The following is a 97,178-nucleotide window of genomic DNA, read 5'->3' on the forward strand; positions in this document are numbered from 1 at the left end:
CTGAGATTCTGAGATTCTGAGATTCTGAGATTCTGAGATTCTGAGATTCTGAGATTCTGAGATTCTAATAAATTTACTGCGTAAATTTATTTCCTGCAAGTCTGCAAATAAAAAAAGCCTCTTCAAAAGAAGAGGCTTTAGTACTCAGAGCGGGACTTGAACCCGCACGAACATTGCTGTTCACTGGATTTTAAGTCCAGCGTGTCTACCAATTTCACCATCCGAGCATTGTATGGTTTTAGAGCGAAAAACGGGGCTCGAACCCGCGACCTCGACCTTGGCAAGGTCGCGCTCTACCAACTGAGCTATTTTCGCATTTTCAAATTTATTAAGAACCGCAACACTTGTTTTGTTTCGTATTGCGAGTGCAAATTTAGGACATTTATTCAATTACACAAGCGTTTTTTCAAAAAAAAATCGACTTATTTTATAACCTTCTGATAACCTAAAGTTTAAATTTGAAAAAATTTTGAATTTTATTTTTTAACAAGCATTCTTTTGATCTCATTCAGTTTCATCAATGCTTCCACTGGTGTAATTGCATTAATATCGAGATTCAAAATCTCTTCTTTTATCTCCTCCAGCAAAGGATCATCAAGATTAAAGAAACTCATCTGCATTTCATCATTAGCAGATTTTATTCCGTTTAAAGCATCACTTGAATGATTCTTTTCTAATTTCTTTAAAAGCTTTTGCGCTTTCGAAATAACCAATTGCGGCATTCCGGCCATTTTAGCCACGTGAATTCCAAAACTATGTGCGCTTCCTCCTTTTACTAGCTTTCTAACAAAAAGAACGGTGTCTTTTAATTCTTTTACCGCCACATTGAAATTCTGGATTCTAGGCATCGATTCTGTCATTTCATTCAGCTCATGATAATGCGTTGCAAAAAGCGTTTTTGCTCTTCCTGGATGCTCGTGCAAGAATTCGGCAATTGCCCAAGCAATCGAAATTCCGTCATAAGTACTTGTTCCTCTTCCGATCTCATCTAACAATACCAAACTTCTATCTGATAGGTTATTCAAAATAGAAGCTGTTTCATTCATTTCTACCATAAAAGTAGATTCTCCCATCGAAATATTATCTGAAGCTCCTACTCTGGTAAAAATCTTATCTACGATTCCCATTCTAACACTATCAGCAGGAACAAAACTTCCCATTTGAGCCAAAAGTACAATTAGAGCCGTTTGTCTTAAAATCGCCGACTTACCCGACATGTTTGGCCCGGTAATCATAATAATTTGCTGTGTTTCTCTGTCTAAGAAAACATCATTGGCAATATACGGCGTTCCAACTGGCAATTGTTTTTCAATTACAGGGTGCCTTCCGTTTTTAATATCCAATTCGAATGTATCATCGATTTCAGGTTGCACATATTGATTTTCGACAGCCATTTGTGTAAAAGAACACAAACAATCCAATTGCGCCACCAAATACGCGTTCATTTGAACTGGTTTGATATAAGTAGAAATCCAAGCTACTAATTGCTCAAAAAGCTCACTTTCTATTTTATAGATCTTTTCTTCTGCACCTAAGATTTTAGTTTCGTATTCTTTCAATTCTTCGGTAATATAACGCTCTGCATTTACCAATGTCTGCTTACGAATCCATTCTTCTGGCACTTTATCTTTATGTGTGTTTCTAACTTCGATATAATATCCGAAAACATTATTAAAAGAAATTTTCAATGACGAAATTCCAGTTCTTTCAGATTCTCTTTTTTCGATTCCTTCTAAAAACTCTTTTCCTGAAGTCGAAATCGCACGAAGCTCATCCAGTTCTTCATTTATTCCACTCGCAATAGCATTCCCTTTCGAAATGGCAACTGGAGCATCTTGATTTAGTGTAGTCTTAATTTTTTCACGAAGCAAATCACAAGCATGCAAACTGTCTCCAATAACTTTTACAGCTTCCTGCGGACTTTCCAACGCAAGAGTTTTAATTGGAATAATGGCATCCAAAGATTCCTTTAAATATACGATTTCACGAGGAGAAACTTTTCCTGCAGCAATTTTAGAAATCAAACGTTCCAAATCTGAAATCTGCTTGATTTGATATTGGATATTATGCAAGATTTCAGGATTTGACTTTAAATAAGCCACAACTTCATGCCTACCTTTTACTTTATTAGCATCTTTCAATGGTAAAGCCAGCCAACGTTTCAGTAAACGTCCTCCCATTGGAGAAAGCGTTTTATCAATAACATCCAAAAGTGTAACTGCATTTGGGTTATAGCTGTGATATAATTCTAAGTTTCTAATCGTAAAGCGATCCATCCAAACATAAGCATCTTCTGCAATACGTTGAATCGATGTAATATGCTGTACACGATTGTGCTGTGTCTCTGAAAGATAATACAAAATCGCACCAGAAGCAATAATTCCTTCTTTCAATTCTTCAACTCCAAATCCTTTTAAGGAATTCGTTTGAAAATGCTTTGTTAAGGTTTCTAATGCATAATCTTCTTTATAGATCCAATCTTCTAAATAGAAACTATGAAAATCCTCTCCAAAAGCAGTTTTAAAATCTCCTTTATTATTCTTTGGCACTAAAACCTCACTCGGATTAAAGTTTTGAAGCAACTTATCAATGTATTCTGCATTTCCTTGAGCTGTTAAAAACTCTCCTGTCGAAACATCCAAAAATGAGATTCCGATATTTTTATTAGCAAAATAAACAGATGCCAAGAAGTTGTTTGATTTTGACTGTAAAACCTCATCATTCAGAGAAACTCCCGGAGTTACAAGCTCCGTTACACCTCTTTTCACGATTGTTTTGGTCATTTTTGGATCTTCCAGCTGATCGCAGATCGCAACACGAAGTCCAGCTTTTACCAATTTTGGCAAATAAGTATTTACAGAATGATGCGGAAACCCAGCCAGCGCTGTTTCGGTATCAGACCCTGCTCCCCTTTTAGTTAATGTTATCCCTAAAATTTTAGAAGCTCTAATGGCGTCTTCTCCAAAGGTTTCATAAAAATCTCCTACTCTGAAAAGCAGACATGCATCAGGATATTTAGCCTTGATTTCGTTGTACTGTTTCATTAAAGGTGTTTCTTTCACCACTTTCTCTTTAGCTGCCAAATTATTATATTTTAAATGAAAAAATTAAGACAGCGAATTTATGATTTTTTAGTGGCATATCGAAAGCTTCAAAAATTAAAATATTTTAAGATATTTTTAGGTTGTGGTTTAAGAATTTTATATAGCTTTGTTTATCATTTAAAAAAAAGACCCTAAGATGAAAAAAATAATTTTATTCGCTATGTTAGCTGTAGCTGGTATTACGGCTACTAACGCGCAAACAACTAAAAAAGCCAAAGCTGCTAAAGTTGCTAAAGTTGAAGGAGCGGGAATGCTTTTCGAAACTGAAACTATTGACTACGGAACTATCGCTCACAATGCAGATGGAAAACGTGAGTTCGTTTTTGTTAACAATGGAACAAAACCATTAATCATTACAAACACTCAAGGATCTTGCGGATGTACAGTTCCTACTACTCCAAAAGAACCAATCGCTCCAGGAGCTAAAGGTGTTATTGGTGTAAAATATGCTACTGACAGAGTTGGTGCTTTTACAAAAACTGTAACTGTTACTTCTAACGCTGAAGGGCAACCTACAAAAATCCTTACTATTAAAGGTACTGTTTTACCAGATCCAGTAAAAAGCTAATCTGAAAAACATTTAAAATAATCAAAAAGCTTCCTTATCTTTGGAAGCTTTTTTTATGCATGAATTTAAAACAATGAGAAAACTCGAAAACAGCGAACTAGACCGCAAATCAATTGAAGATTTTAAAAAATCGGAGAAGACACCTTTAATATTAGTTTTAGACGATATTCGAAGTCTGCATAATATTGGTTCCGTTTTTAGAACAGCTGATGCGTTTTTGATCGAAAAAATAATTCTTTGCGGTATTACTGCAACTCCTCCAAATAAAGAAATCCACAAAACTGCTCTGGGCGCAACAGAAACCGTTACTTGGGAACATCATGAAAATGTTTTGGAAGTTATCGAAAACTTAAAGAAAGAAAATGTTTTGACTATGGCTATTGAGCAGGTCGAAAGTGCGATTTTTCTTCAAGATTTTAAAGTTGAAAAAAATCAGAAATATGCTTTGGTTTTTGGAAATGAGGTTTATGGCGTATCACAAGAAGCTGTTGCAATCTGCGACGGATGTATTGAAATTCCTCAGCTGGGAACAAAACACTCTCTTAACATTTCTGTAAGTGCAGGAATTGTGGTTTGGGACTTATTTCAAAAAATAAATTGGCCTGAATAAAAAATTATTTTTTTATTCTCAATTAATTGATATTTTTAGCGAATGAAGAATATCAAATTAGCAATCTTTTTCTTTTTATTTTTCGTTTTAAGTTTCAATTTTTCACATGCGAATGAAAATATAAAAACTTTTAACAAAAATAATACATACTTCTCAAAACCTAAAAAACAAAAGAAAAGCAAATTTGCAATTGACCCTCCAAAACTTATTGCACAAGGAGATCAATTTTATTGTCCACAAACATCAATTAACATTGTAACTGACTTTAGAATTGACCATGATATTACTGAAAACGGAACACAAGTACTTTACATTCAGATTTCGTCTGGATATTCAAATGGTTTTGATCGATTAGAACTAACAAATCCGAGCTTGCACCCTAACATTGTAACCAGTTGGGACGCTTCATCTGGAAAACTAAGATTGTCGGGAACAACTGCAGCTGACATTCCGTATGATGATTTTGTCTCAGCAGTAAAAGATGTTATATTTACTAATACTTCTGCAACAGCTAGCGGAACAAGAACATTTTCTATTACAATTGGACAGGCTAATTATTTGCCCTCTACTGGACATTATTACCTCTTTATTCCAAATATTGGCGTTACTTGGACAAATGCAAGAGATTTGGCCGCTTCAAGCACCTACTACGGCCTTCAAGGTTATTTGGCAACAATTCTATCTGCCGATGAAGCAAAATTAATTGGCGAGCAAGCTTCTGGAACTGGATGGATTGGAGGAAGTGATGCAGAAACTGAAGGTATTTGGAAATGGGTTACCGGTCCAGAAGCAGGAACTATTTTTTGGAGAGGAAATGCAAATGGTTCGACACCAAATTATGCTTTTTGGAACACTGGCGAACCGAACCAGCAAGGCGATGAAGATTATGCCCACATAACGCAGCCAGGCGTAGGAATAAGAGGCTCTTGGAATGATTTATCAAATACAGGATCACTTACCTCTGGAGATGCTTATCAGCCAAAAGGATATATTGTAGAATATGGCGGAATGCCGGGCGAAACTCCATTAGAAATTGCAGCTAGCACTAAAATCACTATACCAGAAGCATTAACCTCTATTGATCCAACTCCTGCTTGCGATTCTGGAAACTTTACCTTTAATGCAACTGCCCCGGTTGGAGCAACAATCAGATGGTATGATGCTCTTGTTGGCGGAAATTTATTAGCAACAGGTCCAACCTATACTACGCCAACACTAACTGCAACTACAACTTATTATGTTGATGCTGGTTGCGAATCCAACCGTAAAACAGTAAAAGCAACTGTATATTCAACTCCTGTAACACCAATAGCAGAAAAAGACACTTATACAAATTGTGGTGCGGGATCTTTAACGATTAAAGCAACTTCAAATATTGGAATTATAAACTGGTATGCTTCGGCAACTGACCAAACCATTATATCTCAAGGAACAACTTTTACAACCCCAATAATTTCATCCAATAGGACTTACTATGCTGAAGCATCAAATAATGGATGCATAAACACAACCAGAACTCCGGTAAACATTGTAATTCATACTCCTCCGGTAGTTACAGATGAGACTTTGCCTTTATGTCAATTTCAATCCATAACGTTAGATGCAGGAATTTCTGGAATGAGTTATTCATGGTCAAATGCTAATGAAACAACTCAACAAATTACAGTTAGCAAAGGAGGCAAATATACCGTCCTTGTTACAAGTCCTGAAAACTGTTCAAGCACAAAAACAATAACAGTTGAAGAACATATGATTCCTCAAATCGCGCGTGTTGATGTTGAAGGAACTACAGCCATTATTTATCCTGTAAAAGCAGAAGATTATTTTGAGTATTCTGTTGATGACATTTATTATCAAGATTCAACTGTTTTTTACGATGTCCCTGGTGGCTTGCAAACCGCTTATGTACGAGAAAAAAACAGATGTGGGCACGATACCAAACAATTTGTAATACTTGTTTTTCCTCCATTTTTTACACCAAACAACGATACTTACAACGATGTTTGGGAAGTAACCGGAATGGAAAATTATCCTCAGGCTGTCGTGACAATTTTTGATCGCTACGGAAAACTAATAGCACAATTGAGTCGTTTCAAAATGAGCTGGGATGGCACATTAAATCAAGTTCCTCTTCCTTCATCTGATTATTGGTATGCTTTAAAAGTAGATGATTCAACACCTGTTTTAAGAGGACATTTTACATTAAAAAGATAATATGAATATAGAAACCATTCGAGAAATCTGTCAAAAACTAACGGGTACAACTGAAGATATTAAATGGGAACACGATCTGGTCTTTTCGGTGGGCTCAAAAATGTACTGTGTTGTTGGACTTGACCAAAATCCTACGTCGGCTTCATTTAAAGTTTTGGATGAAGAATTTGAAGAAATAAGCAATAAACCCGGATTTAAACCAGCACCTTATGTTGCCAAATACAAATGGGTTTTAATTGACGATATTACTCGAATGAAAAAATCAGAATGGGAAAAATACATTCAGCAGTCTTATCGTCTTGTTCAGGAAAAATTATCTGCAAAACTCAGAAAACAGCTCGGAATAATATAAATTCAAGAAGCCGTTTTATTCTTAATTTCATTTAAAATATAAAGATAATCTTCGTGATTTTTTACAAAATCACGATTAGAAACATCAATGATTAAAACATTCAAATCGGTTTGAGATTTTATGTATTCTAAATAACCATTATTTATTTTTTCTAAATATGCAGCTTCTATATTCTGTTCATAAACTCGACCGCGTTTTTTGATATTTTGAAGAAGACGATCTGTATTTTGATACAAATAAATATACAAATCTGGTTTTGGCATTTCTCTGTAAATAATATCGAATAGATTTCTATACAAACGATATTCATCTTCAGCAAGCGTGATTTTTGCAAAAATCAGTGATTTAAAAATATGGTAATCTGCAACAATAAAATCTTTAAACAAATCAAACTGCGCCAAATCATCTGCTAACTGCTGATAGCGATCAGCCAGGAAAGACATTTCTAAAGGAAACGCATATCGATTTTGATCTTTGTAAAACTTTGGAAGAAATGGATTATCTGCAAATCTCTCTAAAACCGTTTTTCCGTTAAAATCTTCTGATATTTTATGCACCAAAGTAGTTTTTCCTGCGCCAATATTTCCTTCAAAAGCAACATAATTAAATTGGTTTAACGGAATTTGAGCAATTGGGCTTTTCAAATCCTGAACAACCGTACACACACTGTCATCTGGAGTAAAGGCAATTAGTTCTGAAACTGTTTTCTGCAAAATCGGGTGCTTCCAATTTAACTTTAAATCCTGCATTGGCAATAAAACAAAGTTTCTATTTTGCATTAATGGATGAGGAACTTGAAGTTTTTCTGTATCAATTATTTCAGCATCAAAAGCAATCAGATCAACATCAATAATTCTAGACTGATATCCTTCTTGGTTCAAACGGATTCTTCCCAGTTCTTTTTCGACTTTTAAAATCTGATTGAGTATTTTTTGTGCAGAAGAATAAGTATGCAGAAGAAGTGCACAATTATAAAAAGCATCACTCTCAAAGCCCCATGCTGGAGTTTCGTAAAGTTTTGAAACCTCAATAACAGTCCCTACATTTTGGTGTATTAAATCAATACATTTCTGAATGTTTTCTAGTCTGCTGCCTTGGTTGCTGCCTATCGATAAAACGACTTGATGCTGTAATTTCATAATTAATGCAAATTAACTAAAACTATTTTAGAATTAACCAATATATTTGTGAAACGACGTCTCAAATCCAATCAATAATTTAGAAGTCTAATTTGTAACATTTTGCCCTTTTTCGCTACTTATTAAAAAAATATACATATGAAGTTTTTAGGAAATGTAATTGCCACAGTTATTGGTATTTTTGTTTTTATTATGCTCTTCTTTTTTGGAGTAATCTTTATCGGAGCCATTTTTGGCGGAGACGATACTGTTTCTGTTAAATCGGATTCGGTTATTGAATTGAATTTAAAAGAAATTAAAAATGATTACGCAGGGAAATATAAAGATCCTTGGGTAACTGTCTTTTCAGACAAAAAAGGCATTGGTTTGACAGATGTTATCAATGCAATTGAAGCCGCTAAAACAGATGACAACATCAAAGGAATTTCGATCTTAAACGACGAGTCTTCTCTTGGTCTTGCACAATATAAAGATTTAAGAAATGCTCTTGAAAGCTTTAAAAAGTCAGGGAAATTTGTCTGGGCTTACGCAAATACTTATTCTCAAAAAGAATATTATTTAAATTCTGTTGCTAACACAATTTATATAAATCCTGCTGGAGATTTAGATTTTAAAGGTCTTTCTTCTGAAGTTATGTTTTTTAAAGATTTTCAGGATAAATCGGGAATTCACATGGAAGTTATTCGTCACGGAAAATACAAAAGTGCTGTTGAACCTTTCTTAGACAACAAAATGAGTGATGCCAACAGAGAACAAATCACGGCGCTTTTGAATTCTATTTGGTCTACCGTTTCTGCTGATATTTCAAAAAGCAGAAATATTCCGCTTCCTAAATTAAACGAAATTGCAAACGGACTTTTGGCAAGAACTCCAGAAATGGCCAAACAACAGCATTTGGTTGATATTATTGCTTACGAAGATGTTTATCACGATGCTATCAGAAAAGCGCTAAAAGTAGACAAAGACGAAGATTATAATAAAATTTCAATCTCAGATTATACTCAAAATAACGTAACAACAGCTTTAGCGAATTCTGCGTCAGATCAGATTGCTATTATTTACGCTCAAGGCGAAATTGGAAGCGGAGAAGGAGATGTAAATACTATTGGAGAAGGTTCAATGAGACGTTCTCTTCAGGAAGCAAGAAAAAATGACGATGTTAAAGCTATCGTTCTTAGAATCGACAGTCCAGGAGGAAGCGCACTAACTTCTGATTTAATTTGGAGAGAAATCGAAATCACTAAAAAAGTTAAACCAGTTGTCGTTTCTATGGGTAATTATGCTGCTTCTGGCGGTTATTATATTGCTTGTAATGCCAATAAAATATTTGCCGAAAACAATACGATTACCGGATCTATTGGTGTTTTCGGAATGCTGCCAAATTTTAGTCCATTGGCTAATAAATTAGGAATCAATTCTGAGCAGGTTAAAACGCATGAGAATTCTGCAAATTACAGTCCCTTTTTACCTGTCGATGAAAAATTCAAAGCTTTTACCTTAGAAGGGGTTGAAAAAATCTATAACACTTTTGTGACTCACGTTGCCGAAGGACGCAAAATGACTTTTGCACAAGTTGATTCTATTGCACAAGGTAGAGTTTGGTCTGGAACCGAAGCTTTAAAAATTGGTTTAGTAGATAAAATAGGCGGACTAAATGATGCGATTGCTGAAGCAGCAAGAATCGCTAAAGTAAAAAATTACAGTACTCAGAATTATCCTGAATACGAAAAAACCTTAAACGATCTATTAGGTAATCTTCCTTTTGCAAAATCGAAAGAAGCATTTATAAAAGAAGAAATCGGAGAAGAAAATTATCTTCTTATTGAACAGGTTAAAAAATTCCAAAAACAAAAAGGAGTTCAAGCCATATTACCTTACGGAATCAACATTTATTAATTGGACAAAAGATGAATAAAGTAATTCTTTTTCTAACGGTTTTGTTTTGGAGTTTCTTAAACGCCCAAACCCAAAAAGAAATCACGTTTAAGGAAACACCAGCGATCTTAAAGATAAATAATGATCAGATTTTTGGCACACTGACAACGCCAGATTTAACCAAAAAGTTTCCAGTTACTTTAATCATTGCGGGTTCTGGCCCAACGGATAGAAACGGAAATAATCCGATGATGAAAAACAATTCGTTGAAAATGCTGGCAGAAGCTTTAGCAAAAAACGGAATTGCATCTTTAAGATATGACAAAAGAGCAATTGGAGAAAGTAAAGCGGCCGGAGGTTCTGAAAGTAGTTTGGTTTTTGAAAACTACATTCAAGACGCGAAAAGCTGGATTAATTATTTAAAACAAGATAAACGTTTTTCTAAAATAATTATAATCGGTCACAGCGAAGGCTCTTTGATTGGAATGGTTGCCAGTGGAAAAGCAGATAAGTTTATTTCGATTGCAGGTGCAGGCGAACCAGCAGATCAGATTTTGAAAACACAGATTGGAGCAAAGTCAATGAAACAGCTTAATGACATAACTTTTCCAATTATTGATAGTTTAAAAAACGGATTTGAGGTAAAAAAAGTCGACCCGATGCTAAATTCTCTTTTCAGGCCAAGTGTCCAACCTTATCTGATTTCGTCGTTCAAATACAACCCTCAGACCGAAATACAAAAGCTTACCATTCCTATTTTAATAGTACAAGGAAATAATGATATTCAGATTGCAGTAAAAGATGCCGAAAATTTAAAACAGGCAAACAAAAATGCAGACTTGCAGATTATTGACAAAATGAATCATATTATGAAAATTGTCGATGGCGGTCAAGAAGCTAATTTAGCCAGTTACAATAACGAAACACTTCCAATTTCGGAAGTCTTAGTTGAAAAGATTGTCTCTTTTATTGAGAAATGATAAAATAAACACCCTAAAAAATCCGTTTTGAAAATAGTTCTCAACGGATTTTTTTATTTAACTATTTTTAATATTTTTCTTACGTAATTAAGAAAACTTTATCTTCAAACTCTAGTAAAAAAAACTATTTTTGCAGGAGTCGATTTTAAAATGTAAACCCTCAAATCTATTTATATGCTAAAAAAAGTTTTAAAAATAAGTGCCATAGTTCTTGTGGTATTTGTTGCTGCATTATTTGCCATTCCGTTTTTGTTTAAAGACCAAATCAAGTCAAAAATCGTCGAAGCCATCAATGAAAGTGTTGATGCCAAAGTAAGTTTTACTGATGCCGATTTAAGTTTGTTTAAGAATTTTCCAAACGCGACAGTTGGAATCGAAAAGTTAGTTATCATCAACAAAGCCCCTTTTGAAGGCGATACTTTGGTTTCACTAGGAGAATTGAATTTAAAAATGAGCATTAAAGAGCTTTTCAAAGGAAAAGAAGAACCTTTAAGCATTCAGGGAATTAGTTCTACCAACGGATTAGTAAATATCATTTTCAATAAAGATGGTGTCGGAAACTTCGATATTGCTTTAAAAGACAAAAAAGAAGATAAGAAAGACGAAGCAAGCAAACCACTTGCATTGAAAATCCAAAACTATAAAATTGAGAATTTTACTTTTAGATACATCGATCAAGGTTCTAAAATTAAAATGGTCATTGACAGTTTAAACCACGAAGGAACTGGAGATTTTACCAATTCAAAACTAGATCTGACTACAAAATCTACAGCAAAAGTTTCATTGGACATGGATAAAATAAATTACATGAAAAATGTGAAACTAACTCTTGACGCCGTTCTTGGAATCGATTTAGAGAAAAGCAAATATACTTTTAAAGAGAATAAAGCTTTAATCAATCAATTGCCGTTAGAATTTGACGGATTCATTCAAATGGCTGAGAAAGCTCAGATTTACGATTTAAAGTTCAAAACTCCTACTTCATCTTTTACCAATTTCTTAGGTCTAATTCCTTCTGCTTATGCAGCAGGTTTGGATGGCGTAAAAACTACTGGAGATTTTACAGTAAATGGTTTTGCAAAAGGAGAACTTACTGATACAACTGTTCCTAAATTTAATATCGAGATTGCATCTAACAATGCTTCTTTCCAATATCCAAACCTTCCAAAATCGGTTCAAAATATTGTAATTGACACAAAAATCATTAACGAGACTGGAATTTTAAATGATACTTATGTCAACCTAGATAAGTTATCTTTTAGAATTGATCAGGATGTTTTTAACGCTAAAGCGAATATCAAAAACATCACTGTAAATCCTATTATTGATGCGGCTTTAAAAGGAACAATCAACCTGGCTAATCTTTCAAAAGCATATCCGATCAAAATGGACAAACCTTTGGCTGGTATATTAAAAGCAGATGTTACTACTAATTTTGACATGGCTTCTGTAGAAAAAAGCCAATACCAAAATATCAAAAATGCTGGTACAATGAGCTTGTCAGGATTTAAATATACTGACGAGAACAACAAATCTATGAACATCAGCACAGCTATGGTTGAATTTAATCCGAGCAGAATTAACTTAAAACAATTTGATGCTACTACTGGAAAAAGTGATATCAGCATTAATGGAGTTTTAGAGAATTTCTATGGTTTTATGTTTAAAAAACAAGAACTGAAAGGAAACTTCAATATGAGCTCAAACCAATTGGCTGTTGATGATTTCATGACTGCTGGCGAACCTGCAAAAGAAGAAACCAAAACTCCAGCGAAACCAGCTGATGCGATGAAGATTCCTGCTTTCTTAAATTGTACATTGAATGCAAAAGCAACAACGGTTTTATATGACAATCTGAAATTAAAAGATGTTTCTGGAAGATTGCTTATTAAAGATGAAAAAGCAACTCTTGAAAACTTTAAAACAAATATTTTCGGAGGATCTATTGGTCTTAACGGAGCAGTTTCTACAAAAGAAAAAGTGCCAACTTTTGACATGAATTTAGGATTCAATCAGGTAGACATCGCACAGACTTTTACACAGTTGGACATGATGAAAAAAATCGCGCCGATTGCCGGAATCATTAACGGGAAACTGAATTCAACTATTAAACTGAATGGTAATTTGGATGCAAAAGAATTGACTCCAGATCTTAAATCTATTTCTGGAGATTTAATTGGTCAATTACTGTCTACTACAGTTAACTCGAGTAACTCTACTTTACTTACTGCATTAAGTTCTAATGTTAAGTTTCTTGATTTAAATAAAGTGAATTTGAATGATATTAAAGCTGCTTTAACCTTTGATAATGGAAAAGTAAATGTTAAACCTTTTGACATTAAGTACCAAGATATTAAAGTAACTGTTGGAGGAACTCATGGTTTCGATCAAACTATGAATTATACTCTAAAATTTGATGTTCCTGCCAAATATTTGGGAACTGAAGCCAACAACTTAATTGCAAAAATGTCTCCTGCAGATGCTGCTAAACTGGATAATATTCCGATCAATGCTTCTTTGACTGGTAACTTTTCAAATCCTAAAATCAGTACAGATATGAAAGCTGCTGTGAGCAATTTAACTACACAATTGGTAAATCAGCAAAAAGACAAACTGACTCAAAAAGGAACTTCAGCGCTTACTGATTTGATAAATAAAAACACAAAAGCAAAAGACACAACTCAAGCTGCAAAAACTGAAAAAGAGCAGAAAACTCAAGAAGTAACAAAAAAAGCAAGTGATTTATTGAATGGTCTTTTCAAGAAAAAGAATCCATAAAAAGGTTCTGAGATGCTAAGGTGCTAAGCTTTTCTAAAACTAAAAAAAAACTTAGAACCTCAGCACCTTAGAACCTCAGCATCTTAAAAAACAAAAAATCCTGTTCATTCGAACAGGATTTTTTGTTTTTATATAGCTTTTGAATAACTGCTTAATCTTCCATTATTCAAAATTGTATTTATAGTTTTTATGTATTGTTTTTTCGTGTAGAGATTTACGTCTATACCGATACTGCAATTATCATAAGGTTCGTATTTTTTTAGATTAGAAACAGAAAACAATCCGATAGTTGGTGTATGGACAGCACTGGATAAATGCATAATTCCACTATCTGCACCGATAAATAACTCAGCATTTGCAATAACTGATCCTATCTCGCGAATATCTTTACTATAAAATGTTGGCGCTTTAAATCCGATTTGAGACACATTTTCTACAGGCAGAATCTCAATAATATTATAATCTTTATATTCTGAGGTAAGCTGAGAATAAAATTTTTCCCACCACTCTTCTGATAGACATTTTGCCCCTGTTGCGTAAGTAAAAATGCAGATTGTTTTTTTATCGTTATTGGTCAGTTCTTTTAAAATTCTTCTGCCTTCTGTAATTTCAGAAGCCGATAATTTGAGATCTATAGGAGCAATTATTTTATTGCTGTTTGTAGGCATTCTCAGTTTTGATAAAAAATTTCGGAAATTGTAGACTGGATATTTTGCGATGTGTTCAAAATCATTTTTTTGTTCTGCCGACTCCTCGCTGGAATCTCCAAAAAACTTGTATTTTGCATTTGAAAATTGAACTGCCAATCGGCCTGAAGAAGAATTTTGATCTACATTAATAGCTAAATCGTAGTGTGCTCTTTTTAATGAAATCCAAACCTTTGAGTATTCCACTAAGCTTTTAAATGGTTTTTTAGGCAAATGAATTATTTTGTCAACGACGTCATATTTTTCAAAAATAATGGGAGCCAAAGTACCTTTTACAAATAAATCAATTTTACAATTTGGAAACATTTCAGACACTTCCTGAACGAGTGGTGTAATCAATAAAAGGTTTCCTAACCTTCCATTTGGTCTACAAATAAGAACTTTTTTGATTTCACTCTTATCGACCAAAATAAAATCGTCTTGCATATTTGCCTTTCCAACATTCTTTGTGAGGCTCCGCATTATGCTACGTCTGTGCACATTTATTTTGTTTAAAACACTCATTTATGGAATAATTTACGATTACAAAATCTTGATTAATTTTAGAAATAGTGGTATTTTCAAATCTACCTTCTTTTATTTTCTAAAAATAAATTCTTCCAATAAGCATTTGTTACAAAATTGTAATCAAATGTATCAATATTCACATCTCATTGTCTTTGGAATTGAGTTAAAATTACAATAAATTATCTTGTATTTAACAAATTACTAGACAGTTACATAAAAAACATCGACAACTCCCCAGAAAATCTAGACGTCTATTGTGACCACATAACCTTCTGATCCGCGAATATTAAATACCGTTCCATTCTCAAATAATAAATACTGTCCTTTAATTCCAGTTAGTTTTCCGCTGAAAGAAGGTGTTTTATCTAAGTTTAAACTATTCACTTTTGAAGGATAACTTAAAACTGGATATTGAAGTTCGTAAACATCATTTTTTTCAGCATAAAAATAATCTTTAACTTCTGCCGGAATTAAACTTTCAATTTTGGCTTTTTCTGCAATAAGGTCAAAGCTCTCAACAGAATTCTGCAGCATTTTTCTCCAATTGGTTTTATCGGTATAATGATCTTTTAGTGCCACCTCTGTTATTCCTGCCAAATATCGGTTCGGAACCTCAACAATTGCAATAGCTTGAGAAGCACCTTGATCTATCCAACGAGTTGGAACCTGAGTTTTACGCGTTACACCAACTTTTATTTCGCAAGCTGAAGCCAAATAAACAATGTGAGGCTGCAACTGAACTTTTGACTCATATTCTAAATCTCTATCTGCAATTCCTAAATGCGCCGTGCTCAATTCTGGTCTCATAATCCAATCTCCAACTTCTGGACTTGAATAGAAACACTCGTAACAAAAACCTTGTCGGTATATTTTTTTCTTTTTACCGCAATTCAAACATTGGTAGCCTACAAAATTGATTTCAATTTCTTTATCCAATAATTGATTCACATTTAAGAAACTATCCTCAAAAACCAAATAGTATTGAATTGGACTCCCTAGTTCAGTTTGCATTTTTGTCAGTACACCTTGATATTGCATTCGTCTTTTTATTTATAATTGCTGATTTCGATTTATCAAAAGATTTAAAATTTTTTGTGTTAAAATTCGTTTGATTAGATAGAATCTTTACTTCAAATAGAATTGTTTTTTACAAAAAAATATTATTTTTGATATGAAGACAAAGTTACTATTTGTCTCTCGATATTCAAATTTTAAGTTTTTTGTTTTGCATATATTGTAAAGATTTAAAACCTAAAATCCTTTAACTAAAAAACAAATTCATGCCTTTATCTATTATCAATTCGTTTGCATCCTGGGTCCTCAAACAAAGGATTCATCAAATAGAACTTTTTTTAAAATACCCAAATGAAGTTCAGGAAGAATTATTGCATAACTTATTGACGGCATCTGAAAATACAGTTATTGGAAAAAAATATGAGTTTTCGAGTATTAATTCTTATCAGACATTCGCAGAAAGAGTTCCTATTGCAACTTACGAAGAATTACAGCCACTTATAGAACGCACACGTTTGGGCGAACAAAACGTTTTTTGGGAAAGTCCGATTAAATGGTTTGCCAAATCAAGCGGGACTACAAATGCCAAAAGCAAGTTTATTCCTGTAAGTAATGAAGCTCTTGAAGATTGTCATTACAAAGGCAGCAAAGATCTTTTGTGTCTTTACTTAAATAATAATGAAGATTCTGAATTGTTTTTGGGAAAAAGTCTTCGCTTAGGCGGAAGCTCTCAGATTTACGAAAACAACAATACTTTCTTTGGCGATTTATCGGCTATTTTGATTGAAAACATGCCTATTTGGGCTGAGTTCAGCAGTACACCAAGCAGTAAAACTTCGCTTATGAGCGAATGGGAAACGAAAATTGCAGCCATTATCAACGAAACTAAAAATGAGAACGTAACCAGTTTTGCAGGAGTTCCGTCTTGGATGTTGGTTTTAATGAATAAAGTTCTTGAAAACACAGGCAAACAAAGCTTATTGGAACTTTGGCCAAATCTGGAAGTTTACTTTCACGGAGGTGTAAGTTTTTCTCCTTATAGAGAACAATACAAAAAACTATTGCCGAGCAAAGATTTTAGATATTACGAAATATACAATGCCTCTGAAGGCTTTTTTGCGATTCAGGATTTAAACAATTCGAGCGATTTATTATTAATGCTGGATTACGGAATTTTCTACGAATTTATTCCGATGGATACTTTTGGAACTCCAAACCAAAAAGTGGTTCGTTTGGCGGATGTTGAATTGAATAAAAACTACGCAATTGTCATTACTACAAATTCTGGTTTGTGGCGTTATTTAATTGGCGACACTGTTCGTTTTACTTCTTTAAATCCGTACAGAATTAGAGTTACAGGAAGAACCAAACATCATATTAATGTTTTTGGCGAAGAATTAATGGTTGAAAATACTGATCAGGCTATTGCAAAAGCTTGTCAGGTGACTCAAACTGAAGTTATCGATTATACGGTTGCTCCTATTTTTATGCACGACAAAGAAAAAGGTGCTCATGAATGGATGATCGAATTCAAGAAAGATCCTGCCGATGTAGGTCTTTTCCAAAAAGTTCTGGACGAAACTCTGCAAACCCTAAATTCTGACTACGAAGCAAAACGCTATAACAATATGACTTTAAATCCTTTGGTGGTTAATGTTGCCAGAGAGAACCTATTTTATGACTGGCTAAAGGAAAGAGATAAATTAGGCGGTCAGCATAAGATTCCGAGACTTTCCAATCAAAGAGATTATTTGGAGCAATTGAAAGAAATGTGCTAAAACAACTTATAAAATGAAAGACACAAAATTTAGCGAAATGACCACTGAAGAACTGATTAAAAATCAGAAGACATTAAAAACCGTGAATACTATCTTTTGCGTTGTTCTTTTTATGTTATTCGTTCTTAATATATTCATTGTTTTTATGAAAGGCTTTAGCGCCATGAATGTTATTCCTGTTGCTTTGTTACCTATTCTTTTCCTGAATCTTAAGAATTTAAAGGAAATGAAACGAGAACTGGAATCTAGAAAATAAGCGAAAAAAGTCTTTTCTCTATATGAATAGCCACTAACTTTAGTGGTCAAAAAACATTACACATTAATGGCTTTAGCCAAATATATACTCTAGCTAATCAATTTTGGCTAAAGCCTTATCAGTACTTTATATTTTATTCCTCCAGCTAAAGCTGGAGGCAATTCAATTAAAACTTCTTTGAAAATTTCATTTTTCTTTTTAAAAACGATAATTCCACTAAACCCGCATGAGGGATAGAAGTGGAAATCCTTTTATGCCGGGGTTCGGCATAAAAGATTGAAACGGATAGCCCGCCCCGCCTTTTTCTGGCGGGACATGCCCATATAAAAAACCTCAGATCTTAATTGAAAGACTGAGGTTTTGTTTTATTGCATCTAATATGTCATTTCGACAAAGGAGAAATCTCCACAAGTAGCTCCGTAACGAAAAACCAATCTTTGTCGAGTTTCTTACGAAGATTTCTCCTTCGTCGAAATGACAAAAATTGTGCAAAATTAAACTTCTACATCATATCGATATATCTATCGTGGTATCCTAAAAGATATAGAACACCATCAAGTCCTAAACTTGAAATTGACGTTGAAGCACTTTCTTTTACTTTTGGTTTAGCGTGAAAAGCGATTCCAAGACCTGCTAAATTTAACATTGGCAAATCGTTGGCTCCATCTCCAACCGCGATAGTCTGGTTGATGTGGATTCCTTCTTTTTCGGCAATTGCTTTTAATAATTCTGCTTTTTTCTGACCATCTACAATATCACCTAAATATTTACCTGTCAGTTTACCATCTTTTATTTCTAATTGATTGGCGTGAACGTAGTCTATTCCTAATTCTTTTTGAAGATATTCTCCAAAATAGGTAAATCCTCCAGAAAGAATTGCTGTTTTATAACCATAGTATTTTAAGGCTTTCATTAAACGATGTGCGCCTTGCGTGATTGGTAAATTAATCGCAACGTTTTGCAAAACTTCTTCGCTCAAACCTTCCAACAAAGCCATACGTTTTTTGAAGCTTTCGTTGAAATCAATTTCACCGTTCATAGCCGATTCTGTAATGGCACGAACTTGATCTCCTACTCCATTCAATTCTGCTAATTCATCGATTACTTCGGTTTGAATTAAAGTCGAATCCATATCGAAGCAAACCAAACGGCGGTTTCTTCTATAAATATTATCTTCTTGGAAAGAAATATCAACGTTGAGTGTTCTAGAAATTTCCATAAAACTCGCTGTCATGGTAATCTTGTTGACGATTTCGCCTGTGACAGACAATTGAATACATGAACGCGGATATTCTTCTTTTTCTACAACAGAAGTTCTTCCTGTTAATCGGATAATAGAATCAATATTTAAATTCTGATCTGACAATATTTGGGTCACTGCAGATAGTTGTGAAGCCGCCAGTGTCTCTCCTAAAATATTGATGATATAACGCTGTTTTGATTGTGATTTTACCCACGTTTCATAATCTTCGATAGAAATCGGAATAAATTTGACTTTAATTTCCAATTCGTATGCTTTAAACAAAAGATCTTTTAAAACGGGTGCAGATGAAGATCCTGCAGCAATCTCGAACAAAATTCCTAAGGAAAGTGTATCATGTATATCAGCTTGCCCGATATCTAAAATATTAGCATCGTACGTTGCTAATACAGCCGTTAAACCTGCTGTAACTCCAATTTTATCGTGTCCAGAAACTTTTAATAAAATAATTTCTTTATCTTCTGCTGCCATTTTTCTTTCTTGATTATGAAGCGACAAAAATCGGCAATCTCTTGTTGATAAAAAAGAATATTCATTGTTTTTTTGAAACGAAAAAGCACATTTTCATGTGCTTTTTCGAGTAATTTAACATTTCTGTTTTATTATTAAAATAACGTAACTTTTTGATTATTTCATTGGTTCATTTTTATCAAAACTTACCATCCAATTGATGCCGAATTTGTCTTTAAACATTCCAAAGTAAGATCCCCAGAAAGTGTCATTCATAGGCATTTCTACTTTTCCTCCAGCTGAAAGTCCGTTAAAGATTTTATCTGCCTCTTCTCTGCTTTCGGCATGAACAGAAACAGAAAAGTTATCTCCAATACCGACATCTCCGTATCTTGGATGTGTATCGCTCCCCATTAGAACACTACTGCCAATTGCAAGAGATACGTGCATAATTCTATTCAGAGCTTCTTCAGAAAGCACTTCGCCTTCTTCCGCAGGAGCATCTTTAAATCTTCCGATATACGGAAAATCTCCACCAAAAACTGATTTATAAAACAGAAATGCTGCTTCGCATGTTCCGTTAAACATTAAATATGGGTTAACTGCTATTGCCATGATATTTCTTTTTAATTGTTAATTGTAAAATTTTAAATTGTTAATTATCTACCTTTCTTTTATTCTCTTTCTTCTAGCTTTTACTTCTCAGACAATTCTTTAATCAATTCCACCGCTTTTGGAAAGGCGTCTTTGAAATAATCAATATGTTTTTCAATTACATCTACCTCAACATGAAGATTTACAGCATCTCCTTTTTGAGTCAGTTTATAAGTTTCCATTGCACCACTCCATTTTTCTGTCTCCGCATTTGGTGGCACTTCTTTAAAATCTTTGATTTCGCCAAGATGCTTAAAAGCCATATATTCATTTGGAATTTTAGTTTCAATAAGACTATTCATTCCTGCTCCGCCAGGACCTAAAAAGTAAATTTTGTCTCCTTCATTCCAATTCGATTCCGCATAACTTCCTTCAGCGAAAACACTTGTCCATTTTCTGTACGTTTCATCGTCCCATAAGACTTTCCAAATCTTTTCTTTAGAAGCCTTTATCTCAATATTAAACACTAATTTTTCCATCTTAATCTGGTAATTTACTAAAATCCATAAATAAAACATTCCAACGATGACCGTCCAAATCGGTAAAACCGCAACCGTACATCCAACCCTGACTTTCGGCAGGAGGAGCAAAAACGTTTCCGCCGGCTTCTTTGACTTTTTCAGCTAATTCATCAACTTCTTCCCTACTTTCTGCGTCAATCGAAATCAAAACTTCTGAGCTTGAATTCGTATCTGTAATGCTGTTCTTAGAAAAACTCGAAAAAAGCATTTCTTCAAAAAGCATTATTACAAAATGTCCTTCACCTACAACCATGCACGTCGAACTTGGCGTATCATGCTGTTCATTAAACGAAAAACCAATTTTCCAGAAAAAGTCTTTCGCTTTTGCCACATCCTTTACAGGAAGATTCAACCATATTTGTTTTGTCATTTTTTGTTTTTTTGTTGGGTTAGATATTTATTTCTTTTTAAACCATATAAGTACTATTTAGCATTCTATTTTCAACCTTTGAGCCTTTGTTACTCTGCTCCTTTGCACCTTAATTAGCTTCAACGTAACTTTTAAAATTATCTAGAATTGCCTGCCAGCCAGCACGCTGCATTTCTTCTGGGTTCTGCGTTTCTGGGTCAAAACTTTCAATTATTTCAACACCATCTGCTGTTTTTGTAAAAGTAATTTCAACTTTTCTTCCGTCTCCCATAACATACGAAAGCGCTTCGTTTGGTTTTACTAAAGTAAATTCACCTCCAAAATCAAAACTCATACTTCCGTCTTTTGCTGCCATAGTCGATTTGAATTTCCCTCCTTCTCTCAAATCAGTTTCTGCATAAGGCGTGTGCCAGTCAGGAGAAGCAAAGCTCCATTTTGTAATATGTTCTGGAGTATTCCAAAAGTTCCAAACTTTGTCAAGAGATGCATTCACGGTGTTTTTAATTGTTATCATTTTTATAGTTTTTTAATATTCTTTTGTTTAATCTGTTTCGTATTAATTATTACATATTTTCTGGAATCTGACTTTCATCCATAAAGAAAACTTCCCAATGATGCCCATCAACATCCAAAAAAGTTCTTTGATACATCCAGCCATAATCATTTGTCTGGTTATAATCTATTCCGCCTGATTTAATGGCTTTTTCCATCATTTCATCAACCTGCTCTCGAGTGTCTACTGAAATAGCAATAATAGCTTCACTAGTTGTTGTTGAATCACAAATTTGTTTTTTGGTAAAGGTTTGATAAAACTCTTCTACCAAAATCATTACAAATATATTTTCATCAACAACCAAACAAGCTCCTTTTTCATTTGTGAATTTTGGATTGGTCGAAAAACCAAGTCCGTTATAAAAAGACACTGCCCTGTTTAAATCTTTTACAGCAAGATTTAAGAAGATTTTTGTTTTCATCTTTATAAAATTACGAATTAATTAAAACAAATTTAATTTTTTAAGATTACTTAAAAATGCCAATAAAAGTCATTTTTAGGGGCATTTAAGACATTTTGCTTATTTTTGTATGATACTGCAATTCCAAAAAACCAAAATATCATGAGCACGAAACTAGGTTTAATCATACCTCACGATTATAAATTGCTAAGCATTGCGGCAATATTAGAGGTATTCGAAACTACGAACAAACTTACTCCTGGAACTGAAAAACCATTTGAAATTATGATTTTTCAGTCGCAAGAGCAAAACGATCAAGGAAATTTGTTTGGATATAAAAGCAACGCGATTGAAACTTCAGATAGTATTCTAGACTTAATTTTAATTCCCGCTTTTACTACAGATAATATGAGCGAGATGATTAAAAAGAATAAAAGTTTTATTCCGTGGTTGCAAAAACAGCATAAGGCTGGAGCTGAATTAGCCAGTTTTTGTACCGGAGCTTTTTTGTTCGCAGCCTCTGGTTTACTGAATGAAAAATTGGCGACAACACATGTTGATGCCTGCAGTGCATTTACCAAAGCTTTCCCGATGGTAAAATTAAAACCAGAAGAAACTTTGACTGCAGACGGAAGTTTATACACCAGTGGCGGATCGACCTCAACCTTTCACCTATTGATTCTTTTGGTTCAGAAATTCTGCGGTAACGAGATGGCAGTCAAAATTGCTAAAACATTCTCAATCGACCTGAACAGATACAAACAAAGCTATTTCAGCACTTTTAGACCCAACCATTTGCACAATGATTCTTTAGTAGCCATGCTACAGCAAAAAATTGAGAATCAATACCATTCCATCGAAAAACTGGAAGAAATCACAAAAGATATTCCGACAAGTACCAGAAACATGACACGCCGTTTCAAACAAGTGACAGGAATTCCTCCAATTGAATATTTGCAAAACATTAGAGTCGAAAGTTCGAAAAAATATTTAGAACAAACCCAGCTTTCAATTTCAGAAATTATTGAAAAAACAGGTTATAACGATCCTAAAGCTTTTAGAAAGGTTTTTTATAAAATGGTTGGCATGAAACCAATTGAATATCGAGAGAAATTTAGAGTTCAATAGTTTTCATAAAACTAAACGAAAAAGACAATAAAAAAACCTGTTCAAAAAATGAACAGGTTTTTAGAAAATATATTTTCAATAATTAAGAAGCAATTTCCATACGCTTCAATAAGTTTTTACTTAACGTATGTTCTGCATATTCTTTATCGATTGTCAAACTAATATCATCAGATGTTGGCAATTCGTACATCGCATCTGTCAAAATAGCTTCACATAAAGAACGTAATCCACGAGCACCTAATTTATACTCCAAAGCTTTATCTACAATAAAATCTAAAGCTTCATCTGTAATCGTGAATTCAACATCATCCATTAAGAATAATTTCTGATATTGTTTGATCAATGCATTTTTAGGCTGTGTTAAAATTGCACGAAGCGTTGCTTTATCCAAAGGATCCATGTGCGTTAAAACTGGTAAACGTCCAATAATTTCAGGAATCAAACCAAAGTCTTTAATGTCTTTTGGAATGATATATTGCAATAAATTATCTTTATCGATATTGTCAGTGTTTTTAGAAGTTGAATAACCAACTGCCTGACGATTTAAACGTTTAGAAATAATACGTTCTACTCCATCAAAAGCTCCACCAGCAATAAATAAGATATTTTGAGTATTTACCTCAACAAATTTTTGGTCTGGGTGTTTACGCCCTCCTTTTGGCGGTACGTTTACAACTGTTCCTTCCAACAATTTTAATAATGCCTGCTGAACACCTTCTCCAGAAACATCACGAGTAATTGACGGATTATCGCTCTTACGGGCAATTTTATCAATTTCGTCAATAAACACGATTCCTCTTTCTGCTTTTGCTACATCATAATCTGCAGCCTGAAGCAAACGAGTCAAAATACTTTCAACGTCTTCTCCAACATAACCTGCTTCTGTCAATACTGTAGCATCAACAATAGCCAAAGGAACATCCAACATTTTAGCAATAGTTTTTGCCACTAATGTTTTTCCTGTTCCAGTCTGACCCACCATAATGATGTTACTTTTTTCAATCTCAACTTCATCGTCTAATTGCTGTTGCATTAAACGTTTGTAGTGATTATAAACCGCAACCGACATTACTTTTTTAGTCTGGTCTTGACCAATAACATATTGATCTAGGAAAGCTCTAATTTCTTTTGGTTTCTTTAAAATTAAGTCCCCAACTAGTTTTGCGCTTCCGCTAGATTTTAATTCTTCTAAAACAATTCCGTGTGCCTGTTCAATACACTTATCACAAATATGTGCATTGATACCTGCAATTAATAAATTAGTTTCTGGCTTCTTTCTTCCACAAAACGAACATTCTAATACTACTTTTGCCATTCTATATTTAGTTACTAAGCTGCAAAGATACTAAGTTTCTAAGCTTTTTTACCTAAAACTTAAAAACTTAGCTCCTTACAGCTTAATATTTATTTTTTGTTTCAAGTTTAATTTTGTTTCAAGTTTCAAGTTAATCTTAGAACCTTAATTCCTTTGCAACTTTGAACCTTAAAAAAAAATTATCCTCTTCTTAATACTTCGTCAATCATTCCGTACTCTTTAGCTTCGTCAGCGATCATCCAGTAATCACGCTCACTGTCTTTGTGTACTTTGTCAAAAGGCTGACCTGAATGCTGAGAAATGATGTTGTACAATTCATCTTTTAATTTCAGCATCTCACGTAAGTTGATTTCCATATCTGTTGCAACACCTTGCGCTCCTCCAGATGGCTGGTGAATCATTACTCTTGAGTGAGGCAATGCAGAACGTTTTCCTGCTGCTCCTGCGCATAATAGAACTGCTCCCATAGAAGCTGCCATTCCTGTACAGATTGTTGCTACATCTGGCTTGATGTATTGCATGGTATCATAAATTCCTAAACCTGCATAAACACTTCCTCCTGGAGAGTTTAAGTAAATTTGAATATCTTTTGAAGCGTCAGCGCTTTCTAAAAACAGCAACTGAGCCTGAACGATATTAGCAATCTGATCGTCAATACCTGTTCCTAAAAAGATAATTCTGTCCATCATTAATCTTGAGAAAACGTCTAATTGAGAAATATTCAATTGGCGCTCTTCGATAATATATGGAGTCATGTTTGTTGGTGTCATCGCTGCTACGATTTTATCGTAATACATTGCGTTTACTCCTTGGTGCTTTGTAGCAAATTTTTTAAATTCTTTACCGTAGTTCATATTTTTAGTTTAAAGTTGAAAAGTCTAAAGTCAGCATGTGACTTAAACGAATTAAACAAAGTTCATACCTTTTTATAAGAGATGCCAATTTGTCTGAAACGTTTCTTTTGTTTCATGTTTAAGGTTTCATGTTAACTGAAGAAAACGTGAAACCTGAAACCTTAAACTTGAAACAAAAAAGAACGTCAACAGAATAAAAAATTCCATTGACGTTCAAATATAATTATTTTTATCTTTCAGTTTCTGTAATAAAATCTTAATTTTTAAAAAGTATACCTCTTAATTTTCGACTTTACAACTTTTAACTTTCAGACTAAAATTTATTCTCCGTAAGAAGCTGCAATAAATTCTTCGTAAGTAACCTCTTTAGTTGTTGGGTTAGCTTTTTCTTTGAAGATATCTAACATTTTAGCTGCTACAACTTGCTCAGAAAGTCTTTTCACTTCATCTTGGTTAGATAAAACTCTAGCCACGATTCCTTGAACTTCTTCGTCAGTTGGATTTGTTTGACCAAATTGAGCCATTTGCTGTCTGATTGCGCTTGATGTAAACTCTTTCAAATCTTCAAATGTAATTTGGATATTGCTTTGAGCTAATGCTTTTCCTTCGATTAATTGGAAACGTAAACCTTTTTCAGATCTTGCGTATTCAACTTCAGCTTCTTCTGCAGTTAATTTTTTCTCTCCAACAGTTTGCAACCATTTTTTAAGGAATTCAGCTGGTAAATCAAATTTTGTGTTTTCGATCAAGAAATCTTGAACATCTAATAATAATTTTTGATCAGCTTGCTGTGCGAATTGTGCTTCAGCATCTTCTTTAATTTTTGCTTTTAAATCTTCTAAAGAAGCTACTTTTCCTTCACCAAAAAGTTTATCAAATAATTCTTGGTTTAATTCAGCTGGCTCAGAACCGTTGATAGCACTGATAGTAAAGTTTACCTCAACATCTAAACCGTGAACGCCTTCGTGACCAACTTTCAAGTAATCCATTAATTGGTGATCGTCTTCAAATAAACCTTTTGTGCTTACTGTAACAACATCTCCAACTTTTTTACCTGTGAATTGTTTTTGAGCTTTTTTACTGAAAGTATCAACAGAGATTGTAGTAGTATTGTTGATTCCGTTTGCTTCGCTTGAGAAAGTTCCAGTTAAATCAGATTTTGCATCAGAAACTTCTTGAGGAACTGCTTTTCCAAATTGTTTTTGGATACGCTCAACTTGTCCGTCGATTAATTTATCGTCAGCAGTAACGATATATTTTACGATATTGTTTTTAGCTTCAAGATCAATTTCGAAGTTTGGCACTAAACCAATTTCGTATTCGAAAGTTAATTCTTCAGCATCCCAGTTAAAATTTTCGTTTACTTTAGCAAGAGGAGTTCCTAAAAGATTTAATCTTTCAGATTGAATATAACGCTCTAAAGCCAAATCAACTACTTTTTTGATCTCTTCTTGCTTAATAGCTTTTCCGTATTGTTTTTCAACAAGATCTTTAGGCACAGCCCCTTTTCTAAATCCTTTTACTTGCGCTAAAGGCATTTTTTCGTTAATTCTTTTTGCTACTTGACCTTTATAATCCATATGAACAACGTTCATAACGATTGTCTCGTTTACAGCGTCTATTGCTACTCTTTTAATATCCATCTTCTTCTTTAATTTACGTAATAAAATTGGGTTGCAAAATTATAAAATTTTTGCAACCCAACCAAGTTTTTAATCTATTGTATTTGAAGCAGTTTTAATCTGCCGATTTGTTTTTATTTATCGTCTCCTAGTATTTTATAAGTAAGAGATTGAAGTATAGACAAAATAATGCTGAATATTAATGCTGTCCAAAATGAATTTACTGCAAAACCGCCTACAATATTAGTGCACAGTAAAATAATTACCGCATTGATCACCAGCAAAAACAAACCTAGAGTAACAAAAGTAACAGGCAAGGTCAAAATCACTAAAATTGGTTTTATAAAAACGTTCAGCAATCCTAAAACTACTGCTACAATTACAGCTGTACCAAAACTAGCAACATGCACTCCAGTCAGAATATTAGACAATAATAAGACTAAAGCAGCAGTAACAAGGAGTCTAAGTAATAATTTCATAGTTCTTGAGGTTTAAAATTTATTTAAAAGTAATAAAATTTTCATCAAAAACGACTACTCTTTTAAAAACGTAGCGGTCAATTCGAAAAACATCTTTGGATTTTCTGCATGAAGCCAATGTCCAGCGTTTGGAATAGTTTCCAGTTTTAAATTTGGAAAATGCTTACGAATTCCATCAACATCTTCGTCTTGAATATAACCCGAATTTCCTCCACGAATAAATAGAGTTGGCTTATCAAAAACTAAATCATCTGCCAAAGGTTTTCCAATTGCATCCAGATTATTATTAAAAACTTCCAAATTAAATCTAAAAGCCAATTGTCCTGGCTCTTTCCAATATAAATTTTTTAGCAAAAATTGTCTTGTTCCAAAATCTGAAACATATTGAGACACGATTTCTTCAACATCACTTCGGCTTGGTTTTACTGAAAAATCGACGGCATTTAATCCTGCCAAAATATCTTGATGGTGCTGTTTGTAAAATCTCGGACCAATATCTGCTACAATCAATTTATCTACAATTTCGGGATGAGTTGTTGCAAAAAGCATTGCTACTTTTCCTCCCATTGAATGCCCAAGAATATCAATTCGCGTAAGATTGCTTGCTTGACAGTATTCATACACGTCTTGAACCATCGCTTCATAACTCCACTCATCTGAATGAAAACTGCGACCATGGTTTCTTAAATCTAAAATATGAACTTGAAATCCGGCTTCTACATATTGCCCAGCAAGTGTTTTCCAGTTATCGGACATTCCAAGAAATCCGTGCATAATGATAAATGGTTTTCCTTCGCCTTCTATTTTTGAGTATAACATTTATATATAGGTATTAATATCTTTTACAAAGGTAAAAAAGTTATTGAGCAAAAATGATTCAAAAACAGGACCATATAACAACTGTAAGATATTTAACACAAAAATATTTCAGGTTTTACGGTTTTCCGTAAGGTTATACGTTTTAAAAAACCTACTTTCGCGCCAAAATCAAGCATTAAAGTCTTGATTTAATAACTTAATTTAAACACCGAATCATGATTAAAAAATTCATTTTATTATCATTGGTTGCTTCTCAACTTATGGTTTCTTGCTCTAGTGAAGACAGCCCAACAACTGATCCAACTAAAGAATTAACTCTAGAAGAGCAAATTGCTAATTTAGTAAAGCAGCCTTACTCAAAACTTACTCCAACTGAACAAAAAGCTAAATTAGAAGTAGAAGCTAATGAAATGTTGGTTCAGTTAGATAAATCTAAAAGTTCTAGCGCTATTGAAGCAATAGAAAACTTAAACCGTTTATTAGACGTTAGCACTGTTGATATTTTTAACGGAAAAAATGATAATGAAGTTGAAGATATTTTAAACATCTCTGGTGCTTACGGTATTTACACTTGGAATAACACTAAAAAAATCTGGGATAAAACAGCTTCAACAACTGAATTAAAATTTGTTTTCCCTGCTAAAGAATCTCTAACTACAAACAATGCTGTTTTTTCTTCAAAAGGTGTTTCATCTGATGTGAAAATTAAATTTTATGATGGCTATAATGGAACTGAAGAAGTATCTGACAACCTTTTTCTTCCTAGTTCGTCTGACGCAACTTTAACAATTGACAACAAAGAAGCTGCTAAATTTACTCAAACTGCTAAATATTCAACTAAAAACCCATCTCCAGACGAGTTTGCTTACAAAATGTCTTTAAATGATGGTTATGTTTGGGAAATGAGCGGTTCAAAAGCTGCGACTAATACTTCAAAAGCTACGCTTACTTACAATGGAAAAAGCTTAATTTCATTTAATGCTGGAAGCAATGCTGAAATTGACAAATTAATTGATAATGATGAATTAGTTCAATATAGAGGAAAAGCTAATGGTTTATTTTCTTTGATGGACAACTTTGTAATTATTGCTGATATGGATTTAGCTACTTCTGGCGCAGAGGATGCTGCATTAGAAAAAAGCTTAGTTTTCCCAGTATACCCTGATAGTTATGATCCTAAATCTGATTTTAAAGCATATTACACAGCTGTAAATGCTTACTACAAAAAATCTTCTGAAGGGGATGTAGCTAATTTCAACAAAAACTATAAACTTATTTTAGTTTCTAAAAAGGACGGCACTAAAATTGCCGAGATTGTTGAGCATTCAGAAAAAAGAGAGGCAACAATTTGGGACACATTCAAATTACCTATGTGGGATGCAAATAACCAATACTGGTCTTGGAACGATAAAGGAGAATCATTTACAAGAGTGTCTTACGACGAAGTGCTTTACCTAAAATTCAGTGACAATACTGAAGTAGAAATGAGCGCTTATTTCTCTACTGGATTTGAAAAATTACAAACTAAATTTGATGATTTTATTGCTGCTTTTAACAAGCAATAATTTTAAAATACAATTGAAAAAAAGCCGATTTGAAAATTCAAATCGGCTTTTCTTTTTTAGGTGGGGTTTTTACAATTAAAGTACTTTGTCCGTATCCTGACCAAATCCCTATTCCTCCTTTAATATTCGATTTTAAACTAATATTGGCTGGGTAAATTGGATTTTGACTATTCACAATTTCATTTTGCCAGCTATTCCAAAAATCTAAAGATTCTTTTGTTTGGGTTCTTAATTTCACATGAATTAAATCCCCGTCTGCAAAATAGGGCGTAAATTTAGTTTTAGGAAACAATATTACACCTCTGTTGATTTGTACAGAAACAGATGAAGTTTCAAAATTCTTATCATCTAAATTTCCATAGAACGAAGGAACAAAAATGGGTTCCTCGCCTTCAATTTTAGTTGCAATCTGATAATAATTTTTCTCTCCAGCTGGATCATCAAATTTTACAAATACATATCCGGTTGTATCTGCAGGATTTCTTTTTATGTATTCTGCACTTTTTAAAGCAACACTCTTAGGAATAATTGTTACAGCTTCTATTGTTTTGTTTAAATATTCGATTTTTAATGAATATTCTTTTCCCGCTTCACCTTTTAATGATGAACCAAAATAAACAAACGGTGGCACTCTGTTTTTATCATTCTTCACCCTCAAAACTTCAGAGGTTACTCCATCAGAAATTGTAATTTTTGCAGATCTTATAACATGGTTTAAAACGTTTGTCGAATCAATAACATCTGTCACAGGAATGCTGCTGGACAATAATACATTAGCAAAATCACCTTCTTCAATCCAGCCTTCAACCACTATTTTCGATTCTAGGCTTTTCTCCGTTTTAAAACCATCGTTAGAGCAGCTCATTAAAATTAAACCTAAAAAAAGGAGCAGACACTTTTTCATATTCTTAAAATTTAAATCTCCAGCTAACAGAAGGCAGTATTCTATACAGCACTTTTTCTTTCTGGGTTACTACTACTTTATCTTTATTTTCGTTTACTTCAACATCCAAAACCACATAAATTGGATTAGCAATATTAAAAGTGTTGTAAATTGAAAAATTCAAAGCGCTTTCTTTTTTTGCAGTTCGTATAAAATAATAATTAGCCGCAATATCGGTTCTGATATAATTTGGCATTTGCGCATTATTATAGCCTGAATATTCTTTCACTGGATTATTATTAATGAAATACCATGAAGTTGGCATTGTAAATCTATTCCCTGAACTAAATAATTGAGTAACGCCAAAATTCCATTTAGAATTCAGATCATACATTCCGACAAGAGAAAGATTATGGCGTCTGTCATATTTAGCAAAATATGTGTTACCATTATTAAGTTCATCAAAATTTCTATCAGACCAGCTTAAGGTATAACTTAACCAACCGCTAAACTTTCCATTGCTTTTTTTGAGCATCATTTCAAGTCCGTATGCTTTTCCTTTCCCCACATACATATCATTTTTGAATGTTGTGATTTCATTAAATTGGGTAATTCCGTATGGATACTCCAATAAGTTTTTCATCGAACGATAAAATCCTCCCAAAGAAGAACTCCAATTTCTTGTGATATTTTGATTAGAACCGATGGAAAATTCATTAGAAGACTGAGGTTTTATACCATCTGAACTCGCAATCCAAAAGTCTGTAGGAATTCCGACACTTGATGTGGTTATTAAACTTAAATATTGATACTGTTTGTTATAAGATGCATAAAAGGAATATTTTTCGCTTGGAACATAGTTCAAAACAACACGAGGCTGAAAATGCAGATAAGAATCTGTATCTGATGTATAATAATTAATTCGCAACCCTAAATCTGCTGTAAGGTTCTCAAATATTCTAGGTTTTGCTGTAGTAAAAACAGCAGCTTCATTGGCATTTATAATATCTTGTGAATTGTTATTTAGGGTTGTAAAATTCTCCACATTTACTTTTTGAGGCTGTAAATTGTGGTAAGCATACTGAAATCCTGATTCAAAGGGAATATTTTTAAAGGAGTATCGAACTGAATTTGTAAAGCCAAAATCTTTTACAAACGATGAAACGTTAAACTGAATTGTCGCTTGCTCCATGCTTAAATCATTAGAATATTGGCTAAAATAAATTGCATTTGACATGCTTACTTTAGGAGAAAGCGTTGTAATAAGAGACGGAGATACGGTAAAATTACTCCATTTCAAACTAGTTCGAAGCGCAAGATTCTCATCTTTAACTTTCAATTCATCTCCACTGGCAAAAGCATCAACAACAAATAAATTATTTTTAGAAATTTGAGATAAAAACGTGAAATTCCCATCCGAAAAACCGTATTTCATATTCTGAACATCATTATTTTTTGAACCAGATTTCATAATCGGTCCAACAATTTCATCTATATAAGTTTTTCTTCCAGAAATGTAAAATCCTGTTTTACTACTAAGTGGAACTGAAACAGTCAATTGTGAAGCCAAAATCCCAACGTTTCCCTGAATGCCAAATTCAGACGGCAGCTTTTTATTGGAATTCAATAACGTTGTTGAACTTAATCTTCCTCCGTATTTTGCATTTGAACTTGACTTATCAAATTCGACATCTTTAATATGATCTGCATTGTAAAAAGGAAAAATCCCTAATAAGTGGGACATTCCATAAATGGGAGTATTATTGTATAATATTGCATTATGCCCAGGATCTCCACCTCTTACATAGAAATAGCCATTTGCATCGCCTGAATTCTGAACACCTGGAGTTAACTGTAAAATCTTCAAAATATCTGTTGTTCCTAAAATACTTGGCACCGCAGATAACTCTTTTACATTAAAGGAAAGTTTTCCCCCCGAAAGATTTTTGACAGGATTTTTTTTATCATTCGTAATTACGACTTCTTTTAAAATCGCAATATCTTTTTCTAAAATAATTGATAATAAAGTATCTTTTTTCAAATCAAATTCAAGGTCTTTTGAAAGATAACCCGATTGATTGACTTTTATTTTTATCTGACCCAACGGAATATTTCCAACAAAATTTCCGGAACCATCAGTTGAAGAAACATTTTGAGAATCCTTCGAAGTGAAAAGGATATTCACTCCAACTAAATTTTCGTTTTCAGAACATTTTACATTCCCCGAAATAATTGCTTTTGATTGTGCAAATACTCCAGAAATACAAAGGAAACAAAGGACAGTAATTATTTTCGACACTATATTTTAATAAGAAAAGTGCGAAAATAAACAATTATAACCCAATTGCATCAGGTTATAATTGTTTTAATTTGAATATTATTTCAATTTATTCAGATACATATTTACTGTATTATCTAAACCAAGATAAAGCGCCTCTGAAATTAAAGCATGACCAATCGAAACCTCTAATAAACCAGGAATATTTTGTTTGAAAAACTTGATATTATCCAAACTCAAATCGTGTCCAGCATTGATTCCTAAACCTAATTCGATCGCCAATTCTGCAGCTTTAGTGTACGGTTCAATTCCTTTTTCATTACCTAAACTATATTGGTGCGCAAAAGATTCTGTATACAGCTCAATTCTATCTGTTCCTGTTTTCTTTGCTCCTTCAATCATTTCTAAAATCGGGTCAACAAAAATCGAAGTTCTAATTCCGTTTCTTTGAAATTCCTGAATAACTTCTGTTAAATATTCTTGGTTTTTAATAGTATCCCAACCAGCAGAAGAAGTTATTGCTCCAATTGCATCTGGAACCAAAGTAACTTGATCAGGTTTACATTCTAAAACCAAATCAATAAAATTATGCTGTGGATTACCTTCGATATTATATTCTGTTGTAACAACTGCTTTTAAATCGCGTGCATCCTGATAGCGAATATGTCGTTCGTCTGGACGAGGATGAATTGTAATTCCTTGTCCTCCAAATCGCTGAATATCTGCAGCAACTTTTAATAAATCTGGAACATTTCCGCCGCGGGCATTTCGAAGCGTTGCTATTTTATTGATATTTACACTTAATTTTGTCATATAAATGGATATTAATTCTAGTAACATTATATTTGTTACGACAAAAATACAAAGTAAAACAGAGCAGTTTTCGGTATTTTTTGATTATTTTGCATCAAATATCTTCAATTGATTTATGACAGAAATTACAAACTATATCACAAACGATTTCAGAGCGATTGACAGTCAGGAAACGATAGCCTCGATTCAGGACTTTTTTGTCGATGTAAATTTTTCTCATTTTCCGATTTTAGAAGATGGTGTTTTTATCGGAAGCATCTCTTCTGACGATGTTGAAACATTTGACATTGAAAAAAAAGCAATTGATTACAAATATACTTTAGAACGTTTTTTTGCCAGAAAATCAATGATCTGGCTCGATGTTCTTGAAGTTTTTGCAAAAAACCACACCAACCTTCTCCCAATTCTTGATGAGAATAATAATTACATAGGTTATTATGAAATGGAAGATATCATGAAGTTCTTTCAGGAAACTCCATTTTTAAAAGAACCTGGCGCTATTATTATTGTGCAAAAAGGTCTTTTGGATTATTCTATGAGTGAGGTAACTCAAATTGTAGAAAGCAATAATGGTAAAGTTTTAGGATGTTTTGTTTCTGAAGCTGATACCGAAAATGTTCAGATTACTGTAAAAATTGGTTTAGGAGCAATTAATGAAATTATCCAAACCTACAGAAGATATGGTTATGAAATTATTTCTGAACATCAGGAAGACACCTATATTAACAGCTTAAAAGAACGATCAGATTATTTAGACAAGTATCTTAATATATAAGTTATGAATGTGCCAATGAGAAAATTAGTTGATTAGATAATTTTCGCATTTCCCAATTATCTAATTGACACATTGACCAATTCTTTAATTTAACAACGAATGAAAATAGCCATTTACGGACAATATTATCAGAACAGTACTGAACCCATTATAAAAGACATTTTCAATTTCTTCAATGCCAACAATGTCGAAATGGTAATTGAAGAAAATTTCTTGAATATGCTTTATGAAAAACAGCTGGTAAAAAAAGAATACACAACTTTTTCTCCAAATACTGCTTTAGACAATAGTTTCGAAATGCTCATTAGCATTGGAGGTGACGGTACAATTTTAAGAGCTGCTGCTTTTGTTCGTAATTCTGGCGTTCCTTTATTGGGAATCAATGCTGGAAGATTAGGCTTTTTAGCTAAAGTTCAGAAAGAAAACATTGATATTTTACTTCAATATGTTATCAGTCAAAATTATACAACTTCTGAAAGAACCTTATTAGGCTTAACTTGCGAGCCATACAACAAAGCTTTTGAAGAACTTAATTTTGCAATGAATGAGGTTACGGTAAGCAGAAAAGATACCACTTCGATGATTACTGTAGAAACCTATTTAAATAATGAATATCTAAATTCTTATTGGGCAGACGGTTTAATCATTTCAACACCAACCGGATCTACTGGATATTCTTTAAGCTGTGGCGGACCAATTTTAACACCAGATGTCAAAAGTTTAGTTATCACGCCAATTGCACCACATAATTTAACCGCCAGACCGCTTGTCATTCCAGACGATACTGAAATTACTTTACGCGTATCAGGAAGAGAAGACCAGTACTTGGTTTCTTTAGACTCGAGAACCTCTTCAGTAAAAAATGAGTCTATTTTAAAAATTAAAAAAACAGATTACAAAATTAAAATGGTTGAAATACCAGGCGAAACTTTCTTGAAGACCTTAAGAAACAAACTGCTCTGGGGAGAAGATAAAAGAAATTAAACTCTTTTCTGATTCTTCACTATACGATAATACCACATTTTCTCGTTCTGCATGTAGTGAATCATCATTAAATGTCTCAAAATCATAATGTAAATTGAAAAAAAAGCACATTTAACTAAAGGAACTTTGATTCGTATCGATAATTATTATATTTGCACGCAATTTTGAATTAAATGAAGAAAATTTTTAATTTATTGTTATGTTTTTTCCCTCTTATTACACTAAATGCTCAGATAAACGAGATTGGTGTTTTTTTTGGCGGAAGTAACTTCGTAGGCGATGTTGGAAAAACAACTTACATCTCCCCAGAAAAACCAGCTTTTGGTATTCTTTATAAATGGAATAGAAGTCCGAGGCACTCATGGAGATTTTCTTACACACAATCAAACATTAGTGGAAATGATTTAAAATCTGATGAGACCGGAAGAAATCAAAGAGGCTATCGTTTTGACAATGACATTAAAGAGCTTTCAGCTGGACTTGAATTCAATTTTTTCGATTTTAATCTACATGATTATCACACTAAAGTAAGCCCTTATGTTTTTACCGGTTTAAGCTACTTTGTTTTTGACAACTTATACAGATATACTACAAGCCCAAATGTAATATACACTCAAAAAAATCGCAGTTCAGTAGCAATACCTATTATATTAGGTGTAAAATCAAATATATCGCCACGCTTTATACTTGCTGCTGAAGTTGGAGCACGTTACACCTTTACAGACAATATTGACGGAAGCAATCCTAATACAACTAGTCCAAATATCTTAAAATTTGGAAATTTAAATAATAATGACTGGTATGTTTTCTCAGGTCTTACTTTAACGTATACCTTTGGAAAAAAACCATGCTATTGCGCATACTAAAAATGAATTTAATAGAATCAATAGATCACACAAACTTACCTAAACACCTTGCCATTATCATGGACGGCAACGGGCGCTGGGCAAAACAACAAGGCTTTTTACGCGCGTTTGGCCATGAAAATGGAACAAAATCTGTAAAAGAAATCATTAAAACCTCAGCCAAACTTGGAATTGAGTATTTAACCCTATATGCTTTTTCTACAGAAAATTGGAATCGACCAAAATTGGAGGTTCAGGCATTAATGAAAATATTGATCAATTCATTAAAAAAAGAACTTGTTACCCTTCAAGAAAACAATATCAGACTTAATGCAATTGGAAATCTTGATAAATTACCAAAAACAGCCCAAAAAGAACTTTTGGATGTTATGGAAAAAACTAAAAATAATACTCGCTTAACCCTTACCCTAGCTTTAAGTTATGGCTCCAGAGAGGAACTGGTAAATGCTGTAAAAGCAATTAGTGATAAAGTTAAAAATAATATAATTTCAATAGACACTATTGACGATTCAATTATAAATGAGCATCTTTACACGCAAAATTTACCTGACGTAGATTTATTAATACGAACAAGTGGAGAACATAGAATAAGTAATTTTTTGCTATGGCAGATTGCCTATGCAGAATTATATTTTACTAATGTCTTGTGGCCAGACTTTAAAGACCAAGATTTATATGAGGCTATTATTAGTTATCAAAAAAGAGAACGTAGATTTGGAAAAACCAGTGAACAAATTAAATAATTTTTTAGTGTTGCAAAAAAAAATACAAATAGTCTTTACCCTTTTACTTTTGGGTAGTTTTTCTCAAATTAAAGCACAAGAAAGAGTTCCTTTTGATCAAGGGAAAAAATATATTCTAGCTAAAGTTTCTGTTGTTGGTAAAATAAGCTTCAATGAACAGACCGTTGTTACCTTTTCAGGACTTCAAAAAGGTCAGGAAATTACTGTACCTGGAGAAGAAATAAGCAGCGCAATTAAAAAATTAGGAAAACTGGGACTTTTTGATGAGATCGCTTTCTACGTTAATAAGGTAGAGAATGACAGTATCTATTTAGACTTAGATATCGTTGAGCTTCCTAAATTAAATGAGGTTAAAATTGTTGGTGTTAAGAAAAGTAAAGTCGAAGCCCTAATTAAGGATAACAACTTGACAAAGAACAAAATTGTCAATGAAAACTTAATTACAACCACTAAAAATTACATCGAAAACAAATATAAAAAAGAAGGTTTTTATAATACAAAAGTTACTATTACAAACACTCCCGATACTATTAATGGGCATCAAGTTAATATGCTTATCAGAATAGACAAAGGAGACAAGGTAAAAATCAGCAGTATTGATTTCACAGGAAACAAGCAACTTACAGATACCCAGTTGCGTGCTGCAATGAAGGACACAAAACAGAAAAATTTCATTCGTGTATTTAAAGCTTCTAAATTTATTCCGGAGAAATACAAAACTGATTTAGAAAAAGTAATCGCAGCCTACAAAGAAAAAGGATATCGAGATGCTCGTATTATTTACGATTCGGTACAATATAACAAGCAAAAAAATGCGCTTGCAATTAAAATTAATGTAGAAGAAGGAAATAAATACTACTTTGGAAATATTAAATTCTTAGGCAACACAGTCTATTCAGATCAGTTATTAAGCCGTTATTTAGGAATCAAAAAAGGTGAAACTTACAACGGAGTTTTATTAGAAAAAAGAATTGCTGATAAGTCTAAACCAGACGCAGAAGATATCACCAACTTATACCAAAACAATGGTTATTTGTTCTCAAACATTAATGCTGTAGAGGTAAAAACAGTTAACGATACTATCGATTTTGAAATTAGAGTAACTGAAGGTCCTATCGCTTATTTCAACAAAATCACTGTTGTTGGAAACGACAAAACAAACGACCATGTTATTTACCGTGAGTTAAGAACTAAACCAGGTGAAAAATATAGTAAAGAGCAATTAGTTAGAACAATTCGTGAGATTGGACAGTTAGGTTTCTTTGATCCTGAAGCAATCGATCCTAAATTTAAAAACGTAGATGCTGGAGCTGGAACAGTTGATATTGAATATCATGTAGTAGAAAAAGGATCTAGCCAGGTAGAGCTTCAAGGAGGTTATGGCGGTGGAGGTTTTATTGGTACATTAGGACTTTCATTTAATAACTTCTCAGCACGTAAATTGTTCGACAAAGAAGCTTATAAGCCTTTACCAATGGGAGATGGACAAAAAGTAGCGCTTCGTTTGCAAGGAAGTACATATTTCCAAACCTATAGTTTATCTTTCTCAGAACCTTGGTTTGGAGGGAAAAAACCTGTACAATTTAGTTCATCTATTTCATACAGTAAGCAATTTCTTAACAATTACATCACCAGAACTGTTGATAAAAGCAAAAGTTTTAATATTTTTACAGTTCAAGTTGGTCTAGCAAAAAGACTAACGGTGCCAGATGACTACTTTGTACTATCACAATCTTTAAGTTATCAGCACTACGACTTGAACAATTATAACACTGGTTTGTTTACTTTTGGTAATGGTGCATCAAGAAACTTAGCATATACTATTGGACTTTCAAGAAGTAATAAAGGGGTAAACCCAATATTCCCAACTTACGGTTCAGAATTTAGTATTACTGCAAAAGTTACACCTCCATATTCATTATTTAATGGCATTGATTATGGTGATTTGAAAAACCAAAAAGAATACAAAACACAATATACTGGTGAAAGCAGATCAGATGATTATGGTCAGCCTCTTAATAAAGGTGATTATTATAAAACTGATAGTTCAGGAAAAATTACAAGTGTAGGATCTGATTATGCAAGCGCCGATACAGATGTAGCAAAAGTCGATCAGAAAAAATACAACTGGTTAGAATATTATAAAGTTAAATTTAAAGGAGATTGGTATACTAAAGTTTATGGAAAACTAGTATTAAGAACTCTTACAGAATTTGGTTTCTTAGGAGCTTATAATCAAGAAAGAGGTGTAATTCCGTTTGAGCGTTTTTACTTAGGTGGTGATGGTATGGCAAACTACTCAATGGACGGTAGAGAGACAATTCAGTTGAGAGGTTATCCAAACAACTCTTTGACTCCTGTAAATGCAAATGGTGACGCAATTGGAGCTACGATTTACAACAAATTCTCTATGGAATTACGTTATCCAATTACATTAAAAGCGTCGGCTTCTATTTTTGCATTAACGTTCTTAGAAGCAGGTTCATCATACCCAACGTTCAAAGATTATAACCCATTTGACTTAAACCGTTCTGCTGGTGCTGGTTTACGTGTATTCATGCCTGCATTTGGATTATTGGGTATTGACTTTGGTTACGGATTTGACGCTCTTCCAGGACAAACAAAAGCTAATGGTTGGGAAACACACTTTATCATTGGACAACAATTTTAGAGAAATAACGTTTGGTTAAAAATCATCAAATAAAGTTATGTTATGAGAAAACAATTTTTATTTATATTTTTAGCCTTGATTGTAGCAAATACAAGTCAGGCGCAAGGAAAGACTACTCGAATTGGCTACATCGACATGGAATATATTTTAGAAAATGTTTCCGATTATAAAGAAGCTAAATCGCAATTAGAGCAAAAAGCTCAAAAGTGGAAACAAGAAGTTGAAGCCAAAAAATTAAATATAAATAATTTGAAAGAAAGCTTAAAAACAGAAAAAGCTTTACTTACAAAGGAATTAATAGAAGAAAGAGAAACAGAAATTAAGTTTCTTGAACAAGAAATGATGGATTATCAACAGAAACAATTTGGTTCTGATGGAAATCTAATGAGACAGAAGGCAGCTTTAGCAAAACCTATACAAGATCAGGTTTTTACTGCTGTACAAGATATAGCCGAAGCAAAAAATTATGATTTTGTTTTTGATAAATCATCAGATCTTACAATGCTTTTCAGCAATAAAAGATTTGATATCAGCGATCAGGTTTTAAGAATCTTAAACCGTACTGAAAAACGTGAGCAGCTGACCAAAAAACAATTGAAAGAGCAAGAGGCTAAAGAGAGTATTGAAAATGCAATTGACGAGAATCCAGCAATGGCCGACCGCCAAAAAGCACTTGACGAAAAAAGAGCTGCCAGAGAGAAATTAATTCAGGATAGAAAATTAGAGCAGGACGCTAAGAGAAAAGAATACGAGGATCGAAGAAAAGCTCTGCAAGAGGAAAGAGAAGCTAAAAAAACTGGCACGGTTTCTGGAACAGCTCCTGCAACAGCCGCTCCTGCCGCAGCAACAGCGACAGATGCTGCTAAAACAAGTTCAACAGCTAAAACGGCAGCGCCAGCCACAGGAGCAACACCGACCACTGAGCAGCCGGCAATGACAAAAGCTGAAGAAAGACAATTACTTTACGAACAACGTAAAAAAGAATTGGAAGAAAGAAGAAAGAAAATTTTAGAAGAAAGAGAAGCGGCTAAAAAAGCAAAAGAAGCCGAAACACAAAAAGCAAATACGACCAATAATTAATTAATATTTTAAAAATGATGAAACAAATCAAAACTTTACTAATTGCTGCAATTCTTATTTTAGGAGCAAGTAACACAATGAACGCGCAAGCGAAGGTAGCTCATGTTGATGTAAGCGAGATCATGTCGAAAATGCCTGCTATGCTAGATGCTCAAAATCAACTGCAAAAATTAAGTGGTACATACGATGCTGAATACAAAAAAATGGTTGACGAATATCAAGTGAAAATTAAAAAGTATGAAGCTGAAGCGGCAACTGTAACAGATGCTGTAAATGGTGAGCGTTCTAAAGAAGTTCAAGATATGCAAAAGAGAATTGTTGATTACAGAGACAATGCTCAAAAAGAATTACAACAAAAAGAAACTGATATCGTAAAACCATTAATGGAAAAAGTAAGAGCTTCTATCCAAAAAGTTGGAAAAGCTAAAGGTTTCCAATACGTTTTAGATGGTTCTACTTTATTATTAGCTGATGGTCCAAACATCACTGCTGACGTTAAAAAAGATTTAGGATTCTAAGAAATTAAATCTCATAATTCAAACTGCTCAATTTATATAATTTGAGCAGTTTTTTTTTACAAAAAATTAAACCTAATTTTTGGTATTATTTCAAGATTTCACTTAACTTAGAATATCGAATTTTTATTAAAAAATAGTAAATTTGCTTTATGATAAACAATAATCCTATAGGCGTTTTTGATTCTGGTATTGGCGGAACTTCCATCTGGAGCGCCATTCATGAACTTCTTCCAAACGAAAAAACCATTTATCTTGCTGACAATAAAAATGCGCCTTATGGCCAAAGAAGCAAAGAAGAGATTGTTGCATTAAGCAAAAAAAACGTAGAGTTTTTACTAGAGAATAATTGCAAACTTATCGTTGTTGCTTGCAATACCGCTACGACAAATGCTATAGTCGAACTGCGTGCAGATTATGATGTACCGTTTGTTGGAATTGAGCCCGCTATCAAACCAGCGGCAAATAATTCTAAAACTCAGGTTATCGGAATTCTTGCTACAAAAGGAACGCTTAACAGTGAGTTGTTTAACAAAACTGCTGAGATGTTTCATAATACTAAAATCATTGAGCAGGTTGGACACGGACTTGTACAACTAATTGAAGATGGCAATTTGTACTCACCAGAAATGACACAATTGCTAGAGTCATATCTTCAGCCTATGATTGAAGCTAATATCGATTACTTAGTTTTAGGATGCAGCCACTACCCTTATCTAATTCCTCAAATAAAAAAAATTCTCCCAGATCATATTAAAATAATAGATTCAGGAGAAGCTGTGGCACGCCAAACTAAAAATCTGCTCAAAGAAAAAGTTGGTTTTTCTGAAAGCACAGATACTGATCCTGTATTTTATGTCAATTCTAATCCTAAAGTTTTAGAATCAATTTTAGAGTATAAATATCCAGTAATCAAAAAAGACTTTTAGATTATTATTCAAACTTTCGCTTGACGAACCAAATTCCGTCCAATGATAGATTGATTGAGATTTTGTGGTAGTTTTCTTTTATTAGATCATTTGCGATTCTGCCTTTCTGCCCGTAAGAATAGGAAATATTAAGTGACGAAAACGTGTTATCAATTGGAAGATTTAATCCAATAGAAATAGATGCACTATTTATGCGCTGTTTGTCAATTTCTAGATAACCATTATCAAAATTAATACCTGCTGCATACCCCACTCTATCCCAATATCTTCTAACATTCTTATTGGCACTATAAGTTAATCCCAATGCAAAACGATCTTGATTTACAAATTTCCCATAAAGTTCAGATTGATTAGTGTTTCCCCAGAAGCTTTTTTCGTAATCTAAAGTCACATTCAGATTATTTTTAAATCGCTTGCTGGCACCAAAACCAATTTCTAAAGGCATATAATAATCGTCGGTATCTGAAGCCTTATCGGTTTCTATAGAAGATTCTACCTCATCTGCAATACTTGTTACAGATTGCACTTTGGAAGCATTTATTCTTGTTGGAACTTTGAATGTCGTTCCTATTGTAAATGTAGAATCAATTTTAAATTGAGCTCCTAATGTTGCACGAACGCCTCTATAATCTGTTTGCTTATGAATGGTAGTAATAGCATTCGAAATTAAAAAAGCACGGTCGTCCACCGTATTTCCAAAAAGTACTGTTCCTGTTGCTCCTACTGTCAATTTTTTTCCAAATCGATACCCATAAGAAAAATCTAAATTATTTAAACCTCCCGAGCCTTGTGCTGTAACATAATAATATTCCTGACTGTCTGCGATTGGAAGTTTTAAATTAGAAATTTTAAACACTGAACTAGAATATGGACGAAGTGCTAAACTAAAACCAGAATTTTTAGTAACAGGAAAAGCAAAAGCCAAATGAGAAAACTGAAAATTATTTCGCTTCTCTGTGCGATTACTACTCTGATAAGTTGTTGCAATAGCTTTCCCTCCGATATCAAAAAGAAAATGATTCTGATACATGAATCCTAAAGAAGCTGGGTTTAAATTATTGATAAAAGTATCTGAAGGCAAAGCTATTCCTGAACCGCCAATTGAAGACAGATAACCAAAATCTGAATCATACAAACTTCCTACGCCATAAAGTGAATATGGAGAACTTGAAATACTTTGGGAAAATGAAGTCAGCGACATTAAAAGGAAGCAGCTCCAAAGAACAATTTTATTTTTCATTTAGTAAGAGATGTAATAAATTTTCAGCTGAATTTTATTGTTGACATGTTTTTGATCACCTAGAACGATTCTATCAACAGATTGTGCAATTCCAGGCAATGTCAAAATAAGCGATGACCTTGAATCGGATTGTTTTAGCATTTCTTTCTGAAGAAAGTTTCCGATCGGAATGGAATACCCTACATTTTCATTAAATTCATCACTACTTTTGCTCAGCTTTCCATAAACCGAGGAACCTGCCGAATTTACAAGTGTTCCGCTTATTCTATTTAAATTATCTCCCACATAAACAGTTAGCGAATCTGCTAAAGGATATTTCTCCGAATAAGTATTATTGACCGGCTTAAGAATTAATTCTGCATCTACTATGGCACCATTTGCAGAAATATTCTTAAACTGTTTTATATTAGGAAAATCGATCCGACAAGCAACACCAGTTCCAGATTGTATAAATCCCTGATTATTGAGTAATGTACTGGATAGCGTACCCGTGGATACCGGTAGATTTTGCAGTAACGTTCCTGTCTTATCGAGCGAAATAGAATTAAACTGCTTAGTGGCATCTAATATTGAAAAATCAATTATAAGTGGAGTTTCATCGTCTGTTTGATACTTCGAATAATATAATCGAACCTTACTTTCAGAAACACTAAATCCGATAACATTCGAAGAACTTGAATTTTCTGGAACCAATACAAATCCCTTCAGATATTCTGTAAAGCTGTCAAAATCTGTAACTTCTCTTTTTTTTATTTTTTGAAAAAGAGCCTCACCAAATTCTTTACTCATTTGAATATTAATCGAATCTTTTTCCTTCGGTCTCGGTTTATAAGATATTTTACCCAAACTTTCTGGACTATAAGTCAGCGTTGAATTATTATAGAAATTATTATCATCTTTGTTTGGCTTAACTTTTTGAGTTAATCTATAAATATTGAATGTCTGCACTCTTGTAGTATCTCCGTAATAGTATTTGTCATACTTAAGAATCATAGAAATAGAGTCAAACACATAATTCACCGATTCTGTATCTGAACCTACGCTAGACAAAGCATAATTACTAGTAGAAAGCTGAAAATAGCTATCTGATTTTACTTTTCCGAAAATAGGATCATCGTAATTTCCTATTAGAATTCTTCCTCGGTTAGAAGTTGCCAGTGAATCAAAATTAATTGTCGACATGTTGACTGTCACCGTATCAATCAAAATCACTTTATTGCTTAAAGCCAAATAATCTGACCCAACAGTAAATTCTCCAGTATCTGTATCTGTACCACATGAAAATAAGGTCAGTAAAAAAAGCAGTATCAATATAAACTTGTGCATAATCTAATTTTTGAGCAAATATAAATTGCACACTTTGGCGACACACTATAACATATACTATCAAGCTTTTTTAAGCTACAGACTGCACAAAACAGTCTACAACCTAAATTCTATTCTAAAATTTTAATTCGGCCGTAAAAACGACGATTTTGTCTATCAAAATACGTCATACATATATCTTCTTTTTTTTAAGGACTTCATCCGTCTAATTTTGAGCCAATAAAATAAATAATGAAAGTACGGTTTTTAATTTGTTCTCTTTTTTTGATTTCATTTTTAGGTTTAAAAGCTCAAGGAAATTTTAGCGCAGCTATTAATTTCAAAACTGAGCCGACAGAAAAGATAAATTTTAACGAAACAAACATTGTTGTTTTTTATCAGAAAAAAATAGGAACAAAAAGCAAAATAGCGAACACGTTAGAATATTCTAATCTGAAGGTGAATTACGAATTGAATCCCTATAATTTTTATGCCGATCAGGACAAATTCAACCAAATTAAAAACAAGTTTGAATATTCATCTGAAATAGCAGAAAAGACAAAATGGAAGATTTCAGTTATTCCAACAGCAAATTTTCAGAGTAAACTGGATTTTTCAGATGTTACTGTTTTAGGAAGTTTAGAAATAAGTCAACATATTAGTTCAAAACTGACTGTAATTGCTGGTGCTGGCCGAACATCAATTTTTGGAGCACCAAAGATTACACCGATTGTTGCTTTTGATTATAAAATGAATGAAAAAACCAATTTTAGAATAGGATTCCCAGATTCGAAAATTTCTTATTCTAATAATGATCGAAACAAATTCAGTCTGACGAATAGTTTTAATGGAAACTTTTATCATTTAGACGAAACATCAAGCACAGAAAACAATGCCGAAAAAGCCATTTTATCACAAATGACTTCGGCTTTAGAATACGAAAGAAATGTTGGAGGCAATTGGTTTTTAAATTTTAAAGGTGGTTATGATTTCAACAAAAAGTACAATTTACTTGACGGCAGTGACCATAAAATATACAACTATAATACCGGAAATGGTTACGTTTTAGGAATCGGGATCAAATACAAACAATAAATATTAAATACACTATGATTAATCTAAAAAAAGGAATTTTATTCGCAGCGCTTTTTTCAAGCCTCTTTTTTATAAGCTGCAGCAATGACGATGACGATGATGATTTGGTAGGAAACTGGATTAAAAAATCAGCCTTTGATGGCCCTGCAAGATCTAGTGCCACAAGTTTTGTTATTGGAGATTATGCTTATGTAGTTGGCGGCTATACAGGCGATGTTTATTTAAAAGATTTATGGGTTTACAACTCAAATGGAGATTATTGGGAACAGAAAGCTGATTTTGGCGGTGTTGGAAGAAGTTCTGCTTCTAGTTTTGCACTAAATGACAAAGGATATGTGGGCCTTGGTTACGATGGAACAAACAAACTGAAAGACTTTTACCAATATGATCCTTCTGCAAATAGCTGGACACAAAAAACAGATTTTGCAGGAACAGCTCGTTACGCTGCCGTAGGTTTTCAGGTTGATGGCAAAGCGTATTTTGGAACAGGTTATGACGGAAATTATTTAAAAGATTTTTATCAGTACGATGATCAGGCCAATACTTGGACACTTGTAAATGGTTTTAGCGGTAACAAAAGACGCAATGCGACTGTGTTTACAATTGCAGACAAAGCATATTTGGTAACGGGCGTGAACAATGGCGTTTATCAAGAAGATTTCTGGGAATTTGATCCAGCAACAGATGTTTGGACAAGAAAACGTGATATAGACAAAGATACAGATGACGATTACAGCTACAATGACGATTATGCGATTGTGCGTTCTAATGCTTCGAGTTTTTCTATGAATGGCTTAGGATATGTTGTAGGAGGTGAAAACATCAAAACAGTTTGGGAGTATAATCCATCAACTGATTTATGGACAGAAAGAACTCCGATGGAAGGCGCTACAAGAACTGATGCTGTTGGTTTCTCAATCAATAATCGCGGTTTCTATATGCTAGGAAGAGTTGGATCTACTTACTTTGATGATGCTTGGGAATTTAAGCCATTAGACGAACAAAGTGATGATGACAACTAAAATTAAAAAATTCTTCTGGACATTACTCCAGAAGAATTTAATCGTTTTTGCGCTTCTTTTACTTTTTATTGCCTGCGCAAAAAAAGAAGCTTTAAGAACCGCGTCTTTTAAAACAAATTCTGGATGGGGCTACACAATAGCTTACAAAGAAAAAATTGTAATTAAACAGTCTATCATTCCAGTAATAAGTGATACTAAAAGTTTTGAAACTGAGAGAGATGCTTTGAAAGTTGCTAATCTAGTAAAGCAGAAACTCAAACAAAACTTATCCCCAACGGTAACCAAAAATGAACTAATTTTATTAAAAATAAAATTGTAAATGCAGATCGATACCATTAAAAATACAGGCTACAACAAAATACTATTCCATTTTATGATATGGATTTTCTTTATTTTGACTTCTCTAATTCAATTTTACGAAAGTCCATTTAGGCTAGACAATGATTTTTACGCTCAATGGCTTTCTGGAATTTTATTGTTTTATCTGAACTATTTTTATTTGGTTCCAAATTATTTGCTGCAAAAAAAATATTGGCTGTATGGTGCATTTGCTATTGGTCTGATTGCACTATTTATGGCAATACGATTAAATTATTTTGTTCCTGAATTTAGACATTTAAGACCCGAAAAAATGATGCATTCTGAGACCATTATTCGTGATCCTCATTTTTTTCCAAGAGATGGTAAAATGCATCACAGAATAGAAATGAGACAGCCTCTTTTCTTTAAAATTGCTCCTTCATTTTTTTACATTCTGATTATTACGATCTCAGCCATTATTAGAACATTGACTGAATTTTACAATAATCAGCAAAATAAACTGATTGCCGAAACTCATCGAACAAATACCGAATTGATTTATTTGCGCAAACAAACCAATCCGCATTTTTTATTTAATTCTTTAAACAGTATTTATTCTCTCGCACACAAAAAATCTGATTTGGTCCCTGATGCCATCGTAACCTTGTCTGAGCTTATGCGGTATATGCTGTATGAGACCGACAACAAAACGGTGGCTTTAGAAAAAGAGGTCAATTATATTCAGAATTATATCGAATTGCAAAAGCTGCGATTAAACAATATTGAAGACATTGTAATCAATGTTCATGGCGATACTAAAAACAAGTTTATTGAGCCTTTACTACTAATTTCTTTTGTAGAAAATGCCTTTAAATATGGAACTGATTATAAAGGCGCTGCTCACGTAAAAATCAAGATTCTGATTACAGATCACAATCTTGACTTTTGGATTGAAAACACCATTGAAAATTACGTGAAAGATCCTGAAAACTCAGGAATTGGATTGGTAAATATCCAAAACCGTCTTGATCTTCTGTATCCAAACGCGCATGAACTGACCATTACACAAGATAATAATTATTACCGAGTTCATTTGAATTTAAAGTTAGACGAAATTAAAACCGCAATACACTAAAGAAAACTGATTATGGACAGAAAAAAATTCATCCGAAATGGTATTTTGGGCATTGCTTCATTGGCAACAGCTTCAAAATTTTTAGAATCTTGTTCTAAAAGTGACAACGACGATACTGACACAAGCAATTCTGGAGATGGAAGCTGCACGGTTTCTCCTTCAGAAACAAAAGGTCCGTTCCCTATTAAAACGCCAAGTCAATTGGTTTTAGAAAACATCAAATCTGACCGTGTTGGAATTGCGTTATTGATTAATTTAAAAATCGAAAACAAAAATAATAATTGCGAACCTCTTTCGGGGGTTTTAGTAGATGTTTGGCATTGTGACAAAGACGGAAATTATTCTGAATATGGCGGCACGCAAATGCAACAAACCGATTACACTTCTGTCCATTTCTTGAGAGGAAGACAGACTTCAAACACTAATGGAGAAGTTTCTTTTATCTCAATTTATCCTGGCTGGTATCAAGGAAGAGCTCCACACGTGCATGTAGAAATTTTATCAAGTACAGGCACTTCTTTGTTAGTAACTCAGATTGCGTTTCCAGAAACCATTTCGAGTCAAGTTTACGCAAGCACCAATTATGTAGCACATGGACAGGCAGATACCGCAAATACAAAAGATAATGTTTTTGCCGACAGTTTGTCTGAAGAACTAGCTACAATAACAGGCAATCTAACAGATGGTTATACGCTTACAAAAACGATAACCGTTAACGCATAATGTTGATTTGTAAAAACCAGTATTTTATGAAAATTTTAAAACTTAATTTACTGGTTTCAAATTACTTTTGAATTCAGAATAAATTAAAAAAACAATTTAGAAAAAATGAAATGTGTAATTATTGATGACGAACCTTTGGCTGTAGAACTATTGCAGGATTTTGTCAAAAAAGTAGATACTTTGGAACTGATTAGCACTTTCAATAATGCTATTGATGCCGTTTCGTTTATCAATCAGAATAATGTTGATTTGATTTTTCTGGATATTCAGATGCCTCATTTTTCTGGAATAGATTTTTTAAATACCATAGAGAAAAAGCCTTTGGTTATTTTTACAACTGCTTATTCTGATTATGCTGTAGAAGGATTTAATCTCGGAGCAGTTGATTATTTAGTAAAACCAATACCTTTTCATCGATTTCTAAAGGCAGTTGTTAGAGCACAACAGGTTTTACAGCCTGTAACAACTCAAGCACTTGCCGAAAACAATAATACGCCTGAAATAGAACAGGATTTTATGTTTGTTCGCGCTGAATATGAAAATGTAAAATTGAATTTTGCCGATATTCTTTTTATTGAAGGTCTTAAAGATTATGTCAAAATTTACACTACAGATAATAAATTCACACTGACTTTAATCAGCTTGATCAAACTTGAAAATCTGCTTTCAAGCAAAGGTTTCGCAAGAATTCACAGATCGTATATTATCAATATCAAACATGTAAAATCGATTCAGAAAAACAAGGTATTAATAAGCGATAAAAGAATTCCTATCAGTGAAAGCTATAAAAGCACTTTCTTCGAAAAAATCAACCTTTAGTTTATGAAATTCCAATAAAAAAAATCCAAATTCCAAAAAGCTTACATGTTTGGAATTTGGATTTTTCTGTTTTGAGATTTTATATTTTTATTTTTCTTCTTTGAACCAGCTAGAATACATCACGTAATTGTTTGAAATGCGCCCTATTTCGCCTGCAAAATCAGACTGATCAATGTCTTTTACTTTTTTTGCAGGAACACCAGCGTAAATACTTCCAGAAGTTACAACCGTATTTTGGGTTACTACAGCTCCAGCAGCAATTATAGCATTGCTTTCTACCACACAATTATCCATTACAATTGCTCCCATTCCGATCAAAACATTATCATGAATCGTACAGCCGTGCACAATGGCATTGTGACCAATTGATACGTTATTTCCAATAATAGTTGGGTGTTTTTGATATGTGCAATGAATTACAGCGCCATCTTGAATGTTTACTTTGTTTCCAATTTTAATAAAATGAACATCTCCTCTCACAACAGCATTAAACCAAACACTGCAAGATTCTCCAAAAGTAACATCTCCAACAATAGTAGCATTTTCGGCCACATAACAATCCTCTGGAATAAGAGGCGATTTTCCGTTTACAGATTTAATAAGCATAATAATAATTTTAGTTAACTGCAGGACAATTACAGTCGTAACGTTCTTTTCTACAGAATAAATTAACTCCTAAAGTAATTTGATGAAAGCCGCCTGTATCGAACTTAACATCTCCCATTAGCTGAGTATAAGTATAAGCAAACATAAAGTTCTTGAAATTAACTCCAACAATTGGTGTAAAGTATTGTATTTTTTGAGATGACACTCCACTTCCAGAAACATATTGTGCGCCATCAAAACCTCTTCTATAAGATAAAGCCGCCCATAGACTTCCAAAATCCATGCTTTTGTAGGCTTTCATATTCAAATCAAGTGTTTTTGCTTTTGTCTGATCAAACAGCTGAAAAAGAATAGAAGGCTCCCAAGTCCAACTGCTGTTTTTTCCAAACACATAACCAGCACTAAATAAAAACTTTCTAAGATTATCACTTTCGTAATCTGTATATAGTTCTCTTCTAGTTTCTAACAATCCTTGAACTGTTGCATGCGCATAGAAATCCAAATAATTATACGAAGCTCCAATATCAAGATTAAAATAAGAATCTTTCTGAATCGATCCAAATACAATTGGATCAAAAGTTCCTCCAAATTTTGTTTCGTCCAGTTGGCTTTGTATTAAACCACCACTAATACCAAAAGACAACTGATTTAAATCTAGTTCATCTCTCGAAAACATAATATGGTGTGCATATGTTAGTTTCACACCTTTTTGAGAATGATATCCGTTTTTATCATTAAAAAGAATTATACCAGCTCCAGAACGTTCCCCAATTCTTCCGTTAAAACTTAAAGTCTGTAGTGATGGAGCTTCTTCTTCCCCAAACCATTGTTTCCTAGCTGTTAATCGTACTTTGGCACAGTTTGCAGCACCAGCCATTGAAGGGTGAATAAGGTAATAATTATCAGACAAATAATCAGAATAAACAGGTATTCCCTCCTGAGAATAAGAGTAAAAAGCAGTAATGAGAAAAATTAATAAAACCTTGATTTTTAATTTCATAAAGACAATATTGTTTCAATATAATTTTTACTCTTGCAATTTAACACGATTTATTTGAAAAGAGTCTTAATTATTTCATTAAAAAATCAAATATAGCCATTAGTAGAAAATAACTTTAGTAAATTTGCGAAAAATATATTACCATGACTAAAATCACTATAAAAGAGACTCAAAATCCAACTATTTTAAAGTTTGAGTTTGAGGATTTCATTACTCAGAATCAAAACTTTGAGTTCAAAAATATCGATGAAGCAGAAGCTTCTCCGCTAGCACAGCAATTATTCTATCTGCCATTTGTTAAAACAGTTTATATTTCTGGAAATTTTATCGCTATCGAAAGATATAGCATCGTCGATTGGGATGATGTAAAAGATGCTGTAGCGGAACAAATCAGTGCTTTTGTTGACAAAGGTGGCGTTATCATTAAAATCGATGAAACAAAACCAAAAAAACAGCCTATTACGGTATACGGAGAAACAACTCCAAACCCTTCTGCATTGAAATTTGTTGTAAGCAGAATGCTTACTCGCAATGCGGTAGAATATAAAAATATTGATCAGACTGCTTCTTCTCCATTAGCTCAGGAATTATTCAAATTCCCTTATGTGAAAGAAATTTTTATTGATGAAAATTATATTTCAGTAACAAAATATGAAATCAATAACTGGGATGAAATTACTTTGGAATTAAGAACTTTCATTAAACAATTTATAGAAAACGGAGGAACTGTTTTAGATGAAAGTTTAATTGAAACTAAAGCTAAAACTGAAGCAACAAAAGATGAAGCTTTTGACAAATTGGATGTTACATCACAGCAAATCATTAACATCTTAGAAGAATACGTAAAACCAGCTGTAGCTGCAGATGGTGGAAATATTGCTTTTGAATCTTATAACGAGGATGATAAAACGGTAAAAGTATTATTGCAAGGTGCTTGCAGCGGTTGCCCTTCTTCTACATTTACTTTAAAAAGCGGTATCGAGAATATGCTGAAAAGCATGTTAAATGATGAAGCTATTAAAGTAGAAGCTGTAAATGCTTAATCTCATAAAAACATTATGTTCAAAGCGTCTCAATGAGACGCTTTTTTTGTATTTTTCAAGAACATTTTGGGTTCTTCCTATTTAAAAAAGAGCGGCTCTATATTATTTTCATCATGCTGTATTATTAGATTAACAAAATCTACAACGTGTCTTTGATGATCAAGATAAAATGTACTATTAGCAATTTCCTGAATATCTTTCATTGGTAAAGTCGTTACTGTCAAATAATTTCTTAAGGTGTGTTGCTCTCTATAATTCTTAAATTGTATTATTTCATTTTCACCAATTGTAAGTTTTAAATTTTTATTGTTTGACATAAAGTTACCAAAAGAATCTGCATACGTTACCAATATTTCATCTCCAAACTTTACAGTTCGATTAAATATAATTTTTGCTTCTGTTCGCATATTTATAACTATATAACACTCATATTTTCTTTCAAAAGGTAATATAATCTGAATGTCGTCTAGTATTTTTTCATAATACATAATATTTGTTTTATTTTATCCATGGTGTATTTCTCTTTTATTGCCTGATAAATAAATCTTTACTTATATGATTCCTGAAATTCCCGATTGCTTCTATACACTCTTTTATTAACCGTTTCTAAAAGTTCTTTATTTAACAATACCTCAAAACTTCTATTGTCGTCATTTATTTTTATTTGCATTTCATTATCCTTACTTCCCTCTCTTTTAAACTGTTCATTAGTTTTTTGCCAATCAAAAAACACTCTGCCTTCAAATTTTTCTCCTTTGCCTGTTTCCCAAAAAAAAGTTATGCTGCTCGGAATAGCCCTTTCTCTCTTGGCTGGATTTAATGATATTGGCCTGACTGCAATTTCAGATTCTCCATTGTAATAGGCTGTCATTACATCAAAAAGCTTGAAATTTGGATTTTCAGAAGTTATAGAAGGACGCCAGACATATCTGTTGCGATAGTTGTCCCATTTTTCTGGACTGGCATTTGGATTCAAATATTTTTCATGCACTTCTTTTCGATTCATTGACCAAGATGCAAATAGTTTTTTTCCCAAAGGCGCATCGTCTTTGACTGCCTCAGCCTGATAGCGTCCTAATTCTTTTTTGGTGGCACCATACCGCACCCAAACAACGACCATTCCTTTTGGGGCAAAGCCAAAAACCAGATCGCTAAACGCCGTATAGGCATTTTGATAAGGTTTTCTTTCATACGCATATTCCTTTACGTCGCTGTTATATTCCAAATCTTCATAATTGCAGTAGAATCTTTTGGTTAGATCCTGCATAGTCTCTACAGGAAAATCTGTTTTTAGGCGGTAAAAAGTATCTTCATAGTCTGCATAATAGGTAACATCTACTCCTATAGGCGTACCATACTGCTCTGTCCAAGACGCATGCGAGGCACCCCATTCTCCAGAGGAGCCTCCATACGGGAATGTGGCAGACCAGCCTTTCTCGAGCGTTTTTATTTTATCTTCAACTAGCTCTATTCTGTATTTACTTTCTGGGTGGCACATTTCTACATGAAATTGCGGCAATTCTTTTTTCATCTGACAGCTGATTAATTGGGTGAAAACAAAAGCGGCTAAACTGTAGTGTAATACCCTTTGCTTTATTTTATCCATGGTGTATTTCTCTTTTTCTATATTTTTGTTCTAAGGCACCTTCTTTAGATGGCGCTTGGCTTTCGCGCATTTCGAGCCCAAATTTGTTTGCTTTTACAGACCAGTGCAGGTATTCGTTGCGCAAGGTTTTTAAATCTTTTTCGCTTATATAATCCAAATATGATATCTGCCTTAATTCTTTCAGGTAACTTGCCGAATCATTCGATTTTTCTCTAATATAGCGGTTCCTTACTTCGCTACAGGCATACATATACCCCATGAGCTGGTTGTAGACTTCCTGCAAAAAAGATTCTTTTATTTCGTGCTGTTTGTCAATTATGTCACCGTCATATTTCACTCCAAAATAATCCGAGAAAAAGAACATCTTTTTAAGTGGTATTTTATCGTAACAATTTCGTAAACGTTTTCTCGTGCCTACAACGGTGTAAAAAGTTTCGGAGTCATCAACACTACCTTTTTCTTCTGTACCCAGATCTGAATCACGCAGTACGCCTGCGGTAATCTGACTTGGCTTATACCAGCCTTCATCGATTACTATTTGTCTGAATTTTTCAATTTCAGTATCCGTACTATGAATTACCCGATTGTATACGGATTCTCTTTTGTAAAATAAAACAGATGTTTCGTCTTCAAAATCATTGTAAGCCCCGCCAATATCACAATGCACACCAGGCAGTGTGTATTCTAGCCCATTTAGACCTGCGCTGGTAATATCAGTAAGGTCAAAATTTTCGCGATATTCATCATCTGCCGAAAGCTGCAAAACAAAATGGGAGTTTTTTATGGCGTCTAGATTTAAATCGCTTACGTCATTGCCATGATAAATTCCGTAAGAACCCCGATAGCGCGGATTTGCAATCCGTGCCCGCAAAGATTGGTTTGTAATTTGTTTTAGTGATCCTTATTGTGTCAAACTGTTGGAGGCACGGATAAAACTTATTACATTTGATTTAGATTTTACCAATTGATTTTTATTTTTTTTGGTTTATAAATTTCCTCTTCCTTTTTTCTAGTTGTAATAAGTATAGTATCTCCTACTTTTTCGAGATCGCTTAAAAACAAAGGATTCTCTTTTCTAAATTCTTTATAAGAAACTAATTTTATTGTATCTCCTAATTTAAAATGTTCAATTGAATTACTTATATTGTACTTTTTTAACAATTCTATAGCATAATTCTTCGATATTAAATGATTCCTTTCTCTAATAATTATAGTAAACGGTTTGTTCATTGTCAGATATTCTTTAAAATCAAATATTGGTTTATTCTCTAGTTTATCATAAATTACGACATCACTTGGGGTTGATAAATAATGGTTATCAATAATATTATCAATAGATAAGTATTTGATATCAGAAGAAATATTCAATTTGAATTCTAATGGAACATTTAAACAAACACTATCCAATTTTTTATTATTTGGTGCTCGAGTAATAGTTACTATTTCATCAGAAATAATATGCTCTACAGATACGTTTTCATGAGATCTACATGAAGTTAAAATCAAGAAACCTAACATATACATATATAAATTCATAAGCTATAATTTAAAAATTTGCAAAAATAGAATCAATAAACACAATGTCTTTGTCTAGATCTTCCTTATATTGAGTATAATGAAACAAAACATAAGGTAAATTTTCTTGATATTGATTTTTTATCAGTTGTTTTTCTTCCAGTTCTTCTAATGTTTTAAATTCTCCTTTTAATAACTTTTCTAATATTTCTTGCCCAATTTTTGTAATGCCATATCGATATCTTTTTTCTTGTGCTCCAGAACTATGCAAAAAATCATCAACCCCTTTAAGCCCTTTATCTTTTGCTTTTTCAGCTAATTCAAATACAACATTATCCCATACTTCTATAATCGGGTTACTAATGCTAGGCATAACCACTGCCACAAGAAAATCCAGCGGCGCAAAACCTGTCGGAATTATTTTTGGGTTTTCATCCATTGCAAGACTTATTACATCTGAGGCAAAATCGAATATTCCTAACAATTCTTTAGAAGCTTTTGCTATGGTATTAAATGAGCCAACTTCTTTAAAATAATCTAATTGGCTTATTCCTTTTGTCGTTACTAGTTTTCCATCTTTTCTATAGCCAAAATTTCCAGCTTTTGTAATTTCATAAAGTTCTCCGCTATTGTCGTAAATAGGTTTAGTATAAATTTTACGGCTGAATTCTGTTTTTCCCATATTACTTGCTAAATACCCTCTCTTTAATTGTCTTACAGCGATCGTGTGGCGTATGTTGTCGCTGTATTTCATCATTGCTTCGCGAACATCTCCATACATTTCACCTTTTATATTGTCAGCAATAGTATTTAACTGATTTTCTAGCTCCTCAGAAGGTGCTTGTTTAAGCCCAATACCTTTAGAAAAAACAACAATATCTCCATCAGAAGTTCTGATTTCAGGAAAATTATATCCTTCATAGGCAGGTTTTATAAACAAAGTTGTTTTAGAACGATATACACCTAGTATATTGTCATTAGATTTCCAGTAAGTATTATGATATTTCCAAGTCCAGTAAAATTCAAGACGGCTGTTGATGCTTCCTTTTTCATCTTTTTTAATTTCAATATGCCATTTTGGATCTAGGTATAGTTCTATTGTTATTCTGTGTTGTCCGTTTACTTCTCTTACCATAGCGGTTTTGTAAACCATTTTTCCATCAAATTTTGGATTATCAAAGATGGTAAGACCTTTAAATGGAGTGTTTTTATCCCAAAGCTGAAATGTTATGCTTGTTCCAACAGGGATGTTGTCGCTTACATTCAATTGAAAATAAACTGTTTCTTCCAAATAGGCTTTTAGACAATTGGCATCTTGTTCAGGAATATTTCTTATTCCTTCATAATCAGGACTCCACCAACCAGAGAAGGCTTTTTCGGGTTCTTCTCTAATTGGTCTCGGTTCAGGTTCTCCATAAGTATATTCGGGCGCATAATAATCGATACGCCCATTGGAGTTTATTTCTATTTCGTTGGCAAAAATTCTTGTAGTTCCCCTTACATTATAAGTGGCATTACCACCGACACGTCTAGTCTTAGTCATAATTTTTAGTTACTAATTCTGTCAATTAATTTTGTCTCGTATCTTCAGCACTATTATTTTTTATAGTTTTATTGGAATGAAACTCATGTCCATTTTCACTATTTGAAGTATCTTTTCCAGCAACAATATAATTTTTGTCCTTTTTGACATCTGAATTTAAGTCACCTTCTATATTTTCATCATGATTACCGCCAACATAAAACATACTATTACCTGTAATATTTGTATTTAGCATTCCTCCAACCGTTGTAGATTTATCAATTCCCGCAGTCTCAGCAATATTCATTCCCGCAGTAGTCGTAATACTCTCAGAAGCATTTATAATTAAGTTTTTGCAATTAAGCGTTAATGTCTCTGGTGCAGTAATCGTTGTGCTTTTGGTTTCCTCGTTCATATGCAGTTCATTCCCGCTTGGGTCAGAGAGTATAATGCAGACTTTTTCGATAAACTTGAAAAGCATTCCAAAAGGGAGTTTCCAGCCCTTTATTCGGTTTTCTGAGTCAAAGAAATCAGGCATTTCTTTTCCGTTGTAATAGGCTCCTGACGCATAAGGGCAGTCGGCATTGCCTCCTTCGAAGCTTATCAGCACTTCTTCTCCGATTTCAGGCCTGAAGTAAAGCCCTTTTCCTGAGCCTGCATAATGCTGTACCACACGCATCCAGTCGCTTTTAGAGTTATAGGCGTCCCAATAATACTGCACTTTTACGCGTCCCATTTTTTTGGGATCATTATTATCTATTACTGAAGCAGACTGGCTGTCGGTTGCTACAAAAGCATTTACGTCTGTATAATGCGGAGCTGCAGCATCGGCAGGAATTGCCCTGAACTCACAGGTGTAATTTCCGTTTACCTCAGAACGGTGTATAATTTCAATTGCCAGCAAATGGTGCTCTACAGTTTTGTTTTCTAGAATAAAAGTCTGTCCCAAACCTATAGGCAGATAGGAAATCCCGCTGTAGAATATGCTGTTGGCATCGTTTCCTGCAGTCTGCATTTTTACCATTTCTTCTATCTCTTCTTTATTTTGGGCATTATTGGTATAAGCGCCATTTTGTAATCCAGGGCGTACAATATAAGGCTGTTTAAAACCTGCAATAGAGGCAAACCGGTCTCTGCTTCCTTGTGCTGTTTTTTCTGCTCCGTATTTTATGTTAGCTGCATTGGCGTAATCGTAGCCTCCAAAAGAGGCTTTCTGCGAAACCAGATTGGCTTCAATTTTCAATTTGTGAAGAGAGGACTCATTTATAATCCGGATATCGGTGTTTTTGATTTTTCCAAACTGCATGCGCATTCCGTCAAAATAGAACCATTGGGCATAGCGTTTTGAAAGACGCTTGAGGAAATCAAAATTGGTTTCACTGTATTGTGTCTTAAATTTAAATTCTTTGATGTAAGTTGGTACGATAGCTTCGCGCTGATAAAACTCGCCAGAGTTTTCTTCTGCAAAGATTTCGAGAGCAATCTGCTGAAGATTTTTTTCAAGAAAGATTCTGGATTTTGGCATTTCGTCTAAGACAATGGTATGGCTTACGCCAAATACTTGAAGTCCGTCTGGGCTTCCATCCTTATCGAGAGATTCTAATCTTGTGATTCTTCCTTTAGACATTAGCTGAATGCCATTTACCTTAAAAGTAAAAATCACTTCATTTCCTATGTAATTGCTAAAAGCTTTTTCCTGATCCTGCGGTTCTATAATAGTCTTTCCGCTATATTGCCAAAAGAATGAAAAATGATGATGGTCTGCCATTTTTTGAGACAGCTCGAGATTATAGTAAATAACGTTTTGGGTAAAACCTTCGATAGTAATTTTTACCTGTTCAGAGAATTGTGACATGGTTTTGGTGTTTAGATGAATAGGGTTTAGTCAAGCGAAATCCATTTTTTTGAGAAGTTAGCATCGCCAAAAATGAGTTCCTTAGCTGTCAATTCCATTGATATGGACATTGGAATTTCGGTCGTACTTTTAAATTCTTCGTTGTAAGAAATGCAGTAAGCTTTTGTAAAAATTAATTCTCTCATTTTACTCATGGCATCTCTCCTAAAAAAAATAATTTTTCCGTTTTTGGTAAGACTGCCGCTTAGCATCCAAGATAAAAAATTGGTGTTTTGAGTTGATTCAATACTCAATTTTATAATGCCTCCTTTGGCATTTCCAACTGGTTTGTTTAGTGCATCGGTTTCTTTTTTAAACTTTATGTCAAAATCCAGCACATTAAATTCCTCTCCGTCAATTTGTAGTTTTGCTAAAAAGCTCATGTTTTTTATTTTTTTATTAAAATGTAAATTGTCTGCTATTCCAGATTCATAGAATTAGAATGCGCTAGACTTGCATTTTTGTTTTTGAAGATGGAGGGAAGAATTGCCTGCCGTTTAGAATATTTACAGCTTGTTGTGGTATAATTATAAATTTACAAGGAAGAAAAGGCTAAAAGAGCCTTTAGAAGACATAAAAATGACAGAATAAGACTTTTTTAAATAAAACAGTATGTAGAAAAGGAGTTCTGTTTCAAAAAGCGGTATCGAAAATATGCTGAACAATGGAGCTATAAAAGTAGAAGCGGTAAATGCTTAATTTCATAGAAAAGCAATATAAAAAGCGTCTCTTTGAGACGCTTTCTATATTATTAATCTCTAGCTTTCAATTATTTATCATAAAAAAAACGAGTAGTACTATAAAATTAATTAATATTGTATCCTTAACCAATTAATTAAAAACCATGGGATTATCTTCATTTTTTAAAAATTTGTTTGGCTCAACCAAAGAGTCTGTAACTGAATTGGCAAATAATGCCGAAGAGACTTTTGAACAAGCAAAAGAAGCTGCTGCACCTTACATCGAGAAAGCCGAAGCTTTTGCGGAAGAAACAATCGAAAAAGTAAAAGAAGTTTCAGAACCTATTATTGACCGTGCTTCAGAATATGCTGAAAAAGCAAAAGAAACTGTAAGCGAATATGCAGATAAAGCATCTGACGCGATAAACGATGTTGTTGATTCTGTTAAAGGAAAAACAGCTGCTCTAAGCTCTGAAACGTCTGAAACCATTTCGGAAACTGTTGTTGATGCAAGCGAAAAAACAGCACAAGAAGTAGAAGAAATAGCTGATGACGCTGCGGAGAAAGCATAAAGCCACTTTTAGAATAATGTAATTATTTTTATATTTGCAGTACTAATATACCTTCTCTTATGAGAAGGTTTTTTTATTTTAAATCTATGAATCTTAGCCCAGAACAAGTCAGTAAATACATCAGCCGTTTTATTGACATTTTAGTTGATTATTCACCAAAACTGATTTCCGCATTTTTAATCTTATTTGTTGGTTTGTATGCCATCAGATTGATTAATCGAATTATTAGAAAAATAATGATTCAGCGAAATCTCGATCCTACATTAACCAAATTCTTATCCGACATTTTATTATGGGCGTTGCGAATATTATTGTTTGTAACCTTTATTTCTAAATTAGGAATAGAAACTTCGTCTTTCGTTGCTATTTTAGGAGCAATGGGTCTTGCGGTTGGTTTATCATTGCAAGGATCGCTTTCTAACTTTGCGGGCGGAATGCTAATCATTGTTTTCAAGCCTTTTAAAGTTGGAGATACAATAGAAGCACAAGGTGTTGTTGCAACAGTTCTTGAAATTCAGATTTTTGTCACCAAAATGCTTACTGCAAATAATCAGACTGTATTTGTTCCAAATGGTTCTTTGTCTAATGGAAATATCATCAATTACTCAATGCAAGGAGAGAGAAGAGCCGATTTGACTTTCGCTATTTCCTATGATTCTGACATTAAAAAGGCAAAAGAAATTCTTTTAGATGTTTTAAATAAAAACCCTAAAGTATTGAAGAAACCTGCACCAGAGGTCTTTGTAAAAAACCTATCGGCTAGTTCTATTGACTTTGCTGTTCGTCCTTGGGCAAAAAACGCGAATTATGGAGCTGTATTTTCTGAAACTTTAGAGAATTGCAAAATAGCATTGGATGAGGCAGGAATTGCAATTCAACCGTACACTATTCAGAAATAATATTATTGTTTCTTTGGAGGAGCAATCATAAAATCTTTTAAATAATAAGGTTCAAAATAAGCGACATCTACAGTGTCGCTTTTTTGATACTTATCAAAACTGATTTTACTCATTGCTTGCGCTGAAGGATATTTTATGTTTTCTAAAAACACAAAGTTGTCTTTAGTCAAAATAGCTTTGCATTTATCAGCGCAATCGCCAACAAAGTAAAGCTTATCTGTATATTCTTGAAATGAGTTTTCGTCAATGATTTCGGCTTTAATAGCTCTTTCCAATGTCAAATCTGAATTAAAAATGGCGCTATAAACTTCCATTCGGCGAGCATCTAACATTGGTATAATCTTTCCGTCTGTAACTCCTGCTTGCGATGCCAAAGTTTGAAGTGTATCAACAGCAATTAATGGAATGTTTAAAGCATAACATAAACCTTTTGCTGCAGAAACACCAATTCTTAAACCTGTATATGATCCTGGGCCTTGGCTAACAGCAACAGCTTTTAAATCCTGCGCCGATATTCCTGCTTTTCCTATTACTTCTTCAATAAAGACATGAAGTTTTTCGGCATGCGAATATCCTTCATCAGCTAATTCATTGCAAACAATGGTCTGGCCATCCTTTGCAATAGATACAGAACAATTTTTAGTAGCCGTTTCGATATTGAGAATAAAAGACAAAGTATTAAATTTTAAATTATTATGGTATTATATTATTTCTTTGGAGCGTCAGCTTTTTTAAGTTTTACCTTATCTCCAGAGTTTAGCTCTTTAGAAACTGTTGTATAAGGTCCTGTAATAACAACATCGCCCGATTTTAAACCAGACATCACTTCGATATTGGTATCGTCCTGAATTCCGGTTTTAATGATTCTAATCTTAGCTTTATCTCCAACTTTTACAAAAACACATTCGAATTTTTTATCGCTTTTTGGAGCTGCCTTTTTATCTTCATTTGGATCTTCAACCGTAAAGTCTTTTACAGCCGTAGTATCCGATTTTACTACCACAGAACTAATTGGCACTGCTAAAACATTTGTTTTTGTTGTCGTAATAATATCAACTGTAGCTGTCATTCCAGGTCTAAAAGGAGAGTATGTGCTTGGTTTTCCTTCTAATAAATCTTGATACGAATCTTTCAGGATACGAACTTTAACTTTAAAATTTGTCACCTGATCTGAAGTTAATGTAGTACTTGCAGAATTCGAAATACTGGTTACAACTCCTTTAAATTTCTTTTTTAAATAAGCGTCAACTTCAACATTTGCTTCGTCTCCTATTTTAATTTTTACGATGTCATTTTCATTCACATCAACTTCAACCTCCATATTATTCAAGTTAGCAACACGCAAAAGCTCAGTTCCGGCCATTTGCTGCGTTCCTAAAACTCTTTCTCCCAATTCTACGTTTAATACAGAAATGGTTCCGTCAGCTGGAGAATAAATTGTTGTACGTCCTAAGTTATCTCGGGCTTCTGTAACAGATGCCGAAGCGCTTTGAACATTGTAATAAGCACTTTGTTTTGTTGCTTTGGCAACTTCAAAAGTAGAAATGGCCTTATCCCAATCTGATTTTGAAATTACACCTTTATCATACAATATTTTATTGCGCTCATAATTTGCTTTTGCTTCTTTAAAACTGGCGTCAGATTGAGTAAGACTTGCTTTTGTTCCAGCTAAATTTGCAACAGACCTATCTAATCCTGAAGTATATAAATCGGGATTTATTTTTACTAATAAATCACCTTTTTTTACTACCTGCCCCTCTTTTACATTGAGTGCAATAATTTCACCCGAAACCATCGAAGCGATTTTAACTTCAATTTCGGGCTGGATTTTTCCTGTTGCAGAGACTGTTTCAACAATTGTTGACGCCGTCACTTTTGCAGTTTCTACTTCTTTTCCTTCGTCCTTATTCCCTATTAATCCTGCCTTAGAAAGACCAACCAAAGCTACGATAATAACTACCGCAGCACCTAATAAAGAATAAACTGTTTTTTTCTGCATAATAAATTATTTTGTAATAATTGGAACAATTGGAATTCCGAAATAAAACTCTAATATTTTAATTTTGAACATGTAATCGTATTTTGTTCTGATGACATCAGATTGCGCATTAGTCAATAAGGTTTGAGCTTGTGTGAAATCAAATGAGTTCATTAAACCTACATCATATTTTTCTTTTGCATAATTGTAAGCCTGCTGTCTTGCCTCTAAAGTTACAGTAGACGATTCGTACGTATTTAAAGCTCCTCTTGCATCCGTAAATGCCGTATAAACGTTACGTTGCAAATCTAAACTTTTTTGCTCTAAATCTATTTTAGATTTCTCTAAACTTACTTTATTGCGCTCTACATTATTCTTAACTGAAAAACCATTAAAAATAGGAACATTTAACTGCAAACCAAAATTATGTCCTTTATTATCACTAAACTGCTGGAATATCGGATCTGGCCCTACAGTATATGGATTGCCGCTTGCATCTAATTTAACTTGATCGCTATAACTTGCTCTGGTATTAAATCCATAGAAACCAGAAAGTGTTGGCTGATACGCTCCTTTAGCAATAGAAACATTTTTCTCAGCGATTTCAAGATTTGTTTGTGCTAATTTTAACTCTGTTCTAGTTTCTTTAGCTTTATTGTAAATTTCAATTGGAGTTTGAGCTAGAATATTATTTTCATCTGCTACTTTGGTATCGTCAACTACATCAAAATCTGCAAATTCTTTTAACTGTAAAAGCTGTGCTAAACTCAATTTAGAAATTAATAAATTATTTTCAGAAACGGCTATGTTTTGTTTATCGGTTGCTACAGTAGCTTTCAAATCCAACAAATCTCCACGCGGGATAGTTCCTGCATTTACCATTTCTTCAGAACGGGTGTATCGTTTTTCATCAATTGCTAATTGCTCTTTCTTAACCTTTAAATCTTCTTTATTAGATAAAATTTGCAAAAATGCACTAGCCACATTTAAAGAAATATCTTCCTGCATTTTTAACAGCTGATAATGTGAGGCAATGATACTTAATTTTGCCTTTCTCATAGTGTTTTGGTTCTGCAGACCTTTGTAGATATCAACTCCTGCATTTAACCCAATTGAAGAATATTGTGTGGTTTGATTACGTAAAATACCTGTTGTAACATCCTGGTTCAAACCTATGTTCCAAGAGTGAGAAGCATTTCCATTTACTGATGGAAGATAATTGCCTAAGGCTCCTCTTTTATCAATTTCAGCATTTTTTACGTCTAATTCAGATAGTTTTACTGTGATATTATTTTCGAGTGCATATCTCACACACTCTTCTAATGTCCATTTCTTAGTTTGCGCCTGTCCAGTTAATCCGAAACCGAATAACAATGCTATAACCAGACTATTATATTTATTTATTTTCATATACTTTTAATGAAGGCGCAGTAAACCGAACTACGCAAATTTAACATTTTTAAAACCAAAAAGATCCTTAACCTTTCAAATTAGCTTATTTTTTTTCTTTGTCTCCTTCGTTAATTAGGCCCTGATTCCAGATTTTAATTTTATCTGTATCATTTACGCCGCTTTTAACTTGAACGTAGATTCCGTCGCTTACTCCAAGAACCAAATCTCTTCTTTCAAATTTCTGTGGAGCAGTTTCAACTTCTACATAAGGCTTTTGTGTTTTTTTGTCAAATTGAACTAAAGACTCTTTAATTGCCAAAACCTTCTCTGCTTTTTCTAAAATAATTGAAGCATTGGCACTTAAACCAGCTCTAATAAAAGTATCATCTCTGTTAACCATTTGTGCTTTGATTTCAAATTGGATTGCTCCATTTTCTGTAACTCCTTTTGGAGCAATATAATTTAAAACGGCATCAAACTTTTTATTTTCGATTGCACCAATTGTAATCTCAATTGGCATTTTTTCTTTAATTTTTCCAACCTCAGACTCATCGATTTTTCCAATAAAAATCATTCTTCCAACATCGGCAACACTTGCAATTGTAGTTCCTTCGTTGAAGTTATTACTTTCAATAACTTGGTTACCTACTTTTACCGGAACATCTAATACCATTCCGTTCACTGTAGAACGAATTAACGTGTTAGCATAATTCCCCAAAGATGAAGTTGTTCCTGTTTTAACGATATCTAAACCTTGTTTTGCAGCTAAATAGTTTTGTTTTGCTTGATTGTATGCTAACAATGCAGCATCATAGTCATTTGCAGAAATTACATCTTTTTCGAATAATGTTTTCTGTCTCTTATAGATTTTTTCCTGATTATCTAATGCTATTTTAGCTGTCTGCACTTGATTCTGAGAATTACTTACATTCGAAACGTTTGCTACAACTCTAATCTTAGCAATCATATCACCAGCTTTGATTTTTTCACCCGCTTTGATGTACACTTCTTCAATAATACCTGAGATATTTGGTTTGATTAGAACCTCTTCATCAGGCTGAATATTACCTGTCGCAATAGTATTTTTTACGATAGTCTTGATTTCTGCTTTTTCCGTTTTAAATACAATCGGCGATTCTTGGTTTTTAGCATACAAATAGTACAGCGCGCCAAAAAAAACAACTGCGATAAATATTAAAATGGTTACGGTTACTCCTTTTTTCATTTGTCTAGGGTTTAATCGATTTATTTTGATTGATAATTTATTCTGTTCTTAAAGCATCTACAGGCTTAACATTGATTGCGGTCTGTGCCGGAATAAATCCTGCAAGCAAGCCTGATCCAACCAATATAATTAAAGCCACAAATACAACTCCTAAATCTACAGTTGGATTCGCAAACATAGTATTTTGATCCGGAGGCATCGAGTCTAATGCCATATTTAAAATTGCTATAATTCCTGTAGCAACAGCAATTCCGAGCATACCCGAAATAATAGTTAAAAATATAGACTCAGTTAATATTTGACTTCTAATTGCTCCCGGTGTTGCACCTAATGCTCTTCTAATTCCGATTTCTTTTGTACGTTCTTTAACCACAATCAGCATGATATTAGAAATTCCGATTACACCCGAAATCAAAACTAATGTTCCTACGAAATAGGCAATCACTTTTAAAATATTAAATAGACTTTGCACTTTATTAAATTGCTCATACAAATCAAAATTTCCAACTGCTCTCTCATCTGTCGGATTTATAGAATGTAATGATTTTATAATCTCTAAAATTTTTGGCTTTAAATCGGTTATAGAAGTTTCATCTTTCGCCGTAAGCGCCATCCATCCTACTTTATCTCCATAATTGAAGGCCTGTTGAAAAGTTGTAAACGGAATAAAGATATTCTTTTGTTCCTGCTCTGCATTTCCTCCTTGTTGTTTGGATTTATAAACTCCAACAACCATAAAATTGATGCTGTTAATTTTGATATAAGTTCCAACAGCCTCCTCTTCTTTACCGTAAAGTTCACTGATAACACCTTTTCCAATAACACAGACTTTTCTTCTTTGTTCAATATCCTGCTGATTTACAAATCTTCCTTTAATGATATCCATCGGCTGCTGTTTAATCAGCTCTGGATAATCTCCGTAAATTGTAAATGCAGAAGTTTTGGTACCTCTTACTACGTTATTTGTTCCGTTAAAATCACCTAACTGATTTCTTGGTGAAACATATAATAAATCTGGAAGCGCTGCTTTTAAAGCCGTCACATCACTATTTCTAAAATCATAACGTCTTGTCTTTGGCAAACCTTTATACGCCTTAGAAGTAGTTTGACTCCACATAAACATGGTATTGGTTGCAATTCCATCAAAACCTTTTTTGATGCCATTTTCCAAACCATTACCCGCAGCAAGTAAAATTACCAAGATAAAAATACCCCAAAAAACACCAAAAGCTGTCAGGATAGTCCTGAAAGGATTGGCGGTTAAGGCCTGTAAAATCTCGTCCCAATTATCTTTTTTAAACATAATTATTCGTCTCTAAGTGCTACAATAGGTTTAATTTTGGCTGCTCTGTAGGCTGGAAAAAATCCTGCCATTGCTCCTGCAAAAACAAGTAATACCAAAGTAGTTAAAGCTACACTAAAATCTACTTCAGGATTTCTGAAATACTCGCTCTGAACCATCGGACCAACAAATTCCAATAGCGCAAGACTGGCTAACAATCCCACAAAACCTGCAATGGTCGTAATAAAAATTGATTCATGGAGAATCATGGTGATAATAGAAAAAGGTGAAGCTCCAAGTGCTTTTCTAATTCCGATTTCTTTTGTACGTTCTTTTACAATAATAAGCATGATATTACTTACTCCAACTACACCAGCGATAATCGTACATATACCCACCCACCAGAAAAAGAGTCTGATATATAAGTTTAGGTCGTAAAATTGTTTAGCATCTTTAACCGAGTTATAAACTCCGACACCGCCATCATCTTCAGGAGCCACAACATTTTTACTCTTTAATAAGTCTTTTAAATCTTGGGTAAATTTTTCTGACTGAGCCAATGCTTCGTCATAATCTTGCGTCTTTTTTAATGTAAAAAACAAGTTGCTGATTTTATCACCTCCGCCAAACGTTTTCTGAACTGTAGTCAAAGGCAAATAAGCACGAGTTTCTTCTCTTTCTCCTCCTGGATCTGTAAAAACACCGACCACCTTAAAGTTGATATTGTTAATCAGAATCTCTTCTCCTATTGCCTCTTTATCTTTAAGCATATCAGTTTTTAGTTTCATTCCGATAACAGCAACTTTGGCGTTACTTTCTAAATCCTTAGCATTGATATAACGCCCCTGAACTATGGTTAAATTTTCAATTCCGCCATAATCTGGATTTACTCCTCTAAACTGATAACTCCCTGATTCTTTACCATAAGCAAAAGACTGTCCCCAATAATTATTTGTTGAAGCTCTTAGATCTAACTTGTCTTCAAATTTCTGCACCGATTGATTGTAATCGCTATTGCGAAATTGAATCTGTCTACCTGGATTTAGCCCTTTGTATTCTTTGGTAGTTGTTCCAGACCAAACTTCTATAATTCCAGCGGCATCGCGTTCGAACTGTTTTTCAATTCCGTTCTGAAGACCTTTACCTGCACCAAGCAAGATTACCAAAATAAAGATTCCAGAAGCCACAGAAACTCCTGTTAAGAATGTTCTTAAACGGTTTTTAGAAATGGCTTCAAATATTTCCTGCCAGCGTTCAATATTAAACATAAGACGAAGCTCTAACTTGTTCTACTTTTTTATCATCGATAATTAATCCATCTTTCAGGACTACATTTCTTTTGCACATTGCAGCAATATCAGGCTCATGCGTAACAATTAAAATTGTTTTTCCTTCATCATTAATTCCTTGAATAAGCTCCATAACTTCATAAGAAGTCTTAGTATCCAATGCTCCCGTCGGTTCATCGGCTAGCAAAACCTTCGGATTTGACGCCAATGCTCTCGCTATAGCCACACGCTGTTTCTGACCTCCTGAAAGTTCATTTGGCAAGTGGTGAACGTGAGAGCCCAAACCTACTTTCTCTAAATATTTCATTGCAATATCATAACGCTCTTTTCTTTTAACTCCCTGATAATATAATGGCATTGCGACATTATCAAGTGCCGTTTTATAATTAATCAAATTAAAAGACTGGAAAACGAATCCTAAGAACTTATTGCGATATTTTGAAGCAAGGGTTTCATTCAATTTTTTGATTGGCGTTTTATCTAAAATATAACTTCCAGAATCAGCTTCATCCAGAATTCCCAAGATGTTAAGAAGTGTTGATTTACCTGAACCAGATGACCCCATGATCGCAACCAATTCTCCTTCTTCTATATTAAAGTTTATACCTTTTAATACATGCAATTCAGAACTTCCCATCTTATAGGATTTATGTAAATCTTTAATTTCAATCATGGTATTGTTAAATTTTTTAGACAATAATAACGTTTTTATTAAGTAATTTATGATAATAAAAAGTTAATAGTTTTGTTACCTATTCTGTATAAGACTGCATTCTTTAGTTATTGTTACACTTTTTCAATAAAATATGATTGTTTTCGTAATTTTACCTCGTAATAAAAATCATCTTAAATGAAGCTTAGTTCTATTATTTCAATGTTTACAGCACTTGCGGTGCTATCGAGCTGTTCGTCGGCTCAAAAATTAGAAACATTAAAGCCTGAACCAGACGATGCAAGTCCGTTAATTTATGACAGCAACCCTTCTTTTATAAACCTTCCCATTACCATCAAATTAAGCGATATTGAAAATCAGACTAATTCTCTTCTTAACGGATTAATTTACGAAGACAATAATATCGAAGACGATGATATTGAAATGAAAATCTGGAAACAGGCTCCAATCAAAATTCAAAATGATCCGTCAAATCTTGATAAAAGAATTCGAACAATTTTACCGCTTAAAGCGAATATCAAATACAGAATTGGAACAAAAAAACTTGGGGTTGAATTATACGATGTTAGAGAATTTAATCTAAACGGAGTTATAACGCTTTCTAGTGAAACTGCTCTGACAAATTGGAAACTCACAACAAAAACAGAATTCAAGTCTCTTGATTGGAATGAGAGTCCAACTATGTCAATATTTGGCAAAAACATGCCAATTACTTATTTAATAAATCCTGCTATCTCTATTTTTAAAAGCAAATTGGAAAAGAAAATAGATGAAGCAATTGAAAAATCAATGGATTTTAAACCGAATGTACTTCAAGCTGTAGAAAAAATCTGCACTCCTTTTCAAATGAGTGACACTTATGAAAGCTGGCTTAGAATTGTTCCAGTTGAAATCTACTCTACAAATGCCAAACTTAAAAACGATTCGTTCTTACTTGATATGGGTATGAAATGCAACATGGAAACCATTGTTGGCAAACAGCCCGAATCAAAATACAATGCCAGTAAAATTGTTTTGAAACCAGTAGCAAAAATCCCAAATCAAATTTCTGCTAATATTGCAGCAATTTCAAGTTATGTAGATGCCTCCAAGATTATGACCAAGAATTTTGCTGGTCAGGAATTTGGTTCTGGAAGCAAAAAAGTCACAGTGAAAAATGTTTCAATCTGGCACAAAGATGGCAAAATGGTTATCGCATTAGACGTTTTAGGATCTATAGACGGAACACTTTATTTAAATGGCTTTCCATCATACAATGCACAGACAAAAGAAATTTATTTTGAAAAGCTAGATTATGTTTTAGATACCAAAAGTAAATTGATGCGCACAGCAAACTGGCTAGCGCAAGGATTCATTCTAAGAAAAATGGAAGAAAGCTGTCGATATTCAATTCAACCTAATCTCGAAGAAGGCAAAAAGAGTATGGCGTGTTATTTAAAGAACTATTCTCCAATGCCAGGTGTATTTGTAAACGGAAAAATGGAGGATATTCAGTTTGACAAAATACAGCTAACCAATCAAGCGATTATAGCCTTCATCAAAATAAACGGAACAGTCAATGTCTCAGTTAACGGACTTAAATAAAAAAAAGCAGTGTAATTACACTGCTTTTTTCTTTTTAGAATACATTCGATAAATCAAATATCCTATTATTAATACTAGTAAATATGGAATTACCATTAAGTAAACAATTCCATCATTTACTGCTTCTGCTTTTTTAGTATTAGAATCTCCCGATAATGCTGCGCGGCACATAGCACACTGAGCATTGGCTGAAATTCCAATTAAAAAAATACAAATCCCAAATACTATAACTTGGATTTTGGATTTTAAAATTTGAATATTTTTTTTAGTGTACATAATACGGAGATATCATTAAATAAACAATCACTCCCGTTACAGCAACGTACAACCAAAGAGGAAAAGTGATCTTAGCAATTTTTCTGTGTCTATCAAAACGCTTTGCAAGCGCTCTTACATACGTAATTAAAACAAGTGGAATAATTGCAATTGACAATAAAATATGTGTTATAAGAATAAAGAAATATACATAACGTAATGCTCCTTCTCCTCCATATTTTGTAGAATCTGAAGTCATATGATACGCAACATACATAACTAAAAATGCAACAGACAATGCAATAGCAGAAGTCATCAATCTTTCGTGTAATTTTTGATTTCCTTTCTTAATCGCCAAAACAGCCCAAACCAGCACAACAGCTGTAATACCGTTTGTAGTTGCATAGATTGGAGGTAAAAACGATAAAGGTTCTACATCAACACCGAAATCTTTTAATTTAACTCCGAACAGAATTGCAACAACAACAGGAATTATTATTGAAACCGCAATAATAAATTTGCTAAATTTTTTCTCTAAAGTATTATCTTCCATTTTTATTCTGCTAATAAAATTTTAATGTCTTCTTGAATATCTCTTACTCCTTTTTTATCTAGACCATCATAATAAATATTCGGATTTCCGAATTCATCTTTTCTGCATCGAATGTTTCCATCTTTATCAATTAAAGCAAACAAACCAGAATGTTCAAATCCACCGCTTACTTTGTCATTTTCTCCTGCATAAAGATTAAATCCTTTATTTGACAAATCCATAATAACGTTCCTGTCTCCAGTCAAGAAATTCCAATTAGAAGATTTTACTCCAAGCAATTTTGCATGGTCCTTTAAAACTTCTGTAGTATCATGTTTTGGATCGATTGTAATAGAAACTATTCCAAAGTTAGGATTTCCAAAAAACGTCTTTTCAATTTCCAGCATACTCATATTCATCTTTGGACAAATAGATGGACAAGTTGTAAAAAAGAATTCCAAAACATATACTTTCCCTTTATACGTTTCATTTGAAACTTTTACATTATCCTGATTTGTCAATTCGAATTTTGGCGCTGGCCCAATTGTCAAAAGTTTAGCTTCTTTTGAAGATTTTACTCCAACATTATCTAAACGATTTCCTTTTACGACGTCTCCGTTTTTAACTCGATCAACAATTTTAGGAATAGCATAAATCCCAAAAATCAGAATGATAAAAGAGATTCCAATATATGATTTGTTCTTAAACATTATAAATGATTTTAAAGTTGCTTTGTAGCGTTATGATTTTTCTTTAAAGCTGCGCGGTATTCATAAAGGATAATCTTGAAGTCATCTAGCATTTCATTGCTTAACTCAGACGGATGAAAAGTATCATATCCTTCTTTATATTCTTTCGGATCTTTTCTGCCTCTTAAATTACGTTCTTTATCAATGATATAAACATTAGAGGTTCCAAGGTTTTCATTCAGTTTTTCTTTTAAATGCAATCCATCGTAGAATTTCTGTATTTCTTCTTTTGAAGCAAAAACAAAGTTCCAGTTTTTAACATCCGTAAAAGGAGACAAAGCATCAACAATTTTTTGAGCTTCTGCTTCAGTTCCTGTTGGACACAGCACTACAAACTGAAGATCCTCAAAACCGTTATAACGTTTGTAGATTTTTTCATTTAAATTAAAATAATTACCTCTATTTTCTAGAATATTTGTACCTGCAAAACCTAGCACAGTAATCTTTTTATCAAGAGAGATTTTTTTTCCGTTTAATGAATTCCAATTCCCAAAGTCGGCTACTTTAGGTATTATTACAGGAAGTGTTGTAAAACTATTTACACCAGAAGCAAAGAATAAATACGCTACAATTGGCAATACAAAAAGTACAAAGAGAACTATATTTTTTTTCATTGTATTAACGGGGAATTATTGAGGTACAAAAATAAAAAAAGCTCCGCAAATCGGAGCTTCTTTTCGAATTAATATCATGTTAAAAATTCCATTTAATAGTAGAATCTTTAAAAACCCCATAAATATAATGTCCTTCTGTTAACAGAATAAACAATAAATATAAAACTAGGAAGATAACAGGAGAAACTACAGACCATCTAAGGCTGCTTTTTTCACCTTCCATGTGCATAAATGCCCATACAATATAATATGCTTTGAAAATTGTTAAGATATAGAAAATCCAGTTTAATAGATTCAATCCAACAAAATGATTAAATTCTAATACTCCAGGTTTGTAGATACCTAAAATAACTTCTACTGTAGTTACTACTGAAAGCAATCCGAAAACAAACCAGATTCTTTTTGTATTTGATACGTGCTCGTGTGACATAATAATTAAATTCTAAAAATTAAACTAGGTAGAAAACTGTAAATACAAATACCCAAACTAAATCTACAAAGTGCCAGTATAATCCAACTTTCTCTACCATTTCGTAGCTTCTTCTTTTCTCGTAAGTACCTAATAATACATTAAAGAAAATAATGATATTGATAATAACTCCAGAGAATACGTGGAATCCGTGGAAACCTGTAATAAAGAAGAAGAAATCAGCAAATAATTTATTACCGTACTCGTTTCTGATCAAGTTAGCACCTTCAACAACATATTTAGCACTTGCTAAATGTTTTTCAGATTCTTCCCTTGATAAAACAGTTTTTTTCTTTTTATCTGTAAGTTTTTCTGTTCTGATTAAAATCTCAGGGTGAGCTTTAAAACCAGCCTGAACTTCAGCAACTGTGTAAGTTGGAAGAGATTGAGCATCTTCCATAAACCAAGTTGATTTACTTCTTGTTAAAGCTTCTCTTTGTTCTGGCAATTTAACAGCAAAATCAGCTAAAGCTACTCTTTTACCATCTTTATCCACAAATTGAAGTAAACTTCCTCCAACTGTTTCAACTGCACCATATTCTCCTTTAATGAAGTTTTTCCATTCCCAAGCTTGAGAACCAACGAAAATTAAACCTCCAATAATAGTTAAGAACATATAAATTGCAACTTTTGTCTTTTTCAATTGGTGCCCTGCATCAACAGCTAATACCATTGTTACAGAAGAAAAGATCAAAATAAAAGTCATTAAAGCTACATAATACATTGGAGCCGCAACACCATGCATAAATGGGAAGTGAGTGAACACTTCATCAGCCAAAGGCCAAGTTTCAATAAATTTAAATCTAGAAAAACCATAAGCTCCTAGAAATCCAGAGAATGTTAAGGCATCTGATACGATAAAAAACCACATCATCATTTTACCATAACTTGCTCCTAAAGGCTCATTGTGACCGCCTCCCCAAGTTTTTTCGTCGTTGTTTGCAGTAGTAACTGTCGCTCCCATAAAAGATATTCGTTAAAAAGTTCCCAAATTTACGTTTTTTTCTTATTTAAAGAAATATAAAAATAAAAATAAATATACCCATAATAAATCCAAAAAGTGCCAATACATCGCACCTAGCTCTATCCCAAGAGTTTGAGTCGAATTGTATTTTTGTTTAAAATGATTATAAATTATAATTAAAAGTGAAATTAATCCGCCAGCTAAGTGCAACAAGTGTGTAACTGTCACAACATAAAGAAAAGTTGTAGTAATCGAACTACCTTCTCCTGTAAAGTAATACCCTTCAGCAACGATTTGTCCAAATCCTTTGAATTGCAATACCACAAATAAAACTCCTAAAGCTAAAGTTCCAAGAAGCAATCCTGTAACTGCGCTTCTATTGTCTTTTTGAATGGCTTTTTTTGCCAAGTGAAAAGTAACGCTACAAGCAATAATAACTGCTGTACTCCAATAGAAAGCTGAAGGGAGTTCAAAATTCTTCAACCAGTCCGCTCTCGATTTACTTACTACAAATGCGCTTGTTAAACCTGCGAACATCATGGTCATACTAACCATCGCGAAAAGCAGAATCAGTTTTGCCGATTTAGATTTCCTTACTTGTTCTTCATTTACTTTTAATGTCATTTCCATAACTATCTTAAAAATTTATCTACTATAAATACAATTTGCAAAAGCGAAATATAAGAAACACTCACTAACATTAATGTTCGTGCTGCCTTTGCTGTTCTTAACTTATACAGACGAACTGCATAAAAAAGCATCCAAATCCCTAATAGAAACACTAGAACTGCTGCAATTGGAGAAATAAATAATTGCCCTGTAAAGCCTAATACCGGTAATAAAGACGCTATTATAAGCCAAATTGTATACAATATTATCTGCAATGCAGTTCCTTTATCTTTTTTACCTGTCGGAAGCATAAAAATTCCTGCTTTTTCATAGTCTTCATATAAAAACCATCCGATAGACCAAAAATGTGGAAACTGCCAAAAAAATTGAATTAAAAATAAAGTACCTGCTTCGATACCAAATTCCCCTGTTGCTGCTACCCACCCCAGCATGAACGGAATTGCTCCAGGAAAAGCTCCAACAAAAACAGACAAAGAAGTAACTGTTTTTAATGGCGTATAAATGCTTGTGTATAAGAATATCGAAATCGCAGCAAACATTGCCGACTTCGCATTAATTGTATAAAGAAGTGCAATCCCAACAATAGTAAGCAAACTTGCTACAAGCAAAGCTACTTTAGGAGACATACGACCAGAAGGAACCGGACGATTTTTAGTACGATCCATTAAAGAATCGATATCTTTTTCGATTACTTGATTAAAAGCGTTCGAAGCCCCAACCATACAATAACCGCCAATTGCCAAAACAATCAAAACACTCCATTTAAAAGGATGATCAGAATCTACTCCTAATAAATATCCAGCAATAGAAGAGAACAATACACTAATAGCCAGACCAGCTTTAGTAATCTCTTTAAAATCTAGAAATATTGATTTGATTGATAATGTATTTTTTGCAGCGTTCAATACCGTTGTATTTTGTGTATTTTTTTTGAGTGGTGCAAATGTACAAATTAGATTGTAGAATTTGGACCTATAAAATTAGATTTTTTTCAATAAAACCTTTACAAATTAAGATCTCAGCATACTTTAACACTATTATTTCGAAAAATCTTATTAAAAAGACTAGTAATCAAAATACCAATTAAAAATATCCGAACGTAAACCAACACTAAACCAAGTGGTACTTTGCTTAAAAGTTGTTGCCGTTTCTTGAGTCGGATCGAAATTCCTGTAGATTAAACTTCCAAATAATTTCAAATTCGTCATCGGATTAATTAGATATCCTCCTTGAACATCGGCAATAAAAACATTCGTTTTATTTCCCTGACCTATTTTTACACCAGTATTATAAGGACGTTTTTCGTCGTAGCTTTTATAAATATTTCCCCCATAATTATAAGAGTCAGCAGCAGTATCAAAATCCAAACCTCTAGTTCCAACTGTTAGTTTAGCATCTGCTAGCCATCGTCCTTTATGATATCTTGCAATTGCAATAAGTTCTTTAAAATTTCCTCCCCACTGATGTCCAACACTTTGGTTGTTATGTCCATAATTTGTAATAACAGCACTGTGCGAGTACACATAGGGACGCACACGATTCAATTCGACTTGCAACAACAAATCTTTCACATTAAAGGCATTGAAATATTTTGCTCCAAACTGAAATCCAAATTTATTTTTCCAGCTTTGATTTCCTGCTCCAACATCAGAAACAGAAAACTCATCGATTAAAAATTGAGAATACAGATTTATACTGTTATTCCATTTGTATTTTCCAGTAATCCCCAAAAGTGCATTTCCACTTCTAGATGAAGAACCAAATTCTACTGCACGGTAAAAAATAATCGGATTAACAAAATTAGCATCAAAACCTCTATTATTAGTATTTGTCCAAACTACAGATTCAAAAAAACCTAAGTTCACTCTATTTGAAACATTCCAGCTCAAATAGTGATTTGCCATAAATTTTGTTGCGTAAGTTTTTTCAGCTGTTACCTCTGGACGAACATCTTTCATCCACATATATGTATTGGTATATTTAATTTTCCAAAATTTGGTATTCAGTTTAAAATACGGATATGGACTTGCCCCATCGCTTTCTAACAAAGAACGGTAACCATCTCCTATAAAATTTCGCCCATAACCTAATTGAAAATCAAATATCTTACCTGGCGCGAAGGTAATATTCGCTTCCGCTAAAGGAAAATCATAGGCATCTGTCTTGAATCTTTTTGCAATTCCAACTCCTGGAATAATCGCCGGATTTCCTCCAGATGGCTTAATAGATTCAGCATAGTCATTGAAGTATCCTGCAAATCTTCCCTGACTTTCAAAAAAAGTAGTCGTAAAGTTGATTTGTTTTCCCAAACCTCCTCTAAAATTAAGTGCTCTTGTATTCACGTAAGTGTAAGATGCATCAAGATCTGAAGCCTTACCCATTTGCAAGTCTACAATCGGATTTAAAGCAAACCAATAATCTTCCCCCTGAATCTGCACTAGGTTTTCATTCCACCATTTTCTTCCCAACCAAGTCGATGTCTTTTTCTGCAATGATTCATTCACTGCTCTCAAATTATAATATTTCGAAACCTCAGCATAAGTATAAGGCTTAGATGCCGTATGGTTATTAATTCCAACCTGATTCATTTCTTCATCAAACTGTGCATAATAACTATGCGAGAAAGGAATATTTAAATGGCTATCAAATTCTGGATTATTGTATTTTTTGTATACAATACTATCCAATTCTGTCATTGGTTTTTCTGCCGGTTTTAAAATTTCTGCCGCTGCTTGAGCTTCTGCGGCAAGCTGAGCTGCACTTTTTAGTGGTATATCAATAGAAATTGTATATTTAGAATACGTCGGTTTTCCGTTAAAAGTTGATGGCTTTATTTTTGGAAATATACTGAATACTCTTTTTGCTTCTTCAGACAATTCTTCTGTTTCGGCAGAAACGTAAATTACTTTAAATTCTCCTTCGGCATTTACTTCAAAAAGTAATTTTACTGCCCCTTTGTAATTGCTCTGTTTCAGCTTCTCAGGAACTTGAAAATTGTTAAATACGAAATCTTGAACTTCTTTATAAAAACAGGTTTCTAATTTTTTGCCATCTAAATTTTCACAGTTAGGAAAAACAGGAAACATTTCTGATGTAAAACCAGGCTGAACCGAAGGACTGCCATTTTGAGAGGAAACAATAAAAAAAGAAAAAACTAAAACAAGGGACAAAAAAAACTTATTCACTTAAAATTTGGGGATTTATTTAATATTGATTTGGGGAAATTTCTCCGTTGGCAATTGCTTTTGCAGCCGAAGTTCCGATTCTTTTCACTCCTAAACGAATCATCTCTGCGGCTTCTTCAAATGAACGAACTCCGCCCGCTGCTTTTATTGAAAGCGGCGAAGCATTTTCGAGCATCATAATTATTGTTGGGACTGTTGCTCCGTTCGGAACACCATCATCAGTTTTATAAAAACCTGTAGAAGATTTTACGAAAACAGATTCAAAATCGTCTTCTTTAAAATTAGATACTACAACATGTTTTATTAAGGCAGATAGCTGAATAATTTCTTTATCTGTTAAAGCGGCAACTTCAATAATCCATTTTACTGTTTTATCGTTTGCCAACCCTATCTGTGTTCCGATTAAGATTTCTTTTTTTACTAAATCGAGATCACCATTTTTGAATGCTTCGTAGTTACAGACAAAATCTAAATCATCTGCTCCGTTAGCAATAGCTTCATTTGCTTCTTTAATCTTATCTTCCAAACTTGACTTTCCTTCTGGAAAATCAATTACGGTTCCGACTAATAAAACAGAATTGGCATCTATGATCATTTTTTTTGCCAGAGCAACATATTCTGGACGAATCATAATGAGTTTAAAGCCTTCATGAATTGCTTCAGCAATTGCATTCTTGACCACAACCGTATTTTCTGCTTCCGAAAGACCAGCTTGCGATGCAGTTTTTAAATACGTAGAGTCCAAATATTGCTTTACATTCATTTTGATAGAAGTTGCAGAAAACCAGCACAAAAGTACATTTTATATTGAAAAAACATAGTTTTTTAAGCACTTGATTTTCTTGTAATAAAAAACCCACCGAAGTGGGTTTCTAAAATTATATTTTATCAATTTGCTTTTTAAATCCTATTGCTGAAAAAACCGCCACAACTGCCCCAAGCGCATTTGCTAAAACATCTGTAACATCTGAAGCTCTAGTAACTGTAAGAGCACTTTGGAGAATTTCGATTGTTATTCCAAAAAAAACAGAAAATATAAAAGAAATCAAATAGGCTTTATAATCGTCTGCATCTTTTCCTTTTAATTCTTTTTTGAAAAACAAAATCCAAGAAATCGTAAATCCAAAATGAAAACAGAAATGGACAATTTTATCAATACTCGGAAAATTAACCGTTGGTATATTACTAGAATCTGTTAGACAAAAATAAGTAATGATTCCAGAGCAGATAATTGCCCAAATTAATAAGAGTTGTTTAGGCACCGATTAAATCTTTATAAGCTTGATCAGATAATAAAGAATCGATTTCTGATGCATCAGCAATTTTTATTTTAATCATCCATCCAGCTCCGTAAGGATCTGAGTTTACTGTTTCAGGAGAGCTTTCTAAATCATCATTAAAAGCAATGATTTCACCTGATAATGGTAAGAATAAATCAGAAACTGTTTTTACAGCCTCAACAGTTCCAAAAACTTCATCTTTTGAAAGTGTCTGATCTAAAGTTTCTACTTCAACATACACGATATCTCCTAACTCTTTTTGTGCAAAATGAGTAATTCCTACTGTTGCAACATCTCCTTCGATGCTAACCCATTCGTGATCTTTTGTGTACTTTAAATTTGCTGGTATGCTCATAATAGTTGTGTTTGAAAATTAATTGTTTAAAATTTGAGCCACAAATGTAATAATCTTCTAATAAAATCTAGTTTAGAAACTAAAATTTAATTTCCAAAATTATAACGAAGTGTGAAACCTGATCTGATGTTCGTTAAAGGGAAAGAAGTCGAAATTACTGCTTTCGAGAACGAATGGTCATAATAGAATATTGCTGTTAAGTTTTTACTGAAAGCATAATCTGCAGTCACTTTCAATGTCCAGATATTCTGTCCTGCCGCAAGCTGGTTATTATCATAATCTAAATAGCGAACCAGAGTTTCGTTATTTCTATATGAAAAATCAGCTTTTATATTGATATCACTTTTAATAATTCCAGTTGGATTATCTGCTAATCTAGACGAAATGATCACGTCCTTAAAACGATATCCTACTCCTACAACGTACTCTATTCCTCTAACTTCTGTCAATAAATTATTATCGAAACTCATAGACAATGCGCGATCTTTTTTAACCTCTGTTAATAAACGGAATGAATTTTTCAGCTCAAAATCAACTCTCATCAACGGACTAAACTGCTCTACTAAATTGACATTAGACATAATCGTTTTATTAAAGAAGTTTGTGTTTACATCCTGTCCTGTTGGATTTTCTAAATAATCAAAGTTAGATCTAAATTGGCTGATTGTATACGACGCTCTATAATTGTGCTGTAATGAAAAACGTCTAAAATGATCTTTGAAATATTTGTAACGCATTAATCCATTATACTTCACATTCCAGTTCGGAATAGGGAAACTTCTAAAAATACCTGTTGAACTCTTAGATGCATCTGCTCCTGTATATGCCGCCATAAACGAAGGCAATAAAACAGCCTGATTACTTTTTGAGAAACCAATAGGATATCCTTCATTGGCTACATATATTTTATAATTAGGATCTGTTTCAGCTGGAATAGGGTTATTTGCATCTCCATATCTAGGAATCACTGTCCCTGCCCCATAGTGACCCTCAGCCAAACGATTTGCTATAACCAAACGATTGCTTCTGAAATCATCAAATGCAGAGGACACAGTTTCTGTACTTGTCGAAAAAGCCGTTTTAATTAATACCGTTGAAATAGAAAACATTCCATACGTATATGGAGATAATGGCTTATAATACAATCCTCCAATAGAATCTCTAACAGTGTACTGCTCTGATGAGTTCTCAGAATAAGCACGATCCATAGCCAAATCAATTTTTAAATCTGGCAGTAAATCTATATTTGCTGTTACTTTTAACAATTTGTTACTAACCTGTGTGAAATTCTGATTGAAATTCTGGTAACTGGTTAGCCATCCGTTCTTCGCCGCTTCAAAACGTACATCGTCTTGGCTACCAAATACAAATCCTAAAGAAGGTTTAGAAGTACCAAAGAAACCTACACCTGGAATATAACCCGGTAAAACTGTTCCGCTATTTTTTGTGTAGTTAATCTGAACGTTTTTAACACTCGTTAAAACTCCGATTAAACCATCATAAAAAGGATTACTGCTTGTAACTGGTTTAGCCGTGTTTACAATCTTCTCTCCTGGTTTTGGTGGCGCAGCTGGTTTTGTAGTTTTTGCTGGTTTTGAGCCTGGCGTTAAACCTAAATATTTATACAATGTATTCATATTCAATGTCGTCGAAAACGTATTTGAATTGGCATTTTGAACCGTATTTCCTAAATCCCAAGATACTCCACTGTCATCAACATACTGAGACATTGCCGTTGATGATCTCTGCCAGTTGTAATCTGCAGTATATGAATAAGTCGCTTTTACAAAACTAAATATTGGAATTTTATTAATTGGAATATCATAATTCAGAACCAATTGCTGTAAGTGCTGATTTGGTATACCAATATCAAAATAATCATCCCAGATATTAAAATCTTCTTTTGGTGTATTATCGTCATTCAAGAAGTTTCTAACAATATTATTAGACGCTGCTGTATAATTTAATTTTAATGATTTTGTCAAATTAAATCCGAAACCATATTGATAATTAAAAGCAAAATTTCTTCTATAAAGCGGGTCAAGTCCGATACCTTGCACATCTTCAACTTGTCTGTACTGTTGACGGTTGCTTTGTCTTAAAATGTTAGTATTAAACGAAATATTTGAAGGAAGATAATTAAAGTTAAAATCACTCAACATTTTCCAATAATCACTTTTTTTCATGAATTGGGTCTGCTTAAATGGCACTACCTCTTTTGGCTGGAACGTATAAGCATAATTTACAGCTGTATTAGACTGTTCATCGTTGTAATTTTCAACTTCATAATCATGTCTTTCCACCTGATTGTATGATTGAGAAAAAGTAAAGTTTTCTACATCATAAACATGAGGCTTCTGCTCTGGTGCTCTATCTTTTCTTACCCCGATAAAATTGATGCTTTTACGCTTGGTGTAGTCAACCGCACGTGTTCTAATGTTTTCTTTTTCTGCCGGATCTGTCGTCTCTTTAATCAATTGATCCAACTTAATATCCTGATTAAATGGATCGTATTCTGGCGTAATAACTTCTTCTCCAATAGCATAATTGAATGGTAGATTAATACCCCATTTTGGAGGCAACAACTTCCCTAAATTTATATTGGTTACAATGTTATACTGCTGAATATCTTCACGATCTCTTTCGTTTGCACCTTGCTCTAGAGAACCAAAACCAATCGTGCTCTTTTTACCAGAAGCAGATAATGTCATCAAATCGGCCATATTGGTATCTACATTTAACAATGCAGCCATACCTCCTTTATTTTCTAGATCAGACATACGAAGTTCGTTAAACCAAACTTCTCCCATAATATCTTTATGGTTTGCTGCACTTTTTACTCCGACCATTAAATTTCTAACCAATCCAAAATTCGGATTCCCTTTAATACCTAAAGTTAACTTAGCATCTTGGTCACCTCCTTGTACGTCTGGATCTCGGTCTGGATAATAAACACCATTTATATCTCTTTTTGGCGAATTAATATCGATATTCATTCCCAAAATCTTCATTCTTGTCAGCAATGATAAAGCCAAATCAATATTATTCTCTTCAAGCCAAACCTGATCTGGACTAATAGTACATGATCCGCCTGTTCTTGTTACTTTTAATGGGATTTCAACCTGATAAAAGTTTTGTGTAAAGTCGTTACCAAAACGAATAAATCCGATCATTTCATCATCTAAAAGCTGATTTTCATTAGGAAGTGATTCCGCATGAAGGAACATTTTCAGTTTTTTGTACTGACGCATATCAACACTTACATTTTTGAAAACCGCTCTAGAATCTTGATATTCTAATCCGGTCCCCGCTATTCGAACCGCTAAAGACTGTTCATTCTGGTTTATAATTGTATTATTATTATACAACTGTTCTCTTTGAACTCCTGGCGGGATAACATAGTTAACTGGACATTTTGTACCGTTTTCTTGAATATTTACTGCCGCAACATCAAATTGAGTTCCGTCATCATCAGGATTTGTATCATTTGCATCTAATGTTCCTGTGTACTTTCTCCACTCTCCTCTAACTAAATCTAAAGCTCCGAAACGCACCGTCATCTGATCGTTAAATCCAGTCATAAACATACGCATGAAACGAATCGATCTAAAATCGGTAATATTTCCAATAGTATTTTGAGGTTTTGATACAGGTATTTTAAACTGAATCCATCTTGCATTGGTTGAACCTCCATTTGGAAGTTCTACATTCTGAACTTCTCTAATGTCTGTAATATAATTTTCTCCAACCTGCATTCCCGGTTTTACATCAATACTATATTCATAATATGCATTGATTGTACTCATAGTATTATCACGATTGATATCCTCAACATCTGGAAGAGTTGTAGAACCACGGTTCGGATCATCAACACTTACCGCAGAGTTTCCTTCTGTTCCGTTGTATCTTTTATAACGCTGTAAAACGCCTCCTTCTGCATTTAAAAAATACTTATAATTATCTCCCGCAGGATCTTCTTCTCCAGCATAATTGGTATAAATCGATGCTTCTTTTGCATCTGGCAAACCGTCTAAACCGACATCCTGATTCTTACGATTATCTGGATTAGTATCAAATGCATAAATCAATGATTGAGATGCTGGTACGTCTCCCCAAATTGGTTGCGGATTTACCATAATCTGATCTGGCCCTAAACCATTTTCATATTGTTTTCTTCCGTCTTTTAAAACGTCTTCAGAAACTTCTCCTAAATTGAAATAGATTTTTCCGCTGTTCGTTGGCAACGCTTCTCCATTACCAACATAAGGATCAAGTACCCAGAACTGAATATACTCAACATTCCCTTGCTCAAAGTTTGTAGAGTTCAGCGCACGCATAATTCCACCAAAATTAGCTGATGGATTGCTCAAAGCAAAATCAGGGTTATTATTATATGGCCCTCTATCTGATGGATAATAGGTTAAATCCAATGTATTAATCACCTGAATCTGTCCTTGCGCAATATCTGTATTTGGATAAAGCTCTTTACTATAAATCCTTCTTGTTGTATTTAAAGATAAATCATCATTTGAAATTCCTGATGGTTTTGAAGTATAGAAAATTGGGTCGATGCTGTACCAAGAAAGCTTAGCTCTCTTATAGCCATACTCTAATGTATTTGAGCTAGCATTAAAAGTATTGTCTGTGGCTGAATTAATAAATGGTGTTGAAGCCAAACTCCATGCATAAGCAGATCTCATATCGATCGTAGTCTGAGTACCTTCAAAATCGTCAATATAAATAGTAGCCTCACCTTCAAAATCACTTGCTTTTGGAGCATCTGGTTTCAAAAATGCAACTTCCCCACGAATCGAAAGATTCGAAGGAACATCTGTATCTATATTTGGCAGTTTATTAGCTAATCTTGTTAAAAACGGAACTTCAGTTGAATAATTTCCATTGAAACCAAAAATGGTATTATTTACAGATTCTTGACCATAGCTTGATTTTTGAGTAAAAGGACGTTCTGTCATTTTTAAGAAAGTACCACCCACAACAAACTTTTCAGAGATTTTATGCTCAATATTAAATCCCATAAACCTTCTTGTCTGCTGTCCAAAAATTGAGTTGTTTTCTAATGAAACCTCAATTGGAGTATTAGAGGCTTGAAGTGAAGGATCTAATATCTGTACTCTTCCTAATTGATAATCTACGCTATAATCTATACCTTCTACCAAAACTCTTCCTGCAGCGGTTACCACTACAGATCCTTGCGGCACGTTGAAGGCACCAATAGGAATACCATTACTTCCAGAAGATTTGTATTTTCCTCTTAATAAGAATTTGTTTTTATCACTATCCTGTAAAGCACCCGCCTGAGTATTCTTATACATGTTTCTAAATACATATTTCTTCTGGTTCGGGTTATATGTAGTTGGATCATTATAATTTTCTCCGGTGTTTGTGTTTAACTTTCTAAATAAAAGTTCTCCAAACGGTTCTTTAGTTGTGAAAATAATTCGTGCATTCTGAACATCAACCGTTACTCCCGGAACATAATCAAAGAATCCATCTCCTCCTGTTTGCGGATCGTTATTGTAATTTAAACGGTCAAGATTAAAAACATTTAATAATGGCGTTTGATCTAATTTATCATCTGGTACAGGATTTGGCGGAAAAGTGCTTCCTTGAACGGGCGTAATATAATTGATTGGTGAAGGGTCTGTGTAAAGAATATTAAGTCTAAAATCTTCTTGTTTGATTTGATAAGCTTGCGGAATTTGATAGACGTTTTTCATCATCAAGTTCCAAACTGGATTCTGTACGTTTGTCAAACTGCTTTTCAGCATTTTTAACACCAAACTCTGTGTTATAATAGCTTGGTTTCCGTTATTGTTTCCTGTAACTACAGTTCCATCTACACCGTCACTACCAAATTCCCCAACTTGATATACTTTTCCTCCAACAGTATATTCAAATGCAACTGCCAAAATTTCGTCATTGGCCAAACGTTGCTGTAATGAGATATAACCTAATTGCGGATTAAAAGTATATTCTTGTGTAGTTAATTTTCTAGCGTTTTCCAGAACAGAATAGTCTGTACCTTCATTTACGTTAGTATTATTAAATCCTGATTTGGCCGTTACAATTTCTCTAATATTAGGATTTAAATAACTTCCTGGTTTTCCAATTGCTCCAGGATCGTATTTATTGTTCGTGTTGTCAGTTGGAGAGTCAATAGGATTATTAAAGAAACCTGTTGGATCTGTAATTACAACCACTTGGTTATCAGGAACACCAGTAACTTGGCCTTCTCCTAAATCCTGAAGCGCAATAATATTTCTTAAGTTATTATTTCCAGTTGTTATTCTATTCTGCTTATTGGTTACCCAAACTTCAATCCTTGTAACTTGGACACGGCTGTCTATTAATGGATAGTTTTTTAATGAAGCATCATACTTATTTCTAAAGTATTGAGATAAGAAGAAATGTCGGTCATTATCATAATCTAATGCAAATAAATCAAAGTTTTGTACGGTTCCTCCACCTTCTGCGACTATACTTTTGGTTTGTGACTTCTGTTCTGAGAAAACTCCTGTTACAGTTGTCTTACCAAATTGCAATTGCGCTTTGACCCCAAATAAACTTTGAGCACCTCGAATAAGCGTACTATTAAGAGGCATGCTCACATTACCTACCTCAACTTTCTGAACGATATCATCTTCTGAAGGTGTATAAGCCAGTTTAAATAAGTTCTGAAAAGCAAACGTAGATTGCGTATCGTAATTAGCATTTACTTCAAGACGGGTTCCAATTTTCCCCATCAAACTCATACTGATTCTTTGATCAAAATCAAAAGTAAGAGAAGATCTGTTTCTTGGTGAAAATGAAGGATTGTCTTGTTTGGTGTAACGCATACCCAAGTCCATTTCTACTGATCCTGTGGGCTTTACATCTATGGTATTACTTCCAAAAATACTTTCGAACAAACTCGAATTAATATAATATCTTGGCAATAAATCTTTTTTGGCAGCTTCGGCTCCAGCTTTTTTGCCATCAATGGCATCTGATTTTTTTCTAAAATAATTTCGTCGCGATTCTTTTAGAACTAAATCTTCGTATTCTTTTGGAGTTAAAATTAAAGGGTAATTGATAGAGAAACCATCTACCGAAGTAGTGTAAATATAGCGATCTGTAATAGGATCGTACTTATATGCAGAAAGTACACTTGGAGGATCTTCGATATCTATCTTACCTACTGAAAATTGAGTTTTAGTTGTATCTTGAGTTACCGGTGTAACCTGTGCGCGCAAAACATTACCGCAGAGTAATACTAGCAACAAAATACAAATTTTACGCATAGAATTGTTTTATATAAAATGAAATTTATAAGCTTTTTAAAGCCTTTTTGATAATTGTTTCAGCGGTAGCTTCTGGATCTTCTTTTACAATCTTTTCTACCACTTTTTCAGAAGCTTTTCGCACAAAACCTAGAACTTCTAGAGCAGATAACGCTTCATCTCGATTTCTATTGTTTTGAACAGCAAAAACTTCATCAATATTATACAATTTAACAACTTTTTCCTTTAAATCCAATATAACTCTTTGTGCTGTTTTGTTTCCAATGCCTTTTATCGACTGGATTATGCCCACATCTCCAGATGCGATGGCATTTATAATTTGCTTTGGTTCTATAGACGAAAGCATTGTTCTTGCAATTCCAGCTCCGATTCCCGAAACAGAAATCAGCATTCTAAAAATTTCGCGTTCTGATTTTTCAACAAAACCATATAAAGTATGCGCATCTTCTTTAATTTGAAGATGCGTATACAATTTTATATTTTCAGAATTTGAAATTAAAGAGAAGGTGTGAAGTGATATATTCACCTGATAACCAACTCCGCCACAATCAATTACAACCTCTGTAGGATTCTTTTCTACTAATCTCCCCTGCAACTGTGCTATCATAAATATAGTTTATTAGTATCAAATATAACAAAAATGCAATAAAACTACGACAAATTTGTTCAATCCTTGTAAGAACGTTTATTGTGCTATTTTATTCTTTTTGCTTTGTTTTTCCTGTGCATCAATAACAGCGATTGCAGCCATGTTAACCATTTCTTCAACGCTAGCACCTAATTGGAAAATGTGAACTGGTTTGCCCATACCCATCATGATAGGTCCAATTGAGTTCACTTTGTACAATTCTTTTAATAATTTATACGTGATATTTGCTGATTCTAAATTAGGGAAAACCAATGTATTTACTTTTTTTCCTGCTAATTTAGAGAATGGAAATTTCTCTTGAAGCATTTCTGGATTTAAAGCAAAATCTGCTTGAATTTCTCCATCAACAATTAATTCTGGATGATTTTTATGAAGGTAAGCTACCGCTTCTCTAACTTTTGATGCACTCTCACTTGTTGAAGAACCAAAGTTTGAGAACGAAACCATCGCTATAACTGGCTCTATCCCGAACATTCTTGCTGTTTTTGCAGTCATAATAGCAATATTAATCAAATCTTGTGCAGATGGATTAATGTTTATTGCAGTGTCTGACAAGAACATTGGCCCGCGAGATGTAAGCATCATGTTTGCTGTTGCAATAAGTGAAGCATTTTGTGCTTTTGGAATTAACTGCATCATTGGTTTCACAACAGTAGGATAACTTCTAGAATGCCCTGTAACCAGTGCATCAGCTTCTCCTTCATTCACCATCATTGCAGCAAAATAGTTTCTTTCGCGCATGAATTTTTCTGCATCCAATTTAGAAACTCCTCTTCGATCTCTTGCTTCCCAAAATGATTTTGCAAATCTGTTACGTCTTTCAGCTTCTTCATCTGTTTTAGGATCAATGATTTCAAGATCAGCATCGAAACCTAATTCTTGTTTCAATTCTAAAATCACTTCTTTGTTTCCTAACAAAATAGGGAATCCAATTCCGTCTTCGTAAACAATTTGAGCTGCTTTTAAAACGTTTAATTGATCTGCTTCTGCAAAAACAATTTTCTTCGGATCTAATTTTGCACGGTTTGTAATCAAACGTACCATTTTGTTATCATTACCCATACGCTCACGAAGATGATCTTCATAAGCTGCCCAATCTGTAATAGGATTTTTTGCCACTCCAGATTCCATTGCTGCTCTTGCTACTGCAGGCGCTACAACAGTAATTAATCTAGGATCAAAAGGTTTAGGAATGATATATTCTTGTCCGAAACCAAGTTTTGTTGCACCGTAGGCTACATTAACTTGTTCTGGAACTGGTTCTTTTGCCAAAATAGCTAAGGCTTTTACAGCCGCCATTTTCATTTCTTCGTTAATTTTTGTCGCTCTTACGTCTAGTGCTCCTCTAAAAATATAAGGGAAACCTAAAACGTTATTTACCTGATTAGGAAAATCTGAACGCCCAGTAGCCATAATAACATCTTTACGAGTTTCTGTAGCTAAATTATAATCAATTTCCGGATTTGGATTTGCCATTGCAAAAACAATCGGATTGTTAGCCATTGTCAATAACATTTCTGGCGAAAGAATATCTCCAGAAGATAATCCGATGAAAACATCAGCTCCTTTTACTGCTTCAGCCAAAGGAATCTGAGGTCCGTCAACAGAATATTTTAATTGTAAATCTGAAAGTGCAGGATTGTCTTTTGTTAAAAGTCCTTTGCTGTTGTACATTAAAACATTTTCGACTTTTACTCCAAGTAAAACATATAAATCTGTACACGCAATCGCCGCAGATCCTGCTCCTGAAACTACTACTTTTACATCTTCTGCTTTTTTACCTGCCAATTCAAGTGCATTGATTAAAGCTGCAGAAGAGATAATTGCTGTTCCGTGCTGGTCGTCGTGCATTACTGGAATATCCAATTCCTCGATTAATCTTCTTTCTATTTCAAAAGATTCTGGAGCTTTGATATCTTCAAGATTGATACCTCCAAAAGTTGGAGCAATATTTTTTACAGTTTGAATGAATTCTTCAACATTTTCTGTATCAATTTCGATATCAAAAACATCAATGTCTGAGAAAATTTTAAACAATAAACCTTTTCCTTCCATTACAGGTTTTCCTGCTTCTGGGCCAATATTTCCAAGTCCTAAAACAGCCGTACCGTTTGAAATTACGGCTACTAAATTTCCTTTTGCTGTATATTTATAAACGTCTTCTTTGTTTGCTGCGATTTCTAAACATGGTTCTGCAACTCCTGGCGAATAGGCCAATGATAAATCTCTCTGGGTTGCATATTTTTTTGTTGGAACTACCTGAATTTTTCCTGGAGTTGGTTCTGCGTGATACAGTAACGCTTCTCTTCTTTTACTCTCTTTGTTCATTGTTTTTAGCTTTTATTCTAGCTTACAAAGATATAAGTCTTGTTTTAAAATGGCGTCTTTTTAGCGTTTTCTTTTCCTAAAATTTATTCGAATAAATAGAAAAAGTCCAATAGAAATTGGACTCGTTTGAATTTTTATCGTTTTTAGGTGTGCTTTATTGAGAAATATAAGAATTCAAATGGTTGATCGTGTCTTTCTGAATTTCTATAATTGCCTTCACTACATCGCTGATTGAAATAACTCCAACCACATTTCCGTCTTCTAAAACAGGCAAGTGTCTTATTCTTTTTTCGCTCATAAGTTCCATACAATCTTCAAGATTATCTGAAAGTTTTACTGTAAAAACATGACTTTCCATAATCTCATGAACAAAAGTTTCTTTAGAAGATTTATCTTTCAATACAATTTTTCGGGCGTAATCTCTTTCAGATAATATTCCTTTTAAAATATTATCGTCCATAACTAAAATTGCCCCAATGTTTTTTTCTCCCATCACTTTTAACGCATCATAAACCGTTAAATTGGAGAAAATAGAATAAACATTTCTTCCTTTTGCTTTAAGTATTTGATCTACAGTCATAATGAAAAATTTTTAGATTTATAAAGTTAAAACAAAAACCAACACAATCTGCAACGAAATCGATTTTTTAAAATCATAACCGATTCATTTTAAACATAATACACGAAAAATTAAATTTTAAAAATTATAGTGTAAAGAATGAATTTGTTTAGAATTGTTTTTTGAAGAAATTTAGATTTTTTAACTTTTACCAGCCAGAAACCCCTAGCGTTTTTTTTTCATTTTTTTAATCTCTAAAATGCTCCAGCGGAGCATAATATTTATAGCCGAAAATTATGGTACAAAAAATGTCACCCCGCTGGGGCTCTTAGATGGATTTAATTATATTCTATAAATATTTCGTCCCGCTGGGACTACCAACCAACAATTCCTAACGGAGTTTTCTTTTTTTATGACAATTAAAGCAATGCTCCAGCGGAGCATAATATTTATAGCTGAAAAATTATACAAAAGGAGAAGAGCTCCAGAGGAGCGAAATATAAACCCACATTAACCCGTAAAGATTGTAAAATTTCAGAAAGATATTAACACGACATATATGTCGTGCTATCTTTTTTTTCATTTTAATAGATTTGCATTCAATTTTATTTGTAAGAATTGTTTTAAACAATATACGATCATATGTTGGAAATAATAAACAGAAAAAGCATCTTGCATAAAATAATTTAGAATAATAAAACATCTATTTTTTCAAATAAACACCTCATTATATGGAATCAAACGAAATCAAAAATTTAGATCTTAAAAAATTAGCTTCTTTATATTTTCGAACATTAAGACCTACAAATAATAAAACTAATGTTGCTGAGATTAAGTTTCAAAATTATTTAGAACTCGGCTGCGTAATTACCGATATGCTGAAATTATGTATTTTGGCTTTGGAGCAAGATGCCCATAAAATTCATGAAACTGACAAACGTCAATCTATCAATATAGGTTTAATTCTGGAAACTGTTCTTCAATTAATACCTCAAGATGAATTTGATTTTTTAAGTGAAATTGACTATTTGCTCAATAGAAATTCTAATATAATTACAAAATAAACAAAAAACCCTTTTCTAAAATTTAGAAAAGGGGTTTTTATAATTTATAAAGAAGATGTTTTACATCGCAACAATAATAAACTCGCTTCGTCTATTTTGCATATGCTGTTTTTCTGTACATTTTACTCCATCTGCACATTTGTTTACTAATTGCGTTTCGCCATAACCTTTTGCAGTTAATCTATCTTCGCTGATTCCTTTTTGAATAAGCCAGTTTTTAGTTGACTGTGCTCTTTTTTCTGAAAGAATCTGATTGCTTTCTGAAGAAGAACGGCTGTCGGTATGCGAACGAATATCTAATTTCATTGTTGGATATTCGTTTAAAAGATTGACCACTTTCATCAATTGCGGTTCTGATGTTTTCTTGATGGTTGCTTTACCTAAATCAAAGAAATTCATAGGCAGATTTAGCAATTTTGCAATATCTACACCTACTCTTATAGAACCTACTTTTACTGGACTGATTGTCGTTTTTTTGATGGCTACAGTTTTTGCGGCAAGAGGTTTAAAAACTTTATTTAATGCAATCATTTGAGTCGTTTCTCCTTTTTCTTTAAGGATTGTTACTGCAACTTCTTTAGCATTGTAATCTGTTTTAGCAGTTCTAATCGTGTATTTTTTTCCACATCTTAAATCAGGAAAAATGTAGTTTCCTTTTTCGTCTGTAGTAATTGTTCCAACTGGATCAAATTTTTCATTAAACAGCGTCAGAGAAGTGTTGGCTAAGATTTCATTTGATTCTGCATCGGTAACTGTTCCTAATAAATTTTGTTCGCAAATTAATCTTCTTGTTTCTGTAAATCTGTAAATATCATCCAAACCAAGTCCGTTTTCTCTGTTTGAAGAAAAATAACCGCTTCTAGTTTTGCTGTCAATGCTAAAAGCGAAATCGTCTTGCTTACTGTTTACTGGTTCACCAACATTTAAAACGTCATCATAACTTCCGTTTGTTTTTATACGAGAAGCAAAAATATCTAATCCGCCTAAACCTGGACGTCCGTCAGAAGCAAAATACAATTCGTTATCTCCAGAAATGAAAGGAAAAGTTTCTCTTCCTTCTGTATTAATTGTTGGTCCGAGATTTTCTGGTGTACCAAAAGTTCCGTCTTGATTGATTGCTACTTTGTAAATATCGGACTGACCTAACGTTCCTGGCATATCTGATGCAAAATACAATGTTTTTTCGTCTACACTTAGAGCTGGATGCGCAGTACTATATTGGTCGCTGTTGAACGGAAGTTCTTTTACATTTTGCCATGTGTTATCGATAAACTCAGCTTTGTATAATTTAAGAAGCGTTACGTTTTTATCGTTACTTCTTCTTTTACCGTCTGTAAAATTATTTCGGGTAAAATACATTGTGCGTCCGTCTTTTGTAAAAATCGGACTTGACTCATTGAAATTGTCTTTTTTCCTTTTTACTAAAAGTTCAGGCTTTCCAACGCTTCCGTCCGGAAGTAAATCGGCACTATACAGTCTCGAAAACGATCTGTTTGTCCATTGAAAATTGGCTTTCACCACTCCGCCTGTATCGCGTGCAGAAGTAAAAACAATTTTGTTATTGTAAACTACACTTCCGTAATCTGAATATCTGGAATTGACTCCAGAATCGGCTATTTGAAATCGGCCTGAGTTTTCTTTGATATCTTCTAAATAATTTTTGTCACTTCTTATTAAATCTGCTCTTTTTTCTGCAGTTGCCTTTTGATTGAATTTTTGCAAAATCTCATCAGACTTGCGATAATCTCCAGCTGATTTTAAAGATTGTGCATATCGATACAGATATTCAGCCTCTTGGTTTTCGTTTATTATAAATAATTGTTCGTACCATTTTAATGCGCTTTTCAGTTCTCCATTAAAATAATATGAATTGGCCAAACGCTGAATTATTCCTTGATCGGTAGTCTGATCAGTTACCAAAGTCTCATAAACTTTTATTGCATCGGCGTAAGCGTACTCTTCGTATTTTTTATCTGCATATTTTATGTTCATGTTTGTAAATGGGTTTTGTGCATTCACATTTGAAATAAAACTAGACAGTAAAAAGATCAAAATTAATTTTATAGCTTTCATAGGTTGTATTAAAAGAATCTTGGGGATATCATTTTATTGTAATTATTGAAGAATTCGAATCTTAGGAAAATCTCGTGAGATCCAGAATTGTATTTTCTTAATTGTGTAGTTTCATGATCGTAACCATAACCTATATACATTCCTTTTGTCACTTGAAATCCTGCCATTGCACTCACAGATGCGCTCCAACGATAAGCAAGTCCTAAAACGAATTTATCATTGAACATGAAATTACCTGAAACATCAACCTGAAGCGGTGCTCCTTCAACCATTTTGGTCATTAATGCTGGTTTGAATTTTATGTATTCTAAACGATCCAAATTAAATACATAACCGGCTATTAAATAGTAATTGATTTTCTCTTTGAAAATAGCAACATCATCTGAATCATAACGATTTGTTTCTATAAAATTAGGGACCGATAATCCGATGTAAGCTCTGTCTGAATGGTAATAAATTCCAGCTCCAACGTTTGGTGAAAATTTATTTTTTAGATTCTGAAATTGCGGATCGTCCTGATCTTCATAACTCAATTTATTAATATCGATATTAAAAAGATTGGCTGTTCCTTTTATACCAAAAGATAAATTCCATGATTCTGAAGTCGGAATCGTATAAGACAAATCTACTGATAAAGTATTTTCTACAGTTGGCCCGATTTTATCATTTACCAAAGAAACTCCAAGTCCTAAATCGCTATTTTTTAAAGGTGTATTAACCGAAAAAGTGCTCGTTTCTGGCGCTCCATCTAACCCAATCCATTGTGTACGATATAAACCAAAAACGCTTAAAGCTCCACGTGAACCTGCATACGCTGGATTGACTTCGATTGTGTTGTACATGTACTGTGTGTACTGCGCGTCTTGCTGCGCATTTGATACAATCGAAAAAAACATAAAAACTAAAATTAATTTTTTCATTTATTAAGTTTTAGAACGGCTTAGGATTAACTAAGCCGTATTCCATTTTATTTATTAAGGTATAAGTATCCTGATTCTTGGTGAGATTTTTGAGCGCTGTCTTTATATTTTAAGACATAGAAATACGTTCCAACTGGAAGACCATCTGTTTGCTTTATCGTAGAACGTCCGTTAGAATATCCAACAAAAACTCTATCATTATTGTTATACTGATCTATATTGAAAACCAAAACTCCCCAACGGTTATAAATTTCAACTGTATTTTCTGGGTAACATTCTATTCCTCTGATGTAGAATCTTGCATTCTTGTTGTCTCCGTTTGGAGAGAAAGCATTCATTACTTTAATAGAACATCCGTTTAAGTCTAAGACTGTTGGACTGTCTCCGCTATTGCTTGCATCGTCTGACTGATCTTCAACAACAACTCCTCTTACACTACTTCCTTTCACAGTTGCCTGATTACTCACACTTCCTCGATTAATATCTTCTTGAGTGATTTTGTAAACCGCAGTGAAATTACTTTCGTTAGATTCGTTTACACCCAAATTAATAGCTTGACCTGAAACTACTACTCCTGGCAATGGATCGTTTATTGTGATTCCAACAAGAGGTACATTTCCAGTATTGGTTACAGTAAATTTGTATGTAATTGTTTCTCCTGCATTTGCAAAACCGCTCTTATTTTCGTCATTGAAAACTGCTGTTTTGATAACCGAAATAGCTGGTACTTCAACAAAAACATTTAATACGGCTGTTGAGCAATTTGTTCCATTAGCTTTTTCGCAAACCTGATAAGTCAACGGATAATTTCCACCTGGTGTGTTTGGCTTAACATTTACCGTTCCGTCAGCATTCCATTCAAAATATGGACTTTCTGTAACAGGTTTAACTGTAACATCTGCAGGATTTATTGGCTGTCCGTTTATCAAATCATTATCTAAAACATTTACAAATTCTAACGAACCATTAATACCGTCGGCACTAATATCATTATCGCTGTTCAGAGTAATTTTATTTTCTGTTGGCGGAGTTGGATCTACAACATTGTCAACTGTAATCTTAATTACTGCTTGACTACAATTTGATGCATTTGCAGCCTCACAAATCTGATAAGTCAATTCGTAAACTCCATCTGCAGTATTTGCTGCAATGTTGATTGAACCATCTGCATTCAATGAAATATTTGGATGTACAACTGGAACTGATAAGATAACATCTGAAGCTTTTATTTTTGCCCCATTTAATAAATCATTTTCAAAAATATTAATGTTTGCATTTACCCCTTTCTTTGCATTTACTGGTCCCGCCTCGTCATTATTTGCTTTTATGCTAAATGTTGGACGTGCATTACAATCTGGCGTTGCTGGCGGATAAGCAACAGAAACTGTAACAGTTGGATTTAATGAAAATTCCATTTTCACTCCATTTCGGGTAGCTTCAAATCCGTCTGCTCCTTCTGCCCATATTCCGTTATTTAAAATCCATCCTGGCCAATCTGTTCCATTTTGGTTGCTGTCAATTTCTGCTCCTGGCCATAAAATATTTCCGCTTAATGGCAGATTGGTCTGAGTTGCGACAACATTATTGTTGCTATCAATCCATCTAACAGTTAATGAATTATGTGCTGTGAAATTTTCTGGCGCAACTGTATAATTAACATAAGGAACATTGTTTGAACAATAACTATTTGCTGTTACATTCATTTTTGGTTCAGTTACGCTAACTTTTACAACATTTGAGTCACAGTTATTTGGATTTAACTTTTCACATATTGTGTATGTCAATTCATATTCTCCTGCAGGTGTATTAGGTGCTAGTACAACATTTCCGTCTGCATCTACAGTTAAATATCCTTTTGGATCTGCTTGAGTTACTTTCAAATCAACATCTGATGGCACTAATTTATTTCCATCTTTAGTATCATTCTCAAAAACATTGATTACTGTTTGTGGAATATTTACCCCAACTGCTGATGGCACTAAATCTTCGTTTGCTACAAGATTTCCTCCTGTAACTTTTATTACTGTAATTACCGAATCACAATTTGTTGGATTTGTGTTTTCACAAATTTTATATTCTAGATTATAATCTGCTGCTGGCGTATTTGGCGCAACAGTAATAGTGTAATCTGAATTTAATGTAAGTCCTGCCGGAAGCGTTCCGACAATTTCAAACTTAACTTCTCCAGGTGCTGTTCCAACTACGATTGCATTTCCGTTTAATTTATCATTTGCAGTTAATGAAATTGTTGTTCCTCCGATATTTCCATTTATTGAAGCTATTACATCTTCAACTGCATCAATTACTGGAGTTCCAACTGTTACTTTTACCGCATTTGAACTGCAGTTGTCCGGGTTTAATTTCTCGCAGATTTCATAAGTCAGCTCATAATCTCCCGCTGGCGGATTTGCTCCTAAAACAATGTTTCCATCTGTATCCACA

Annotated in this window: 85 protein-coding genes and 2 tRNA genes; 30 read left to right on the plus strand and 57 right to left on the minus strand. The window is 33.5% G+C overall.

Annotation, left to right across the window (positions count from 1 at the left end; genetic code table 11):
* Positions 1-141: 141 nt before the first annotated feature.
* The 3 genes from DMA14_RS00820 to mutS form a co-directional block, all read right to left on the minus strand.
* Positions 142-227 (minus strand) — tRNA-Leu (locus DMA14_RS00820).
* Positions 228-242: 15 nt separating this feature from the next.
* A tRNA-Gly gene (locus tag DMA14_RS00825) sits at positions 243-315 on the minus strand.
* Positions 316-476: 161 nt separating this feature from the next.
* Positions 477-3,083 (minus strand): DNA mismatch repair protein MutS, encoded by a 2,607-nt coding sequence (gene mutS / locus DMA14_RS00830; RefSeq protein ID WP_162536269.1) that lies wholly within the window; start codon positions 3,081-3,083, stop codon positions 477-479.
* A gap of 157 nt (positions 3,084-3,240) precedes the next feature.
* On the opposite strand from mutS, the gene DMA14_RS00835 reads away from it, so the two are divergent.
* The 4 genes from DMA14_RS00835 (at position 3,241) to DMA14_RS00850 (ending at position 6,848) form a co-directional block, all read left to right on the plus strand.
* Positions 3,241-3,672 (plus strand): DUF1573 domain-containing protein, encoded by a 432-nt coding sequence (locus DMA14_RS00835; RefSeq protein ID WP_008467274.1) that lies wholly within the window; start codon positions 3,241-3,243, stop codon positions 3,670-3,672.
* A gap of 73 nt (positions 3,673-3,745) precedes the next feature.
* Entirely contained in the window at positions 3,746-4,282 is a 537-nt protein-coding gene (locus DMA14_RS00840; RefSeq protein ID WP_111422493.1) for an RNA methyltransferase, read from the plus strand.
* Between the two features lie 42 nt (positions 4,283-4,324).
* Positions 4,325-6,496 carry an Ig-like domain-containing protein gene (locus tag DMA14_RS00845; RefSeq protein ID WP_111422376.1) on the plus strand — a complete coding sequence of 724 codons (2,172 nt, stop codon included), beginning with the start codon at positions 4,325-4,327 and terminating at the stop codon, positions 6,494-6,496.
* A gap of 1 nt (position 6,497) precedes the next feature.
* Entirely contained in the window at positions 6,498-6,848 is a 351-nt protein-coding gene (locus tag DMA14_RS00850) for an MmcQ/YjbR family DNA-binding protein (protein ID WP_111422378.1), read from the plus strand.
* A 2-nt stretch (positions 6,849-6,850) separates the two neighbouring features.
* Here DMA14_RS00850 and folK read toward each other — a convergent pair whose 3' ends face one another.
* Positions 6,851-7,987, minus strand: a complete 1,137-nt coding sequence (gene folK / locus DMA14_RS00855; protein ID WP_111422380.1) for a 2-amino-4-hydroxy-6-hydroxymethyldihydropteridine diphosphokinase — start codon at positions 7,985-7,987, stop codon at positions 6,851-6,853.
* A 138-nt stretch (positions 7,988-8,125) separates the two neighbouring features.
* On the opposite strand from folK, the gene sppA reads away from it, so the two are divergent.
* The 3 genes from sppA (at position 8,126) to DMA14_RS00870 (ending at position 13,620) form a co-directional block, all read left to right on the plus strand.
* Positions 8,126-9,883 carry a signal peptide peptidase SppA gene (gene sppA / locus DMA14_RS00860; protein ID WP_111422382.1) on the plus strand — a complete coding sequence of 586 codons (1,758 nt, stop codon included), beginning with the start codon at positions 8,126-8,128 and terminating at the stop codon, positions 9,881-9,883.
* Between the two features lie 11 nt (positions 9,884-9,894).
* Positions 9,895-10,842 (plus strand): alpha/beta hydrolase family protein, encoded by a 948-nt coding sequence (locus tag DMA14_RS00865; RefSeq protein WP_111422384.1) that lies wholly within the window; start codon positions 9,895-9,897, stop codon positions 10,840-10,842.
* A 174-nt stretch (positions 10,843-11,016) separates the two neighbouring features.
* Positions 11,017-13,620 (plus strand): AsmA-like C-terminal region-containing protein, encoded by a 2,604-nt coding sequence (locus DMA14_RS00870; RefSeq protein ID WP_111422386.1) that lies wholly within the window; start codon positions 11,017-11,019, stop codon positions 13,618-13,620.
* Positions 13,621-13,748: 128 nt separating this feature from the next.
* On the opposite strand, the gene DMA14_RS00875 is transcribed toward DMA14_RS00870, so the two are convergent.
* Entirely contained in the window at positions 13,749-14,831 is a 1,083-nt protein-coding gene (locus DMA14_RS00875) for a glycosyltransferase family 9 protein (RefSeq protein ID WP_111422388.1), read from the minus strand.
* 246 nt (positions 14,832-15,077) lie between these two features.
* Positions 15,078-15,872: a DUF2797 domain-containing protein gene (locus DMA14_RS00880; RefSeq protein ID WP_111422390.1), complete on the minus strand. Its 795-nt coding sequence runs from the start codon at positions 15,870-15,872 to the stop codon at positions 15,078-15,080.
* Between the two features lie 242 nt (positions 15,873-16,114).
* Here DMA14_RS00880 and DMA14_RS00885 point away from each other — a divergent pair, with 242 nt between their 5' ends.
* Positions 16,115-17,626, plus strand: coding sequence for a GH3 auxin-responsive promoter family protein (locus DMA14_RS00885; RefSeq protein ID WP_111364933.1), 1,512 nt, complete (start codon positions 16,115-16,117; stop codon positions 17,624-17,626).
* A 13-nt stretch (positions 17,627-17,639) separates the two neighbouring features.
* Positions 17,640-17,882, plus strand: a complete 243-nt coding sequence (locus DMA14_RS00890) for a redox-active disulfide protein 2 (protein WP_111422391.1) — start codon at positions 17,640-17,642, stop codon at positions 17,880-17,882.
* A gap of 502 nt (positions 17,883-18,384) precedes the next feature.
* On the opposite strand, the gene serB is transcribed toward DMA14_RS00890, so the two are convergent.
* From serB to DMA14_RS00920, 6 genes are all read right to left on the minus strand, one after another.
* Complete coding sequence (gene serB / locus DMA14_RS00895; protein ID WP_111422393.1) at positions 18,385-19,614, minus strand: phosphoserine phosphatase SerB; 1,230 nt, start codon at positions 19,612-19,614, stop codon at positions 18,385-18,387.
* A gap of 156 nt (positions 19,615-19,770) precedes the next feature.
* Positions 19,771-20,208 carry a VOC family protein gene (locus DMA14_RS00900; RefSeq protein ID WP_111422395.1) on the minus strand — a complete coding sequence of 146 codons (438 nt, stop codon included), beginning with the start codon at positions 20,206-20,208 and terminating at the stop codon, positions 19,771-19,773.
* Positions 20,209-20,288: 80 nt separating this feature from the next.
* Complete coding sequence (locus DMA14_RS00905; protein ID WP_111422495.1) at positions 20,289-20,726, minus strand: SRPBCC family protein; 438 nt, start codon at positions 20,724-20,726, stop codon at positions 20,289-20,291.
* A 1-nt stretch (position 20,727) separates the two neighbouring features.
* Positions 20,728-21,138 (minus strand): VOC family protein, encoded by a 411-nt coding sequence (locus tag DMA14_RS00910; RefSeq protein WP_111422396.1) that lies wholly within the window; start codon positions 21,136-21,138, stop codon positions 20,728-20,730.
* A 109-nt stretch (positions 21,139-21,247) separates the two neighbouring features.
* Positions 21,248-21,652: an SRPBCC family protein gene (locus DMA14_RS00915; RefSeq protein ID WP_111422398.1), complete on the minus strand. Its 405-nt coding sequence runs from the start codon at positions 21,650-21,652 to the stop codon at positions 21,248-21,250.
* 49 nt (positions 21,653-21,701) lie between these two features.
* Positions 21,702-22,112, minus strand: coding sequence for a VOC family protein (locus tag DMA14_RS00920; protein ID WP_111422400.1), 411 nt, complete (start codon positions 22,110-22,112; stop codon positions 21,702-21,704).
* A 141-nt stretch (positions 22,113-22,253) separates the two neighbouring features.
* Here DMA14_RS00920 and DMA14_RS00925 point away from each other — a divergent pair, with 141 nt between their 5' ends.
* Positions 22,254-23,219, plus strand: coding sequence for a GlxA family transcriptional regulator (locus tag DMA14_RS00925; protein WP_111422497.1), 966 nt, complete (start codon positions 22,254-22,256; stop codon positions 23,217-23,219).
* Between the two features lie 82 nt (positions 23,220-23,301).
* Here the strand turns inward: DMA14_RS00925 and clpX are convergent, their stop codons facing one another.
* From clpX to DMA14_RS00950, 5 genes are all read right to left on the minus strand, one after another.
* The gene (gene clpX / locus DMA14_RS00930) at positions 23,302-24,534 is read right to left on the minus strand and encodes an ATP-dependent Clp protease ATP-binding subunit ClpX (RefSeq protein WP_008467306.1); all 1,233 of its coding nucleotides are present in this window, start codon (positions 24,532-24,534) and stop codon (positions 23,302-23,304) included.
* 179 nt (positions 24,535-24,713) lie between these two features.
* On the minus strand, positions 24,714-25,388 hold the full coding sequence (gene clpP / locus DMA14_RS00935; protein WP_111422401.1) for an ATP-dependent Clp endopeptidase proteolytic subunit ClpP: 675 nt from the start codon (positions 25,386-25,388) through the stop codon (positions 24,714-24,716).
* A 320-nt stretch (positions 25,389-25,708) separates the two neighbouring features.
* Positions 25,709-27,031, minus strand: a complete 1,323-nt coding sequence (locus DMA14_RS00940) for a trigger factor (RefSeq protein WP_111422403.1) — start codon at positions 27,029-27,031, stop codon at positions 25,709-25,711.
* 113 nt (positions 27,032-27,144) lie between these two features.
* On the minus strand, positions 27,145-27,489 hold the full coding sequence (locus DMA14_RS00945) for a phage holin family protein (protein ID WP_111364915.1): 345 nt from the start codon (positions 27,487-27,489) through the stop codon (positions 27,145-27,147).
* A gap of 54 nt (positions 27,490-27,543) precedes the next feature.
* Positions 27,544-28,308 carry an alpha/beta fold hydrolase gene (locus DMA14_RS00950; RefSeq protein ID WP_111422404.1) on the minus strand — a complete coding sequence of 255 codons (765 nt, stop codon included), beginning with the start codon at positions 28,306-28,308 and terminating at the stop codon, positions 27,544-27,546.
* A gap of 215 nt (positions 28,309-28,523) precedes the next feature.
* On the opposite strand from DMA14_RS00950, the gene DMA14_RS00955 reads away from it, so the two are divergent.
* A complete protein-coding gene (locus tag DMA14_RS00955) occupies positions 28,524-29,873 on the plus strand; it encodes a hypothetical protein (protein ID WP_111422406.1) in 1,350 nt (449 codons plus the stop codon).
* 37 nt (positions 29,874-29,910) lie between these two features.
* On the opposite strand, the gene DMA14_RS00960 is transcribed toward DMA14_RS00955, so the two are convergent.
* The 3 genes from DMA14_RS00960 to DMA14_RS00970 form a co-directional block, all read right to left on the minus strand.
* Positions 29,911-30,777, minus strand: a complete 867-nt coding sequence (locus DMA14_RS00960; RefSeq protein ID WP_111422408.1) for a DUF4249 domain-containing protein — start codon at positions 30,775-30,777, stop codon at positions 29,911-29,913.
* Between the two features lie 4 nt (positions 30,778-30,781).
* Positions 30,782-33,055, minus strand: coding sequence for a TonB-dependent receptor plug domain-containing protein (locus DMA14_RS00965; RefSeq protein WP_111422410.1), 2,274 nt, complete (start codon positions 33,053-33,055; stop codon positions 30,782-30,784).
* Positions 33,056-33,133: 78 nt separating this feature from the next.
* Entirely contained in the window at positions 33,134-33,847 is a 714-nt protein-coding gene (locus DMA14_RS00970; protein ID WP_111422499.1) for a pyridoxine 5'-phosphate synthase, read from the minus strand.
* A 115-nt stretch (positions 33,848-33,962) separates the two neighbouring features.
* Here DMA14_RS00970 and DMA14_RS00975 point away from each other — a divergent pair, with 115 nt between their 5' ends.
* The 8 genes from DMA14_RS00975 (at position 33,963) to murI (ending at position 42,410) form a co-directional block, all read left to right on the plus strand.
* Complete coding sequence (locus DMA14_RS00975; protein WP_111422412.1) at positions 33,963-34,622, plus strand: CBS domain-containing protein; 660 nt, start codon at positions 33,963-33,965, stop codon at positions 34,620-34,622.
* A gap of 99 nt (positions 34,623-34,721) precedes the next feature.
* Positions 34,722-35,606, plus strand: coding sequence for an NAD kinase (locus DMA14_RS00980; RefSeq protein WP_111422414.1), 885 nt, complete (start codon positions 34,722-34,724; stop codon positions 35,604-35,606).
* A 173-nt stretch (positions 35,607-35,779) separates the two neighbouring features.
* Positions 35,780-36,472: a type IX secretion system protein PorG gene (gene porG / locus DMA14_RS00985; protein WP_111422415.1), complete on the plus strand. Its 693-nt coding sequence runs from the start codon at positions 35,780-35,782 to the stop codon at positions 36,470-36,472.
* Positions 36,473-36,474: 2 nt separating this feature from the next.
* Positions 36,475-37,215, plus strand: coding sequence for an isoprenyl transferase (locus tag DMA14_RS00990; protein WP_111364908.1), 741 nt, complete (start codon positions 36,475-36,477; stop codon positions 37,213-37,215).
* Positions 37,148-39,886 carry an outer membrane protein assembly factor BamA gene (gene bamA, locus DMA14_RS00995; protein ID WP_111422416.1) on the plus strand — a complete coding sequence of 913 codons (2,739 nt, stop codon included), beginning with the start codon at positions 37,148-37,150 and terminating at the stop codon, positions 39,884-39,886. Before DMA14_RS00990 ends, bamA begins: the two co-directional genes overlap by 68 nt.
* 42 nt (positions 39,887-39,928) lie before the next feature.
* Positions 39,929-40,966 carry an OmpH family outer membrane protein gene (locus tag DMA14_RS01000; protein WP_111422418.1) on the plus strand — a complete coding sequence of 346 codons (1,038 nt, stop codon included), beginning with the start codon at positions 39,929-39,931 and terminating at the stop codon, positions 40,964-40,966.
* Positions 40,967-40,980: 14 nt separating this feature from the next.
* Positions 40,981-41,484, plus strand: coding sequence for an OmpH family outer membrane protein (locus DMA14_RS01005; protein WP_170830271.1), 504 nt, complete (start codon positions 40,981-40,983; stop codon positions 41,482-41,484).
* Between the two features lie 149 nt (positions 41,485-41,633).
* Complete coding sequence (gene murI, locus DMA14_RS01010; protein ID WP_111422419.1) at positions 41,634-42,410, plus strand: glutamate racemase; 777 nt, start codon at positions 41,634-41,636, stop codon at positions 42,408-42,410.
* 4 nt (positions 42,411-42,414) lie between these two features.
* On the opposite strand, the gene DMA14_RS01015 is transcribed toward murI, so the two are convergent.
* The gene (locus tag DMA14_RS01015) at positions 42,415-43,650 is read right to left on the minus strand and encodes an aromatic hydrocarbon degradation protein (RefSeq protein ID WP_111422421.1); all 1,236 of its coding nucleotides are present in this window, start codon (positions 43,648-43,650) and stop codon (positions 42,415-42,417) included.
* On the minus strand, positions 43,651-44,976 hold the full coding sequence (locus tag DMA14_RS01020; RefSeq protein WP_111422423.1) for a DUF4270 family protein: 1,326 nt from the start codon (positions 44,974-44,976) through the stop codon (positions 43,651-43,653). It abuts the gene before it with no gap.
* Between the two features lie 231 nt (positions 44,977-45,207).
* On the opposite strand from DMA14_RS01020, the gene DMA14_RS01025 reads away from it, so the two are divergent.
* The 6 genes from DMA14_RS01025 to DMA14_RS01050 all read left to right on the plus strand — a co-directional run bounded on the left by DMA14_RS01025 (position 45,208) and on the right by DMA14_RS01050 (position 50,049).
* The gene (locus tag DMA14_RS01025) at positions 45,208-46,050 is read left to right on the plus strand and encodes a DUF6268 family outer membrane beta-barrel protein (RefSeq protein WP_111422425.1); all 843 of its coding nucleotides are present in this window, start codon (positions 45,208-45,210) and stop codon (positions 46,048-46,050) included.
* Positions 46,051-46,064: 14 nt separating this feature from the next.
* Complete coding sequence (locus DMA14_RS01030; protein ID WP_111422427.1) at positions 46,065-47,072, plus strand: Kelch repeat-containing protein; 1,008 nt, start codon at positions 46,065-46,067, stop codon at positions 47,070-47,072.
* The gene (locus tag DMA14_RS01035) at positions 47,059-47,391 is read left to right on the plus strand and encodes a DUF4907 domain-containing protein (RefSeq protein ID WP_238989900.1); all 333 of its coding nucleotides are present in this window, start codon (positions 47,059-47,061) and stop codon (positions 47,389-47,391) included. The genes DMA14_RS01030 and DMA14_RS01035 overlap by 14 nt, the downstream gene beginning before the upstream one ends.
* Positions 47,392-48,507 carry a sensor histidine kinase gene (locus DMA14_RS01040; protein WP_111422430.1) on the plus strand — a complete coding sequence of 372 codons (1,116 nt, stop codon included), beginning with the start codon at positions 47,392-47,394 and terminating at the stop codon, positions 48,505-48,507.
* Between the two features lie 12 nt (positions 48,508-48,519).
* Positions 48,520-49,230 carry a dioxygenase family protein gene (locus tag DMA14_RS01045; protein ID WP_111422432.1) on the plus strand — a complete coding sequence of 237 codons (711 nt, stop codon included), beginning with the start codon at positions 48,520-48,522 and terminating at the stop codon, positions 49,228-49,230.
* A gap of 105 nt (positions 49,231-49,335) precedes the next feature.
* Positions 49,336-50,049, plus strand: a complete 714-nt coding sequence (locus DMA14_RS01050; RefSeq protein WP_111422433.1) for a LytR/AlgR family response regulator transcription factor — start codon at positions 49,336-49,338, stop codon at positions 50,047-50,049.
* Positions 50,050-50,136: 87 nt separating this feature from the next.
* Here DMA14_RS01050 and DMA14_RS01055 read toward each other — a convergent pair whose 3' ends face one another.
* The gene (locus tag DMA14_RS01055; protein ID WP_111422435.1) at positions 50,137-50,655 is read right to left on the minus strand and encodes a gamma carbonic anhydrase family protein; all 519 of its coding nucleotides are present in this window, start codon (positions 50,653-50,655) and stop codon (positions 50,137-50,139) included.
* A gap of 10 nt (positions 50,656-50,665) precedes the next feature.
* Positions 50,666-51,655: a PorP/SprF family type IX secretion system membrane protein gene (locus DMA14_RS01060; protein ID WP_111422436.1), complete on the minus strand. Its 990-nt coding sequence runs from the start codon at positions 51,653-51,655 to the stop codon at positions 50,666-50,668.
* Positions 51,656-51,798: 143 nt separating this feature from the next.
* Here DMA14_RS01060 and DMA14_RS01065 point away from each other — a divergent pair, with 143 nt between their 5' ends.
* Entirely contained in the window at positions 51,799-52,698 is a 900-nt protein-coding gene (locus DMA14_RS01065; protein ID WP_111422438.1) for a NifU family protein, read from the plus strand.
* 77 nt (positions 52,699-52,775) lie between these two features.
* Here the strand turns inward: DMA14_RS01065 and DMA14_RS01070 are convergent, their stop codons facing one another.
* From DMA14_RS01070 to tssD, 7 genes are all read right to left on the minus strand, one after another.
* Positions 52,776-53,186 carry a hypothetical protein gene (locus tag DMA14_RS01070; protein WP_157957637.1) on the minus strand — a complete coding sequence of 137 codons (411 nt, stop codon included), beginning with the start codon at positions 53,184-53,186 and terminating at the stop codon, positions 52,776-52,778.
* 59 nt (positions 53,187-53,245) lie between these two features.
* On the minus strand, positions 53,246-54,304 hold the full coding sequence (locus tag DMA14_RS01075; protein WP_111422442.1) for a DUF2931 family protein: 1,059 nt from the start codon (positions 54,302-54,304) through the stop codon (positions 53,246-53,248).
* The gene (locus DMA14_RS01080; RefSeq protein WP_157957638.1) at positions 54,297-55,175 is read right to left on the minus strand and encodes a hypothetical protein; all 879 of its coding nucleotides are present in this window, start codon (positions 55,173-55,175) and stop codon (positions 54,297-54,299) included. Before DMA14_RS01080 ends, DMA14_RS01075 begins: the two co-directional genes overlap by 8 nt.
* Positions 55,176-55,261: 86 nt before the next feature.
* A complete protein-coding gene (locus DMA14_RS01085; protein ID WP_111422445.1) occupies positions 55,262-55,840 on the minus strand; it encodes a hypothetical protein in 579 nt (192 codons plus the stop codon).
* Between the two features lie 10 nt (positions 55,841-55,850).
* The gene (locus DMA14_RS01090; protein WP_111422447.1) at positions 55,851-57,362 is read right to left on the minus strand and encodes a hypothetical protein; all 1,512 of its coding nucleotides are present in this window, start codon (positions 57,360-57,362) and stop codon (positions 55,851-55,853) included.
* A gap of 25 nt (positions 57,363-57,387) precedes the next feature.
* Complete coding sequence (locus DMA14_RS01095) at positions 57,388-59,196, minus strand: type VI secretion system Vgr family protein (protein ID WP_111422449.1); 1,809 nt, start codon at positions 59,194-59,196, stop codon at positions 57,388-57,390.
* Between the two features lie 26 nt (positions 59,197-59,222).
* The gene (gene tssD, locus DMA14_RS01100; RefSeq protein WP_111422451.1) at positions 59,223-59,618 is read right to left on the minus strand and encodes a type VI secretion system tube protein TssD; all 396 of its coding nucleotides are present in this window, start codon (positions 59,616-59,618) and stop codon (positions 59,223-59,225) included.
* A 461-nt stretch (positions 59,619-60,079) separates the two neighbouring features.
* Here tssD and DMA14_RS01105 point away from each other — a divergent pair, with 461 nt between their 5' ends.
* Together DMA14_RS01105 and DMA14_RS01110 are read left to right on the plus strand one after the other, a co-directional pair.
* Positions 60,080-60,487: a YtxH domain-containing protein gene (locus DMA14_RS01105; RefSeq protein ID WP_111422452.1), complete on the plus strand. Its 408-nt coding sequence runs from the start codon at positions 60,080-60,082 to the stop codon at positions 60,485-60,487.
* Between the two features lie 86 nt (positions 60,488-60,573).
* Positions 60,574-61,386, plus strand: a complete 813-nt coding sequence (locus DMA14_RS01110; protein ID WP_111422500.1) for a mechanosensitive ion channel family protein — start codon at positions 60,574-60,576, stop codon at positions 61,384-61,386.
* A 2-nt stretch (positions 61,387-61,388) separates the two neighbouring features.
* On the opposite strand, the gene tsaB is transcribed toward DMA14_RS01110, so the two are convergent.
* The 7 genes from tsaB to DMA14_RS01145 form a co-directional block, all read right to left on the minus strand.
* Positions 61,389-62,060, minus strand: a complete 672-nt coding sequence (gene tsaB, locus DMA14_RS01115) for a tRNA (adenosine(37)-N6)-threonylcarbamoyltransferase complex dimerization subunit type 1 TsaB (protein ID WP_111422454.1) — start codon at positions 62,058-62,060, stop codon at positions 61,389-61,391.
* Positions 62,061-62,092: 32 nt separating this feature from the next.
* Positions 62,093-63,385 carry an efflux RND transporter periplasmic adaptor subunit gene (locus DMA14_RS01120; RefSeq protein WP_111422456.1) on the minus strand — a complete coding sequence of 431 codons (1,293 nt, stop codon included), beginning with the start codon at positions 63,383-63,385 and terminating at the stop codon, positions 62,093-62,095.
* A gap of 6 nt (positions 63,386-63,391) precedes the next feature.
* Complete coding sequence (locus tag DMA14_RS01125) at positions 63,392-64,774, minus strand: TolC family protein (RefSeq protein WP_111422457.1); 1,383 nt, start codon at positions 64,772-64,774, stop codon at positions 63,392-63,394.
* 85 nt (positions 64,775-64,859) lie between these two features.
* The gene (locus tag DMA14_RS01130; RefSeq protein ID WP_111422459.1) at positions 64,860-65,981 is read right to left on the minus strand and encodes an efflux RND transporter periplasmic adaptor subunit; all 1,122 of its coding nucleotides are present in this window, start codon (positions 65,979-65,981) and stop codon (positions 64,860-64,862) included.
* A gap of 37 nt (positions 65,982-66,018) precedes the next feature.
* Positions 66,019-67,284, minus strand: coding sequence for an ABC transporter permease (locus tag DMA14_RS01135; protein WP_111422460.1), 1,266 nt, complete (start codon positions 67,282-67,284; stop codon positions 66,019-66,021).
* Positions 67,285-67,286: 2 nt separating this feature from the next.
* On the minus strand, positions 67,287-68,531 hold the full coding sequence (locus DMA14_RS01140; protein ID WP_111376647.1) for an ABC transporter permease: 1,245 nt from the start codon (positions 68,529-68,531) through the stop codon (positions 67,287-67,289).
* The gene (locus tag DMA14_RS01145; RefSeq protein ID WP_111376646.1) at positions 68,524-69,225 is read right to left on the minus strand and encodes an ABC transporter ATP-binding protein; all 702 of its coding nucleotides are present in this window, start codon (positions 69,223-69,225) and stop codon (positions 68,524-68,526) included. The genes DMA14_RS01140 and DMA14_RS01145 overlap by 8 nt, the downstream gene beginning before the upstream one ends.
* 177 nt (positions 69,226-69,402) lie before the next feature.
* Between DMA14_RS01145 and DMA14_RS01150 the strand changes: the two genes are divergently transcribed.
* The gene (locus DMA14_RS01150) at positions 69,403-70,809 is read left to right on the plus strand and encodes a DUF4403 family protein (protein WP_111422462.1); all 1,407 of its coding nucleotides are present in this window, start codon (positions 69,403-69,405) and stop codon (positions 70,807-70,809) included.
* 15 nt (positions 70,810-70,824) lie between these two features.
* Here the strand turns inward: DMA14_RS01150 and DMA14_RS01155 are convergent, their stop codons facing one another.
* The 16 genes from DMA14_RS01155 to DMA14_RS01230 form a co-directional block, all read right to left on the minus strand.
* Positions 70,825-71,085 carry a hypothetical protein gene (locus DMA14_RS01155; protein WP_111422464.1) on the minus strand — a complete coding sequence of 87 codons (261 nt, stop codon included), beginning with the start codon at positions 71,083-71,085 and terminating at the stop codon, positions 70,825-70,827.
* A complete protein-coding gene (locus DMA14_RS01160) occupies positions 71,075-71,617 on the minus strand; it encodes a DUF420 domain-containing protein (protein WP_111422465.1) in 543 nt (180 codons plus the stop codon). The genes DMA14_RS01155 and DMA14_RS01160 overlap by 11 nt, the downstream gene beginning before the upstream one ends.
* Before the next feature lie 2 nt (positions 71,618-71,619).
* Positions 71,620-72,306, minus strand: a complete 687-nt coding sequence (locus DMA14_RS01165) for an SCO family protein (protein WP_111422467.1) — start codon at positions 72,304-72,306, stop codon at positions 71,620-71,622.
* An 11-nt stretch (positions 72,307-72,317) separates the two neighbouring features.
* Positions 72,318-72,959, minus strand: coding sequence for a hypothetical protein (locus tag DMA14_RS01170; protein WP_111422469.1), 642 nt, complete (start codon positions 72,957-72,959; stop codon positions 72,318-72,320).
* Between the two features lie 79 nt (positions 72,960-73,038).
* Positions 73,039-73,389, minus strand: a complete 351-nt coding sequence (locus DMA14_RS01175) for a cytochrome C oxidase subunit IV family protein (protein ID WP_111364867.1) — start codon at positions 73,387-73,389, stop codon at positions 73,039-73,041.
* A gap of 19 nt (positions 73,390-73,408) precedes the next feature.
* Positions 73,409-74,392, minus strand: coding sequence for a cytochrome c oxidase subunit 3 (locus DMA14_RS01180; RefSeq protein WP_111376640.1), 984 nt, complete (start codon positions 74,390-74,392; stop codon positions 73,409-73,411).
* Positions 74,393-74,434: 42 nt separating this feature from the next.
* On the minus strand, positions 74,435-75,022 hold the full coding sequence (locus DMA14_RS01185) for a cytochrome c oxidase subunit 3 (RefSeq protein WP_111422470.1): 588 nt from the start codon (positions 75,020-75,022) through the stop codon (positions 74,435-74,437).
* A gap of 2 nt (positions 75,023-75,024) precedes the next feature.
* Entirely contained in the window at positions 75,025-75,927 is a 903-nt protein-coding gene (gene cyoE / locus DMA14_RS01190; protein ID WP_111422472.1) for a heme o synthase, read from the minus strand.
* Positions 75,928-76,086: 159 nt separating this feature from the next.
* Complete coding sequence (locus DMA14_RS01195; RefSeq protein WP_111422473.1) at positions 76,087-78,207, minus strand: energy transducer TonB; 2,121 nt, start codon at positions 78,205-78,207, stop codon at positions 76,087-76,089.
* A 19-nt stretch (positions 78,208-78,226) separates the two neighbouring features.
* Positions 78,227-78,970: a deoxyribose-phosphate aldolase gene (gene deoC, locus DMA14_RS01200; protein WP_111422475.1), complete on the minus strand. Its 744-nt coding sequence runs from the start codon at positions 78,968-78,970 to the stop codon at positions 78,227-78,229.
* A 115-nt stretch (positions 78,971-79,085) separates the two neighbouring features.
* The gene (locus tag DMA14_RS01205; RefSeq protein WP_111422477.1) at positions 79,086-79,469 is read right to left on the minus strand and encodes a VanZ family protein; all 384 of its coding nucleotides are present in this window, start codon (positions 79,467-79,469) and stop codon (positions 79,086-79,088) included.
* Entirely contained in the window at positions 79,462-79,842 is a 381-nt protein-coding gene (gene gcvH, locus DMA14_RS01210) for a glycine cleavage system protein GcvH (RefSeq protein ID WP_111422478.1), read from the minus strand. The genes DMA14_RS01205 and gcvH overlap by 8 nt, the downstream gene beginning before the upstream one ends.
* An 86-nt stretch (positions 79,843-79,928) precedes the next feature.
* Positions 79,929-87,143, minus strand: coding sequence for a T9SS outer membrane translocon Sov/SprA (gene sov / locus DMA14_RS01215; RefSeq protein WP_111422480.1), 7,215 nt, complete (start codon positions 87,141-87,143; stop codon positions 79,929-79,931).
* 25 nt (positions 87,144-87,168) lie between these two features.
* Complete coding sequence (gene ruvA / locus DMA14_RS01220; RefSeq protein WP_111422482.1) at positions 87,169-87,750, minus strand: Holliday junction branch migration protein RuvA; 582 nt, start codon at positions 87,748-87,750, stop codon at positions 87,169-87,171.
* A gap of 78 nt (positions 87,751-87,828) precedes the next feature.
* The gene (locus DMA14_RS01225; protein ID WP_111422483.1) at positions 87,829-90,120 is read right to left on the minus strand and encodes an NADP-dependent malic enzyme; all 2,292 of its coding nucleotides are present in this window, start codon (positions 90,118-90,120) and stop codon (positions 87,829-87,831) included.
* A gap of 154 nt (positions 90,121-90,274) precedes the next feature.
* Positions 90,275-90,700: a CBS domain-containing protein gene (locus DMA14_RS01230; protein ID WP_111364849.1), complete on the minus strand. Its 426-nt coding sequence runs from the start codon at positions 90,698-90,700 to the stop codon at positions 90,275-90,277.
* Positions 90,701-91,410: 710 nt separating this feature from the next.
* Here DMA14_RS01230 and DMA14_RS01235 point away from each other — a divergent pair.
* Positions 91,411-91,743, plus strand: a complete 333-nt coding sequence (locus tag DMA14_RS01235; RefSeq protein ID WP_111422485.1) for a hypothetical protein — start codon at positions 91,411-91,413, stop codon at positions 91,741-91,743.
* A gap of 60 nt (positions 91,744-91,803) precedes the next feature.
* Here the strand turns inward: DMA14_RS01235 and DMA14_RS01240 are convergent, their stop codons facing one another.
* From DMA14_RS01240 to DMA14_RS01250, 3 genes are all read right to left on the minus strand, one after another.
* Positions 91,804-93,816: an OmpA family protein gene (locus DMA14_RS01240; protein WP_111422487.1), complete on the minus strand. Its 2,013-nt coding sequence runs from the start codon at positions 93,814-93,816 to the stop codon at positions 91,804-91,806.
* Between the two features lie 8 nt (positions 93,817-93,824).
* The gene (locus DMA14_RS01245) at positions 93,825-94,736 is read right to left on the minus strand and encodes a PorP/SprF family type IX secretion system membrane protein (RefSeq protein ID WP_111422488.1); all 912 of its coding nucleotides are present in this window, start codon (positions 94,734-94,736) and stop codon (positions 93,825-93,827) included.
* Positions 94,737-94,783: 47 nt separating this feature from the next.
* A partial coding sequence (locus DMA14_RS01250) for a T9SS type B sorting domain-containing protein (protein ID WP_157957639.1) occupies positions 94,784-97,178 on the minus strand: 2,395 nt, incomplete at its 5' end.

Source organism: Flavobacterium sharifuzzamanii (genome assembly GCF_003254585.1).
Taxonomy (GTDB): domain Bacteria; phylum Bacteroidota; class Bacteroidia; order Flavobacteriales; family Flavobacteriaceae; genus Flavobacterium; species Flavobacterium sharifuzzamanii.

What these genes read in the sequence shown, in the direction of transcription:
- DMA14_RS00835 (WP_008467274.1), top strand. Translation starts at nt 3,241, where the DNA reads ATGAAAAAAATAATTTTATTCGCTATGTTAGCTGTAGCTGGTATTACG.
- DMA14_RS00840 (WP_111422493.1), top strand. Translation starts at nt 3,746, where the DNA reads ATGAGAAAACTCGAAAACAGCGAACTAGACCGCAAATCAATTGAAGAT.
- DMA14_RS00845 (WP_111422376.1), top strand. Translation starts at nt 4,325, where the DNA reads ATGAAGAATATCAAATTAGCAATCTTTTTCTTTTTATTTTTCGTTTTA.
- DMA14_RS00850 (WP_111422378.1), top strand. Translation starts at nt 6,498, where the DNA reads ATGAATATAGAAACCATTCGAGAAATCTGTCAAAAACTAACGGGTACA.
- folK (WP_111422380.1), bottom strand. Translation starts at nt 7,987, where the DNA reads ATGAAATTACAGCATCAAGTCGTTTTATCGATAGGCAGCAACCAAGGC.
- sppA (WP_111422382.1), top strand. Translation starts at nt 8,126, where the DNA reads ATGAAGTTTTTAGGAAATGTAATTGCCACAGTTATTGGTATTTTTGTT.
- DMA14_RS00865 (WP_111422384.1), top strand. Translation starts at nt 9,895, where the DNA reads ATGAATAAAGTAATTCTTTTTCTAACGGTTTTGTTTTGGAGTTTCTTA.
- DMA14_RS00870 (WP_111422386.1), top strand. Translation starts at nt 11,017, where the DNA reads ATGCTAAAAAAAGTTTTAAAAATAAGTGCCATAGTTCTTGTGGTATTT.
- DMA14_RS00875 (WP_111422388.1), bottom strand. Translation starts at nt 14,831, where the DNA reads ATGAGTGTTTTAAACAAAATAAATGTGCACAGACGTAGCATAATGCGG.
- DMA14_RS00880 (WP_111422390.1), bottom strand. Translation starts at nt 15,872, where the DNA reads ATGCAATATCAAGGTGTACTGACAAAAATGCAAACTGAACTAGGGAGT.
- DMA14_RS00885 (WP_111364933.1), top strand. Translation starts at nt 16,115, where the DNA reads ATGCCTTTATCTATTATCAATTCGTTTGCATCCTGGGTCCTCAAACAA.
- DMA14_RS00890 (WP_111422391.1), top strand. Translation starts at nt 17,640, where the DNA reads ATGAAAGACACAAAATTTAGCGAAATGACCACTGAAGAACTGATTAAA.
- serB (WP_111422393.1), bottom strand. Translation starts at nt 19,614, where the DNA reads ATGGCAGCAGAAGATAAAGAAATTATTTTATTAAAAGTTTCTGGACAC.
- DMA14_RS00900 (WP_111422395.1), bottom strand. Translation starts at nt 20,208, where the DNA reads ATGGCAATAGCAGTTAACCCATATTTAATGTTTAACGGAACATGCGAA.
- DMA14_RS00905 (WP_111422495.1), bottom strand. Translation starts at nt 20,726, where the DNA reads ATGGAAAAATTAGTGTTTAATATTGAGATAAAGGCTTCTAAAGAAAAG.
- DMA14_RS00910 (WP_111422396.1), bottom strand. Translation starts at nt 21,138, where the DNA reads ATGACAAAACAAATATGGTTGAATCTTCCTGTAAAGGATGTGGCAAAA.
- DMA14_RS00915 (WP_111422398.1), bottom strand. Translation starts at nt 21,652, where the DNA reads ATGATAACAATTAAAAACACCGTGAATGCATCTCTTGACAAAGTTTGG.
- DMA14_RS00920 (WP_111422400.1), bottom strand. Translation starts at nt 22,112, where the DNA reads ATGAAAACAAAAATCTTCTTAAATCTTGCTGTAAAAGATTTAAACAGG.
- DMA14_RS00925 (WP_111422497.1), top strand. Translation starts at nt 22,254, where the DNA reads ATGAGCACGAAACTAGGTTTAATCATACCTCACGATTATAAATTGCTA.
- clpX (WP_008467306.1), bottom strand. Translation starts at nt 24,534, where the DNA reads ATGGCAAAAGTAGTATTAGAATGTTCGTTTTGTGGAAGAAAGAAGCCA.
- clpP (WP_111422401.1), bottom strand. Translation starts at nt 25,388, where the DNA reads ATGAACTACGGTAAAGAATTTAAAAAATTTGCTACAAAGCACCAAGGA.
- DMA14_RS00940 (WP_111422403.1), bottom strand. Translation starts at nt 27,031, where the DNA reads ATGGATATTAAAAGAGTAGCAATAGACGCTGTAAACGAGACAATCGTT.
- DMA14_RS00945 (WP_111364915.1), bottom strand. Translation starts at nt 27,489, where the DNA reads ATGAAATTATTACTTAGACTCCTTGTTACTGCTGCTTTAGTCTTATTA.
- DMA14_RS00950 (WP_111422404.1), bottom strand. Translation starts at nt 28,308, where the DNA reads ATGTTATACTCAAAAATAGAAGGCGAAGGAAAACCATTTATCATTATG.
- DMA14_RS00955 (WP_111422406.1), top strand. Translation starts at nt 28,524, where the DNA reads ATGATTAAAAAATTCATTTTATTATCATTGGTTGCTTCTCAACTTATG.
- DMA14_RS00960 (WP_111422408.1), bottom strand. Translation starts at nt 30,777, where the DNA reads ATGAAAAAGTGTCTGCTCCTTTTTTTAGGTTTAATTTTAATGAGCTGC.
- DMA14_RS00970 (WP_111422499.1), bottom strand. Translation starts at nt 33,847, where the DNA reads ATGACAAAATTAAGTGTAAATATCAATAAAATAGCAACGCTTCGAAAT.
- DMA14_RS00975 (WP_111422412.1), top strand. Translation starts at nt 33,963, where the DNA reads ATGACAGAAATTACAAACTATATCACAAACGATTTCAGAGCGATTGAC.
- DMA14_RS00980 (WP_111422414.1), top strand. Translation starts at nt 34,722, where the DNA reads ATGAAAATAGCCATTTACGGACAATATTATCAGAACAGTACTGAACCC.
- porG (WP_111422415.1), top strand. Translation starts at nt 35,780, where the DNA reads ATGAAGAAAATTTTTAATTTATTGTTATGTTTTTTCCCTCTTATTACA.
- DMA14_RS00990 (WP_111364908.1), top strand. Translation starts at nt 36,475, where the DNA reads ATGAATTTAATAGAATCAATAGATCACACAAACTTACCTAAACACCTT.
- bamA (WP_111422416.1), top strand. Translation starts at nt 37,148, where the DNA reads ATGAGGCTATTATTAGTTATCAAAAAAGAGAACGTAGATTTGGAAAAA.
- DMA14_RS01000 (WP_111422418.1), top strand. Translation starts at nt 39,929, where the DNA reads ATGAGAAAACAATTTTTATTTATATTTTTAGCCTTGATTGTAGCAAAT.
- DMA14_RS01005 (WP_170830271.1), top strand. Translation starts at nt 40,981, where the DNA reads ATGATGAAACAAATCAAAACTTTACTAATTGCTGCAATTCTTATTTTA.
- murI (WP_111422419.1), top strand. Translation starts at nt 41,634, where the DNA reads ATGATAAACAATAATCCTATAGGCGTTTTTGATTCTGGTATTGGCGGA.
- DMA14_RS01015 (WP_111422421.1), bottom strand. Translation starts at nt 43,650, where the DNA reads ATGAAAAATAAAATTGTTCTTTGGAGCTGCTTCCTTTTAATGTCGCTG.
- DMA14_RS01020 (WP_111422423.1), bottom strand. Translation starts at nt 44,976, where the DNA reads ATGCACAAGTTTATATTGATACTGCTTTTTTTACTGACCTTATTTTCA.
- DMA14_RS01025 (WP_111422425.1), top strand. Translation starts at nt 45,208, where the DNA reads ATGAAAGTACGGTTTTTAATTTGTTCTCTTTTTTTGATTTCATTTTTA.
- DMA14_RS01030 (WP_111422427.1), top strand. Translation starts at nt 46,065, where the DNA reads ATGATTAATCTAAAAAAAGGAATTTTATTCGCAGCGCTTTTTTCAAGC.
- DMA14_RS01035 (WP_238989900.1), top strand. Translation starts at nt 47,059, where the DNA reads ATGATGACAACTAAAATTAAAAAATTCTTCTGGACATTACTCCAGAAG.
- DMA14_RS01040 (WP_111422430.1), top strand. Translation starts at nt 47,392, where the DNA reads ATGCAGATCGATACCATTAAAAATACAGGCTACAACAAAATACTATTC.
- DMA14_RS01045 (WP_111422432.1), top strand. Translation starts at nt 48,520, where the DNA reads ATGGACAGAAAAAAATTCATCCGAAATGGTATTTTGGGCATTGCTTCA.
- DMA14_RS01050 (WP_111422433.1), top strand. Translation starts at nt 49,336, where the DNA reads ATGAAATGTGTAATTATTGATGACGAACCTTTGGCTGTAGAACTATTG.
- DMA14_RS01055 (WP_111422435.1), bottom strand. Translation starts at nt 50,655, where the DNA reads ATGCTTATTAAATCTGTAAACGGAAAATCGCCTCTTATTCCAGAGGAT.
- DMA14_RS01060 (WP_111422436.1), bottom strand. Translation starts at nt 51,655, where the DNA reads ATGAAATTAAAAATCAAGGTTTTATTAATTTTTCTCATTACTGCTTTT.
- DMA14_RS01065 (WP_111422438.1), top strand. Translation starts at nt 51,799, where the DNA reads ATGACTAAAATCACTATAAAAGAGACTCAAAATCCAACTATTTTAAAG.
- DMA14_RS01070 (WP_157957637.1), bottom strand. Translation starts at nt 53,186, where the DNA reads ATGTATTATGAAAAAATACTAGACGACATTCAGATTATATTACCTTTT.
- DMA14_RS01075 (WP_111422442.1), bottom strand. Translation starts at nt 54,304, where the DNA reads ATGGATAAAATAAAGCAAAGGGTATTACACTACAGTTTAGCCGCTTTT.
- DMA14_RS01085 (WP_111422445.1), bottom strand. Translation starts at nt 55,840, where the DNA reads ATGAATTTATATATGTATATGTTAGGTTTCTTGATTTTAACTTCATGT.
- DMA14_RS01090 (WP_111422447.1), bottom strand. Translation starts at nt 57,362, where the DNA reads ATGACTAAGACTAGACGTGTCGGTGGTAATGCCACTTATAATGTAAGG.
- DMA14_RS01095 (WP_111422449.1), bottom strand. Translation starts at nt 59,196, where the DNA reads ATGTCACAATTCTCTGAACAGGTAAAAATTACTATCGAAGGTTTTACC.
- tssD (WP_111422451.1), bottom strand. Translation starts at nt 59,618, where the DNA reads ATGAGCTTTTTAGCAAAACTACAAATTGACGGAGAGGAATTTAATGTG.
- DMA14_RS01105 (WP_111422452.1), top strand. Translation starts at nt 60,080, where the DNA reads ATGGGATTATCTTCATTTTTTAAAAATTTGTTTGGCTCAACCAAAGAG.
- DMA14_RS01110 (WP_111422500.1), top strand. Translation starts at nt 60,574, where the DNA reads ATGAATCTTAGCCCAGAACAAGTCAGTAAATACATCAGCCGTTTTATT.
- DMA14_RS01120 (WP_111422456.1), bottom strand. Translation starts at nt 63,385, where the DNA reads ATGCAGAAAAAAACAGTTTATTCTTTATTAGGTGCTGCGGTAGTTATT.
- DMA14_RS01125 (WP_111422457.1), bottom strand. Translation starts at nt 64,774, where the DNA reads ATGAAAATAAATAAATATAATAGTCTGGTTATAGCATTGTTATTCGGT.
- DMA14_RS01130 (WP_111422459.1), bottom strand. Translation starts at nt 65,981, where the DNA reads ATGAAAAAAGGAGTAACCGTAACCATTTTAATATTTATCGCAGTTGTT.
- DMA14_RS01135 (WP_111422460.1), bottom strand. Translation starts at nt 67,284, where the DNA reads ATGTTTAAAAAAGATAATTGGGACGAGATTTTACAGGCCTTAACCGCC.
- DMA14_RS01140 (WP_111376647.1), bottom strand. Translation starts at nt 68,531, where the DNA reads ATGTTTAATATTGAACGCTGGCAGGAAATATTTGAAGCCATTTCTAAA.
- DMA14_RS01145 (WP_111376646.1), bottom strand. Translation starts at nt 69,225, where the DNA reads ATGATTGAAATTAAAGATTTACATAAATCCTATAAGATGGGAAGTTCT.
- DMA14_RS01150 (WP_111422462.1), top strand. Translation starts at nt 69,403, where the DNA reads ATGAAGCTTAGTTCTATTATTTCAATGTTTACAGCACTTGCGGTGCTA.
- DMA14_RS01155 (WP_111422464.1), bottom strand. Translation starts at nt 71,085, where the DNA reads ATGTACACTAAAAAAAATATTCAAATTTTAAAATCCAAAATCCAAGTT.
- DMA14_RS01160 (WP_111422465.1), bottom strand. Translation starts at nt 71,617, where the DNA reads ATGGAAGATAATACTTTAGAGAAAAAATTTAGCAAATTTATTATTGCG.
- DMA14_RS01165 (WP_111422467.1), bottom strand. Translation starts at nt 72,306, where the DNA reads ATGTTTAAGAACAAATCATATATTGGAATCTCTTTTATCATTCTGATT.
- DMA14_RS01170 (WP_111422469.1), bottom strand. Translation starts at nt 72,959, where the DNA reads ATGAAAAAAAATATAGTTCTCTTTGTACTTTTTGTATTGCCAATTGTA.
- DMA14_RS01175 (WP_111364867.1), bottom strand. Translation starts at nt 73,389, where the DNA reads ATGTCACACGAGCACGTATCAAATACAAAAAGAATCTGGTTTGTTTTC.
- DMA14_RS01180 (WP_111376640.1), bottom strand. Translation starts at nt 74,392, where the DNA reads ATGGGAGCGACAGTTACTACTGCAAACAACGACGAAAAAACTTGGGGA.
- DMA14_RS01185 (WP_111422470.1), bottom strand. Translation starts at nt 75,022, where the DNA reads ATGGAAATGACATTAAAAGTAAATGAAGAACAAGTAAGGAAATCTAAA.
- deoC (WP_111422475.1), bottom strand. Translation starts at nt 78,970, where the DNA reads ATGAATGTAAAGCAATATTTGGACTCTACGTATTTAAAAACTGCATCG.
- gcvH (WP_111422478.1), bottom strand. Translation starts at nt 79,842, where the DNA reads ATGAGCATACCAGCAAATTTAAAGTACACAAAAGATCACGAATGGGTT.
- sov (WP_111422480.1), bottom strand. Translation starts at nt 87,143, where the DNA reads ATGCGTAAAATTTGTATTTTGTTGCTAGTATTACTCTGCGGTAATGTT.
- ruvA (WP_111422482.1), bottom strand. Translation starts at nt 87,750, where the DNA reads ATGATAGCACAGTTGCAGGGGAGATTAGTAGAAAAGAATCCTACAGAG.
- DMA14_RS01225 (WP_111422483.1), bottom strand. Translation starts at nt 90,120, where the DNA reads ATGAACAAAGAGAGTAAAAGAAGAGAAGCGTTACTGTATCACGCAGAA.
- DMA14_RS01230 (WP_111364849.1), bottom strand. Translation starts at nt 90,700, where the DNA reads ATGACTGTAGATCAAATACTTAAAGCAAAAGGAAGAAATGTTTATTCT.
- DMA14_RS01235 (WP_111422485.1), top strand. Translation starts at nt 91,411, where the DNA reads ATGGAATCAAACGAAATCAAAAATTTAGATCTTAAAAAATTAGCTTCT.
- DMA14_RS01240 (WP_111422487.1), bottom strand. Translation starts at nt 93,816, where the DNA reads ATGAAAGCTATAAAATTAATTTTGATCTTTTTACTGTCTAGTTTTATT.
- DMA14_RS01245 (WP_111422488.1), bottom strand. Translation starts at nt 94,736, where the DNA reads ATGAAAAAATTAATTTTAGTTTTTATGTTTTTTTCGATTGTATCAAAT.